The organism is Planotetraspora thailandica, assembly GCF_016863335.1.
GTDB lineage: Bacteria > Actinomycetota > Actinomycetes > Streptosporangiales > Streptosporangiaceae > Planotetraspora > Planotetraspora thailandica.
In genome coordinates this window covers 286324-401666 of the sequence record NZ_BOOR01000008.1, presented here as the reverse complement: position 1 = coordinate 401666, position 115343 = coordinate 286324, and the positions used below count along the sequence as shown (strand labels likewise).

Annotated in this window: 103 protein-coding genes and 1 other RNA gene (2 of these 104 only partly in view); 47 read left to right on the top strand and 57 right to left on the bottom strand. The window is 69.8% G+C overall.

What is annotated here, in order from left to right:
* Window positions 1-438, top strand: the 3' portion of a protein-coding gene (locus tag Pth03_RS08865; RefSeq protein WP_239118868.1) for a hemerythrin domain-containing protein. 156 nt of this gene lie to the left of the window's left edge; the window shows 438 of its 594 coding nt (coding positions 157-594); its start codon lies off the left edge, out of view; its stop codon occupies window positions 436-438.
* A 9-nt stretch (window positions 439-447) separates the two neighbouring features.
* Here the strand turns inward: Pth03_RS08865 and Pth03_RS08860 are convergent, their stop codons facing one another.
* A complete protein-coding gene (locus Pth03_RS08860; protein ID WP_203943632.1) occupies window positions 448-1353 on the bottom strand; it encodes a winged helix-turn-helix transcriptional regulator in 906 nt (301 codons plus the stop codon).
* A gap of 255 nt (window positions 1354-1608) precedes the next feature.
* On the opposite strand from Pth03_RS08860, the gene Pth03_RS08855 reads away from it, so the two are divergent.
* Window positions 1609-1800, top strand: a complete 192-nt coding sequence (locus Pth03_RS08855) for a tail-anchor membrane protein (RefSeq protein ID WP_203943631.1) — start codon at window positions 1609-1611, stop codon at window positions 1798-1800.
* 103 nt (window positions 1801-1903) lie between these two features.
* Here the strand turns inward: Pth03_RS08855 and Pth03_RS08850 are convergent, their stop codons facing one another.
* A complete protein-coding gene (locus tag Pth03_RS08850) occupies window positions 1904-2221 on the bottom strand; it encodes a DUF3817 domain-containing protein (RefSeq protein WP_239118867.1) in 318 nt (105 codons plus the stop codon).
* A 94-nt stretch (window positions 2222-2315) separates the two neighbouring features.
* The gene (locus Pth03_RS08845; protein WP_203943630.1) at window positions 2316-3104 is read right to left on the bottom strand and encodes an SURF1 family protein; all 789 of its coding nucleotides are present in this window, start codon (window positions 3102-3104) and stop codon (window positions 2316-2318) included.
* A gap of 143 nt (window positions 3105-3247) precedes the next feature.
* Between Pth03_RS08845 and Pth03_RS08840 the strand changes: the two genes are divergently transcribed.
* Entirely contained in the window at window positions 3248-3421 is a 174-nt protein-coding gene (locus Pth03_RS08840) for a hypothetical protein (RefSeq protein WP_203943629.1), read from the top strand.
* Between the two features lie 142 nt (window positions 3422-3563).
* Complete coding sequence (locus Pth03_RS08835) at window positions 3564-5036, top strand: flavin-containing monooxygenase (protein WP_203943628.1); 1473 nt, start codon at window positions 3564-3566, stop codon at window positions 5034-5036.
* Here the strand turns inward: Pth03_RS08835 and Pth03_RS08830 are convergent.
* Window positions 5008-6822, bottom strand: coding sequence for a gamma-glutamyltransferase family protein (locus Pth03_RS08830; protein WP_203943627.1), 1815 nt, complete (start codon window positions 6820-6822; stop codon window positions 5008-5010). The two genes, Pth03_RS08835 and Pth03_RS08830, sit on opposite strands and share 29 nt — an antisense overlap.
* A gap of 167 nt (window positions 6823-6989) precedes the next feature.
* Between Pth03_RS08830 and Pth03_RS08825 the strand changes: the two genes are divergently transcribed.
* The 4 genes from Pth03_RS08825 (at window position 6990) to Pth03_RS08810 (ending at window position 10624) form a co-directional block, all read left to right on the top strand.
* Window positions 6990-8150, top strand: a complete 1161-nt coding sequence (locus Pth03_RS08825) for a sensor histidine kinase (RefSeq protein WP_239118866.1) — start codon at window positions 6990-6992, stop codon at window positions 8148-8150.
* Complete coding sequence (locus Pth03_RS08820) at window positions 8147-8809, top strand: response regulator transcription factor (protein ID WP_203943626.1); 663 nt, start codon at window positions 8147-8149, stop codon at window positions 8807-8809. The genes Pth03_RS08825 and Pth03_RS08820 overlap by 4 nt, the downstream gene beginning before the upstream one ends.
* 81 nt (window positions 8810-8890) lie before the next feature.
* A complete protein-coding gene (locus Pth03_RS08815) occupies window positions 8891-9091 on the top strand; it encodes a hypothetical protein (RefSeq protein WP_203943625.1) in 201 nt (66 codons plus the stop codon).
* A 111-nt stretch (window positions 9092-9202) separates the two neighbouring features.
* Entirely contained in the window at window positions 9203-10624 is a 1422-nt protein-coding gene (locus tag Pth03_RS08810; RefSeq protein ID WP_203943624.1) for an SEL1-like repeat protein, read from the top strand.
* A gap of 25 nt (window positions 10625-10649) precedes the next feature.
* Here Pth03_RS08810 and ald read toward each other — a convergent pair whose 3' ends face one another.
* A complete protein-coding gene (gene ald / locus Pth03_RS08805) occupies window positions 10650-11765 on the bottom strand; it encodes an alanine dehydrogenase (protein WP_203943623.1) in 1116 nt (371 codons plus the stop codon).
* Between the two features lie 64 nt (window positions 11766-11829).
* A complete protein-coding gene (locus tag Pth03_RS08800) occupies window positions 11830-13212 on the bottom strand; it encodes an aspartate aminotransferase family protein (protein ID WP_203943622.1) in 1383 nt (460 codons plus the stop codon).
* A 255-nt stretch (window positions 13213-13467) separates the two neighbouring features.
* Between Pth03_RS08800 and Pth03_RS08795 the strand changes: the two genes are divergently transcribed.
* The 5 genes from Pth03_RS08795 to Pth03_RS08775 all read left to right on the top strand — a co-directional run bounded on the left by Pth03_RS08795 (window position 13468) and on the right by Pth03_RS08775 (window position 19531).
* The gene (locus Pth03_RS08795; protein WP_239118865.1) at window positions 13468-14802 is read left to right on the top strand and encodes a M20/M25/M40 family metallo-hydrolase; all 1335 of its coding nucleotides are present in this window, start codon (window positions 13468-13470) and stop codon (window positions 14800-14802) included.
* A 601-nt stretch (window positions 14803-15403) separates the two neighbouring features.
* Window positions 15404-16084 carry an ABC transporter ATP-binding protein gene (locus tag Pth03_RS08790; RefSeq protein ID WP_203943621.1) on the top strand — a complete coding sequence of 227 codons (681 nt, stop codon included), beginning with the start codon at window positions 15404-15406 and terminating at the stop codon, window positions 16082-16084.
* Window positions 16081-18222: a YhgE/Pip family protein gene (locus tag Pth03_RS08785; RefSeq protein ID WP_203943620.1), complete on the top strand. Its 2142-nt coding sequence runs from the start codon at window positions 16081-16083 to the stop codon at window positions 18220-18222. The genes Pth03_RS08790 and Pth03_RS08785 overlap by 4 nt, the downstream gene beginning before the upstream one ends.
* Window positions 18219-18824 carry a TetR/AcrR family transcriptional regulator gene (locus tag Pth03_RS08780; RefSeq protein WP_239118864.1) on the top strand — a complete coding sequence of 202 codons (606 nt, stop codon included), beginning with the start codon at window positions 18219-18221 and terminating at the stop codon, window positions 18822-18824. Before Pth03_RS08785 ends, Pth03_RS08780 begins: the two co-directional genes overlap by 4 nt.
* A gap of 74 nt (window positions 18825-18898) precedes the next feature.
* The gene (locus tag Pth03_RS08775; RefSeq protein WP_203943618.1) at window positions 18899-19531 is read left to right on the top strand and encodes a LysE family translocator; all 633 of its coding nucleotides are present in this window, start codon (window positions 18899-18901) and stop codon (window positions 19529-19531) included.
* Between the two features lie 504 nt (window positions 19532-20035).
* Here Pth03_RS08775 and Pth03_RS08770 read toward each other — a convergent pair.
* The 5 genes from Pth03_RS08770 to Pth03_RS08750 form a co-directional block, all read right to left on the bottom strand.
* Window positions 20036-21670, bottom strand: a complete 1635-nt coding sequence (locus Pth03_RS08770; RefSeq protein ID WP_203943617.1) for an acyl-CoA synthetase — start codon at window positions 21668-21670, stop codon at window positions 20036-20038.
* Between the two features lie 32 nt (window positions 21671-21702).
* Window positions 21703-22851, bottom strand: a complete 1149-nt coding sequence (locus Pth03_RS08765) for a thiolase family protein (protein WP_203943616.1) — start codon at window positions 22849-22851, stop codon at window positions 21703-21705.
* 183 nt (window positions 22852-23034) lie between these two features.
* Window positions 23035-24063: a thiolase family protein gene (locus Pth03_RS08760; RefSeq protein ID WP_203943615.1), complete on the bottom strand. Its 1029-nt coding sequence runs from the start codon at window positions 24061-24063 to the stop codon at window positions 23035-23037.
* Entirely contained in the window at window positions 24056-24967 is a 912-nt protein-coding gene (locus Pth03_RS08755; RefSeq protein ID WP_373318513.1) for a Zn-ribbon domain-containing OB-fold protein, read from the bottom strand. Before Pth03_RS08755 ends, Pth03_RS08760 begins: the two co-directional genes overlap by 8 nt.
* Entirely contained in the window at window positions 24957-26495 is a 1539-nt protein-coding gene (locus Pth03_RS08750) for an acyl-CoA synthetase (RefSeq protein WP_203943614.1), read from the bottom strand. The genes Pth03_RS08755 and Pth03_RS08750 overlap by 11 nt, the downstream gene beginning before the upstream one ends.
* A 183-nt stretch (window positions 26496-26678) precedes the next feature.
* On the opposite strand from Pth03_RS08750, the gene Pth03_RS08745 reads away from it, so the two are divergent.
* Window positions 26679-27494 (top strand): crotonase/enoyl-CoA hydratase family protein, encoded by an 816-nt coding sequence (locus Pth03_RS08745; protein ID WP_203943613.1) that lies wholly within the window; start codon window positions 26679-26681, stop codon window positions 27492-27494.
* A gap of 133 nt (window positions 27495-27627) precedes the next feature.
* On the opposite strand, the gene Pth03_RS08740 is transcribed toward Pth03_RS08745, so the two are convergent.
* Together Pth03_RS08740 and Pth03_RS08735 are read right to left on the bottom strand one after the other, a co-directional pair.
* Complete coding sequence (locus tag Pth03_RS08740; protein ID WP_203943612.1) at window positions 27628-28473, bottom strand: SDR family NAD(P)-dependent oxidoreductase; 846 nt, start codon at window positions 28471-28473, stop codon at window positions 27628-27630.
* Window positions 28470-29414, bottom strand: a complete 945-nt coding sequence (locus tag Pth03_RS08735; RefSeq protein WP_203943611.1) for an SDR family NAD(P)-dependent oxidoreductase — start codon at window positions 29412-29414, stop codon at window positions 28470-28472. Before Pth03_RS08735 ends, Pth03_RS08740 begins: the two co-directional genes overlap by 4 nt.
* 71 nt (window positions 29415-29485) lie before the next feature.
* Between Pth03_RS08735 and Pth03_RS08730 the strand changes: the two genes are divergently transcribed.
* The gene (locus Pth03_RS08730; protein ID WP_203943610.1) at window positions 29486-30403 is read left to right on the top strand and encodes a LysR family transcriptional regulator; all 918 of its coding nucleotides are present in this window, start codon (window positions 29486-29488) and stop codon (window positions 30401-30403) included.
* Between the two features lie 46 nt (window positions 30404-30449).
* Here the strand turns inward: Pth03_RS08730 and Pth03_RS08725 are convergent, their stop codons facing one another.
* The gene (locus tag Pth03_RS08725; RefSeq protein ID WP_203943609.1) at window positions 30450-31619 is read right to left on the bottom strand and encodes a damage-control phosphatase ARMT1 family protein; all 1170 of its coding nucleotides are present in this window, start codon (window positions 31617-31619) and stop codon (window positions 30450-30452) included.
* Window positions 31620-31689: 70 nt separating this feature from the next.
* Window positions 31690-32802 (bottom strand): NAD(P)H-dependent flavin oxidoreductase, encoded by a 1113-nt coding sequence (locus Pth03_RS08720; protein ID WP_203943608.1) that lies wholly within the window; start codon window positions 32800-32802, stop codon window positions 31690-31692.
* Window positions 32803-33050: 248 nt separating this feature from the next.
* Between Pth03_RS08720 and Pth03_RS08715 the strand changes: the two genes are divergently transcribed.
* From Pth03_RS08715 to Pth03_RS08705, 3 genes are all read left to right on the top strand, one after another.
* The gene (locus tag Pth03_RS08715) at window positions 33051-34010 is read left to right on the top strand and encodes a LysR family transcriptional regulator (protein ID WP_203943607.1); all 960 of its coding nucleotides are present in this window, start codon (window positions 33051-33053) and stop codon (window positions 34008-34010) included.
* A gap of 85 nt (window positions 34011-34095) precedes the next feature.
* Window positions 34096-35598: a S1 family peptidase gene (locus tag Pth03_RS08710; RefSeq protein WP_203943606.1), complete on the top strand. Its 1503-nt coding sequence runs from the start codon at window positions 34096-34098 to the stop codon at window positions 35596-35598.
* 136 nt (window positions 35599-35734) lie between these two features.
* The gene (locus Pth03_RS08705; RefSeq protein WP_239118862.1) at window positions 35735-36904 is read left to right on the top strand and encodes a S1 family peptidase; all 1170 of its coding nucleotides are present in this window, start codon (window positions 35735-35737) and stop codon (window positions 36902-36904) included.
* Here Pth03_RS08705 and dprE2 read toward each other — a convergent pair.
* Together dprE2 and Pth03_RS08695 are read right to left on the bottom strand one after the other, a co-directional pair.
* Window positions 36901-37650 (bottom strand): decaprenylphospho-beta-D-erythro-pentofuranosid-2-ulose 2-reductase, encoded by a 750-nt coding sequence (gene dprE2 / locus Pth03_RS08700; RefSeq protein ID WP_203943605.1) that lies wholly within the window; start codon window positions 37648-37650, stop codon window positions 36901-36903. The genes Pth03_RS08705 and dprE2 overlap by 4 nt on opposite strands.
* Before the next feature lie 59 nt (window positions 37651-37709).
* A complete protein-coding gene (locus Pth03_RS08695) occupies window positions 37710-38414 on the bottom strand; it encodes an SDR family oxidoreductase (protein ID WP_203943604.1) in 705 nt (234 codons plus the stop codon).
* 76 nt (window positions 38415-38490) lie between these two features.
* Between Pth03_RS08695 and Pth03_RS08690 the strand changes: the two genes are divergently transcribed.
* Entirely contained in the window at window positions 38491-39078 is a 588-nt protein-coding gene (locus Pth03_RS08690; RefSeq protein ID WP_203943603.1) for a TetR/AcrR family transcriptional regulator, read from the top strand.
* A 49-nt stretch (window positions 39079-39127) separates the two neighbouring features.
* Here the strand turns inward: Pth03_RS08690 and Pth03_RS08685 are convergent, their stop codons facing one another.
* Entirely contained in the window at window positions 39128-41335 is a 2208-nt protein-coding gene (locus Pth03_RS08685) for an acyl-CoA dehydrogenase family protein (RefSeq protein ID WP_203943602.1), read from the bottom strand.
* Between the two features lie 57 nt (window positions 41336-41392).
* Window positions 41393-42304: a hypothetical protein gene (locus Pth03_RS08680; protein ID WP_203943601.1), complete on the bottom strand. Its 912-nt coding sequence runs from the start codon at window positions 42302-42304 to the stop codon at window positions 41393-41395.
* A gap of 155 nt (window positions 42305-42459) precedes the next feature.
* Here Pth03_RS08680 and Pth03_RS08675 point away from each other — a divergent pair, with 155 nt between their 5' ends.
* A complete protein-coding gene (locus Pth03_RS08675; protein WP_203943600.1) occupies window positions 42460-43542 on the top strand; it encodes a S1C family serine protease in 1083 nt (360 codons plus the stop codon).
* Window positions 43543-43635: 93 nt separating this feature from the next.
* The gene (locus tag Pth03_RS08670; protein WP_203943599.1) at window positions 43636-44655 is read left to right on the top strand and encodes an adenosine deaminase; all 1020 of its coding nucleotides are present in this window, start codon (window positions 43636-43638) and stop codon (window positions 44653-44655) included.
* A gap of 1 nt (window position 44656) precedes the next feature.
* On the opposite strand, the gene Pth03_RS08665 is transcribed toward Pth03_RS08670, so the two are convergent.
* Window positions 44657-45295, bottom strand: a complete 639-nt coding sequence (locus tag Pth03_RS08665; RefSeq protein WP_239118861.1) for a GntR family transcriptional regulator — start codon at window positions 45293-45295, stop codon at window positions 44657-44659.
* Between the two features lie 153 nt (window positions 45296-45448).
* On the opposite strand from Pth03_RS08665, the gene Pth03_RS08660 reads away from it, so the two are divergent.
* The 6 genes from Pth03_RS08660 (at window position 45449) to Pth03_RS08635 (ending at window position 51713) form a co-directional block, all read left to right on the top strand.
* Window positions 45449-46387, top strand: coding sequence for a helix-turn-helix domain-containing protein (locus Pth03_RS08660; RefSeq protein ID WP_203943597.1), 939 nt, complete (start codon window positions 45449-45451; stop codon window positions 46385-46387).
* A gap of 151 nt (window positions 46388-46538) precedes the next feature.
* Entirely contained in the window at window positions 46539-47741 is a 1203-nt protein-coding gene (locus Pth03_RS08655; protein WP_203943596.1) for a hypothetical protein, read from the top strand.
* Window positions 47738-48061, top strand: coding sequence for a nuclear transport factor 2 family protein (locus Pth03_RS08650; protein ID WP_203943595.1), 324 nt, complete (start codon window positions 47738-47740; stop codon window positions 48059-48061). Before Pth03_RS08655 ends, Pth03_RS08650 begins: the two co-directional genes overlap by 4 nt.
* 27 nt (window positions 48062-48088) lie before the next feature.
* Window positions 48089-48598, top strand: a complete 510-nt coding sequence (locus Pth03_RS08645; protein ID WP_203943594.1) for a (2Fe-2S)-binding protein — start codon at window positions 48089-48091, stop codon at window positions 48596-48598.
* Complete coding sequence (locus Pth03_RS08640) at window positions 48595-49584, top strand: FAD binding domain-containing protein (RefSeq protein WP_203943593.1); 990 nt, start codon at window positions 48595-48597, stop codon at window positions 49582-49584. Before Pth03_RS08645 ends, Pth03_RS08640 begins: the two co-directional genes overlap by 4 nt.
* Window positions 49581-51713, top strand: coding sequence for a xanthine dehydrogenase family protein molybdopterin-binding subunit (locus tag Pth03_RS08635; RefSeq protein WP_203943592.1), 2133 nt, complete (start codon window positions 49581-49583; stop codon window positions 51711-51713). Before Pth03_RS08640 ends, Pth03_RS08635 begins: the two co-directional genes overlap by 4 nt.
* A 204-nt stretch (window positions 51714-51917) precedes the next feature.
* Here the strand turns inward: Pth03_RS08635 and ssrA are convergent.
* The 5 genes from ssrA to ftsE all read right to left on the bottom strand — a co-directional run bounded on the left by ssrA (window position 51918) and on the right by ftsE (window position 56755).
* Window positions 51918-52303, bottom strand: a transfer-messenger RNA (tmRNA) gene (gene ssrA / locus Pth03_RS08630).
* A 289-nt stretch (window positions 52304-52592) separates the two neighbouring features.
* On the bottom strand, window positions 52593-54596 hold the full coding sequence (locus tag Pth03_RS08625) for an NTF2-like N-terminal transpeptidase domain-containing protein (RefSeq protein WP_239118860.1): 2004 nt from the start codon (window positions 54594-54596) through the stop codon (window positions 52593-52595).
* 3 nt (window positions 54597-54599) lie between these two features.
* Window positions 54600-55082, bottom strand: a complete 483-nt coding sequence (gene smpB / locus Pth03_RS08620; protein ID WP_203943591.1) for an SsrA-binding protein SmpB — start codon at window positions 55080-55082, stop codon at window positions 54600-54602.
* A 69-nt stretch (window positions 55083-55151) separates the two neighbouring features.
* Window positions 55152-56051: a permease-like cell division protein FtsX gene (ftsX, locus tag Pth03_RS08615; protein WP_203943590.1), complete on the bottom strand. Its 900-nt coding sequence runs from the start codon at window positions 56049-56051 to the stop codon at window positions 55152-55154.
* A 14-nt stretch (window positions 56052-56065) separates the two neighbouring features.
* Entirely contained in the window at window positions 56066-56755 is a 690-nt protein-coding gene (ftsE, locus tag Pth03_RS08610) for a cell division ATP-binding protein FtsE (protein WP_203943589.1), read from the bottom strand.
* A 174-nt stretch (window positions 56756-56929) separates the two neighbouring features.
* Between ftsE and Pth03_RS08605 the strand changes: the two genes are divergently transcribed.
* Window positions 56930-57118, top strand: coding sequence for an RING finger protein (locus tag Pth03_RS08605; protein WP_203943588.1), 189 nt, complete (start codon window positions 56930-56932; stop codon window positions 57116-57118).
* Between the two features lie 4 nt (window positions 57119-57122).
* Here the strand turns inward: Pth03_RS08605 and prfB are convergent, their stop codons facing one another.
* Window positions 57123-58232, bottom strand: coding sequence for a peptide chain release factor 2 (gene prfB, locus Pth03_RS08600; protein ID WP_203943587.1), 1110 nt, complete (start codon window positions 58230-58232; stop codon window positions 57123-57125).
* An 82-nt stretch (window positions 58233-58314) separates the two neighbouring features.
* Here prfB and Pth03_RS08595 point away from each other — a divergent pair, with 82 nt between their 5' ends.
* The gene (locus Pth03_RS08595; protein WP_203943586.1) at window positions 58315-59364 is read left to right on the top strand and encodes a DUF8094 domain-containing protein; all 1050 of its coding nucleotides are present in this window, start codon (window positions 58315-58317) and stop codon (window positions 59362-59364) included.
* Window positions 59365-59370: 6 nt separating this feature from the next.
* On the opposite strand, the gene Pth03_RS08590 is transcribed toward Pth03_RS08595, so the two are convergent.
* The 4 genes from Pth03_RS08590 to Pth03_RS08575 all read right to left on the bottom strand — a co-directional run bounded on the left by Pth03_RS08590 (window position 59371) and on the right by Pth03_RS08575 (window position 66061).
* The gene (locus Pth03_RS08590) at window positions 59371-64329 is read right to left on the bottom strand and encodes an NAD-glutamate dehydrogenase (protein ID WP_373318511.1); all 4959 of its coding nucleotides are present in this window, start codon (window positions 64327-64329) and stop codon (window positions 59371-59373) included.
* 31 nt (window positions 64330-64360) lie between these two features.
* A complete protein-coding gene (locus Pth03_RS08585) occupies window positions 64361-65182 on the bottom strand; it encodes a tryptophan 2,3-dioxygenase (RefSeq protein WP_203943585.1) in 822 nt (273 codons plus the stop codon).
* 115 nt (window positions 65183-65297) lie between these two features.
* Entirely contained in the window at window positions 65298-65495 is a 198-nt protein-coding gene (locus Pth03_RS08580; RefSeq protein WP_203943584.1) for a zf-HC2 domain-containing protein, read from the bottom strand.
* On the bottom strand, window positions 65495-66061 hold the full coding sequence (locus Pth03_RS08575; protein WP_308442340.1) for a sigma-70 family RNA polymerase sigma factor: 567 nt from the start codon (window positions 66059-66061) through the stop codon (window positions 65495-65497). Before Pth03_RS08575 ends, Pth03_RS08580 begins: the two co-directional genes overlap by 1 nt.
* A 128-nt stretch (window positions 66062-66189) precedes the next feature.
* Here Pth03_RS08575 and Pth03_RS08570 point away from each other — a divergent pair, with 128 nt between their 5' ends.
* From Pth03_RS08570 to Pth03_RS08555, 4 genes are all read left to right on the top strand, one after another.
* The gene (locus Pth03_RS08570) at window positions 66190-66777 is read left to right on the top strand and encodes a DUF4142 domain-containing protein (protein ID WP_203943583.1); all 588 of its coding nucleotides are present in this window, start codon (window positions 66190-66192) and stop codon (window positions 66775-66777) included.
* A gap of 21 nt (window positions 66778-66798) precedes the next feature.
* Complete coding sequence (locus Pth03_RS08565; protein WP_203943582.1) at window positions 66799-67914, top strand: DUF1996 domain-containing protein; 1116 nt, start codon at window positions 66799-66801, stop codon at window positions 67912-67914.
* A gap of 105 nt (window positions 67915-68019) precedes the next feature.
* Complete coding sequence (locus tag Pth03_RS08560; protein WP_203943581.1) at window positions 68020-68889, top strand: hypothetical protein; 870 nt, start codon at window positions 68020-68022, stop codon at window positions 68887-68889.
* Window positions 68886-70343, top strand: a complete 1458-nt coding sequence (locus Pth03_RS08555; RefSeq protein WP_239118859.1) for an NADH-quinone oxidoreductase subunit NuoF family protein — start codon at window positions 68886-68888, stop codon at window positions 70341-70343. The genes Pth03_RS08560 and Pth03_RS08555 overlap by 4 nt, the downstream gene beginning before the upstream one ends.
* 512 nt (window positions 70344-70855) lie before the next feature.
* Here Pth03_RS08555 and Pth03_RS08550 read toward each other — a convergent pair.
* The 11 genes from Pth03_RS08550 to Pth03_RS08500 form a co-directional block, all read right to left on the bottom strand.
* Window positions 70856-72778 carry an acetoacetate--CoA ligase gene (locus tag Pth03_RS08550; RefSeq protein ID WP_203943580.1) on the bottom strand — a complete coding sequence of 641 codons (1923 nt, stop codon included), beginning with the start codon at window positions 72776-72778 and terminating at the stop codon, window positions 70856-70858.
* 210 nt (window positions 72779-72988) lie between these two features.
* Window positions 72989-73708: an HAD family hydrolase gene (locus Pth03_RS08545; RefSeq protein WP_203943670.1), complete on the bottom strand. Its 720-nt coding sequence runs from the start codon at window positions 73706-73708 to the stop codon at window positions 72989-72991.
* Window positions 73709-73821: 113 nt separating this feature from the next.
* Window positions 73822-74454 (bottom strand): HAD family hydrolase, encoded by a 633-nt coding sequence (locus Pth03_RS08540; RefSeq protein ID WP_203943579.1) that lies wholly within the window; start codon window positions 74452-74454, stop codon window positions 73822-73824.
* Between the two features lie 45 nt (window positions 74455-74499).
* Window positions 74500-75012: a DUF6912 family protein gene (locus tag Pth03_RS08535; RefSeq protein ID WP_203943578.1), complete on the bottom strand. Its 513-nt coding sequence runs from the start codon at window positions 75010-75012 to the stop codon at window positions 74500-74502.
* A gap of 24 nt (window positions 75013-75036) precedes the next feature.
* Window positions 75037-75705 (bottom strand): HAD family hydrolase, encoded by a 669-nt coding sequence (locus tag Pth03_RS08530; RefSeq protein WP_239118857.1) that lies wholly within the window; start codon window positions 75703-75705, stop codon window positions 75037-75039.
* Between the two features lie 43 nt (window positions 75706-75748).
* Entirely contained in the window at window positions 75749-76966 is a 1218-nt protein-coding gene (locus Pth03_RS08525; protein WP_239118856.1) for a glycoside hydrolase family 3 protein, read from the bottom strand.
* A 174-nt stretch (window positions 76967-77140) separates the two neighbouring features.
* Window positions 77141-78898 carry a phosphoenolpyruvate--protein phosphotransferase gene (gene ptsP / locus Pth03_RS08520; protein ID WP_203943576.1) on the bottom strand — a complete coding sequence of 586 codons (1758 nt, stop codon included), beginning with the start codon at window positions 78896-78898 and terminating at the stop codon, window positions 77141-77143.
* A 5-nt stretch (window positions 78899-78903) separates the two neighbouring features.
* A complete protein-coding gene (locus Pth03_RS08515; RefSeq protein WP_203943575.1) occupies window positions 78904-79161 on the bottom strand; it encodes an HPr family phosphocarrier protein in 258 nt (85 codons plus the stop codon).
* Window positions 79162-79443: 282 nt separating this feature from the next.
* The gene (locus Pth03_RS08510; protein WP_203943668.1) at window positions 79444-79890 is read right to left on the bottom strand and encodes a PTS sugar transporter subunit IIA; all 447 of its coding nucleotides are present in this window, start codon (window positions 79888-79890) and stop codon (window positions 79444-79446) included.
* 79 nt (window positions 79891-79969) lie between these two features.
* Window positions 79970-80206 carry a PTS sugar transporter subunit IIB gene (locus tag Pth03_RS08505; RefSeq protein WP_203943574.1) on the bottom strand — a complete coding sequence of 79 codons (237 nt, stop codon included), beginning with the start codon at window positions 80204-80206 and terminating at the stop codon, window positions 79970-79972.
* A 14-nt stretch (window positions 80207-80220) separates the two neighbouring features.
* The gene (locus tag Pth03_RS08500) at window positions 80221-81255 is read right to left on the bottom strand and encodes an SIS domain-containing protein (RefSeq protein ID WP_203943573.1); all 1035 of its coding nucleotides are present in this window, start codon (window positions 81253-81255) and stop codon (window positions 80221-80223) included.
* Between the two features lie 155 nt (window positions 81256-81410).
* Here Pth03_RS08500 and Pth03_RS08495 point away from each other — a divergent pair, with 155 nt between their 5' ends.
* The 3 genes from Pth03_RS08495 to Pth03_RS08485 all read left to right on the top strand — a co-directional run bounded on the left by Pth03_RS08495 (window position 81411) and on the right by Pth03_RS08485 (window position 84245).
* Window positions 81411-82151 carry a GntR family transcriptional regulator gene (locus Pth03_RS08495; protein ID WP_203943572.1) on the top strand — a complete coding sequence of 247 codons (741 nt, stop codon included), beginning with the start codon at window positions 81411-81413 and terminating at the stop codon, window positions 82149-82151.
* A 41-nt stretch (window positions 82152-82192) separates the two neighbouring features.
* Window positions 82193-83575 carry a PTS transporter subunit EIIC gene (locus Pth03_RS08490; protein ID WP_203943571.1) on the top strand — a complete coding sequence of 461 codons (1383 nt, stop codon included), beginning with the start codon at window positions 82193-82195 and terminating at the stop codon, window positions 83573-83575.
* Between the two features lie 184 nt (window positions 83576-83759).
* Window positions 83760-84245 (top strand): Rv3235 family protein, encoded by a 486-nt coding sequence (locus Pth03_RS08485; protein WP_203943570.1) that lies wholly within the window; start codon window positions 83760-83762, stop codon window positions 84243-84245.
* Between the two features lie 96 nt (window positions 84246-84341).
* Here the strand turns inward: Pth03_RS08485 and secA are convergent, their stop codons facing one another.
* Window positions 84342-87143 (bottom strand): preprotein translocase subunit SecA, encoded by a 2802-nt coding sequence (gene secA / locus Pth03_RS08480; RefSeq protein WP_203943569.1) that lies wholly within the window; start codon window positions 87141-87143, stop codon window positions 84342-84344.
* 216 nt (window positions 87144-87359) lie between these two features.
* Between secA and Pth03_RS08475 the strand changes: the two genes are divergently transcribed.
* Both Pth03_RS08475 and Pth03_RS08470 read left to right on the top strand, forming a co-directional pair.
* Window positions 87360-87623, top strand: coding sequence for an HGxxPAAW family protein (locus Pth03_RS08475; RefSeq protein WP_203943568.1), 264 nt, complete (start codon window positions 87360-87362; stop codon window positions 87621-87623).
* 61 nt (window positions 87624-87684) lie between these two features.
* Window positions 87685-88923, top strand: a complete 1239-nt coding sequence (locus Pth03_RS08470) for a winged helix-turn-helix domain-containing protein (RefSeq protein ID WP_203943567.1) — start codon at window positions 87685-87687, stop codon at window positions 88921-88923.
* Here Pth03_RS08470 and Pth03_RS08465 read toward each other — a convergent pair.
* The 6 genes from Pth03_RS08465 to mtrA form a co-directional block, all read right to left on the bottom strand.
* The gene (locus Pth03_RS08465) at window positions 88916-89620 is read right to left on the bottom strand and encodes a response regulator (RefSeq protein ID WP_275413057.1); all 705 of its coding nucleotides are present in this window, start codon (window positions 89618-89620) and stop codon (window positions 88916-88918) included. The two genes, Pth03_RS08470 and Pth03_RS08465, sit on opposite strands and share 8 nt — an antisense overlap.
* A 143-nt stretch (window positions 89621-89763) precedes the next feature.
* Window positions 89764-90423 carry a ribosome hibernation-promoting factor, HPF/YfiA family gene (hpf, locus tag Pth03_RS08460; RefSeq protein WP_203943565.1) on the bottom strand — a complete coding sequence of 220 codons (660 nt, stop codon included), beginning with the start codon at window positions 90421-90423 and terminating at the stop codon, window positions 89764-89766.
* A gap of 528 nt (window positions 90424-90951) precedes the next feature.
* Window positions 90952-91788, bottom strand: a complete 837-nt coding sequence (locus Pth03_RS08455) for a ComF family protein (RefSeq protein ID WP_203943564.1) — start codon at window positions 91786-91788, stop codon at window positions 90952-90954.
* Window positions 91789-91828: 40 nt separating this feature from the next.
* Window positions 91829-93643: an LpqB family beta-propeller domain-containing protein gene (locus tag Pth03_RS08450; RefSeq protein ID WP_203943563.1), complete on the bottom strand. Its 1815-nt coding sequence runs from the start codon at window positions 93641-93643 to the stop codon at window positions 91829-91831.
* On the bottom strand, window positions 93633-95393 hold the full coding sequence (gene mtrB, locus Pth03_RS08445; protein ID WP_203943562.1) for an MtrAB system histidine kinase MtrB: 1761 nt from the start codon (window positions 95391-95393) through the stop codon (window positions 93633-93635). The genes Pth03_RS08450 and mtrB overlap by 11 nt, the downstream gene beginning before the upstream one ends.
* A 16-nt stretch (window positions 95394-95409) precedes the next feature.
* On the bottom strand, window positions 95410-96087 hold the full coding sequence (gene mtrA, locus Pth03_RS08440) for an MtrAB system response regulator MtrA (RefSeq protein WP_203943561.1): 678 nt from the start codon (window positions 96085-96087) through the stop codon (window positions 95410-95412).
* Window positions 96088-96431: 344 nt separating this feature from the next.
* Between mtrA and Pth03_RS08435 the strand changes: the two genes are divergently transcribed.
* From Pth03_RS08435 to Pth03_RS08415, 5 genes are all read left to right on the top strand, one after another.
* Complete coding sequence (locus Pth03_RS08435; protein WP_203943560.1) at window positions 96432-97820, top strand: DUF7847 domain-containing protein; 1389 nt, start codon at window positions 96432-96434, stop codon at window positions 97818-97820.
* The gene (locus tag Pth03_RS08430) at window positions 97817-98494 is read left to right on the top strand and encodes a DUF4129 domain-containing protein (RefSeq protein WP_239118855.1); all 678 of its coding nucleotides are present in this window, start codon (window positions 97817-97819) and stop codon (window positions 98492-98494) included. Before Pth03_RS08435 ends, Pth03_RS08430 begins: the two co-directional genes overlap by 4 nt.
* A complete protein-coding gene (locus tag Pth03_RS08425; RefSeq protein ID WP_239118854.1) occupies window positions 98491-99720 on the top strand; it encodes a DUF4350 domain-containing protein in 1230 nt (409 codons plus the stop codon). The genes Pth03_RS08430 and Pth03_RS08425 overlap by 4 nt, the downstream gene beginning before the upstream one ends.
* 68 nt (window positions 99721-99788) lie before the next feature.
* Window positions 99789-100730 carry an AAA family ATPase gene (locus tag Pth03_RS08420; RefSeq protein ID WP_239118873.1) on the top strand — a complete coding sequence of 314 codons (942 nt, stop codon included), beginning with the start codon at window positions 99789-99791 and terminating at the stop codon, window positions 100728-100730.
* A gap of 141 nt (window positions 100731-100871) precedes the next feature.
* On the top strand, window positions 100872-102254 hold the full coding sequence (locus tag Pth03_RS08415) for a DUF58 domain-containing protein (protein WP_203943558.1): 1383 nt from the start codon (window positions 100872-100874) through the stop codon (window positions 102252-102254).
* Between the two features lie 3 nt (window positions 102255-102257).
* Here the strand turns inward: Pth03_RS08415 and Pth03_RS08410 are convergent, their stop codons facing one another.
* The gene (locus tag Pth03_RS08410) at window positions 102258-103250 is read right to left on the bottom strand and encodes a stage II sporulation protein M (protein WP_203943557.1); all 993 of its coding nucleotides are present in this window, start codon (window positions 103248-103250) and stop codon (window positions 102258-102260) included.
* A 40-nt stretch (window positions 103251-103290) separates the two neighbouring features.
* Here Pth03_RS08410 and Pth03_RS08405 point away from each other — a divergent pair, with 40 nt between their 5' ends.
* Window positions 103291-104268: an RDD family protein gene (locus tag Pth03_RS08405; RefSeq protein WP_203943556.1), complete on the top strand. Its 978-nt coding sequence runs from the start codon at window positions 103291-103293 to the stop codon at window positions 104266-104268.
* A 146-nt stretch (window positions 104269-104414) separates the two neighbouring features.
* On the opposite strand, the gene Pth03_RS08400 is transcribed toward Pth03_RS08405, so the two are convergent.
* Both Pth03_RS08400 and ahcY read right to left on the bottom strand, forming a co-directional pair.
* Window positions 104415-105656, bottom strand: a complete 1242-nt coding sequence (locus Pth03_RS08400) for an adenosylhomocysteinase (RefSeq protein WP_275413056.1) — start codon at window positions 105654-105656, stop codon at window positions 104415-104417.
* Between the two features lie 527 nt (window positions 105657-106183).
* Entirely contained in the window at window positions 106184-107611 is a 1428-nt protein-coding gene (ahcY, locus tag Pth03_RS08395; protein ID WP_203943555.1) for an adenosylhomocysteinase, read from the bottom strand.
* 171 nt (window positions 107612-107782) lie between these two features.
* Between ahcY and Pth03_RS08390 the strand changes: the two genes are divergently transcribed.
* The 3 genes from Pth03_RS08390 (at window position 107783) to Pth03_RS08380 (ending at window position 109985) form a co-directional block, all read left to right on the top strand.
* Complete coding sequence (locus Pth03_RS08390; RefSeq protein ID WP_203943554.1) at window positions 107783-108115, top strand: MerR family transcriptional regulator; 333 nt, start codon at window positions 107783-107785, stop codon at window positions 108113-108115.
* 68 nt (window positions 108116-108183) lie between these two features.
* Complete coding sequence (locus tag Pth03_RS08385) at window positions 108184-109347, top strand: sensor histidine kinase (protein ID WP_203943553.1); 1164 nt, start codon at window positions 108184-108186, stop codon at window positions 109345-109347.
* Window positions 109344-109985, top strand: coding sequence for a response regulator (locus Pth03_RS08380; RefSeq protein ID WP_203943552.1), 642 nt, complete (start codon window positions 109344-109346; stop codon window positions 109983-109985). The genes Pth03_RS08385 and Pth03_RS08380 overlap by 4 nt, the downstream gene beginning before the upstream one ends.
* Window positions 109986-109996: 11 nt before the next feature.
* Here Pth03_RS08380 and Pth03_RS08375 read toward each other — a convergent pair whose 3' ends face one another.
* The 6 genes from Pth03_RS08375 to Pth03_RS08350 all read right to left on the bottom strand — a co-directional run.
* Window positions 109997-111214 (bottom strand): DUF6114 domain-containing protein, encoded by a 1218-nt coding sequence (locus Pth03_RS08375; protein ID WP_203943551.1) that lies wholly within the window; start codon window positions 111212-111214, stop codon window positions 109997-109999.
* 52 nt (window positions 111215-111266) lie between these two features.
* The gene (locus Pth03_RS08370) at window positions 111267-111875 is read right to left on the bottom strand and encodes a DUF6230 family protein (protein WP_203943550.1); all 609 of its coding nucleotides are present in this window, start codon (window positions 111873-111875) and stop codon (window positions 111267-111269) included.
* A gap of 811 nt (window positions 111876-112686) precedes the next feature.
* Complete coding sequence (locus tag Pth03_RS08365) at window positions 112687-113634, bottom strand: cation diffusion facilitator family transporter (protein ID WP_203943549.1); 948 nt, start codon at window positions 113632-113634, stop codon at window positions 112687-112689.
* 31 nt (window positions 113635-113665) lie between these two features.
* Window positions 113666-114808, bottom strand: coding sequence for an SIS domain-containing protein (locus tag Pth03_RS08360; protein ID WP_239118853.1), 1143 nt, complete (start codon window positions 114806-114808; stop codon window positions 113666-113668).
* The gene (locus Pth03_RS08355; protein WP_203943548.1) at window positions 114805-114978 is read right to left on the bottom strand and encodes a Trm112 family protein; all 174 of its coding nucleotides are present in this window, start codon (window positions 114976-114978) and stop codon (window positions 114805-114807) included. Before Pth03_RS08355 ends, Pth03_RS08360 begins: the two co-directional genes overlap by 4 nt.
* 5 nt (window positions 114979-114983) lie before the next feature.
* On the bottom strand, window positions 114984-115343 hold the final stretch of the coding sequence (locus Pth03_RS08350; protein WP_203943547.1) for a phosphomannomutase/phosphoglucomutase. Its footprint extends 996 nt past the window's final position; only the last 360 of its 1356 coding nucleotides appear in the window; its start codon lies beyond the right edge, outside the window; it ends in the stop codon at window positions 114984-114986.

The following is a 115343-nucleotide window of genomic DNA, read 5'->3' as shown; positions in this document are numbered from 1 at the left end:
GCCGTACATGAGACGGCGGAGGAAGAGATCGTCCATCCGTACGCGCGACGGAAGCTGGTCGGCGGTGACACGATCGTCGACAACCGCCTCCAGGAGGAGGAAGAGGCAAAGGAGATGCTCAGCCGGCTCGACGACATGGACGTGACGCAGCCGGACTTCGCGGAGGGCCTGGAACGGCTTCGGGCCGCCGTCTTCGCGCACGCCGCCGCCGAGGAGCGGTATGAGTTCTCCGAGCTCAGAGCGGCGACGACGGAAGCCGAACGCCGGGCCATGGCCGTGGGCGTCAAGGCTGCGGAGGCCATCGCCCCCACTCACCCCCACCCGGGGACGGAGACGCCGGCCAAGAACATCATGTTGGGCACGCCCATCGCGATCATGGATCGGGCGCGTGACCTCATCCGCAAGGCGATGGGCAAGCCGGAGTCCGGCCAGGGATGAGCTCCGCGATCAGTGACCCCGTGCGAACCGGATCTCTCGCCGGTTCAACGGCTGATGGCATGCCGTGCACACCAGCACGGGCGCGAGGGCGGCGCCGCAGGGCCGGTGAATGATCGTCAGCACCGAGCCCGGCGGCGCCGCGAACTCGCGTTGTGCCCAGTCGACGAGGAAGGCGAAGACCTCGAAGAACGCCAGCCCCTTCTCGGTGAGCCGGTAGTCGCCGCCGGCGCAGCGGAAGACGCCCAGCCCGACGAACCGGCGCAGGCGATCGGTGAGCACCGACGGAGCGATGCGTAAGCGCGCCTGGAAGTCGCCGAATCGGCGGGTGCCGAGGAAGGCGGCCGCCAGCACCATCGTGCTCCACCGGTCGCCGAGGATCTTCATGGAATCCGAGCAGTAGCCGGTGGCGTCCGCGCCGTCGTCCGGCCGGACCGTCCTGCGCCGCTGAGGGGGCGGTGTCCCGATGGTCGCGAAGATGGCCGGCGGCTCCCGCACCGTGTCGGTGTCGCGGGCGCTCATCGGTTCGCGGCACTCGCCACACGCGAGGTACGGCCTGGCCTCGTCCTCACACGTGTCGTGGATGAGGGGCAGGCAGGTCCGGCCCGTCCAGTCGCGCTCCCAGGAGTGGATCGCGACGAGCAACGCCCAGATGTCGAGCCCACGGGCTGTCAGCCGGTATTCGTGGCGCGCCCTGCCGTTTCTGTGGGTGACCCGCATGAAGACGCCCTGGGCGACCAGTTCCTTCAGGCGGGACGCGAGCACGGAGTCGGATATCTCCAGATGATCGCGCCACCCCGCGTACGTCCGCACGTGGTGCAGAAAGGCCCGCTGGAGGATCAGCAGCACCCAGCGGTCTCCCAGGACGGCCAGCGCCTGCCCAATAGGGCTCAGCCCGGGTTGGGGGTCTTTCTCCACAACTCGGACCTTCTTTCCGCAGCCCCCGATTTTCGGTCGGCCTCCGGCGAATCACGCCCGCCCATTCAAGCGCCCATTCCCTGCTCATGCCGTACGGAATGGCGGCCGACTTCTTTTATAACGCTCGTTTTTGGAATCCGCGTACGCGAGCGGGCGGGACCGGCAGGAACTCGGAGGCGCTCCCGGACGTTCTCGTGACGACGCATTCCGGCAGCCGGGGGCTGCTGGACGCTCCGATCAACGAAAGGCACCACGATGTCGCCACTCGGCAAGTACTACGTCGGCGCGGGGATCGTGTCCGTGCTGTCCCTTTGGCTGCTGCCCTCGCTCGTCGCCTGGCTGATCGTGCTTGGCGTGCTCGCCGGTCCGGTCGCGGTCTACTTCATGCTGGACGAGTCCCAGCGGGCGCGGCTGCGCCGGATCCGCCGGCGTCAGATCGGCCGCTGACCGCCGCGCGACGGGCGCCAGGCCCACAACACCCATAGAGACGAGCCCGCCCGTGGTCAGGCGACCACGGGCGGTTCGGCGTCGCCGTACGAGACCTCGGCGGTCAGGCGGTGGCGGGGAGGATCTTGCGGACGCGGTCGCGGACGCTGCGCTCCATGACGAACGACAGCAGCGGGATCGTGCCCGCGAGCAGCACCAGCAGCAGGTAGCCGATCGGCCACCGGGTCTTGAGGCCCAGGTTGAGCGCGCCGGCCAGGTAGATCATGTATAGGAAGCCGTGGATGGGGCCGACGATCGCCACCATCGTGTCGTTGTCGAATCCGTACTTCACCACCATGGCGACGCAGAGCAGGAGCAGCATCACACCGACGATGTACGCCATGACGCGATAGAACTTGAGCGCGGATTCCACGTGGATCATTACCTCTGCTGGGAAACGGTTATCACACGATATCGGGGTGCCGCGCCGGTCACCGACCGGCCACCGGATGAGCGTGCGTCAAGCGGAGCGCAGGTCACGACCCGGCCTCCGCCACGGCTGCGGGCCGCCGCTCCTCTCCGCGCCCGCCTCGTACGGCGTCGCGGACGAAGTGGAACCACATGAACACGGCGAAGAGCGCGAAGATCCACCACTGGGCGGCGTAGGCCAGGTTTCGCCAGTTGAAGCCGACGCCCAGGGTGGGGGGCGGCACCGCGACCGCCGTAGCCCCTGGAGGCGGGGTCGGCGCGGTGGCGACGACGAACCCGTCTCGCAGCGGCGCGTTCGGCCAGACGTTGATGAGCTCGGCGGTCGAGACGGTCGCCACCTGGCCGCCCGGCAGTTGGCCGCTTCTTTCCACGGCGTCTGTCTGCTCGGAGGGGCGCAGCCGTCCGGTCACGGTCACCGGCCCGGACGGCACGGCCGCCGCGGGGTCCTGCGCCGAGGGAACCCATCCGCGGATCACGGAGACGATCGTGCCGTCGGCCAGCCGCAGCGGCGTGAGCAGCCAGAATCCGGCGCCGCGCGCGGCCCTGCCGCCGGGGGCGGACACGTCGGGAAGCCGGTCGGCGACGAGGAGCTGCGAACCCGCTTCGTAGGTGCCGGTCGCCGTCACCCGCCTTCCGGCGACGTCGCCGGTGACGTGGCTGCCCACTTTGGCCAGGTCGCTCACAGCGATGGGCGCGGGGTCGGGAGCGAGTTTGGGCGCGCCGGACGCCTCGAAGACGCCGAGCTGCCATCGCCCCAGAAAGGTGAAAGACACGAGCACCCCGATCACCAGCAGGTGCAGGCCCACCAGCCGGGGAGAGAACAGGGTGCGCAACATGACAGACACGCTATCCGCCGGAGCGGGCGGTTCCGTACGCGGAGGGGCTCGCGCCCGCGAATACAACGCAGCCACACACCATGCGAACGCAAATCCGACAAATCCTCACCGCAGACACCTCTGATGTCGCTAGAGTTTCCGCCATGTCAGAACCTCAGATTGATCCGGCCGGGAACACGCAGGCTTTCCGGGCTTTCGCCAACAACCAGGACGTCGAGGCCGCGCAGCCGAAGGCATCGCGACTGCCGATCTGGATCGCCCTGGGTGCGGTGGCCGTTGCGGTGATCGCCGTGGTGGCGTACCTCCTGGCCGGCTGACATCCCACGACCCGCCGCCGACGACCGCGCCCGTCGGCGGCTTCGTCGTGCCGGGGATCGTTCCTCTCACCCGGTCTGGACCCCTGAGTCCACCGTGATTATGTTGGACGGCAGGTGAACCGCCCTCTTCGAGGGAGACCATATGCCCAGTCCGGCCATCACGATCATCGGCTCGGGTTTCGCCGGCCTGTGCATGGCGATCAAGCTCAAAGAGGCCGGCTGGCACGACTTCGTGATCGTGGAGAAGGCCGCCGACCTCGGCGGGACGTGGCGCGACAACACCTACCCGGGCTGCGCCTGCGACGTCCCCTCTCCGCTCTATTCGTTCTCCTTCGATCTCAATCCCGGCTGGTCCCGGATGTTCTCCCCGGGCGAGGAGATCTGGGACTACCTCCGCGACTGCGTCGCCAGGTACGGCCTGGCCCCCCACCTCCGGTTCGGCACGGAGGTGTCCTCCCTGGAGTACGACGACGCCCGCCAGGTCTGGCTGGTGTCCACGGCCGACGGGGAGTCGTTCGAGACCAACGCCGTCGTGTGCGGCATCGGCGCACTCCACATCCCGTCATTCCCCGAAATTTCGGGACGAGAGCGGTTCACCGGCGCGGCCTTCCACTCGGCGCAGTGGGACCACTCGGTCGACCTGACGGGCAAACGGGTCGCGGTCGTCGGCACAGGTGCGTCGGCCGTGCAGTTCGTGCCGGTCGTGGCCGAGCAGGCGGCCCGGCTGCACGTCTTCCAGCGCACACCCGCGTGGATCCAGCCCAAGCCCGACGCTCCCATCTCCGAGGGCATGCGGCGCGCGATGCGGATCCCCGGCGCGGCGCGAGCCGTACGGAACTCCGTCTACTGGCTGCTCGAGGCCCGTGCCCTCGGCTTCGCTGTCGACCCCGCCCTGATGAAGGCCCAGCGGCGCGTCGTCGAGCGCCATCTGGCCCGCCAGGTGGCCGACCCTGAGCTGCGCGCCAAGCTAACGCCCGACTACACGGTCGGCTGCAAGCGCATCCTGCTGTCCAGCGACTACTATCCCGCGCTGGCCAGGGACAACGTCGAGCTCGTCACCGACGCGATCACCGGCGTGACCGAACGCGGCATCGTCGACGCCACCGGCCGCGAGCGCGAGGTCGACGTGATCGTGTACGGCACCGGCTTCAAGGTCGTGGACGCCGTGAGAGACCAGCAGATCGTCGGCAGGAACGGCCTCACGATCCAGGACGCCTGGAAGGACGGGCCCGAGGCCTATCTCGGCGTCAGCGCCTCGGGTTTCCCCAACTTCTTCCTCCTCATGGGGCCCAACACGGGGCTGGGCCACACCTCGGTCGTGTTCATGATCGAGGCCCAGGTCAGGTACGTCATCGAGTGCCTGCGCCTGCTCTCCCGCAGCGGGGCGCGGGCCCTGGACGTGCGGGAGGAGGCGCAGCGGGCCTACAACGACCGCCTGCAGAGCCGCCTCGGCCGGCTGGTGTGGAGCCGGGGCGGCTGCACGAGCTGGTACCTGGACGAGCGCGGGATCAACCGGGCGACCTGGCCGGGCTTCACCTTCGAATACTGGGTGAGGACCAGGAAGGTGAAGCCCTCGGCCTACGAGCTCATCGGCCCTTCCCCGGCGCGGGGCTGAGCACCAGGGCGCTGCCGCCTCCGCGCCGGACGGGCTCGGCAACCGCCTGGACCTTGCCGTGCCCGAGAAACTCCAGGCCGGTCGCCGCGCCGATCTCCCCCACCGGCGGCCCGGGCACCCCTGAGAAGGCGTGCCCGAGGGCCGTGAGCTGCGGGCCGTACCGGTCGATGAACGCGGGCTCGGCCTGCGTGGTCGCCGAGTTGCGCTGCGAGGCCCGGGGCGCGGCGATCGCCTCGGGCAGCGACATCCCGAAGTCGAGCCGGTTGACCAGGATCTGCAGCACGGTCGTGATGATCGTCGCACCGCCCGGAGAGCCGACGGCCAGCAGCGGCCTGCCATCCTTGAGCACGATCGTGGGCGCCATCGAGGAGCGCGGCCGCTTCCCGGGGGCCGGGAGGTTCGGGTCGCCGGGAGCGGGCCCGAAGGTGAAGTCGGTCAGCTCGTTGTTGAGCAGGATGCCGCGGCCGGGCACCACGATGCCGGCGCCGCCGGTCTGCTCGATCGTGATGTTGTAGGCGGCGACGTTGCCCCAGCGGTCGGTCGCGACCAGGTGGGTGGTCTCCGGCCCTTCGGGCTTCTCGGCCTTGTCAGAGGACGCGGACGCGCCGGTCGCGGGGCACGGCGAATACGCCCCGTCGGGTGTGCCGGGGGCCACGGGGCTCGTCAGCGCGGTCGCGCCGATCAGGCAGGCCCGCTCCTTGCCGAAGCCGCTGGACAGCAGGCCGTCGAGCGGCACGTCCACGTAGGCGGGGTCTCCCACGTAGGCGTTGCGGTCGGCGAAGGCCAGGCGCGACGCCTCCAGGTATTCGTGCAGGCCGACGGTCCTGCCGGTGCTGGGCACGGCCTTGAGGATGTTGAGCGCCTCCCCCACCGTCGAGCCGCCGGAAGAGGGCGGGGCCATGCCGTACACGTCGAGGCCCTTGTAGGTGACCTTCGTGGGACGGCGTTCGAGCGCGCGGTAGGCCTTGAGGTCGCCTAATTCCATCAGGCCCGGCCGCGCGACCCGGGTGGAGCCGGAGGTGAGCGGCGGCTTCTTGACCGTGGCGACGATCTCGGCGCCGAGGCCCCCGCCGTACAGCCAGGACGGGCCGCGTTTCCCCAGCTCGGTGTAGGTCCTGGCGAGGTCGGGGTTGCGGAAGACGGATCCGACCGGGGGCGGCTGCCCGCCGGGCAAGTAGAGCGCGGCGGTCGGAGTGAAGTCGGCGAAACGCGCGGCGTTCTGCACGGTCTGGTCGTAGAACGTCTGATCGACGACGAACCCCTTCTTGGCCGTGTCGATCGCCGGGCGCAGGGCCTGTGCCAGCGACAGCGTGCCGTACCGGCGGAGCGCGAGATCCCACTGCGCGACGCTGCCGGGGACGCCGACGGAAAGGCCGCTGGTCACGGCGTCGTTGAACGGGATGCCCTCGAAGGCCGTGGAGGTCATCGCCTTCGGCGCGGTCTCCCTGCCGTCGATCGTGGTGACCCGGCGCGACTTGGCGTCGTAATAGACCATGAAGCCGCCCCCGGCCAGGCCTGCGGAATACGGCTCGGTCACGCCGAGGGTGGCCGCTCCCGCCACGGCGGCGTCCATGGCGTTGCCGCCCTGCCTGAGCACGCCCAGCGCGGCCTTGCTGGCGTCGAGGTCGACCGTCGAGACCGCCCCGCCGTACCCCTCCGCGACCGGCTTCTTGACCTCCGGCCCGGACGTGGGCGGCTTGTGCGGGGGGCTGCCGGCGGCCTGTGCGGGCGCCACCAGGCCCGTCAGCACGGCGAGCCCCAGCGACGCGACGACGGCGCTCCTCATGTGCGAACCTCCACAACGTGGGCGATCACTCCAGCATGACTCACGAGGTCAGTGAGCGTCCTGAAATGTCCACATCCGGACGCGCACCGGATACTCCGCCCGGCGTAGAAGACGGTGCCGCGCCAGGAGGATGCCCAGCTCAGCCCAGATGGCCTAGCGTGCCTGATGTGCGCTTTCCGACGACATGGCCGCGAATGGCCGGCAAGATCGACCCCGTCCTGCCCGTCGTCGTCGGCGTGGTCCAGGTCGCGGGGTCGATGGGCGCCCAGCACGTCCAGCTCTCGATGGCCGACCTGGGCCGGGCCCCGCTGGACTGGTGGGGATACGTCCTGCTGCTGGTCGGCCCCCTGGCGATCGCCGTCCGCCGCCGCGCCCCGGTCGCCGCCCTGGTGGTCACACTCGTCTCCACCTGCCTCTACCTTCTGTGGAACTTCGCCTACGGGCCCGTGTTCGTCAGCCCGGTCATCGCGTTGTTCACGGCGGTGGTCTGCGGACACCGCCGGGCCGCCTGGCTCGGAGCGGGCGCCTTCTTCCTGTTCATCGTGATTTACGCCGGCTGGCTCATCCCCCACCCGCGGGGCTGGTTCCACGACACCGCGTTCGCGGCGTTCCTCCTGCTCACGATGACCGTCTCCGAGGTCGTCCGGATCCGGCGCGAACGCCTCGCCGAGCGGGAGCGCGTCGCGCGGGAGGAGGCCAGGAGGCAGGCCAGCGAGGAGCGGCTGACCATGGCCCAGGAACTCCACGACGTGCTCGCGCACAACATCTCGCTGATCCACGTCCAGGCGTCCACCGCGCTGCACCTGCTGGACGAGCATCCCGAGCAGGCCCGCACCGCCCTGGCCACGATCAAGCAGGCGTCCAAGGACGTGCTCACCGAGATGCGGGGCGTGCTGAGCCTGCTCAGGGAGGGCGCGCCGCGCTCCCCCACCGCCGGGCTCGACCGGCTGGACGAGCTGACCGAGCGCAGCGGCCTGCCCGTCACCGTCACGGTGTCCGGGGCCGTCCGGCCGCTGGCCGCGGGGACCGACCGGGCCGGCTACCGGATCGTCCAGGAGGCCCTCACCAACGTGACGAGGCACGCCCCCGGCGCCGCCGTGACCATCCGCATCTCGTACGGCTCCCGCGAACTCGGCATCACGGTGGAGGACGACGGGGCCGGGGCGCAACCCGCCATCTCCGGCCTGGGCAGCGGAAACGGCATCCCCGGCATGCGCGAGCGCGCGGCGGCGCTCGGCGGCTCACTGACCGCCGGTCCGATGCCCGGCGGCGGTTTCCGCGTGGACGCCGTGCTCCCCCTGCCCGACCTGACGAGGGACCCCAAATGATCAAGGTGTTGCTGGCCGACGACCAGGCGCTCGTGCGCGCCGGCTTCCGCGCTCTCCTGAACGCCCAGGAGGGCATGACCGTGGTCGGTGAGGCCCCCGACGGGGCCCATGCCGTACGGATGTCGCGGGAGCTGCGGCCCGACGTGGTGCTGATGGACATCCGCATGCCGAACATGGACGGGCTCGAGGCCACGCGGCGCATCGGCGAGGACCCGGAGCTCGACGCCACCAAGATCATCATGCTGACGACGTTCGAGCTCGACGAGTACGTCTTCGAAGCGCTCCGGGGCGGCGCGAGCGGCTTCCTCGTCAAGGACACCGAGCCTGCCGAGCTGATCCAGGCCGTCAGGGTCGTGGCCTCCGGCGACGCCCTGCTGTCCCCCGGCGTCACCCGCAGGCTCATCGCCGAATACGCCTCCCGGGCCAAGGAGCCCGCCCTGGGCCGCAGCCTCGACGTGCTCACCGAGCGGGAGCGCGAGGTCCTGGCGCTGGTCGGCACGGGCATGAGCAACGACGAGGTGGCCGCCACGCTCTTCATGTCGCCGGCCACCGCCAAGACGCACGTCAGCCGCGCGATGACCAAGCTGCACGCCCGCGACCGCGCCCAGCTCGTCGTCATCGCCTACGAGTCCGGCCTCGTCAAGCCAGGCTGGCTCTGATCGGGGTGAGCGAAGTGTTACTGGTCGCTCCCGGGCCACGACGTTACGTTGCGGGAAAAGCCCAGGTTCGAGGAGGACCTCGTGAAATCGATCGCACGATTCTGCGGCAACTGCAGCTGCGGATGCCCTGAGCTCTTTGTTGATCCGTCGGCGCCCGCCGAGCGGCAGGTCGTCATCACCGACGACTTCGGTCAGCGGGTGGAGATGAGCCTCGACCAGTTCGGCTCGATCGTCGAGGCCGCCAAGGCCGGGGCGCTCGACGAACTGTCCCTCGTCCACTGACGCGGCCCGGCCGGGTTCTCAGGAAATGTCCACCCGGCCCGCCGCGTCCGTCGACAAAGGACTTGGCAATTACACTCCGTAACAGTGGCATCACATGCCACCCTGACTCCCATGACTCTTCTGGGAGCGACGACGACGACGGTCCCGAGGGCTGACGTCCCGGTCCCACGCAGCCCTCAGACCGAGGACCCCTTCGAGGCGAAGTTGCTCTCCACGGCGCTGGCGGGCGACGCGGACGCCGCGCACCGCCTCGGCCGCCTCTACGCCGAGCGGGACGACCGCTCGGCCGCTCGGCTCTGGTGGGAGCGGGCGGCCCAGGCGGGCAACGTGGACAGCGCCTTCAACCTCGGCCTGTGGCACCAGAGGCACGGCACCACGGAAGAGGCGATGCGCTGGTTCGAGGCGGCCGCCGTCACGGGCGACGCCGAGGCGGCGGTCAAGCTCGCCACCGTGTTGCTGGAGCGCCGGGGCGACCTGGACGCCGCCCGGCACTGGCTGGAGCGGGCGGCCGCCGACGGCTCATGCGCCGCGGCCCGGCGGCTGGCGCTGTTGTGCGAAGACCTGGGCGACCCCGTCGGCTCACGCGACTGGCATCGCAGGGCGGCCCTGGAAGGGGAACTCGACTCCGCCTACGACCTGGGTTTCCTCGGCTACGCGGCGGGTGACGAGGGCGAGGCGCGCCACTGGTGGGAGGTCGCAGGCCGCGCCGGTCACGCCGACGCCGCCTACCATCTCGGACTGCTGTTGCACGCCGCGCACGACCCCGAAGGCGCGGAGACCCTCTACCGGCTCGCCGCCTGGCAGGATCACCCGCGCGCCGCCTTCGCGCTCGGCCGCCTCGCGCTTGCCCGGCGTGATCTGCGTACGGCCCGCATCTGGTTCGAGCGGGCCGCGCACACCGGCCGCCTCGACGCCCAGCGCATGGCCGGATTCGTCTGCGTGGAGCTCGACGACCCGGCCGCCGCCACCCGGTGGTTCGGGCAGGCGGCGGGCGCAGGAGACGTAGAGGCGGCCTACAGCTACGGGCTCCTGCTGATCGCCGAACAGGGCGACCTCGACGGCGGGCTGCACTGGCTGGGGCGGGCCGCCGCGGCCGGGCATCACCAGGCCACGGTCGAGCTGCGGGCGCTCGTCGCGGCGGCCGACGAGGAAACACGGCACTCCCAGGAGCCCGGCCGCCCATGCGACCCGCCGTCCTGCTGCTGGGAGGGACCTTCCGATCCCGAGCTGACCGCACGGGCCGAGCTCGCGGTGGCCGCGGGACGGCGATGCGGCGACGCGGTGCCCAACCCCGCCGACCTGATCGAGATCCTCGGCACGTGGGAGCTGATCACACGCGGCCTGGCGGAGCGGCGCGACCCGGTCCTGTGGCTGGCCGAGACGAGCGGCCTGCACGCGCCCGCGGTCGAGCACCTGAGGTCGGTGCGCATGACCCTGCTCAGGCCGGGAACCGCTCCCTGGCCGGCGCCCGCCGAGGTCGAGCACGTCCTCGTGACCGCGCGCGACCTGCGCAGGCGCCTCGGCCTGCGCTAGGTCGTGCTCCCTGCTCGCGCTGGTATCAGGCCGCCAGGATGTCGGCGACCGGGGTGAACGGGACGCCGTGCGCCGCGGCGACCGGCTCGTTCGTCAGCACACCCGCGTGCGTGTTCAGCCCGAGCCGCAGCCCGGCGTCCCCGCGCAACGCGTCCCTCCAGCCCTGCCCGGCCAGCTTGACCGCGTACGGCAGGGTGGCGTTGGTCAGCGCGTACGTCGAGGTGTTGGCCACCGAACCCGGCATGTTGGCCACGCAGTAGAAGATCGAGTTGTGCACCCGGAACGTGGGCTCGGCGTGCGTGGTCGGCCGCGAGTCCTCGAAGCAGCCGCCCTGGTCGATGGCGATGTCGACGAGCACGGAGCCCGGCTTCATCCGGGAGACCAGTTCGTTGGAGACCAGGGTCGGCGCCTTCGCCCCCGGGATGAGCACCGCGCCGATGACCAGGTCGGCCTCCAGCACCGCCTGCTCCAGGGCGTACGCGGTGGACACCAGCGTCTTCAGACGGCCCTGGTAGATCGCGTCGATGAAGCGCAGGCGGTCGATGTTGACGTCGAGGATGGTCACGTCCGCGCCCATGCCGACGGCGATCTGCGCCGCGTTGAGGCCGGACACGCCACCGCCGATGACGACGACCTTGGCCGGGGCGACACCCGGGACGCCGCCGGGCAGCACGCCGCGGCCGCCGTTGAAGCGCATCAGGTTGTACGCGCCGACCTGCGGGGCCAGACGGCCGGCGACCTCCGACATCGGGGCGAGCAGCGGGAGCGTGTTGCCCGTCTGCACGGTCTCGTAGGCGATCGCGGTGGTGCCGGCCGACAGCAGCGCGTCGGTGCACGGCCGGGACGCGGCCAGGTGGAGGTAGGTGAACAGCACCAGGTCGTCGCGGAGCCTGCCGTACTCCTCGGCGATGGGCTCCTTGACCTTGAGGACCATCTCGGACTCGCCCCAGACGGCGTCGGCCGTGTCGAGGATCTTGGCACCGACCGCGAGGTACTCCTCGTCCGTGATGTGGGAGCCGAGGCCCGCGCCCCGCTGGACGTGGACGTCGTGTCCGCGGCGGACGAGCTCGTGCACACCCGCCGGCGTGGCGGCCACGCGGTACTCGTGGTTCTTGACCTCGGCAGGGACGCCGATCTTCATGGAACTGTCCTTTCAGGCGGTCGCCGTACGGCCCGGGGCGGCCGGGCCGTACGGCATTGTTTTGTCAGAGACGGGCCCAGGCCTCGGTGAGGACGGACCGGAGAATCGACTCGATCTCGTCGAACTCCTTGGGGCCGCAGATCAGCGGCGGAGCGAGCTGAACGACCGGGTCGCCTCGGTCGTCGGCCCGGCAGTACAGGCCGGCGTCGTACAGGGCCTTGGACAGGAAGCCGCGGAGCAGCCGCTCGGACTCCTCGTCGTTGAAGGTCTGCTTGGTCGACTTGTCCTTGACGAGCTCGATTCCGTAGAAGTAGCCGGAGCCGCGCACGTCGCCGACGATCGGGAGGTCGAGGAGCTTCTCGAGCGTGGCGCGGAAGACGGGCTCGTTTTCCGTGACGTGGCCGAGCAGGTTCTCGCGCTCGAAGATGTCGAGGTTGGCCAGGGCCACGGCGGACGACACCGGGTGGCCGCCGAAGGTGTAGCCGTGGGCGAACATCTCGGTGCCGTGCTTGAACGGCTCGAACAGCCGCTCAGAGGCGATCATCGCACCGATGGGTGAGTAACCGCTGGTCAGGCCCTTGGCACAGGTGATGATGTCGGGCACGTAGTCGAACTTCTGCCCGCCGAACATGGTGCCGAGACGGCCGAAGGCGCAGATGACCTCGTCGGAGACGAGCAGCACGTCGTTCTCGTCGCAGATCTCCCGCAGTCGCTGGAAGTATCCGGGCGGTGGCGGGAAGCACCCCCCGGCGTTCTGCACCGGCTCGACGAAGACGGCGGCCACGGTGTCCGGCCCCTCCATCTCGATGGCCTTGCCGACCTGGTCGGCGGCCCAGCGGCCGAAGGCCTCGGGGTCTTTGTCGAAGCCGGGGAAGCCGGAGATCTCGTCGGCGCGGTAGAGGTTGGTGTTGGGGACCTTCAGCGCACCGGGGACCAGCGGCTCGAAGGCCTCCTTGAGGCCGGGGATGCCGGTGAGGGAGAGAGCGCCGTGCGGGGTGCCGTGGTAGGCGATCGAACGGCTGATCACCTTGGTCTTGAGGGGCTTGCCCTGGGTTTTGAAGTACTGCTTGGCAAGCTTCCAGGCCGACTCGACGGCCTCGCCTCCGCCGGTCGTGAAGAAGACCCGGTTCAGGTCGCCTGGTGTGAGCTCCGCGATTCTGGCCGCCAACTCGGCGGCCTTGGGATGGACGTAGGACCAGAGCGGGAAGAAGGCCAGTTCCTTGCCCTGCTTGGCGGCCGCCTCGGCCAGCTCGGCGCGTCCGTGGCCCACCTGGACGACGAACAGGCCCGCGAGACCGTCGAGGTACCGCTTGCCGTGGACGTCGTAGATGTAGGCGCCCTCACCCCGGACGATCATGGGCACTTCGGTGTTGTCGTAGGAGCTGTGCCGGGTGAAGTGCATCCACAGGTTGTCTTGTGCGGCTTTGAGTACGTCCGGGCGCGTCATCGCAACCTTCCCTCAGGCGATCGGTGCTGTGCACAGTCTGCATGTCGTTATCGCACTTTGCCAAGTGATTACGTGGTTGCACATTGCAAGAAGTTCGGAATCCGCGATATCGCCATGTAATCGCGACGAAATCCGTGTAGGTAGATTCTCGGAAATCGCTCGCCGCACGGCAAGGTCACACGCGGGGTGTGGTGCAATGGGCTGGTCCAACGGCTCAGCACGCCTCAAACCATCAAGATTCTGGAGAAAACGCCCGTGACGGACATCGAGCAGGCGGTCGAGGCGGGCATGCCGCAGACGATCGAAGACCTCACGCAACTCGTGGCGATTCCGTCGATCGCGTTCCCCGGACACCCCGCGGAGCCGATGCTCGCCGCCGCGGCCAAGGTCGCCGAACTGTTGCGGTCGGTCGGTCTTCCGCACGTCGAACTGCACCCCGTCGCGGGCAGCTACCCCGCCGTTTACGCCGAGGCCCCCGCTCCCGCCGGCGCCCCCACCGTGCTGCTCTACGCGCACTACGACGTGCAGCCCGCCGGGGACCCCGCCCTCTGGCGCACCCCGCCGTTCGAGGCCACGGTGATCGGCGACGCCATCTACGGCAGGGGCGCGGCCGACGACAAGGGCGGCCTCATCGCGCACATCGGCGCGCTGCGCGTCTTCCAGGGCGACTTCCCTGTGGGAATCAAGGTCATCGTCGAGGGCCAGGAGGAATACGCCGGGGAACGCCTGGAGGAGTTCGTCGAGGCCTACCCCGAACTCGTGCGCGCGGACACGATCGTCATCGGCGACGTGGGCAACCCCAAGGTCGGCGACCCCGCGCTGACCACCGCGCTGCGCGGCATGGCCGCCGTCACGGTGGAGGTGCGCACCCTCGCCGAGGCCGTGCACAGCGGCGCGTTCGGCGGCGCGGCCCCGGACGCCCTCGCCGCGCTGATGCGCATGCTGACCGCCCTGCACGACGACAACGGCGACGTGCGCGTGCCCGGACTCCAGCCCGGGACCTTCCCCGGTGAGGGTTCCTCCGATGAGGAGTTCCGCGAGACCGCCGGCGTGCTCGACGGCGTCTCCCTGGTCGGCTCCGGTTCCATCGCCGACCGGGTCTGGGCGTCCTACGCCATCACCGTGACGGGACTCGACGTGCCGACCGTGTCCGGCGCCGTCAACGCCGTGCAGGCCGTCGCCCGCGCCCGCATCACCCTGCGCGTGCCCCCGTCGGGAGACTCCAAGACGGCGGTCAACGACATGATGACCTTCCTCACGCAGGTCGCGCCCTGGGGCGTGCAGGTGTCGTTCGACGACCTCGTGACAGGCCCGGGCTTCCAGGCCGGGGAAGGCGGAAAGGCACGGGCCGCCATCGAGGAGGCGATGGAGCGGGCCTACGGCCAGGCGCCGCGCGAGGTCGGGCAGGGCGGGTCCATCCCCCTCGTCGCGACCCTGGCCCGGCTGCACCCCGAGGCCGAGATCCTCCTCTTCGGCGTCGAGGACGAGGGGTCGTCCATCCACGCGCCCAATGAGCGGGTGTCCATTCCCGAACTCCAGCGCACCATCCTCGCCGAAGCCCTCTTCCTCCAGAACCTGGCGAAGTCCTGACCATCGGTGATCACGAACCTGGGAACACTTGGGCGTGATCATGCAGAAGTTCGGGGGAACGCCACCTGACGCGCCCCTCCTCTGGCCGTGATCATGCAGAAGTTCGCGGAAAAGCTTCCGACCAGGGGAAACGCCGACCGTGATCATGCAGAAGTTCGGAGGTGGCATCTCCCACCTGCGGAAATCCATTTCGTGATCATGCACGCTCCGGCAGAGCCGTACGGATGACACGCCCAGGCACAGGGCGGAGGCGAACCGGTGACATGCATGATCACGCAAGGGGAATGCGCAGGCCGACACAGGGGGCGGCGATTTACTGCATGATCACGAATCGAGTTTTCGCAGGCAAAGGGCCGAGTCCCCGAACTTCTGCATGATCACGACTCGCGTCCGCGCAGGCCCGGGCACACCCTGCCGAACTTCTGCATGATCACCGCCAGGTCGCGCGTGACACGTGTGATCGACTCCAAGGCGGGGGGCCTGCGCGATCGCCACCTCGCCGTGTCGTGTTGTCGAAATCACGTTGTTTGATGACGATTCGGGACTGATCGGCTTGTAGGCTCAAATTTGTACCGACTGGTCAGTTCAAAAGGATTGAACGATGGCTGTCCCGAACGCCGCGAGCGACGCGGCATTCACCGGCGCCCGCGTGCGCGCCGACCGGCTCTCCCTCAAAGGCCCGCACGGCTGGGTCTACCGCGACGTCTCCCTCACCGCCGTCCCCGGCAGCCTCACCGTGGTGGAGGGGGCGGCGGGAAGCGGCAGGACGAGCCTGCTGCTGACGCTCGCGGGACGGATGAAGCCGACCGGGGGCACGCTCGCGGTGGACGGCAAGACGGCACGCCGCCCGATCCAGCGGCTGGCCGCGCTGGGGTTGCTCACCGAGGTCAATCCCTTCGACGAGGGCCTGTCGGTGCGGGAGCACCTCAACGAACGCCTGGCGTACCGCCGCCGCAGGGACCTCGCACGTACGGCGTTCAGCCACGCGGGTCTCGACCTGTCCGACCTGCCCGAGGGGGACCGCACGCTGGCCCGGCGGCTCACCCGCGACCAGGCAGTGCGGCTCGGGATCGCCCTGGCACTGCTCGACGAGCCTCACCTCCTCGTGGTCGACGACGCCGACCAGGGGTTGCCGGAGCTGCCGCGCAGACGCTTGTGGCGCACCCTGCACGAACTGGCGGGCGAGGGCCTCACCGTCGTCGCGACCTGCACGGACGCCCGGGACGCCGCCTGGGCGGCTGACACTGTCGTCACTCTCGGTGTGAGCGAGGAGGAGCGATGACCCGGCTGCTGGAGCTGCGCCGTTTCACCCGCTCACGGCTCACCAGGGTCGCGCTGGTCGGCGTGATCACGCTGCCGCTGCTTTACGCCGGCCTCTACCTGTGGTCGTTCTGGAACCCGCAGGGCAATCTGAAGCACCTCCCGGTGGCGCTCGTCGTCGAGGACCGGCCGGCGACGGTCGCCGGGAAGACGGTCGACGCGGGCCGGGATCTGGCCGACGAACTCAAGCGGCGCGACGTGTTCGCCTGGCACGACGTGAACGCGACGCAGGCCGCCCAGGGCGTCGGGGACGGCGCGTATTACCTTTCGCTCACCATCCCGCGCGATTTCAGCGCCGACCTCGCCTCGCCGTCGGGCGACGGCACGCCGACCCCGGCCGCGCTGGGGGTGCGCGTGGACACCGGGCGCAGTTACATCGTCGGCACCATCTCCGACTCGGTGTTCCAGGAGGTGAAGGAGGCGGCGGCGCAGACCGCGGTGCACGGCTACCTGGACCAGATCTTCCTGTCCTTCGGCGACCTGCACGACCAGACGGCCAAGGCCGCCGACGGCGCGGGGCGGCTGCACGACGGCGCGGTCTCCGCCCACGACGGCGCGGCGTCCCTGCATCACGGCCTGTCCGACGCCGAGGACGCCGCCGGCGACATCTCGGCCGGCGCGGCCAGGCTCCACGACGGGTCGCAGACCCTCGCGAGCGGGCTCGGCGACGCCGGCCGCGGCGCGGCCGACCTCACCACCGGCCTGGCTACGGCCGGCAGGGGCGCGACCGACCTCCGCACGGGGGTCTCCGCGCTCGACAAGGGTGCGGCCGCGCTCGCCGAGGGAAACCGGCAGGCCTATGACCAGGTGCACGCGTTGTCCCCCACCGTCAACAAGGCCGCCGACACCTATGCCCCGGTCCTGACCGCGAACGGCAAGCGGATCCAGAGCACTGCGCTCCACGTGGCCGACGCCGCCGACCGGCTGGCGGACAAGGCAGACCAATCCGACTCGCAGGAACTACGCGACCTCGCCGCCCAGGCGCGCGCACTCGCCGCCGACGCCCGGCAGCTCGCGGACGCCGCTCCCACCCTGGGCAGCCGGCTCGACGACGCCAGGGACCAGTTCAACGACCTCGACCACGGGCTCAAGCAGCTCTCCGACGGCGCCGCGTCCCTGCACCGCGGCACGGGCGAGGCGCTCGACGGCGCCACCTCCCTGGCCGGGGGGCTCGGCACGCTGCACGAGGGCGCACGCTCCCTGTCGGCCGGCCTAAGCAGGCTCGACAACGGAGCCGGCACGCTCGACACCGGTCTCGGCACGTTGTCGTCGGGAGCAGGCCGGCTCGACACCGGCATCGGCAAGCTGCACGACGGCGCGGGCAAGCTCGACAGCGGCCTGGTCAAGCTGACCGACGGCTCAGGCGACCTCGCCTCGGGGCTCAGCGACGGCGCAGCCCAGATCCCCGCGTACGGCACCGCCGAACGCGACAGCCGTACGGACATGATGAGCGACCCGGTGCGGCTCGACACGCGCGTCGACGACGCGGTACCCAACTACGGCACGGGGTTCGCCCCGTTCTTCGTTCCGCTGGCGTTGTGGGTGGGCGCGATGGTCACCTACATGGTGTTGCGCCCGGTGAACCCGCGGCTCGTCGCGGGTTCGGCACCCGCGTGGCGTACGGCTCTCGCCGGCTGGGCGCCGGGGGTCGCGATGGGCGCGTTGCAGGTCGCGGTGTTGCTCGGCGTGCTGCGGCTGGGCCTCGGGCTGACGGCCGAGCACTGGGTGGGGGTAGCCGCGTTCCTCGTGCTGACGGCCGCGGCGTTCATCGCCGTCGTCCAGGCGGTGAACGCGCTGGCCGGCCCGCCCGGACGCGTCGCCGTACTGGCCCTGCTGATGCTCCAGCTCACCTCGGCGGCAGGCACCTATCCCATCGAGACCTCGCCCGGGTTCTTCCAGGCCATCTCGCCATGGCTTCCGATGAGCTGGGTGGTCGCGGGAATGCGACGGCTGATCAGTGGCGGCGACCTGACCGTCGTCTGGCAGGCATGTGGCGTCTTGTCCGCGTTCGTCGCGCTGGGCCTGACTGTCACCATGCTGGCCGTACGGAAGGGGCGCACCTGGTCGGTCGCGCGCCTCAAGCCGGAGCTGGCGCTGTGACGGCCACGACCCCGGCCGAACCGGGGGGACGGCGGGGCGAGACACGGCGGAAGGTCTACCGCGCGGCGGTGGAGCTGATCGCCGAGCAGGGGTTCACGGCCACGACGGTCGACGCCATCGCCGAACGGGCGGGAGTCGCCAAAGGCACCGTGTTCTACAACTTCGGCAGCAAGGAGGGCCTGTTCTCCAGCCTGCTCGCGCACGGCGTCGGGCAGCTCACGGATGCGCTGTCGGGGGCGGCAGCGGCGGCGCCCCGGCCCGGAGTCGCCGCCCTCGACGCGGTGGTCCTCGCGCAGCTGCGGTTCTTCGACGAGTACGGGCCGTTCGCCCGTGTACTGGTCGCCGAGATGTGGCGTACGGCCTGGCAGGAGGTCGTGGCCGGGCTGCGGGAGGGAGCACTCGGGGTCTACCAGGGCGTTCTCGACGAGGCCGTCGCGGCGGGCGAGCTCAGAGAGGGCCTCGACACCGGCACGGCGGCGACCGCGATCTTCGGCATGGTCCTGACGGTCGCGATCGAACGGCGGGCGCTGCACCCCGAGCAGCCGCTGGAGGAGGTGCACGCCACACTGGCCGGGCTGATCCACGGGCGCATCACCGGATGAATGGGCGCACTCTGCGACCGTGTCCCTGCAAATAGGGATGCTTTGGGCGAGGGTCGCTTCGTACCATCGCAACCATGCCTGCGATGACGACGCTCGCCCTGTTCGCGGCCGCGACCCTCGCCCTGCTCATCGTGCCGGGGCCCGCGGTCCTGTACATCGTGACCCGCAGCGTCGCCCAGGGCCGTACGGCGGGGCTGGTTTCGGTGCTCGGCGTGCACGCGGGCTCGCTGGTGCACGTGGCCGCCGCCGCGCTCGGCATCAGCGCGCTGCTGGCGGCGTCGGCGGTCGCGTTCTCCGTCGTCAAATATCTGGGCGCGGCCTATCTGGTCTATCTCGGCGTACGGAAGCTGATGTCGCGTGCGGACGACGAGGGCCCGATCGAGGTGCCGGTCGCGAGCCGGTCCCGGCTGATCGGCGAGGGATTCGTCGTGAACGTGCTCAACCCCAAGACGGCGATCTTCTTCATGGCGTTCCTGCCGCAGTTCGCCGACCCGGCCCGGGGGCCGATCGCACCACAGATTCTGCTGCTGGGGCTTATCTGGATCGTGCTGGGCCTGGCCAGCGACGGAAGCTACGCCCTGGTGTCCTCCGCCCTCGCCGGGCGGCTGCGCCGTTCGGCTCGGGCACACCGTCGCCTGGACATCGGCAGCGGCCTCGTGTACATCGGCCTCGGAGCGGTGGCCGCCTTCGCCCACAACCCCAAGTGACACACCACCCCCGGGAAGCGAATCGAGGGTGCCGCGATTTATCAAGCGTGCCGCGATTTGGGGTGTGCGACGCCATGGGGCAACCCCCTGGCGGTGATCATGCAGAACTTCGCGAGCAGGCGGCGGACGTGGGCAAACCCTGGGCGTGATCATGCAGAAGTTCGCGGACAGGCGGCACAACCAGCGTGAACGCCAACCGTGATCATGCAGAAGTTCGATGGGATGCCTTCCGAACTGGCAATACAAACTTCGTGATCATGCAATCGGCGATTATGCGCTTTTATCGCGAAAAAGCACCCCGAGATGGCATTGCATGATCAGCAAGCGCGTCGGCACTGGCCATAGGGGCACACCACCCCTTTCTGCATGATCACGAATTGCGTTTGCGCACGTCACACCGCCCACCGTCGAACTGCTGCATGATCACGCCCAGGGTCTTCCCACGTCAGCCGACCACTGCTCGAACTTCTGCATGATCACGGCCAAAGTCGGTGCAGGTCAGCGCTACTGATCCCGAACTTCTGCATGATCACGCGGACTGGGGGTCGCGGACTGCGGGGTCGCGGACTGGGCCACCTCCTTGGCCCATCGGTAATCGGCTTTGCCCGCCGGGGAACGCATGACCTCGTCCACGAACGCGTACGCCCGCGGCACCTTGTATCCCGACAACCGTGCCCGGCAGTGGGCGTCCAGTTCCTCCCACGTCGGCGCGGTTCCCTCGTACGGCTGGACGACGGCCGCGACCCGGGAGCCCCACCGCTCATCGGGGATCCCGGTGACGACGGCGTCGAAGACCGACGGATGGCCCTTGAGCACGGCTTCGACCTCTTCGGGGAAGACCTTCTCCCCGCCGGTGTTGATGCATTGCGAGCCCCGGCCGAACATCCGGATCGTTCCGTCCTCCTCCACCATGGCCAGATCGCCCGTCAGCAACCATTTGGTGCCGTCCCCGTCCGTCACGAACGTGCGCGCGGTCTTGTCCGGGTCGTTGTAGTACCCGAACGCGATGTGCCCGCTCCTGGCGACCATCCCCATGATCTCTGAGCCCGGTTCGACCGGCCTGAGCTTGTCGTCGAGTACGGCGATGCCCGCATGGGCGTTGGGCTGGTATTTGAGACCGGCCTCCGGCGACGAGCCGGCGACTCCCGATGCCGTGAATCCGGACTCCGTCGACCCGAAGCTGTCCGTGATCATCGAATTGGGGAGCAACTCCTGCAGCCGCGCCCGCACCGAGCCGCTCAGGATCGCCCCCGTCGAGCTGACGACGACCAGCGACGACAGGTCGTACGACCCTGTGGCGATCTCCTCGGCCAGCGGCCGGGCCATCGCGTCACCCGTGATGTTGACGCTGACGACCCGCTCGCGCTCGATCGCCCGCAACACCGCGACCGGGTCGAATCTGCGCACGTAGACCATGGTCGAGCCCATGCACCAGCACAGAAACGTGCCCATCTGGGCCGCGCCGTGCATGAGCGGGGGCGCCGCCATCATGACGATCGGGGAGGCCGCGCGAGCCTGCTCGATGACCGCCTCGGGCGTCGCCAGCGGCGCGCCGTACGGGTTGCCGCCGCCGAACGCGATGAAGAGGTCCTCGACCCGCCACATCACACCCTTGGGCATGCCGGTCGTCCCGCCGGTATAGATGATGTAGACGTCCTCCCCCGTCCGCGGCTCGAATCCCCGCGTCGCCGGTTGCCCGTCCAATGCCTGGCCGTACGGCACGGCCTCCGGGACGGCGGAGTCGCCGCCGACGGCGATGAGGTGGCGCAGCGCGGGAGCCTCGCGGCGGGCGGCGGCGACCCTGGCGTCGAACTCGACGTCGAACACCAGCGCCACGATGTCGGAGTCGCGGTAGAGATAGACGAGTTCGGCCTCGACGTAGCGGTAGTTCACATTGATGGGTACGGCCCGGATCTTCAGCGCGGCCAGGAGCGCGGTGATGTACTCCAGGCCGTTGTAGAGCTGAATCCCCACATGGCGGCCTGGCCGTACTCCATTGGCGGCGAGGTGGTGCGCGAGCCGGTTGGCCTGGGCGTCGAGTTCGGCGTAGGTCATGCGTTCGTCGCCGCAGACGACGGCGACCCGGTCCCCGATCGTGTCCGCGAAGCCTTCGAACAGGTCGGCGTGGTTGAACTCCATATACGAGGACCTCCCATTCGGGGCCGGGTCTGTCAGGGTTTGCTCGCTCCGACGATCCACATGGCGAAGAACTGCGCCCCTCCGCCGTAGGCGTGGCCGAGGGCCCTGCGGGCTCCGTCGACCTGGTGTTCGCCGGCCATGCCTCTGACCTGCAACGCCGCCTCCGCGAAGCGGATCAGCCCGGAGGCCCCGATGGGGTTGGACGACAGCACGCCGCCCGAGGCGTTCCACGGGATGTCGCCGTCGAGCGCGGTGCTGCCGGCCTCCGTGAGCTTCCAGCCCTCGCCCTCGGCGGCGAAACCGAGATTCTCCAGCCACATCGGCTCATACCAGGAGAAGGGCACGTACACCTCGGCCACGTCGATCTCGCGGCGCGGGTCGGTGACGCCCGCCTGGCGGTAGACGTCGGCCGCGCAGTCCTTGCCCGCCTGGGGGCTCACCGTGTCGCGATCCGCCCGGGACATCGGCTCGGACCGCATCGCGGCGCCGTGCACCCATGCGGGCGTCCCGGTCACCTTGTGCTCCGCGGCCAGCACAATCGCGCAGGCGCCGTCCGACGACGGGCAGGTCTCCAGGTAGCGGATCGGCTCCCACAACATCGGGGTCGCCTCGACCATCCGGCGGTCGATGCCGGGGATCCTCAGGTGGGCGTAGGGGTTCTTCAGCGCGTTCTGCCGGTCCTTGACCGCGACGAGGATCCCGATGTGGTCGGGCGCGGCCGACCTGCGCATGTACTCGCGGATGTGCGGCGCGAAGTATCCGCCGGCCCCGACGACCAGCGAGGCGTTGAACGGCAGATGCGTGGAAAGCGCCCAGGTCGCGTTCGACTCCGACTGCTTCTCGAAGGCGACCACGAGCACGCGTTCGTGCACGCCTCCCTGGATGAGCGAGGCCCCGACGAGCGCCGTCGACCCGCCGACCGAGCCCGCCGTGTGCACGCGCGTCATCGGCTTGCCCGCCGCACCCAGCGCGTCCGCGAGGTACGCCTCGGGCATCATGACGCCCTCGAACAGGTCGGGCGCCTTGCCGATCACCACGGCGTCGATGTCCTTGAACGTCAGTTCCGCGTCCTCCAGCGCGCGCAGGGCGGCCTCCCTGACCAGGCCGGCGATGGACACGTCGGCCCGCTTGGTCTGATATCGCGTCTGGCCGACGCCGATGACGGCACAACGGTGAGCCACGGCAACACCTCTATTGCATGATCACGATTTGCGTTTTCCCAGTTCAGCGCGGACATCGTCGAACTTCTGCATGATCACGACCGGCGTCTCCGCAGGTCGCGGGGCATGATCGCGAACTTCTGCATGATCACGCCCAGTGGGGGTTGGGGGCCCAGGGGGGAGGTCTGGGGGGCCCAGAGGTCATCACACCCAATCGGCTTGGAGGACGGTGACGAGGTTGTGCTGGAGGCAGGGGCCGGAGGAGGCGTGGGCGACGGTACGGCTCGCGCTTCCGTCGAGGATCCAGGCCGCCGCCTCACCGATGCGGATCAGCCCGGTCGCCATGACGGGGTTGGCCGCCAACGGCCCGCCCGAGGGGTTCACCACCGTGCCCGCGGGCAGCTCCAGCGCCTCCCGCAGGATGAGCTCCTCATGGCTGAACTGCGCGTGCAGTTCGGCCACGTCTACTGGGCCCTTCCCCACCCCCGCCGCCCGTGCGGCGGCCTCGGCGGACGGCGAGCGCGTGAGGTCGCGCATGCCCAGATAGTGGGGCTCGATCCGGTGGGCGATGCCCGTGATCCAGGCGGGCCGCTCGGCCAGCTCGCGCGCGAGGTCGCCCGCCGCCAGCACCACCGCAGCGGCGCCGTCGGTGATCGGCGCCACGTCGTACGGCCGCAGCGGCGCCACCTCGAACTCCTCGCCCGAGGGGTCGGGCAGGTCCAGGGCGAAGGGGTTGCCTCTGCCGTCGGCCCTGCTCCGCCGGACGATCGCGTCGAGCTCGCCTCGGTCCGCGCCGTACGCGCCGGCCTGGAGGGCGGCGAACGACACCTGGTCGAGGCCGAGCGGCGCCAGGTAGTACGGGTCGAGCTGCAGGGTCATGATCTCCCGCAGGTCGCCCAGGGACGACTTGCCGAAGCCGTAGACCAGCGCGGAGTCGACGTCGCCGTGCTGAAGCCGCACCCAGGCCTCGTACAACGCCCAGGCCGCGTCCATCTCGACGTGGCTCTCGGAGATGGGCGGCCAGGCGCCGAGGGAGTCCAGCGCGGAGACGAACGAGAACGGCGCCCCCGCCAGGTAGTCGCAGCTGCCCGAGCAGGTGAACCCGAAGCTCGGCAGTCCCGACCTCTCCTTGATCTCCTGCACCAGGGGGTGCACCAGCTCGAACTCGGCCAGCCCCTCGTCGTGGCCGGTGTGCACGGTCTGAGCGAACGCGACGACCGCCACCTCACGCATGAGGCCCTCCCAGCTCCGCGTCCGGCTCGCCCGTGGGGGCGAACCATCGGACGTTGGCCATCGACAACGTGCGCTCCTCGGGAGATACCCAGACGGCCTTCACACGCATGCCCTGCCGTACCTCGTGGGCGGGCACGCCGCCCACGAGCGCGATCATGGGGACGTCCGTGCCGTCGAGCAGGATGTAGGCCGACACGAACGGCACCTCGGGCGCGCGGGGGTCGGGCAGGTTGTTGATCGCGAAGGTGGTCACTGTGCCGGTGTCGGGCACCTCGACCTCCTCGGAGATGGCCGAACCGCAGGAGGGGCACGAGGTGCGGAACGGCACGTAGACCTTGTCGCAGCGTGTGCAACGCCCGCCGAGGAAGACGCCGTCGCGGATGCCCTCGAGGAACCGGCTGAGCGAGCGGCCAGGCTGGACGCGATATTCGGTGCGGATCGGCGCCCGCATGGTGGTGACCTCAGGCACGAAGCACGCAATGTCGGTGATGTGGCCGACGCGCTCGCCCCGGAAACGTGGCCGGACCCGCATGCCGGGCCGCATCGCCTTCACCGAGTCGGCGGCGACCGCGTGCACCAGGGCCGTGTCCGCGCCGTCGAGCTTGATGAGCGCCCAGGCGAACGGCCGGTCCAGCGGATGGTCCTTGCGGGGGGAGGCCACCCACGCCCAGCCGGTCACGGTGCCCGCGGGGCCGACCTCGACGAACTCGCCGGTCACCGGCTCGCCCGTGTCCGGGTCGTACTCCAGCGGCGGCACGAGCACGCGCCCCTCGGCCGTGCGCACCCCGACGATGCGGCCCTCGCGCAGCTCGGTGAGGAAGCGCCCGATCACCGGTCCCGTCGTCCGCGTGTATCCACCGGGGAACTCGAGCGCGTGCTCGGCGACCAGGGGCTCAGATGGCACGGTCACGGCCCTCCCAGTAGGGGTCACGGAGCTTGCGCTTGAGGAGCTTGCCGTTGGGCTCACGCGGCATGACCTCGATGAAGTCGATCGACTTGGGCCATTTCATCCGCGCCAGCCGCCCCTCGAGCGACGCGAGGATCTCCGCGGCGAGCTCGGGGCCGGGCGGCGACCCGGGCATGGGTTCGACGACGGCCTTGATCTGCTCGCCCCAGTCGTCGTCGGGGATGCCGAAGACGGCGGCGTCGGCGACCTTGGGATGCACCATCAGCTCGTTTTCGATCTCGGCCGGGTAGATGTTCGTGCCGCCCGAGATGATCATGTCGGCCTTGCGGTCGCAGAGGAACAGGTAGCCCTCGTCGTTGAGGTAGCCGATGTCGCCGACCGTGAAATAGTCCCGGAGTCTGCTCGCGGCGGTCTTGGCCGGGTCGCCCTTGTACTCGAACTGGATGGCGCCCATCTTCATGTAGACCGTGCCGGGGGTGCCCGCGGGGACGGGTTCGTTGTCATCGTCGACGATGAGCAGCTCGCTCATCGGCCAGGCGGTGCCGACCGTGCCGGGGTGCTTCTTCCAGCCCTCCGGGGTGGCGATGGTGCCGCCGCCCTCGGTGGCCGCGTAGTACTCGTAGATGCAGTCGCCCCACCAGTCGAACATCGCCCATTTGACCGGGACCGGGCAGGGCGCGGCGGCGTGGATCATCCACCGCAGCGAGGACAGGTCGTATCGCGACCTGACGTCGTCCGGCAGCGCGAGCAGCCGCTTGAACTGCGTCGGCACCATGTGCGAGTTGGTCACGCCGTGTCTCTCACAGAGCTGGAGCGTCTCCTCCGCGTCCCACCTGTCCATGTAGACGAGCGTGTGGCCCATGTGCAGGGCCGTGCCGCCGAACTGCGTGACGGCGGTGTGGTAGTTGGGCGAGGTCACCAGGTGGGCGTTGGGCCGGCCGGGCGTGATGCCGAACAACCTCAGCAGCGACGTCATGAGCTCGGCCGCGTCGTCCGGGTCGAGCCCGGTCAACGGCCGCCGCACCCCCTTGGGCCTGCCGGTCGTGCCCGAGGTGTAGTGCATGGTCGCGCCGGCCGTACGGCCCTCGGGGAGGGCGTCGGAACGGCCCTCGGTGAGGTCGGCGACCGGGCGGAACCCGTCGATCGCCCCGAAGGAGAACCGCGACTCGACGGCCTCGGCGCCTCTGGCCCCTTCGACGGCGTAGCGCTCGTGCACGAAGAACGCCTTCGCCTCGCTGTCGGCGACGATGTAGGCGATCTCGGGGCCGGTCAGGTGCCAGTTGACCGGGGTGTAGTACCACCCCGCCTGCAGGGCGGCCAGATAGAGCGTGAGCCCGTCGGCGCCGTTGGGCATCAGCCCGCAGATGCCGTCGCCGGGCTTCAGGCCGAGTTCGCGCAGACCGTGCACGAGCCGGTTGGCCCGCGACAGCAGCTCCCCCGCCGTGTGTTCGGTGCCGTCCGGATCCACCGCCGCGATCCAGCCGGGATCCGCCTGCGCCAGCCTCCAAAAACCCAGCGAGCCCATCGGAACTCCCTCGTCCGATTCCGTACACGCACCCCCGGACCGCCGCAGTGAAGCACGTTCTCGTTCTGCCGACAAGTCCTGGAATTACTGGGGCATTGCGAACAAGAATCTGTTCTAGTTCGTGTTCGCAGACTAACCCGGCCGACCCTGACGAGCAATCGCTTGACCAATTGGAGGGCGTCCATGGAGCTCCTGCCTCTGAGCACCCCGCACTGCCGGATCGAGCGCGACGGCCACGTCGTCGTGGTCACGATGGACCGGCCGGAGGCCAGGAACGCCCTGTCCATGGACATGCTGGTCGGGCTGGCCGACGCCTGGGCGTACATCTCCGCCGAGCCGGACGTACGGGTCGGCGTCCTGACGGGCGCGGGAGGCACGTTCTGCGCCGGCGCCGACCTCAAGGCGATGGGCACGCCCTCACAGGACCCGCGGGTCGTGCGGCGTGCCCAGGAGATCCCCGACTTCCACTGGAAGGGCCTGCTCCGCGGGGCGGGCGCGCTGCCGTCCAAGCCGATCGTCTGCGCGGTGGAGGGCTACGCGGTGGCCGGGGGGACGGAGCTGCTCGTCGGCACCGACCTGCGGATCGTGGCCGAGTCGGCGACCCTCGGCCTCTTCGAGGCGCGGCGGGCGCTGTTCCCGATGGGCGGCAGCGCCGTACGGCTGCCGCGTCAGATCCCGTACGCGTTCGCGATGGACATCCTGCTGACCGGGCGGGCGATCACCGCCCAGGAGGCGCTGTCGATGGGCCTGGTCAACCGGATCGTCCCGGACGGCAAGGCGCTCGAAGCGGCCCGCGAGACGGCCGACGAGATCGCGGCCTGCGGCCCGCTCGCCGTGCAGGCGATCCTGCGGACCTACCGCGAGACCCTCGGCATGGCCGAGGAAGAGGCCCTCGCGGTGTCGGACACGATCGGCTGGCCGGTCATCGGCTCCGAGGACGCCAAGGAGGGCTCCCTGGCGTTCCGGGAGAAACGCCCGGCCGTCTATCGCGGCGAGTAGCCGCCGCCGTCACCGAAACCGATCGCGCCGTCAAGGACACACCTTGCGGTACGGCTCGCCTGGCACATACAGGTCCCACTGTCACGCGACAAAAATGGACCGGCAAGTCCCATCGCTGCTACTCGCGCCCGGGTCAGTCCCCGGGCTTCCAAGGCAGGACGCTGCCGTTGCGGACGAGCTGCCCGTAGTGGCCGGGGGCGACGGGACCCAGGGCGAGATCGAGAAGGGGGACGGCGGCGTCCGCGGGGCTGCGGGCGTCGCTGACGTCCCACCACATGCCGGATGTCGGGGTGTTCATCATCCCGGGGCAGACCGCGGCGAGCAGGACGCCCCGTGCGGTGTCGCGTTCGCGGCGCTGGTGGGCGAGGGCACGGACGGCGGCGACCTGGCCGATCTTGGAAGGGATGTTGACGAAGCCGGGCCAGGCGCCGCCGCGGGCGGATCCGTCGGCGACGGCGTCCCGCCAGACCGCGACCTGCTCGTCGACGTCGTCCAGCGATGTCAGGCCGTCGAAGCGGTCGTGCAGCACCGGCGCCAGGTAGTGCAGCGTGCCGAGCGAGCTGGCCACGACGATGAGCCGTCCGCCCTCGCGCAGCAGCGGCGCGAACGCCCGCAGCAGGCGGGTGGTGCCGAAGTTGTTGACCTCGGCGTACTCGGTGGCGATCTTGCGCGGGTCGTCGTCGGGCCCGACCCGCATGACGGCGTTGCCGAACACGACGTCCACGCCGCCGTGCCGCTTCTGCAGCCGCTCGGCGAGCTGGCCGGCGGCGTGCGGGTCGGCCACGTCCAGGAGCTCGCCGCGCACCTGGGCGCCGCCGCCCGGCGCCGCGTCCACAGCGTGATTGACCCGGTCCAGGTTCCGTCCGGTCAGGTAGACGGTGTCCTGCGGCGACAGGCGCTGGGCGAGCCCTTCGGCCAGCGCCAGGCCGAGTCCCTGGGTGGCGCCGGTGATCAGGGCGACTTTCGGTGTGGTGGTCATGATGCCTCCTGAGTACGGCCGAGCAGGGTCTGCGACAGCTCCCACAGCCGCTGGGCGCCGTCGGGGTCCAGGGCGTAGCGGGCCACGCCGTGCAGGAGCGGCGCGTCGCCGCGGCGGTCGATGGTCTGGGTCTGGTTGCAGTCGACGAAGTACCGGCCGCCGACGCCTTCCAGCAGCGGCGAGGTCGCCAGCAGCACAGAGGTGGCCGCGCCCTGCTCGACGGTCTTCATCAGCTCCGGCGGAACGCGCCCGCTGCCACGGCCACCGGTGTGGCGCTGCAGACCCGTGTAGATCGCGCCGGGCATCAACGCGTTCGCGGTGATCCCGTCGCCGGCCCAGCGGCGGGTCGCCTCGACCGCGAACAGCACGTTGGCCGTCTTGGACTGCCCGTAGGCCAGCCACGGATCGTAGGGGCGGAAGGCGAAGCTCACATCGTCGAACACCACCGGGGACCTCTGGTGGCCGGTGGAACTGACCACCACGATGCGCGCCGCCCCGTCGGCCGCCAGCGCCGCGTGCAACCCGGTCGCCAGCGCGAAATGCCCCAGGTGGTTGGTGGCGAACTGCAGCTCCCAGCCCTCCGGCGTGTACTGCTCGGGGCAGGCCATCACACCGGCGTTGTTGACCAGGATGTGCAACGGCCCGTCCCAGGACGCGGTGAACGCCGCGACCGACGCCAGGTCGGCCAGATCCAGCGCCGAGACCCGCACGGCCGGATTGCCGGTGGAGGACGCGATGTCGGCGGCGACGCGCTGCCCCGCGGCGGTGTCGCGCACGGCCAGGGTGACCTCGGCGCCGGCGGCGGCCAGCGCCCGCGACGTCTCCACGCCGATGCCCGAGGACGCCCCGGTCACCACGGCGCGACGCCCCGCCAGATCGATGCCCGCGGCGACCTCGGCCGCCGTGCTGGCGAATCCGAAAGGAGTTCGTATCAAGCTCATACGCCCAGGCTAGGAACCGCTAAAGCCATTCCACCAGCGAGAATGACTCACCCCTAGTATGTGTAATCGTCATGGCCTTCACCGATGCCTCACTCACCGCGCTGCGGGTGTTCCGCGAGGTGGCCGAGCACGGCACGCTCACCGCGGCCGCCACCGCGCTCGGCTACACCCAGTCCGCGGTGTCCCGCCAGATCGCCTCGCTGGAACGCGCGGCCGGAACACCGCTGCTGCACCGCCGCCACGACGGTGTGCGGCTGACCCCCGCCGGGCAGATCGTCCTGCGCCGCGCCGCCACCGTCATCGACCAGCTCGACGCCACCGCACGGGAACTGGCCGGCCTGCCCGACGAGCACGCCACCGTCCGGCTCGGCTGGTTCACCAGCGCCGGCGCCTGGCTACTGCCCACCGCACTGACCGCCCTGCGCCGCACCCACCCCACTATCACCGTGACCACCCGCGAAGGCAGCACCCCCGCCCTGGTCCGCGCGCTGCGCGCCGGCACCATCGACCTGGCGCTGCTGGCCTCCGCCCCACCGTTCCGCCCACCCGACAAGGAGACCCCCGCCCTGGTCCTGCGCACGCTCACCGAACGCGGCCTGCGCATCGCCGTGCCCGAGACCCACCCGCTCGCCCGCGGCGAGGCGATCGACGTCGCCGACCTGCACGGCCAACGCTGGATAGCCGGCACCGGTCAGGAACGCGTGATGGGCGTCTGGCCCGGCCTGGACGAACGCCCCCACATCGCGCACACCGCCCGCGACTGGCTCGCCAAACTCCACCTCGTCGCCGCCGGCTTCGGCATCACCACCGTCCCCCCCGCCCTCGCCCCCGCGATGCCACCAGGAGTGCGCGTCCTGCCCGTCCGGGGCGGCCCCGCCGAACAACGACGCATCCTGCTCGCCCACCTCCCCCGCCCACTCCCAGAACCCGCCGCCCGCCTCGCCGACGCCCTCCGCACCGCCGCCCTCGAAACCGACCTCTCGCTCTGACACGGGCGCGCTACATCGTGACCACCGTCGGACCGAGGCCGGCCGCCTACGCGCGGCCCTGGATGAGCGCGCGGGTGCCCGTGGTGCGCCACGCGTCGCCGGTGGCGTCCAGGGCGGCCGACGTACGGGCGTCCACGCCGACGAGCACCTCGGACTTGAGCGTGCGCAGGGCCACGACCGGCCCCGGGAAGTATGCGGTGACCTCGGAGAACGGGGTGTCGGTCGGCCACATGCGGTCCCCGACGAGCCTGCGGTAGTTGAGGTCGCCCTTGGTGACGGTCAGCGCCGCGGAGGCGAACTCGTCGCGCAGGCTGTCCGGCATGTCGGCGTACGGCAGGGGGGCGCAGGCGAACGGATGCGTGCGCAGCGTGAGACGTCCCGACCGCAGCGCCTGCCGCAGCCGCGCCCCCGCCTTGCCTGCCTGCCCGGGTGCGGCCGTCATGCGGTCGAGGGCGGCAAGCACGTCCGCCGGAGTGGCGTCGGACACGAAGTACGGCTGCGGCTTGACGTGCAGCACGATCTCCGTGGCCAGCCTCCTGGTGAGGAGATGGTCGATCAGCGCCAGGTCGGGCAGCAACTCGCGGCCGGCGTTGTCGGCGACGAAGCACACCGTGCCGGGAGGCCGGTCGTGGAGCAGCGACCACAGGAGCGCGCTGTCGTCGGCGACCAGGTCGGCCGACTTCTCCTCCCCCAGCTCCCCCATGACCTGGAAGGTGAGGTCGGCTCGGTTGCCCCACAGGGACGCGAGCAGCAGCGCGGTCTCCTTCTCCGGCCCGGGGAGGCCGGCCACGGCGTCCAGGCTCGCCAGTTCCTCGTCGACGACGCTTCCCGCGAGCTCGGCCCGCTTGAACGGCTCGAACGGGTCGACGCCCCGCCACGGGCCGTCGTCGAAGTAGCCCGTGGCCTCCAGCAGCCTGCGGTAGAAGTAGCTCTCCGCCCACAGGAACGGCGCGTCCGTCCACCGCCCGCGCAGATAGGGCCGCCCCCACGACAGCCAGGTCCTGAAGTCGTGCGCCGACGCGTCGAGGGGCTGCATCTTGTCGGCGATGGCCTCCTCCAGCAGCCGGTCCAGCGCCTGCAGCCGGTCGGGCGAGTACGGCAACGCGTCCCTGACCTGCCGCACGAGAACCGGATGCCGGTCGCGGAAGACCCCCTCCGCGTAGGAGCCCGGCACGTTGCCCCGGATCGGCGGCACCTCCCCCCGCTGCTGGCCCATCGTCAGCGCACCCCCCGATCACGTCCGTTTCGCGTGATTCATTATTCCGGGGCCGCGGGAGGGGCTCGCATCAGCCGCCGGTGATGCGGCCGAGTCGCTCCATCGCCTCGACGTACTCCTCGACCATCTCGAACACCACCTGCTTGGCCGGCTTGACCTGGTTCATCACGCCGATGATCTGACCGGCGGGGAAGGTGGCGAGCTCGGCCGCGCCCGACGACCCGATGCGGCGCAACGCCTCCGACACGAGCATGAACTGCAGAGGCATCGGCAGCGTACCGGGCGACTCGGCCGACTCCCACGCGTCGGTCCACTCGTTCTTGAGCAGCCGGGCGGGCTTCCCCGTCCAGCTCCGCGACCTCACGGTGTCGCGCGAGGTGGCCTCCAGGATGCGCCGCCTGGCCATCTCCGGCGTGTCGGCCTCCTCGACGGTGAGCCAGATCGAGCCCGTCCACACCCCTTCCGCGCCGAGCGCCATGCCGGCGGCCATCTGGCGTCCGGTGCCGATGCCTCCCGCAGCGAGCACGGGCACGTCCACCGCGTCGACCACCTGAGGGATCAGCACCATGGTGGAGATGTCGCCGGTGTGCCCGCCCGCCTCGGTTCCCTGGGCGACGACGACGTCCACGCCGACCGCCACCTGCTTGACGGCGTGACGCGGGGTGGACGCCAGGGCGGCGACCTTGACGCCCTTGGCGTGCGCGAGCTCGACGACGTCGGCGGGAGGCGGGCCGAGGGCGTTGGCCAGCAGCGCGATCGGATGCCGCAGCGCCACCTCCACCTGCGGCCGGGCGGTCGCGTCGGTCCAGCCGAGCAGCACGCGGCCCGGATCGTTTCCGCTCAGCGGCGGCACGTCGTGCCGGGCGAGCAGGTCGTCGACGAACGCCCGGTGCCCCGGGGGGATCATCGTGCGCAACCGCTCGACGAGCTCCTCGGGAGAGTCGACGCCGAGGTCCGACCCGGCGTAGGAGGCAGGCATCACCACGTCGACGCCGTACGGCCGGCCGCCGGCGTGCTCGTCGATCCAGGCGAGCTCCGTCTCGAGCTCTTCCGGCGTGAAGTACAGGGCGCCGAGCACGCCCATGCCGCCCGCGCGGCTGACCGCGGCGACGACGTCCCGGCAGTGACTGAACGCGAAGATCGGAAACTCTAGCCCGAACATGTCGGTGACCCGGGTCCGCATGATTCGACTGTACGGCCGGGCCGCCCAAAACTGCAACGTGTTACACCTGCGCCTTTCTCTCTTCTTCCGACACCCCACAACCATGGTCAACATCGAGAGGAGGGAGGCCGCGAGAACACGTTTCAAACTCGGCACTCCCCGGGCTTCATAATCGCCGCGGTGCAATGTGAAAATGCCCGACGAATTTGAGTCAGATTTCGTGACATAACAGGATTGCGGCCATACCACAGCGGTCGTAGTTTCCCGGTATGGATCTGGAGCTCCGCCATCTCAAGATCGTGCGCGCGGTCGCCGAGTCCGGCAGCGTCACCAAGGCCGCGACCCGGCTCGGGCTGGCCCAGCCGTCCCTCACCGCCCAGCTGAAACGCATCGAGCGGACGCTCGGTGGCCCCCTCTTCGAGCGCGACCGCAACGGCGCCCGGCCGACCCCCCTCGGCGAGATGGTGCTGTCACGGGCCCGGGTGCTGCTGCCCGCCGTCCGCGAACTTCAGGAAGACGCGGTCAGGTTCGCCAACCAGTCCGACGACCTGCCCGGCTACCGACTCGGCGCCACGCACGGCCCCATTCTCGGCGGTCTCGTCGAACGGCTCACCGCGGCCCATCCGGCCACACCGGTGACCACCCGCACCTCATGGTCGGCGCAGGAGCTGACCACGCTCGTGACCGCGGGCCGGCTCGACTTCGCGCTGATCGGCACGTGCGGCGACAGCGCTCCCCCGCAGGCCGACGCGATGAGCTGGAGCACCGTGGCCGCCGACCCCGTCTTCGTGCTCGTGGCCGAGGACCATCCGCTCGCCGGGGAGGGCGAGCTGGAGCTGTCCCGGCTCGCCGGGGAGACCTGGGCGGTCGCGCCCGGAGACGGGTGCTTCGCCGACTGCTTCGCCGGGGCGTGCGCCCGCGCGGGTTTCGTCCCCATGCCGATCTACGAGACCGACGTCGCCACCTGCCTGCACCTGGTGGGGGCGGGCAAGGCCGTCGCGCTCTGCCAGGCCACCTTCCAGCTCACCACCGGCCTGGTGATGATGCCGCTGGCCGGAGCTCCGTTGCGCTGGCGGCACCTGCTCGGCTGGCACGACGACTCGGCCGCCGCCCGCGTCGCCTCCTCGGTGGTGCAGTACGCCAGGGCCGCCCACGCCGACACCGTACGGCGAAGCCGCCGCTACGCCGACTGGCTGGTCGCAAACCCACGTTTCAGCCCGGCCCCATAATCCGGTGGTAGGGGTCAACTGATAGATCCGCATGCGGCATGGGCTCGGTTACGTTGACGGCACCCCCCGACCCCGAGGAGACCCCATGCTCCGCAGACGCACGGTGACCGCCGGCTGCGCTCTGGTGATCGGCGTCATCGCCGCGATGACGTCACCCTCGATGGCGGCCGCCGACCGCGGCGCCTCCACCGCACCGTCCGCCTCCGCCGTCAAGCCGCCGCCCGGCATGCTCGACGCGATGAAGCGCGACCTCCGCCTCAGCACCGAGCAGGCCGAGTCCCGGCTGCTCAACGAGGCCCGCCTGGGCTCGATCGAGCCCAAGGTGCGCAAGAACCTCCGCGACGCCTACGCCGGCTCGTGGTTATCCGGCGAGACCTCCTCCACCCTGGTGGTGGCCACGACGGACGCCTCCAAGGCCGCCTCCATCTCCGCCTCCGGCGCCCAGGCGAAGGTCGTCGACAACACCCTGGCCTCGCTGAACACCGCCAAGGAGACCCTCGACAAGAACTCCGCGAGGGCGCCCAAGACCGCTCCCGTCTGGTACGTCGACGTGCGGAGCAACCGCGTCGTCGTCCTGACCTCCCAGCCCGCGCAGGCCGACGCGTTCGTCGCCGCCAGCGGCGTCGACTCCTCGCTCGTCAGTGTCCAGCTGTCCGGCGAGCAGCCCCGGACGTACTACAACGTCCGCGGCGGCGACGCCTACTACATCAACAACTCCGCCCGCTGCTCGGTCGGCTTCGCGATCACCCGTGGCAGCACCAACGGGTTCGTCAGCGCCGGGCACTGCGGCCGGGCCGGCAACTCCACGACCGGCTACAACCAGGTCTCCCAGGGCACCTTCCAGGGCTCGTCCTTCCCGGGCAACGACTACTCCTGGGTCTCCGTCAACAGCAACTGGACGTCCGTGCCGTACGTCAACAACGGCAGCGGCGGCAACGTCACGGTCAGCGGCTCCACCGTCGCCCAGGTGGGCGCGTCGATCTGCCGCTCCGGCTCCACCACCGGATGGCACTGCGGCACCGTCCAGCAGCTCAACACCAGCGTGACCTACCAGGAGGGCACCGTCTCCGGCGTCACGCGGACCAACGTCTGCGCCGAGCCCGGCGACTCCGGCGGCTCGTTCATCTCGGGCAGCCAGGCCCAGGGCGTCACCTCCGGCGGTTCGGGCAACTGCTCCTCCGGCGGCACCACCTACTTCCAGCCCGTCAACGAGATCCTCTCCACGTACGGCCTGACCCTCGTGACCTCCGGCGGCGGCGGTGGCGGTGGCGGCAGCACCTGCACCGGTTACCAGTCGACCTACACCGGCAGCCTGAGCAGCGGCGGCGCCGCCGTCCAGCCCAACAACAGCTACTACCAGAGCACCGTCTCCGGCACACACCGCGGCTGCCTCGACGGCCCGACCGGCGTCGACTTCGACCTCTACCTGCAGAAGTACAACGGCTCGGCCTGGGTCGACGTCGCCAGCTCCACGTCGTCCGGCCCGGATGAGGCCCTCACCTACTCCGGCACGTCCGGCTACTACCGCTACGTCGTCGACGCCTACAGCGGCTCGGGCTCCTACTCCCTGGGCGTGACCCGCCCGTAGTACCCCCCTCCTGCCGTTCCACCTGGCAGAACGCGCGACACGCGCGCGGGCGCCGCCGTACCACGGGTACGGCGGCGCTTGCGTGTTCAGGCGATCACTCACCGGTAGATTCTGGCTCCTCGACGAGAGGAGAACCATGGCCCACAGGCGTACGACGGCCGCCGGATGCGTCCTGACGATGAGCGTTCTACTCGCGGCTCCCGCCTTCGCGGACCCGCCGCCACAGAGTCCGCGGTCTGAGGAGCCGGCCGGCGCGCCCTTCGACCCCGCGCCCGCCATGCTCGACGCGATGACCCGCGACCTCGGCCTGACCGCCGGACAGGCCACGACCCGCCTCGCCAACGAGTCGCGCGCGAGTGCGACCGAATCGCGGCTGCGCGCCCGGCTCGGCGACTCCTTCGCGGGCGCGTGGGTCACGGGGCTCGCCTCCGAGACCCTCGTCGTGGCGACGACGGACGCCTCACAGAGCGAGGTCGTCACCGAGGCCGGGGCGCAGCCGAAGGTCGTCGACCACCCGCTCTTCGCGCTCGACGCCGCCAAGAACGCCCTCGACCAGGCCGCTCCCAACGCGCCCGCGGGCACCCCCGTCTGGTACGTCGACGTGCGCGCCAACCGCGTCGTCGTGTTGTCGTCCCAGCCCGAGAAGGCGCAGGCGTTCGTGGACGCCAGCGGTGCGAACGTCTCGCTCGTGCGGGTGGAGCGCTCGTCGGAGACGCCCAGGCTCTATTACGACCTGCGCGGCGGCGACGCCTATTACATCGGAGGCTCGGCCCGCTGCTCGGTCGGCTTCTCCGTGCTTCGCGGCGCCGAGCGAGGGTTCGTGAGCGCCGGGCACTGCGCGCTGGCGGGCACCACCACGACCGGCTTCAACCAGGTGAGCCAGGGCGCCTTCCGGGGGTCTTCCTTCCCCGGCGACGACTACTCCTGGGTCGCCGTCAACGACCAGTGGACGCCCCGGCCGTGGGTGATCAGCGGCGGAGGAACCCTCACGGTCAACGGCGCGAGCACCGCCGTCGAAGGCTCCTCCGTCTGCCGGTCCGGCTCCACCACCGGGTGGCGTTGCGGCACCGTGCAGCAGCGCGGCGCGAGCGTCACCTACCCGCAGGGCACCGTCTACGAGCTGACCCGCACCAACGTGTGCGCCGAGCCCGGCGACTCCGGCGGCTCCTTCGTGACCGGCGACCAGGCTCAGGGCGTGACCTCCGGCGGCTCGGGCAACTGCTCCTCCGGCGGCACCACCTATTTCCAGCCCGTGGGCGAGATCCTCTCCGCGTACGGCCTCAGCCTCGTCACCGGCCGGACCTAGCGAGGAAGGCGACGCCAGATAGCACGCGGCAGCAGGCGCATGACGGCGAACGCCGGCCGCATCCGCCGGGGTGCCCACACCGTGCGCCTGCCCGACCGGAGGCCCTTGACGATCGCGTCGGCCACGACGTCCACGGTCGCGGACATGGGCGCCGGCGGCAGGCCCGCGGTCATCCGCCCGATGACGAAACCCGGGCGGACGACCACGACCCTCGCGCCCGAGCCGTGCATCGCGTCCGCCAACCCCTGGGCGAAGCCGTCCAGGCCCGCCTTGGCCGAGCCGTACACGAAGTTGGCCTTGCGCACCCGCACGCCGGCGACCGACGAGAGCACCACGAGCGTGCCGTGGCCCTGCTCGCGCAGCCGGCCCGCCACGGCCAGCCCGGCGGACACGTGCCCGCCGAAGTTGACCGCGACGTCCCTGGCCGCGGCGACCGGGTCGGCGTCGTAGTCGGCCTGGCGGCCCAGCACCCCGAAAGCCGAGACGACGACGTCGAGGTCGCCGAGCCGGGCCGCCGCCTCCTCGACGAGCGCGGGGTGGGTCTCCGGGCGGGACGCGTCGAAGTCGGTCACGTGGACCCGCGCCCCCAGCGCCCGGAGACGCTCCGCGGGAGCCGTTCCGCCGCGCGCGGCCAGCATGACGTCGCGGGCGCCGTCGCGGACCAGCCGCTCGACGACGGCCAGGCCGATCTCGCTTCGGCCGCCGAGCAGCAGCACGGTGCCCACCTGACCCAACGCGTTCCTCATGCGCGCCTCCTCACGAGAACACCATCTCGCGAAGCCGGGGCGGATCGCGCCGTAGGTCCCTAGCTGATCGGCACCGCGTAGGTCTCCTCGATCGTGCCGGCGAGGCTGGCCCGTACCTTGCGGGTGACCTCGTCGGCGAGCACCTCGTCACGGCCGTCGAGCAGCGCCTGCATGGTCTGCGCGGCGACGTCCTCCGTGGTGATCTTCGGGGCGTCCGTCCACGCGCTCAGGTCGGTGTCGACGTAGCCGGAGTGCACACCGACGACGAGCGTCCCCTGCTCGGCGAGCGCGAGGCGCAACGCGTTGGTCAGCGACCACTGCGCAGCCTTGGAGGCCGAATAACCGGGCGCGAACGGCAACGGGCGCCACGAGACCAGGGAGAGCATGGTGACCAGCGCGCCGCCGCCGTTGCTCGCGAGCACCGGGGCGAACGCGCGGGAGACCGCCCAGGTGCCGAAGTAGTTGACCTCCATGGCTCTGCGCGCGTCGTCGAAAGGCCCGTCGATCAGCTGCGCGGCCGAACTCACCCCCGCGTTGTTGATCACGATCTGCGCGTCTCCTGCGAGTTCGGCTGCCGCCGCGACCTGGTCCGGGTCGGTGACGTCGAGCAGCAGGGGCGTCAGCCGAGGATCCGTGATGGCGCCGAGGTCGCGGGTGCCGGCGTAGACCTTCGCCGCGCCGTGGTCGAGCAGCGCCTGGGCGAAGGCCCGGCCGATTCCCCTGTTCGCGCCGGTGACGAGCCCGACTGCTCCCTGAATACGCATGATCATTCCCCATCTCACGAGAGTAGACCGATCGGTCGATTCACTATAGATAGACCGAGTGGTCTATAGTCAAGTCGTGGAAACGACACGCATCGCGAAGGCGACCAGGGCGGGCGGGCCGCGCGACCGCCTCATGTGCGCCGCGAAGGAGCTGACCTACCGCGACGGCATGCAGGTCGGAGTCGACGCCATCCTCACTGCGGCGGACGTCGCCCGGCGTTCGCTGTACCAGCACTTCGGCGGCAAGGACGGCCTCGTCGCGGAGATGCTGAAGGAGGAGGGCGAGCGCATGGAGCAGATCTACGCCGACGCCCTGGCCGCCGGCGGAGACGACCCCCGCGAACGGTTGCGCGCGCTCTTCGCGTTCCTCGAGAAGCTCCCGGACGCACCGGGATATCGCGGCTGCCGCTTCGTCAACGCCGATCTCACGCTCGCCGACCCCGGCCACCCCGCGCACGACGTGGTTCGCGCCCACAAGCAGCGCCGACGCGAGATGCTCGAGGCCGAGTTGCGCGCCGCCGGACATCCCGATCCCGTGACGGCAGGCATCCAGCTGGAACTACTGATCGACGGTGCCGCCGTCAACGCGGCCCTGCGTCCCGAAGAACGGCACACCGTCGCGGCAGGCCTGCTCGCGCAAATTGTGATCGACCAGGGCTCGTGAGCCGGACCGGGCCGGGCGCCGTACGGCCCGGCCCGTTTCACCGCATGGACTACTTGCCCGGTTCGGGGTCGCGCGGCAGGCCCAGCATGCGCTCACCGATGATGTTGAGCTGCACCTCGGTCGTGCCGCCGTAGATCGTCATCGCGCGGGTGGCGAGGACTGCGCGGTTCCAGTAGCCGGCGTCGCCGAGTTTCCAGTCGGCGGCGGTGACCGCGGCGGCGCCGAGCAGGTCGACGGCCGTCTCCGACACGTGCTGTGCATGCGACGTGGACAGCAGCTTGCGCACCGAGGCGTCGGCACCGGGCTCGGACCCGGCGAGCTGCTTGAGGGTCACGCGCAGCGACAACGCGTTGATCGAGTGCCCCTCGCACACCACCGCCGCGACCTGCTGCCGCTCGACGGGGGTCAGGTCCCTGCCGAGGCGGCCGGCCAGGCCGAGCAGGTCGGGCACCGAGGCCCCGGTGCCGCCGGAGCCCGCCGACAACGACACCCGCTCGTTCGACAGCGTGTTGCGGGCGACCCGCCAGCCCTCGTTCACCTGGCCGACGACCAGGTCGTCGGGCACGAAGACGTCGTCGAGGAAGACCTCGTTGAACAGGTTCTCCCCCGTCATCTCGGTCAGCGGGCGCACGGTGACACCCGGCGCCTTCATGTCGACGAGGAAGTACGTGATGCCGTCGTGCTTGGGCTTCGAGGCGTCGGAGCGGGCGATGCAGATGCCCCACTCGGCCACGTGCGCGACCGAGGTCCAGATCTTCTGGCCGTTGAGCCTCCAGCCCCCCTCGACCTTCTCCGCCTTCATCTGCAGCGAGGCGAGGTCGGAGCCGGCGCCGGGCTCCGAGAAGAGCTGGCACCACACCGTCTCGCCGCTCAGCGTGCCGGGCAGGAAACGCTCCTGCTGGTCCGGCGTGCCGTACGAGACGATGGACGGCACGACCCACGCACCGATGATCATCTGCGGTGGCTTGATCTTGGCCGCCCTGATCTCCTGATGGATGAGCACCTGCTCAAGCGGCGACGCGTCCCTGCCCCACGGCCTGGGGAGGTGCGGCATGACGAACCCGGCGCCCGCGAGTGCCCGCTTCTGCTCGACGCCCTCCAGCGCGGCGATCTCGGCGAGTTCGGCCCTGATGGCGGCGCGCAGCGGCTCCGACTCCTCGGGCAGGTCGATGTCCGTGGAACGGCTCACGCCGTTCAGGGCGAGCGAGGCGACGGTCTCGGCCCACTCGGCGGACGGGCCGAGCAGCGCGCGGACGGTCAGCGCCCGGCGGTAGTACAGGTGGGCCTCGTGCTCGAAGGTGTAACCGATGCCGCCGAAGGTCTGGACGGCGTCCTTGGCGCACTGGACGGCCGCGTCGGGAGCGGTTACGCCCGCAATGGCACAGGCGTAGGCGAGCTCGTCGCCCGTGGCCCGGGTGGCGTCCCAGACGGTGGCCCGCGCCTGCTCCAGCGCCACGAGCATCCGCGAGAGCTTGTGCTTGATGCCCTGGAACTGGCCGATCGGCCGGCCGAACTGCACGCGGACCTTTGCGTAGTCGGCCGCGGCGGACACGCACCAGGCCGCGACGCCCGTCGCGTCGGCGCCGAGCACGATCGCCGCCAGGTTGAGCACGCCGGGGCCTTCCAGCCCGTCGAGGACCCGCTCCGCCGGTACGGCCAGGCCCTGGACCTCGACCTTGGCGACGCCTCGCGTGAGGTCGAGCGACCTGATCGGGGTGATCGTGGCCTGGGCGGCGTCGATCGCCACCCACTCCTCGCCGAGATCGGTCGAGACCGGCAGGACGAGCACGTCGGCGAGGGCCGCGCCGAGCACCGGCTCGGCGGCGCCGCTGATCGTCAGAACGCCGTCCTCGCGTACGCCGGTGAGCGAGCCCGTGAGGGCGACCGCCCCGGTGAGCGATCCGCCGGCGAGGCCGGGCAGCAGTTCGGCGTGGGCCTTGCCGTCCGAGCCGAGGATCGCGGCGCTCGCCAGCACGGTCGGCACATACGGCCCCGGCGCCACGCGCTCGGCCAGGGCCTCGATCACGACCGCGGCCTCCAGCAGCCCGTAGCCGGAGCCGCCGTGCTCTTCGGGGATGTGCAGGCCGAGCAGGCCCTGGTCGGCGAGACCCGCCCAGAACGCGGGCCGCGTCTCGACGCCCGAGCCGTTGAGATCGCCGACGGCCCCGCGTACCACCTCGACGGGAATGTTGCGCTCGGCCCATCCCGTCACCGACTCGCGGAGCGCCTCATGCTCCTCGCTCAGCCCGATCGCCATGTGATTCCTCCGCCGCTAGACCCTTATAGAACCATATTCTAGAACAAGGTTCGCGGGCTAGATCGGGCGTACTCCCTCGGCGAGGGCGTTCAGATCGGGCAGCAGGGCCTTGTCGGTGTCGGGCACCGTCGCCCAGAGCATGGCGGGCTTCGCCTGGCCGGTGCCGATCACCGCGACGACGGCCTGCGAGGTGTGCGGCTTCCCGTCGACGACATAGGTGATCTTGTAGCCGAGCAGCCAGCCGATGCCGTTCTGCGCCGGCTGAGAGGCCGTCCACACGAGCCTGCCGCCCGGCGGCTGGCTGCGCAGCGTCCACTGAGCCGCCTTGCCGGCGTAGTAGCGATAGTCCGAATAGGACGAGAGCCGCTTGGGCGCGGCCCCCGGAAGGCGGCTGGAAGCGATCATCGCCTGCCCCTTCCGCATGACCCCCGACCGCTGCACGAACGAATACGGCTTGGGATCGGCCTTCGACCACGGCTCCCCGAACCGGGGATAGGCGATGCCCGCCGTACGGTCGACGACCGGCGCGACGACGGTCGTGGCGGTCCCCGGGAGGGCCGGCAGTCTCTTCTCGCCCCTGGGCAGCTTGGGCAACGCCGACGACGCAGGCGACGAAGGCGACGCGGGCGAGGCACTGCCCGTCACGGCCGCCGAGGGGGTGACCTGCGCCCCGGCCTGGTGGATCTGCTCGACCTCGGCGTGCTTCTGGCTGAAGAAGATGAGGAAGACCAGGCCCACTGTGACAACGGTCGCGACGGCGGCGACGGTGGCGACGGTGGCGTATAGGCCGACGGGCAGGTCGCCGGACGACGACCCCGACCGTGTGCCGTGAACCGACCCGTGCCGGGAGCCACGCGCGACGGGGGGTGTCTGCCGCTGGTCCTCGGGACGCACCCGGGGCATCGGGGTGGTCGTCGCCTCGGAGGACCGGATGAAAGGCCGCCCGGCTTGCTCCCTGCCCTCCGCCATGCTGGAAGGTTACGACACAAATACCACCTTTTGCGGGTACTCACATCACGCTTCAGCCGTCCCGAACCCCCACCTTGGAAGGTCCCAGGTCACGGGCCCACCCTGCCCTGGCGCGTTGCGTTGGTTACCCGTGCCCGCCTCGATAGACAGGGGCCATGGGAATCTTCCGGGGGGCCGGCCGTGTCACGGCGGCACTGGCGATGGTCGCGATCGCCTCATGCGGAGGCGGCGCGGAGCGACTGGAAACCGGCGCCGCCACCGCGACCGGCAGAGCTCTCTCCACCACGTCCGTTTCCGGCGCTCCCGAAGCAGTCGCGATCGAGACGGCGCTGGAACAGGTGATCAAGAAGGTCCTTCCCTCGATCGTGCAGATCACCACGAACCAGGGCCTGGGCTCCGGCATCGTGTACGACACTGCGGGCCACATCGTGACGAACGCCCATGTCGTGGGAACGTCGAAAGAGTTCCAGGTCACCCTCGCGTCGGGAGGCCAGCCCCGGAAGGCCACGCTGGTCAACGCCTTCCCGGCCGGCGATCTCGCGATGATCAAAGTGGAGGACACGCGCGGGCTCACCCCGGCCGCCTTCGGCCGCTCGGCCGAGATCCAGGTCGGCCAGATCGTGCTCGCCATGGGCAACCCGCTCGGCTTCTCCGGCAGCGTCACCCAGGGCATCGTGTCGGCGCTCGGCCGCACGGTGTCGGGCCACGGCCCGAACGGCACGCCGGGGGCGACGATCACCAACGCCATCCAGACGTCCGCCCCGATCAACCCCGGCAACAGCGGCGGCGCGCTCGTCAACCTGTCGGGGCAGGTCATCGGCATCCCCACCCTGTCGGCGGTCGACCCCGAGCAGGGCGCGGCGCCCGGCATCGGATTCGCCATCCCGAGCGACACGGCCACCGATGTGGCCGGGCAGATCATCAAGTACGGCCGGGTCGTCAACAGCAGGCGCGCCGCCCTGGGTGTGCGCGTGGGAACGGCGGTCGACAACTACGGCAACCCACTCGGCGCGGTCGTCGGCTCCGTCACGCCGGGAGGCGGCGCGGCCAAGGCGGACATCAAGCCCGGTGACGTGATCGTCGGTGTCGGCGGGGCGCCGACCCCGACCGCGAACGCGTTGTCCCAGGTCCTCGCCACACTGAAACCGGGCGACCGCGTCGAGGTGCGACTGCTCCACCCGGACGGGCGCACCACCACCGTGAAGGTCATGCTCAGCGAGCTGTCGGCCGGCGGCTGAGCCCCCGAACGAACGGACAAACCTAACAAAATCATGCGAGAAATGGCCTTTTCGCTTGGTAGTGGACGATGACCGCTTGTTACGGTCGTTGCCGTGCTCACCCCTGAACTCACGGAATTCATCGCCGGCCTGCCCAAGGCCGAACTGCACGTCCACCACGTGGGCGCCGCCTCCCCGCGGATCGTCGCGGAGCTGGCCGCCCGCCACGAGGGCACGACCACGGTGCCCGCCGACCCGGCTCTCCTGGAGAGTTATTTCGACTTCCGCGACTTCGCGCACTTCGTCGAGGTCTACGTGTCCGTCGTGGACCTCATCAGGGAGCCCGACGACCTGTGGGCGCTGATCCACGGCGTCGGGCGTGACCTGGCGGGCCAGCAGGTGCGCTACGCGGAGCTGACCGTCACCCCCTACACCCACCTCCTGCGAGGCTTCGCCCCCGAGGAGTTCTGCGAGATCATCGAGGACGCCCGCCACCGGGTCGAGGCCGACTTCGGCACGACACTGCGCTGGATCTTCGACATTCCCGGCGAATTCGGCGTGGAAAGCGCCGACCGCACCCTGGCGATCGCCCTCGACCAGCGGCCGGACGGGCTGATCGGATTCGGCCTGGGCGGGCCGGAGATCGGCGTCCCCCGCGCCCTGTTCGCCTCCCACTTCGCCGCCGCCAGAGCGGCCGGGTTGCGCTCGGTGCCCCACGCCGGCGAGACGACGGGCGCGCAGACCATCTGGGACGCCGTCAACGAGCTCGGCGCCGAACGGATCGGCCACGGCGTGCACAGCGTGCAGGACCCCGCGCTGATGGAACACCTCGCGGCGAGCGGCATCGTCCTGGAGGTCTGCCCGACCTCCAACATCCGCACGCGCGCCGTGCCGAGCCTGGCCGAACATCCCCTGCCCGAGCTCGTCAAAGCGGGTGTGCCCGTCACGATCAACTCCGACGACCCGCCGATGTTCGGGACCACCCTCAACCAGGAGTACGGCGTGGCCGCCGAGTTGCTCGGCCTCGACCGGGACGGGGTGGCCGATCTCGCCCGCTCCGCCGTACGGGCGTCCTTCATGTCCCCCGAGGGCAAGCGCGCACTGCTCGCCGAGATCGGCGCCTACGCGAACTAGCTCAGAACTCGTCCGCCCCGGCCACCTGGGCGATGGGGAAGACATGCCGGGAGGCGGCGCAGATCGTCTCCAGGACATGGATCGGGACGTCGTCGGCCGAATACCCTGCGCGGACGATCTGGACGACCCACTCGCCGGGATCGAGTTCGAGCACGGCCGCCTCGTCCTCCGTGGGCGGCCGCGCGGTCAGGTGCTCCTCTGCCCTGCCGAAACGGTGCCCCAGCGCCTCGATCCCGGCCTGGAGGCTCGGCCGTACGAAGCCGGGCTCGCGGAGCGGCGTCCCGCCGAAGACGTCCAGCCGGAAGAAGCTCGTCGCGACCCGGACGGGCACGTCGTCGGCCAGCATCACCTTGCGGCGGGCCAGCACCTCGGTTCCCGGATCGACGCGGAGGGCCAGGGCGACGTGCTCCGACGCCGGCTCAGGTCCCACGTACACCATGCGCCGCCCGGCCCGGATGCCCTGCCGTCCGGCCTCGGTCATGAACAGGGACGCCGAGCCCCGCACGGCCGGGTCGGTGGGGAGGGCGCGCCGTACGAGGATGCGCGGCCGGCCTTGTCGAGGGGGCCGGATCGCCTCGTCTCCCGACACCGTCCCGCCTCGTGCCTGATCGTCCACGGCCTCCCGGTCTCCCTTCGTCACCTCAGTGACTCTAACCACGCGGGCTTCCGCCGGGGACACGGGCCGCGCCCGGGCGTCTTCTTCCCGCAGAGGACGTACGCGGAAAGGGACGGTTCGCGTAAAGGAACGCCCCCGTTGACCTCGCATTATCATCGCTACCGTAAGTTGGTAACAATGATTAGCGGCGGTCCTGATCGCGAACCACAGGGGCGGGTGGAGACTCCCTTCGCCCACAGCATGCTGGCCGAGCTCGCGCTTCCGGCCACGCGGGTGCTGTGCAGCGGGAAACTGGGCTGGCAGGGCATGCTGGCCCGCACCTACGTCGATCCGCCGTGCGCGGAGCAGTTCACCACCCCGCAGTCGAGCGATCTGCTGGTCGTGGTGGTCACCAGCGGGACGTACACCATCGAGAGCCGCAAGGGCCGCAACTGGCAGCACGCGACCTACCATCCCGGCGCCGTCGGGGTGACCGCGCCCGGCAACGTGAGCGTGCTGCGCTGGCAGACCGCGTCCGCGCAGCGACTGGAGTCGCTGCACATGCACCTGGGCGCGGACCTGCTCGAGCAGACCTCCGACGCGCTCGGCGGGAAGGGCTCGTGGCAGCGACGGCTGCCGGACACTCTGCTGCTGGACGACCCCCTCGTCGCGGCCGCGGGCCGCGCGGTCTGCCGGGCGCTGCACGAGCGCGCGCCGGCTCTGTACGCCGACTCGATCGCGCAGGCGATCGCCACGCACCTGCTGTACGGCCCGGAGCCCGAGATCGCCGCCGAGGTGCGACCGGCCGCGTTCGGCGAGTCGGCGCTGCGGCGCGTCACCGCCTACATGCACGAGCACCTGCACGAGGACGTGAGTCTCGACGACCTCGCCGCGCAGGCGAACATCAGCAAGTACTACTTCCTGCGCACGTTCGCCAAGACGACCGGTTTCACCCCGCACCGCTACCTTGTCCAGCTGCGGATGAGCCGGGCCGCCGACCTGCTCCGCGACACCGTCCACCCGGTGCTGGACATCGCCATGGCCTGTGGCTACCACAGCCCCACGCAGTTCACGGCCGCCTTCCGCCGGCGCTTCGGCCTGTCCCCCACGGAGTTCCGCCGCCAGTTCCAGAGATGATCGCGGCGCCGAGGCCGTGCAGCGCAATCCTGGGCCAAAATCTGGCAATTCATGGACACAACGGTCAGGCCGCGCCCGACATGCTGGGGGATGTGCGCCCATTCACCTGTGTACCGTTCGCCCCGATCGCGGGTACGGTCGCCGTCGCCTCATGACCGGCGCCGGCCTCGCTGAACCGCAGGACATGTCCCCCGGTTCGCGGCGGCGCGGCTACCGGCGGACGCCTCCGCTGTCCGCCCGCCCGGCGCTGAGCGAACCCGGCGCGGTCGCCTCAGAGCCCGCCCGCGGACGGGCGCAGCCGCTGCTCAGCCTCACCGGCCTGGTCTTCGTCGTGCCGCTGTTCTTCCTGCTCGCCTTCGGCGCGGGCGGCGCGGAGAGATCGCTGGAGGTGCTCGCGCCGCTGACGACGTTCGCGCTTCCCGCGATCGCGATGATCGCGTTCTGGTGGGAGGACTGGCCGGGCAGCTCTTTGCGGGCGGGCTGGGCCGGGCTGACCGACACCCTGATCATCGTGGTCGCCGGGGTGGTCCTCGCCCTCGCCGGCCAGGCGATCGTGGCGACCGTCGACGTGCACGCCCTCTTCGACCCCGACCTGGGCGCCGGCCACGTGACGACGTTCCCGCACACGATGCCGCTGGCCGCTGGAGCGTTCGTCGCGATGCTGCAGCTCACGATGGTGTCGGAGGGCTGGCCGCTGCGCGGGCTCGGCAGGGTGCGGTCGGGCGTCGCGGCCCTGCTGGTCAGCTGGGTGGTCGCCGTGGCGGCGTATCTGATCCTGCTCGACGTGCACGACGAGCCGGTGGCCCTGCCTGGCGGCCTGCGCGACCTCGCCGGCCCCGTCGCGCCCGGGGCGTACGGCGCCTGGCTGACCGCGGTGGGCGTCTGGCAGCTGGTGTTCTTCATGGCGCTGCGCGGCTGGCCGTTCTCCGCGATCCGGCGGCGCGGCCCGCGCCTGCTGACCGGCAACGCCGTGGTGCTGGCCTGCGGCTGGGCGACGTACCTGGTCATGCGCCACGGGCTCGGCTGGCCGTCCGAACGGGTCTTCGCCGTCAGCGGCTGTGCCGTCGCCGCCCTCCTGGTCGTGGCGATGCTGTTCGAGGCGTGGCCCTGGATCCGGCTGCTGTCCCCGCTTCCCGGGCGCACATGCGTGCTGGTCTCTGCGCTGGTCCTCACAGGGCTGCTGTACGGCGGGCTGACGGCGTACGCGGGAAACGTGGAGTGGGTGCGCGCGGCCCCTGACGACTGGGTGGGCTACGTCACGCTGAACGCGCTCGGCATGAGCGTGATCTTGCATGTGGCGATCTGGAGACGCTGGCCGGTGGCCACGGGAACGAGAAGAGAGAGGTCGCGATGACCGAGCATGTGCACCCGGCGGTCCAGGCGCTGCTGGACGCCGCGAACGACAACGACATCGACGCCTTCCTGGCGGGGTTCACCGCCGACGGCGTGGTGGACGACTGGGGCAGGAAGTTCCACGGCGCGGATCACATCCGGAGCTGGAGCGACGCCGAGTTCATCGGCATGAAGGTGAGCCTCGACGTGCGCGAGGTGGAGCAGCGGGGAGGGGAGACCGTCGTCACCGCATATGTTGGAGGGAACGGGTTCAACGGCCCAAGCCACTTCGCCTTCCTCGTCGACGGCGACCTCGTGTCGCGCATGACCATCCGCGCCTAGACGCGATCGACATCAAGGAAGAGAACCATGGACGTGGAAATCCTGCTGCGGGTGGACGGGAAAGAGCACCGGCTCACCGTCGACACCCGTACGACGCTGCTGGACGCCCTGCGTGAGCGGTTGGGCAACACCAGCCCGAAGAAGGGCTGTGACCACGGGCAGTGCGGCGCCTGCACCGTCCTGATGAACGGGCAGCGGGTGACGAGCTGCCTGGTGCTGGCGGTCGCCGGCGAGGGCGCGGAGATCGTCACCGCGGAGGGGCTCGCCGAGGGTGACGAGCTGCACCCGGTGCAGCGCGCCTTCATCGCCCACGACGCCTTCCAGTGCGGTTACTGCACCCCCGGCCAGGTCGTCTCCGCCGTGGCCATGATGCGTGAGGCGCAGGCCGGCTGGCCGAGCGTCGTGACCGAGGACCTCGACGCCGACGTGGTCGTGCTCGACGACAGGGAGATCGCGGAGCGGATGAGCGGCAACCTGTGCCGGTGCGCCGCCTACGCCAACATCGTGCCCGCCATCGCGGAGGTGGCGCGGCCATGAAGCCCTTCCGCTACGAGCGCGCCGACGACGTCGCGTCGGCCGTCGCCACCGTCACCGATGATCCGCGCGCGGCCTTCCTCGCGGGCGGTACGAACCTCGTCGACCTGATGAAGATGGAGGTGGCGACGCCCGGCGTGCTGGTCGACGTCCGCCACCTGGTCTCCCACGACATCGAGGACCTGCCGGACGGCGGGCTGCGGATCGGCGCGGGGGTGAGCAACAGCATGGTGGCCGCCGACCGGCGGATCAGGCGCCTCTACCCGATGCTCTCCCAGGCGATCCTGGCCGGCGCCTCCTACCAGCTGCGCAACCTCGCCACCGCCGGCGGCAACTTCCTGCAGCGCACCCGCTGCGTGTACTACCGCGACATCGCCACCCCGTGTAACAAGCGCGAGCCGGGATCGGGGTGCTCCGCCCGGGGCGGCCACGAACGCGACCTGGCCATCCTCGGCGCCTCTGAGGCGTGCGCGGCCACCCATCCGTCCGACATGGCCGTGGCCATGGCCGCCGTCGACGCGGTGGTCCACACCCAGGGTCCCGCCGGGGAGCGGACGATTCCGGTGAACGAGCTGCTCCGGCTGCCAGGCGACGAGCCCTGGCGCGACAACGTTCTCGAGCGCGGGGAGCTGATCACGGCGGTCGACCTGCCGCCGCTCGCGGTCGCGGCCAACTCGCGCTACCGCAAGGTGCGCGACCGCGCGTCGTACGCGTTCGCGCTGGTCTCGGTGGCCGCCGCGGTCGAAGTCGCCGACGGCCTCGTCCGTGACGTACGCCTCGCCCTCGGCGGCGTGGCGCACAAGCCCTGGCGGGCGTTCACCGCCGAGCAGGCGCTGCTCGGCGCGCCCGCGACCGAGGAGAACTTCCACGCCGCCGCCGAGGCCGAGCTGGCCGGGGCGAGGCCGCTGCCGGGCAACGCCTTCAAGGTTCCGCTCGCCGCCAACACCATCGTCAGCATGCTGCGCGCCCTCACCGAGGAGGCACGATGACCGTCACCAGTGCCGGCCCGAGCGCCGTGGGCGCAGCCCTCGACCGCAAGGACGGCCCGCTCAAGGTCCGTGGGGCGGCGACGTACGCCGGCGAGTGGCCGGTGGACAATCCCGCCTACCTGTACCCGCTGCAGGCGACGATCGCGGCCGGGCGCATCACCGGCGTCGACGCGAGCGCCGCGCTCGACCTACCGGGCGTGCTCGGCGTGATCACCCACGTGAACGCCCCGAAGCTGGCCTGGGCCACCGACCCGGAGGTGGCGGTCCTGCAGTCCGACGAGGTCGCCTGGCGTGGCCAGATCGTCGGTGCCGTCGTGGCCGAGACGCTGGAGACCGCCCGCCACGCCGCCGGCCTGGTCCGGCTGGCGTACGAGCAGCGGCCGCACGACACCGAACTGCGGGCCGACCGCCACGACCTGCACCGGCCCCAGCACGCCGCCTTGTTCGGCGCGGCCCCCGGCGATCTCCAGGACGGCTCCCCGGCGGACAGCGCGCTCGGGGACGTCGACGCCGGTCTGGCCGAGGCGGCCTTCACGCTGGACGCGACGTACACGACGCCGATGAACCACCACAACCCGATGGAGCCGCACACCGGCATCGCCGTCTGGACCGACGATGAGATCACGCTCTACTGCTCCTCGCAGGGCGTGCACCTGCACAGAAGCCTGCTCGCAGGGGCGTTCGGAGTCGACGCGGCACGGATCCGCGCCATCTCGCCCCACGTCGGTGGCGGGTTCGGGTCGAAGGTGTACCCCGTCGTGTGGGGCACTCTCGCCCTCATGGGTGCGCAGCTCGTCCCGGGTCGGCCGGTGAAGTTCGCGCTCACCCGCCAGCAGATGTTCGCGCTGGTCGGCTACCGCCCCGCCACGATCCAGCGGGTCCGGCTCGGCGCCGACTCCGATGGCCGGCTCACCGCGATCGCGCACGACGTCATCCAGCAGACCGCCAGGGCCAAGGAGTACGCCGAGCAGACGGTGGGAGCCACCCGGGCGATGTACGCCGCGCCCAACCGGAGCACGACGACCCGGGTGGCCGCCCTGGACGTGCCCGTGCCCACCATCATGCGCGGGCCCGGCGAGGCCACGGGCATGTTCGCGCTCGAGTCCGCGATGGACGAGATGGCCTCCGCCGCCGGGCTCGACCCGATCGAGTTCCGGATCCGCAACGAGCCCGCGGTCCACCCCGAGCACGGCCTGCCGTTCTCCACCCGCAATCTGGTGGCCTGCCTGCGTGAGGGCGCGCGGCGGTTCGGCTGGGAGGGCCGCGACCCGGCTCCACTGTCCCGGCGCGAGAACGACTGGCTGGTCGGAACCGGCGTGGCCAGCTCGATCTACCCTTCGCCCCGCCTGCCCGGCAACAGCGCGTCGATCCACGCGGACGCCGACGGCCGTTACACCGTCCGGATCGGCGCCGCCGACATCGGCACCGGCACCTGGACGGCGCTCACCCAGATCGCCGCCGAGGCGCTGGGCGTAGGTGTGGAGGACGTGAACCTGGAGATCGGGGACACGAGCCTCCCGGTCGCGTCGAGCGCGGGCTTCTCGTCGGGCATCAACTGCTGGGGGTCGACCATCTACGCGGCGGCGGACGAGTTGCGCAAGCTCCTCGATTCCGAGCACGGCGGCATGGTGCCGGCCGAGGGCATCGAGGCCAGCGCCGACATGCCGGACAACCCATACATGGAGCAGTTCGCCATGTACAGCTTCGGCGCCCAGTTCGCCGAGGTCCGGGTGCACGAGGACACCGGCGAGATCCGGGTGCCGCGCCTGCTCGGCGTGTTCGACGCGGGGAGAATCATCAACCCGAAGACGGCGCGCTCGCAGCTCATCGGCGGAATGACGCAGGGACTGTCGATGGCTCTCCACGAGGCGAGCGTGATCGACCCGCGCTTCGGGCATGTGGTCAACAACGACCTCGGCGGCTACCACTTCGCCTCGAACGCCGACGTCGGCTCCGTCGAGGTTCACTACCTGGAGGAGCGCGACCCGTACACCAACCCGATGGGCTCCAAGGGCATCGGCGAGGTCTGCATCGTCGGCACCGCTGCGGCGATCGCCAACGCGGTCCACCACGCGACGGGGGTCCGCGTCCGCGATCTCCCCATCACCCTCGACAAACTGATCGTCTGACACGACGGCCGGCCACAAGAGCCGCCGATTCGCCGAAGCCGCCCGAGTGGAGGTCACCGGAGTCGTACGAGGGGGCGCAGGAAGCCGCGCAGGGCGCCTGCGCGGCACTGGGTGGGCCCCAGACCTCCCGAAAATGCGGGATCCCGTCCGATCCAGATGATCGGACGGGATCCCGTCTGCTTCGGGCCGTCTCAAGAACGGCCATCGTGGAGGTGGCGGGAATCGAACCCGCGTCCTTCAACACCAAGACAGGACTTCTCCGGGCGCAGCCTGTTGCGATTTTCTCGGCCCCGGCGATCTCACAGGCGAGTCGCCGACGGGCTCAGTCACTGTTTGGTTTCCCGATCAGCCCCGTGACCGGGTCGATCGGTTGAGCCTCCTAGCGATGTCAGATCCGGGCCGGAGGCGGTCCCGGGCTGACAGAGGTCACTCGCTGCTTAGGCGGCGAGAGCCAGGGAGCCCTGGCTGACCTCAGTGCGCATGTTATTGGCACTTATTGGTTTGCGGTCACAGTGTTAACGAGGTTATGTCCGCAGTCCTCGGCCCGCTTCCCCTGACTTGCAATGTCGAAGTCGAAACCGGTCACCCCCTGTTGAGTTGTCAATCCCCGGCGCGTGGCCGGGAAATGAACCCTACATTCTCAACGCCCAGGGCGCGAACCCAATTCCTCCCGGTACGGCGAAGCCCCCGGAACGCGGCATAGCACACGCCCCGGGGGCCGACCGGCAGGGTCGAGCCGGTCCGGACGGAAGGGCTCCCCCCGAGATGGAGCCCTGATCTCATCACGGTGACTGAGTCCGCAACCCCCCAAGCGGAGCCCAGTCGCCTAGAAAGACGCCGGTCGCCCCCCGAATGGTTGCTCGGCCCTTGTGACTTTTTTCAGGTCTCCGGCGGGAGATAGCGGAAGAAGTCTCCGGCGATGGCCGCCGACGACGCCACGTCGGTGCTGCTCGAGAGCACCGCCACCGCCGTATCGCCCTGCCAGCCGACGAACCAGGACAGGCTGATGCGGCGTTTCTTCACGACCTGGATCGCCCCGGACGAGATGCCGTACACGGGAAGGGCCTTGGCGCCCCTCTTCGCCTTGCCGGCCACTCCCAAGCCCGTGGCGATTCCGGTGGTGGCGCCGGCCCCGGCGGTGGACCCGGCCCCTGTGCCGGTCCCTGTGCCGGTGCCGGAGGCTGTACCGGTGGCCGCGGCGGCGGCCGGGCCGTACCGGACTCCCTGGCGCATGAGGATGCGCAGTGCCGCGACCGTCTTGGCGTCGAGGGTGACGGGGCGCGGCGGGATGGGCGGCGCCGTTTCGGCGGTGGGGTCGGGCGACGGCGGCGAGGTCACGAGCACCGGGGGCCGCCAGGTGCCCGACTGGACGGCGGCGGCCACCAGGGCCATCGACAGCGGACTCACCCGCACGCTCTGGCCGGCGATCAGCCTGGCCACGGCGGCGTCGGTGGTCGCCGCGGGCACGGACCCGCTGAAGGTCTTGAGCGGAAGCCCCCAGTCGCCGCCGAGGCCGTATTGCACGGCGCTGTCGGCGACCGCATGCCCGTTGACCCGCCGCGCGAGCGAGGCAAGGGCCGTCACACAGCCCTTGGCGAAGTCACCCGCGAAGGAGGGATTTGGGTTCGCGATGATGCCGGGCTGCACGAACCTCGCGCCGCCCACCGTCCTGTCGGCGCTGCACGGAACCTTCTGTGCGGGGTCGAACCCCTCTTTCAGCAGCGCGTCGGCGGCGAGGATGGAGAAGACCGTCCCGGGAGCGTATTTGCCCGCGAGAGCGTCCTGCTCCTGGTTGAGCTGGTTGGTGGACACCGCGCGGATCTCGCCGGTGGCCGCGTCGACCGCGACGAGCGCGGCCGCGCGGGACCCGCCGACGGCGGCGTCCGCCGCCCGCTGGACGTTGCTGTCGATCGTGGTCTGGACGGAGGTGTTCTTGCGCCCCGGCCAGGACTTGAGCTCCTTGACCTCGTTCGAGCTCGACGTGTCGAGGATGACGATGCGGGTCTCCGTGGACCCGGTGAGCTGGTCCTGGTAGGCCTTTTGCAGGCCGTCCCTGCCGACCGTGTCGCCCGCCCGCTGGGGACCGCCGAGCTGCTGCTCGGCCTCCGGCGTGATCGCCGCGACGCGCCCCACGATCTGCACGGGGGACTTCGGGGCGACCGGCGGGTTGTCGATCTGGGTGGTGAGGCCCTTGATCGCCGCCAGCTTGTTCTGGATGCTGGCGAACCTCGTGCGGCCGAAGGTGGCGAGGGGGACGAAGTCCTGCGGAGGGGACGACAGGATCCGGCTCAGCAGCCGGTCCTGGGCGAATCCCGTGATCTTCGAGAGCTCGGCGCACAGCTCGGCCGGGTCCTGGATCTTGCCGGGGTAGACGCCGGCCACATAGAGCGACGTCTCCTCCTGCAGCGGCTTGCCGGCCCGGTCGAGGATCGGCTTGCGCCCCTCGGGAACGGTCGCGACGGCGAGCCGCTGGCCCGGGTGCAGGTCGGGGTGCATGATGCTCGGCGACCACCGGACCTTCCACTCGCCTCCTACGAGATGCATCGGCAGGACGCCGTCGTACTCCCAGAGGGGGTTGTTCTCCCCCAGGTCGACCTGGGCGTGAAACTCGGCCTTGGAGTCGTCACCCGTGCGTTGGATGCCGGTGACCGAGAACCTGATCGAGGCGGCGTCGAGCTGGACGCCGAAGTTCTGCAGGGCGTTTCGCACGGCCGTGGGGTCGGCGTCCGCGCGGCTCGCCGCCTCCGCGTAGTCTCCCGTCTCCCACCCGACCAGGAAGTCGCGGACGGCCTCGTGCGGCGACGGCTCCTCAAAACACGCCGTCAGCATCGGCGCCACCAGGCCGATCGCCAGCACGGCCCGCATGACTCTGTGAACGGCCACGGCCTAGCGGCCTCCCCGGCGGCGAACCGCGTTGGACATGGCCCGGGCCATCTCGCGGCTCGCCTGCTTCTCCATCAGAGTCTGACGCTTGTCGTAGTCCTTCTTGCCCCGGGCGATGCCGATCTCGATCTTGGCCTTCCCGTCTTTGAAGTACATCGACAGCGGGATCAGCGTCAGGCCGCGCTCCTTGAGCGTCGCACTGATCTTGCTGATCTCCTTGCTGTGGAGCAGCAGCTTGCGGGTGCGCCGCGCGGCGTGGTTGGTCCACGTGCCCTGGCTGTATTCAGGGATGTACACGTTGATCAGCCACGCCTCGCCGTTGTCCACCGAGGCGTAGCCGTCGGTGAGGTTGGCCTTGCCCGCACGCAGTGACTTGACCTCGGTGCCGGTCAGCACAAGCCCGGCCTCATAGGTGTCCTCGATGAAGTAGTCATGGCGGGCACGCTTGTTCTGGGCGATCAATTTCCGCCCGATCTCACGTGGCATACAGGGAGCCTACCGTTGACGCGGTGGGCGAAAACGACACGAGCCGAGGCTCGGGAAGTCGCCCACCGGTCACACGCGCAGATAACGACGGAGCGTGATGAAGGATGCGAGAACACAGATCACCACGCCGACGGCCATGGTGAAGGTGATCACTCCGGCCACCGTGTTCCACCCGAGGGGGACGGCCATGTACGACTGGATTCCCTCGAACAACAAGACCTTCGTGACGATCAGCAGGACCGCGGCGAAGACTCCGCCGATCAGGCCGGCGATCACACCCTCCATGACGAAGGGGAGCTGGATGTAGATGTTCGACGCACCCACCAGCCGCATGATGCCGGTCTCTCTACGCCGGTTGTAAGCCGAGAGGCGGACCGTGTTGCCGATCAGCAGCGTCGCCGCGAACACCATGAGGATGGCCACGCCGAGGGCCATGTTTCTGAGCTTGCTCAGGAAGCCGAAATAGGTGTCGAGGATCTGCCGCTGGTTGACGATGTTGGCCACGCCCGTCTGCCCCTGGATGCTCTCGGAGACGGCGGTCGCGTTGTCGGGGTTCTTGAGCTTGACGCGGAAGGACTCCGAAAGGTCGCCAGGCTGGATCACCGACAGCAGCAGGCTGTTGCCCTGCTGCGCCTTGAAGTTCTCGTACGCCTGGTTCTGGTCCTCGAAGTCGACCCGTTCGACCTCGGGCATGCTCTGAATCGTCTGCTTCAGAGCCGCCTTCTGGTCGTCGGTGAGCGGGGGCTTGTCCTTACAGGCCGGGAAGACGTCGTTCTTCTTGCACAGGAAAACCGACAGCTCGACCTTGTCGACCCAGTATCCCGTCATGGACGAGACCTGTGAGTTGATCATCAGTCCGATGCCGAGCAGCGCCATTCCGACCGCCACGGTGACGATGACGGCGATGGTCATCGTGAGATTGCGGCGAAGGCCGATCCAGACCTCGGAGAAGATGAAGTTGGCCCGCATGCTCCCAGTTACTCCTAATAAGCCTGACCGTAGACGCCACGCGACTGGTCGCGGACGATCTTTCCGTCCTCCAGCTCCACGACGCGCTTGCGCATGGAGTCGACGATGGCGGCGTCATGCGTTGCCATGAGGACGGTGGTGCCGGTCCTGTTGATGCGGTCGAGCACCTTCATGATGCCGATGCTCGTCGCGGGGTCGATGTTTCCGGTGGGCTCGTCCGCCAGGAGGATCATGGGCCGGTTGACGAAGGCGCGGGCCATCGCGACACGCTGCTGCTCACCGCCGGAAAGCTCGTCCGGCATGCGATGCGCCTTGCCCTCCAGCCCGACCAGCTCGATCACCTCGGGCACGACCTTGCGGATGAAGCGGCGCGGCTTTCCGATGACCTCCAGCGCGAACGCCACGTTCTCGTAGACGTTCTTGTTGGGCAGGAGGCGGAAGTCCTGGAAGACGCATCCGATACGGCGCCGCAGATGGGGCACCTTGAAGTTGGACAACCGGGAGAGTTCCTTGCCGGCCACGTGGATCGCCCCCGAGTTGGGGCGCTCCTCCTTCAGAACCAGGCGGAGGAAAGTGGACTTTCCCGATCCTGAGGGACCGACCAGAAACACGAACTCGCCCTTGTCGACGTCCACGCTCACGTGGTCGAGGGCAGGCCGGTTTTGGTTCGTGTAGACCTTGGTGACATTATCGAAATGGATCACGGGCGCATCACGGCAAGCCAGTCTAGGGGGTTGGACATCCAGCGCGGAGGGCGACCGTAAGTTCCGATCGACGCTCCGGTTGGCCGTAGCTCAGTCTAGGGGTAACACTGGCATGGAACGTCCATAACGGAAACAAAACGATTAGCCCCTGAGTTGCAGGGCGGTAGAGGTGCCATGAGCTGCGAACATCTGATCTGCGCGGCGTGCGCGGGCCCCGTTGTGGAGGGCCGGTGCCCCGTCTGCCGGGAGGGCCGCGCCAAGTTGCACCACCACGGATTCATGGGGCTGCCACCAGTGCTCATCGCGGTGGCGGTGCTCCTCGCGATCGCTCTGGTGGCGCTGTCCCACATCAGCGGCTACTAGGCCGCTAGTGCGCCTCCTGCCGGCGCATCCAGCGGATCTCACCCTCGATGAACTCGTCGAGGTCGCCGTCCAGGACTGCGGTCGGGTTGCCCGCCTCGACGCCGGACCGCAGGTCCTTGACGATCTGGTACGGGTGCAGGACGTAGTTGCGGATCTGGGTGCCCCACGACGTCGTGGTCTCGCCCCGCAGCTCGTTCATCGCAGCGGCCTCCTCCTGCCGCTTGCGCTCCAGCAGTTTCGCGGACAACACGGCCATCGCCGAGGCCCGGTTCTGCAGCTGCGACCGCTCGTTCTGGCAGGAGACCACGATGCCGGTCGGGAGGTGCGTGATCCGGACCGCGGAGTCCGTGGTGTTCACGCCCTGGCCGCCTGGGCCTGACGACCGGTAGACGTCGATGCGCAGGTCGTCTTCGTTGATGTCGATGTGGTCGGTCTGCTCGACCACGGGGACCACGTCGACGCCGGCGAAGGAGGTCTGGCGCCTGCCCTGGTTGTCGAAGGGGCTGATCCTGACCAGGCGGTGCGTGCCGTGCTCGCCGCGCAGCGTGCCGTACGCGTAGGGGGCCTTGATCACGAACGTGGCCGACTTGATGCCGGCCTCCTCCGCGTAGGAGGTGTCGTAGACCTCGGTCGTGTAGTTCTTGCGCTCGGCCCACCGCAGGTACATGCGCAGGAGCATCTGCGCCCAGTCGGCCGCGTCGACGCCGCCGGCCTGCGAGTTGATCGTGACGAGGGCCTCACGGGCGTCGTACTCGCCCGACAGGAGGGTGCGCACCTCGAGCGCCCCGACGTCGGCCTTGAGGGAGGCCAGCTCCTTCTCCGCCTCGGCCAGCGCGTCCTCGTCGCCTTCCTCGGCGGCGAGCTCGAACAGGACGGGCAGGTCGTCAAGGCGGCGGGCCAGGCCCTCGACCCTGTTGATCTCGCCCTGGATGTGGGACAGCTTGCTCGTGACCTTCTGCGCCTGCTCGGGGTCGTTCCACAGGTCAGGCGCGGCAGCCTGCGCCTCCAGTTCGGCGACCTGCTTGTGCAGGGCGTCGAGGTCGAGCACGTCCTGGATGCTCCTGAGCGTGCCGGTGAGCTCGTTGATCTCTTCGGCTGGATCGATGACTGCCACGTCTGTAAAGGGTACGCGAACGCGGGACCCTGTCTGGTCCCGCGGCTCGGTAGCATGTGGATCCTTGTACTAGGAGGATGGCGTGAACGGGGTCGCTCGGAGTGCGCTGGCCGTGGCACTCCTCGCCGGTACGGCCGCAGCCTGTTCGAGCCCGGCTCCCGCCAGGCCCTCGGCGAGCCCCGCTGCCGCGACGTCGAGCGCGCCCGCGGCGAGCCCCAGCCCGGAGGCGCAGGCCGTGACGGTCCAGGAGGCCACCAGGGCGCTCAAGACGTTCCTGGCGACCGACGACGTCCTGCGGTCGGCAGGCGCGGACCGGTGGACGCTCGCCCTGACCCGGGACGGGCAGCGCCCGATCACTGCGGCCCAGATCCACTCGTACGGCGCCACGCCCCCGCATTACTCCTGGACGCGTCCCAGGGTCTTCGTGCCCCGGCAGGGCGCCAAGACCCCCCTGCAGTGGTTCGCCGCGACGGCGGAGCGGCACAGCTCGTCGGGCGAGGTCCGCACCGCCGTCCTGGCCTTCACCCGGCCGAACCCGAAGTCTCCCTGGCAGAACAGCTTCGAGTCGCTGATCTACCCGGGCGACAAGCCGCCGGACGTCAGCCTGGACGCCGACGGGTACGCCACGGCCCTGGACTCGCGTGACGAGAGCATCGCGATCAGCCCCAACCTCATGGGACCGCTGCACGCGACCGTGGCCGAGGACGGCCCGCGCGGGTTCGCCTCAGGGCTGATCGCCCCGGGCCCGCAGACAACGGGATACTCCGCGGACATCGGCGCTGCCAAGGAGAAGGCGCAGTCCGACGACGGCATGCAGTACCAGAGCCTGTTCGCCGTCGCCACGACCTACCCCGTCTTCGCCCTGCGGACCGAGGGCGGAGGCGCGCTGATGCTGTACACCCTGATCCGCACCTCCACCTGGTCGCCGAGCCAGGGGCTCATGTTCGCCAAGGGGCGCCCGGTGACCGTCCCGGCCCAGGCCCGGTGGATGCTGAAGGACCCGTTCATCATCAACGAACGGGTGATCGAGGAGACCCAGCAGTACGTGAGCGCGGTGCCGCCCAAGGCGTCCACCGCGCCCGCGTACGTCATCGGCTACGACGGCCTGGTGACCAAGGCCACCACCCGCTGACCTCCCCTACTCCGCGTGGGGGAGGTTGCTGGTGGCGACCAGGGTCCTGATGGCCCGCAGCGCGACCGACAGCGTGGCCAGGTCGAAGGTGTCGCTCTCCCAGATCTCCGACAACGTCTGCCTGGCCCGCGTCACCGCGGCCTCGTTGGCCTCCGACCAGCTGGCCAGCCGGTCCTCCGGCGACAACCCGGGCTCGCTGTGGATCAGCACGTCGCGGGTCAGCGAGGCGTGGGCCGCATAGAGATCGTCGCGGAGCGCGGACCTGGCCATCGAGTTCCATCTGCTGTCGCGCGGCAGCGCGATGACCCGTTCCCTGAGCCGGGCGAGCTGGAGCCGGTCGGCCAGGTCGAAGTAGACCTCGGCCACCTCGTCGACGGGCCTGCCGGTGAACGAGGAGATCTCCACCAGGTCGAACGTCGAATACGCCGGCACCATGGAGGCCACCCGCTGGGCCAGGTCGTCCGGCACGCCGCGAGAAATGAAGGAATCCCTGCGCTCCTCGTAGGCCACCAGGTCGAGACCGGTGAGCAGCTTCGGCAGGTGGGGCAGCAGGCCGTTCGAGCCCTCGACGAGCGTCTTCGCGGTGGACGCGAGGTCGAGCGGGGGCCTGCGGTTGCCGAGCAGCCACCGGGTGCCGCGCTCGGACAGCTTGCGGCTCTCGAAAAGCATGGACAACTGCGTGCGCGCGTCGACCTTGTTGTCCAGCGCCTCGACCTGCAACCGGAAGTCGGCCAGGTCGAACACCTCGCGGGTCACCAGATAAGCGCGGACGATGTCGGGCGTCGAGGCGCCGGTCTCCTCCCCGAAGCGGAACACGAAGCTGGTGCCGCCCGCGTTGACCATGTCGTTCACGACCCGGGTCGTGATGATCTCCCGGTGCAGCGGGTGGGAGTCCATGTACGAGCGGAACCGGCTGCGCAGCGCCGACGGGAAATACGAGACGAGCCATGACGCGAGGTAAGGATCGTCCGGAACGTCCGAGGCCAGCAGCTCGGCGTCCACCACATGCTTGGTGTAGGCGAGGAGGACGGCGAACTCGGGCCCGGTGAGGCCGAGCCCGGCCTGGCGGCGGTCGGCCAGCATCTTGTCCGATGGGAGGAACTCCAGCTGCCGGTCGACCAGCCCCGCCCGTTCCAGGCGCCGCAGGTAGCGCGCGTGGATGTGCAGCATTTCGGAAGCCTGCTTGCGGGAGGCGGCGAGCACCACGTTCTGCGCGTAGTTGTCGTCGAGGACCAGCTCGCCCACTTCGTCGGTCATCTCGAGGAAGAGGCGGTTGCGCTCCTCGTCGGTCATCTCGCCGTCGCGCACGACCTGGTTGAGCAGGATCTTGATGTTGACCTCGTGGTCGGAGGTGTCCACACCGGCCGAGTTGTCGATGAAGTCGGTGTTGACCAGCCCGCCGCCCAGCGCGAACTCGATGCGGGCCAGCTGGGTGAACCCCAGGTTGCCGCCCTCGCCGACGACCTTGCAGCGCAGGTCGGCGGCGTTGATCCGCAGGGAGTCGTTGGCCTTGTCCCCGACGTCGGCGTGCGTCTCGTTCGTCGCCTTGACGTAGGTGCCGATGCCGCCGTTCCACAGCAGGTCGACCGGGGCCTTGAGGATGGCGCTGATCAGGTCGTTCGGCGCGAGCGCCGTCACGTTGCCGGCGATGCCGAGCGCGGCGCGCATCTGGGGCGAGACCGGGATCGACTTGGCGGTCCTCGGCCAGACGCCGCCGCCCGCGGAGATGAGCGCCGGGTCGTAGTCGGCCCAGGAGCTGCGCGGCAGCGCGAACAGGCGGCTGCGCTCGGCGAAACCGCGTTCCGCGTCCGGCGACGGGTCGACGAACACGTGCCGGTGGTCGAAGGCCGCGACCAGCCTGATGTGCCGCGACAGCAGCATGCCGTTGCCGAACACATCACCGGACATGTCGCCGATGCCGGCCACGGTGAAGTCGGTCTCCTGGACGTCGACGCCCATCGTGCGGAAGTGGTACTTCACCGACTCCCACGCGCCCTTGGCCGTGATGCCCATGGCCTTGTGGTCGTAGCCGACCGAGCCTCCCGAGGCGAAGGCGTCGCCGAGCCAGAAGGCGTATTCCTTGGACATCTCGTTGGCGATGTCGGAGAAGGTCGCCGTTCCCTTGTCTGCCGCCACCACAAGGTAGGTGTCGTCCCCGTCGTGCCGTACGACGTCAGGCGGGGGCACGACCTCGCCCGCGACGAGGTTGTCCGTCAGGTCGAGCAGGCCGGAGATGAACTGGCGGTAGCAGGCGATGCCCTCGGCGAGCTGCTCGTCGCGGCCGCCCGCAGGCGGGCGCTTCACGACGAATCCGCCCTTGGACCCCGTGGGCACGATCACGGTGTTCTTCACCGTCTGGGCCTTGACCAGGCCGAGGATCTCCGTACGGAAGTCCTCCATGCGGTCGGACCAGCGCAGGCCGCCGCGGGCGACCTTGCCGAAACGCAGGTGCACGCCCTCGACCCTGGGCGAGTAGACGAAGATCTCGTACTTCGGGCGCGGCAACGGAAGCACGCTGATCGCCTGGGGGTCGAACTTCAGCGAGATGTACGGCTTGCGCCTGCCGGAGACGAAGTGGCTGCCGCCCGCCCCGCCCTCGCGGCCGTCGTCTCCCCCGTGCTGGAAGACGTTGGTCCGCAGGGTCGCGTTGATCATTTCAAGGTAGGCGCGCAGGATGCGGTCCTCGTCGAGTGAGGCCACCTCGTCCAGGGACGCGAGGATCTCCTCGTTGAGGGCTTCGCAGACCTCGGTCCCCGCGTCGTCGGGCCTCCGCGGGTCGAGGCGCGCCTCGAAGAGCTGCACCAGCAGCCTGGCCAGCCGCAGGTTGCCGCGCAGCACCTTCTCGATGTAAGCCTGGCTGAACGTGCTGCCCGCCTGGCGGAGGTACTTGGCGTACGCGCGCAGCACCTCGGCCTCCTCCCAGGTGAGGCCGGCGGCCAGCACGAGCGCGTTGAATCCGTCGTTTTCGACATCTCCGCGCCACAACGCCCCGAAGGCGTCCTGGAACAACCGCTTGACCTCGGCGGCGTCAGCCTCGGCGGGCACGGTATAGCGCAGGCCGAAGTCGTAGATCCAGGCGTCCGGGGTGTGGCCGTCGCGTTCCCGTCCCACCTCGTAGGGACGCTCGTCGACGACCTCCACGCCCATGCGCTGGAGCAGCGGCAGCACGCGGGACAACGAAATGGGGGCGCCCAGCCGGTAGAGCTTGAACCGCCGTTCGCCCTCTTGCGCGCCTTCCGGGAGGTACAGGTTCATCCCGATCACCGAGGGGTCCTCGGCGAGCTCCTCCAGCCGCTTCAGGTCGGCGACGGCCTCGGTGGGCTTGAAGTCGGCCTTGTACCCCTCGGGGAAGGCCGTGCCGTACCGACGGATCAGGCGGGGCGCGTCCTCGCGCGGGGACAGCTCGGCGATGGCGTCGGCCAGGTCGTCCTCCCACGAGCGCGTGGTGGCCGCGAGACGCTGCTCCAGTTCGTCGAGGTGCTCCGGGAGCCGGCCGAGCGGCTTGCCGCGCTCGCCGCGGATCACGACGTGCAGCCGGGCCAGGGCGGCCTCGCCGATCATGGTGCTGTAGTCGAGGGTGGAGCCGCCGAGCGCCTCCATGAGCAGCCGCTGCATGCGCAGCCGCACCTCGGTCGTGTACCGGTCGCGGGGCAGGAAGATCAGGCAGGAGATGTAGCGGCCGTAGTCGTCGCGGCGCAGGAAGAGCTTGACCTGCCTGCGCTCGCGCAGGCGCAGCACGCCGAGCGCGATGGGGAGCAGCTCCTCGACGGAGATCTGGAACAGCTCGGCGCGGGGGTAGGTCTCCAGGATCTCGATCAGGTCCTTGCCGTCGTGGCTGTCCGGCGGCAGGCCCGCCCGGTCGAGGACCTCGCCGAGTTTGCGCCGGAGCACGGGGATCCGGGAGATCGACTCGTTGTAGGCCACGTGGGTGAACAGCCCGAGGAAGCGGCGCTCCCCGATCACCTCGCCGTCCGGGGAGAACAGCCGCACGCCCACGTAGTCGAGGTACTGGGGGCGGTAGACGGTGGCGCGGCTGTTGGCCTTGGTGATGATCAGGACCTGCTTCTCCCTCGCCTTGGCCCGCATCTCGGGCGACATGGCGGCGAAGCTGTCCGACCCGGCCTTGTCGGCCCGCAGGATGCCGAGCCCGGTGCCCGGGACCGCCCGCAGGCTCTCCCCGCCCTCGCTCTGCTCCAGGCGGTACTCCCGGCAGCCGAGGAAGGTGAAGTGGCCGTCGGCCAGCCAGCGCAGCAGCTCCTGGCTGTCCTCGATGCCCACGGGGTCGAGCGGCGGCGGATCGGCCGACAGCTGGTCGGCGGTCCGCACGGCCAGGGCCCGCATCTTGGCGAAGTCTTCGACGGCCCAGCGCACGTCCAGGAGCACTCGCTGCAGGTCGGTTTCCAGCTGCTTGAGCACGGCGGGGTCGGACTGGCGGTCGATCTCGATGTGCATCCACGACTCGCGCAGCTGCTGGCCGGAGACCGCCTCACGCCCGGCGACGTCCTCCTCGCCCACACCGGCGACCAGCGTGCCCGTGACGTCGCGGCGCACCGTCATCTGCGGGTGAACCACCAGGTGCGTGCCCAGCCCGTGCCTGTCGATCTCGGTCGTCACCGAGTCGAGGAGGAACGGCATGTCGTCGGTGACGATCTGGACGACGGAGCGGCCGGGGTCCCACCCGTCCTCCTCCGGCTCCGGGGTGAAGACCCTGACCGTCGCCCGGCCCTGGGGGCGGTGTTCCGCCAGTCGCCGGTGCGCCAGGGCGGGGCCGTACACGTCGACGGGGTCGCGGCCGGCGAGGTCCTCGGCGGTCACGTGCCGGTAATAGCGCTGGAGGAAGGCGAAGGTCTCCTCCGCCTCTCCCGACGCCTCGGCGAACCGTCCGGCCATGCTGTCGACCGCGGTACGGAGAAGCTCGTTCAGCGCTTCGGCATCGTGCGAATTCTGCGCTATATCGAGCGGCATGTCGCTACTCACTCCTTTGTGAGTTTTGTGGTTAAAGCCAGGCCCTTAGTTCCCACAGCAGGGGAAAGAACTGCAGCCGCGTGCGTCCGCGGAGGTACGGCGCCCCGGACGATCCTCCGGTGCCGGACTTGGTGCCGATCTGGCGCTCGACCATCTGGACGTGCCGCATCCGCCAATGTGCGGTCGTCTCGTCGTGTGTCAGCAGATCCTCGGCGAGTTCCCACAGATCGTCGTACGATCCGCGATCTCTCGCCACGGCCAGCAGGGAGTCCATGATCTCCTCGTCGGAGACGGCCAGGCCACGCTGGGAAAGTGCGGTGAGGTAAGCATCCCATAGCGTGGGCTCGGCCAGCCGCCGTCTCAACCTGGCGAGTTCCTCCTCGCCGGCGTCCCTCAGCCGGGCGAGGTAGCCCTCTTCCTTGAGCCCGGAGATGAACTCCAGCTCGCGGAACTGGACCGACTGGAATCCGCTGGCCGGTGCGAGCACCGACCGGAACTCCAGGAAGTCCTGCGGCGTCATGGTCTCCAGCACCTGGACCTGCTCGACCAGGACCCGCTCGACGGCGTGGACCCGGCGGAACAGATGCCGCGCACGCCACAGGGCGCCGTCGATCATGGCGTCCCTGATGCGCTCGAGCTCGTGCAGGAGGAGCTTGAACCACAGCTCGTAAACCTGGTGGATGGTGATGAAAAGCAGCTCGTCGCTCGCGCCCGACTGAGGATCCTGCTGCGCGAGAAGGTCTCTCAGGCGAAGGTAGTCGCCGTAGGAGAGGCGGGCGCCTTCCTCGCCGAAATTGTGCGGAGTTGGCAGGGCATCCCGGCTCGGGACATGCCGATCCGGTATCGAAGCCATGCGCCGCTCCCCCGGAGGCGTGATCCATTCCTGTCCCCATTGACAGGAAGTGGGGCGCCACCGCACCCGATATCACCCCAAAACGCCCCATACGTCAACTTAACGCACGACAGGCTCAGGGGTATGTCCGCTCGGAGTCAACGGAGTCGAGCTTGAGATCCTCGAGCATATCGAGGGTTTCACCGGCGTCCAGCAGTTCTCGTCTGCAGTCCGCGCATTCGTCGAGGTGGGCCTCGAATGCTTCCACGTCGCCGTCGTCGAGCACTCCCAGGGCATAGGCGGCCACATCGAAGTGGTGCGACGACGCGGACATCAGCCGGCCACCCCCCTCTCTTTCAGTGCCGAGCGCAGGGCGCGCATGGCATAGAAGAGTCTTGACTTCACCGTACCCGGCGGTATCCCCAGAATCTCCGCCGCCTCGCTTACCGAACGGTCCCGTAAATATGTCTCTTCGATAACTTCACGATGCTGGACCGAAAGCCCGCGCAGGGCGTCGGCCACGACGATCGCCGCCAGTGTGCGGTCGGAGCCGTCCGGCACGGCGATGGTGTCCTCTTCCGGGGCCTCCACCTCTCTGGGCCGCACACCCCGCCTGCGGCGCCCGTCGATCACGATCCTGCGGGCCACGGTCAGCAGCCACGCCCACAGCAGGCCGGGCTCCCAGGTCAGTTTCGCGGAATTTCGCCAGGCGCGAACAAGGGTCTCCTGGACGACGTCCTCCGCCCACTGCAGGTCGTTGCCGGTCGTCTTCCGTACGTGACGCAGCAGCGGACCACCGAACTCCCGGTACAGCTCCCTGATCAGACGATCTTCTCGATCAGGTTGGTCGTGGTCGCGGGAGGCCAGACGCACGAACCGGTTGTCGAGTTGTCGACGCACGGCCACATATTTGCATCAGTTTTCCTTCGGCGTACTCGACTCACATAACTCCAGTCATTTCTGACTATTTCCTGAACCGGCTGGCGCAGCGCCGCGTACCTCCGACCGACGTCACGAAAGGAGGCACGATGCGGTTCCGGTTTGGGGAACTCCTGGTGTTCGGCGTCTTCCTCTTCTCCGCGGCCGTCGCGGTCGTCGTGGTCGTCCCACGCAGCGAGGCGGCCCAGGTGGGCTGGACCCAGACGCAGTGGGGCCCGCTCGGGCCGGCCGACCGCGAACTGCTCGTACGGGTGCGGTGGGCCGGGCTCTGGGAGATCCCCGCCGGACGATGGGCGCAGGACCGCTCCGACAGCGACAAGGTCAAGGACGTCGGCATGCACCTGGTGACCGACCACACCAAGCTCGACGCCGAGGTGCGCGCGCTGGCCGACAAGCTCGGCGTCCTGCTGCCCGACGAGCCCAACCCCGACCAGCAGGCGTGGCTCGCCGAGATGGCGTCGGCCCGCGGGCCCGAGTTCGACCGAATCTTCGTCGACCGGCTGCGCAGCGCGCACGGGAAGGTCTTCACGTTCGTCGCCGCCGTACGGTCCGGCACCCGAAACGAGCTGGTCAGGCAGTTCGCCTCCCGCGCGAACAACGTGGTCATGAAGCACATGTCCCTGCTGGAGAGCACGGGCCTCGTGGACTACTCCACGCTCCCCACTCCTTCGGTCTAGACAGGTTCAGGAGTTACCACCATGCGAAAACGGTTGATGCTTGCCGGTGTCGGCCTCCTGCTGGGCAGCTCGCTCGTCGCGCTCGACGTGCCCGCCGCCTCCGCCCACTGCGACCCCGCGGCGCAGGGGCACGAATGTGAGGATGTCGGGCCCTTCCTCGAGGACTTCGCCGACATCAGGAAGGTCCCCCGGGGCAACACGGGTGTGCGCGCGGGGCGGGGCTCCTTCGTCTCGCAGTGCGGCAGGAACGAGAACGGCCACTTCAACTCCGACAACCACATCGTCGCCCCCGGCGTGTCCAACGGTGCCCACCACATACACGACTACGTCGGAAACCTGACCACGAACGGGTTCTCCACCGACGACAGCCTGGCGGCGGGCGGCACCACGTGCAGGCTGGGCGACAAGTCGACATATTTCTGGCCTGTGCTCAGGAGCCGGACCGGCCTGACGTCCGCCGACGCCCCCGAACCGTCCGAACCGGCCCCCGCTTCGCCGTCCGCGCCGGTCTCCGCTGCACCGTCCGAACCGTCCGCGCCGGGCCTCGCGGACCAGGCGGCGGCGACGTCCCGCTCCGGCGCCCCCGCTCCAACCGGAGCCGAGCCGGGCGAGGCCGAGGGGAACATCGGGAAGATCCTCCGACCGCGGCAGGTGCGGCTGGAGTTCCGCGGCAACCGCTTCAGCCGCGTCGTCGCCATGCCCCGGTTCCTCCGAATGATCACAGGAGACGCCAAGGCGGGCACCAACGGCCCCGCCAACGCGCGAGCCCAGTGGACGTGCTCGGGCTTCACCGACCGGACCACCACCAAATATCCGCTCTGCCCCCGCGGCAGCATGGTCCTGCGGATCCTCGACTTCCCCAGCTGCTGGGACGGGCAGAACATCGACAGCGCCAACCACAGGACGCACGTCGTCTTCCCGGCGCCGAACGGCGCCTGCCCCGCGGGAACCAGAGCGATCCCGCAGCTGCGCATGACGCTCGGATACACGGTGAACCGCGGCGCGTCCTTCGCTGTCGACAGCTTCCCCGAGCAATTGCACAACCCCCTCACCGACCACGCCGACTTCGAGAACGTGATGCCGAGCCGGCTGATGTCGATGGTGGTCAGCTGCATCAACCGCGGCCGCCGCTGCTGACCCCTCCCGGACGTGCCGTTCCCCGCCCGGTCCTTCCCCGGGTCCACACCGCCTGAGGGCGGGGCACGGCACCCCGAATCCCCGAACCATCCGACGGAGGAATCCTTGCCCCACCGACGCGTTCCCCGGCACACCCGGCCGGACGCGGGTCTGGATCTCGGCAACCGAGACGTGCGTCTCGGCCTGGGCGCCACGGTCACCGTGGTGATGACCTCGGCGATCCTGGCCGCACACCACGGCATCGGCGCGACGTTCCTGGACGCGGCCCGGACCTTCCTGACCACCTACGCGGGCGTCGTGTCGCTCGTCGCCCTCACCGTGACCGTCATGCTGGGACTGGCGGCGGGCGAACGGGTCGTGCTGCCGATCCCCCTGCGGATCCGCGCACAGCTCCTGCACCGCGCCGCCGCCCTGGTCGGCGTCGGATTCCTGGTCACCCACATCGCGATGAAGATCGCCGCCGGGCTCGTCCCCGCGTACGGCTCGGTCGTCCCCACCACATCCGTGTACGTCGGTCTGGGGGCCGTCGCCTCCGACCTGATGATCGTCATCGTCGCCACCGGGGTGATGCGGGGCAGGTTCGCCCGTGCCGAGCGGCCCTGGATCTGGCGGGTGGTCCACGACCTCGCCTACTTGGCCTGGCCGATCTCCATCATCCACGGCCTCATGGCGGGCAGGCCGCCCGCAGCCTGGGTGGTCTGGAGTTACGTCGTCTGCCTGGTGGCGGCGGGCTCGGCGCTGCTGATCCGGGTCATGGCCGCGTTCCGTCCCGCCCTCTCGGCCGCCGGGGCCGACGCCGCCGACATGACGCAGACCCAGCCGATACCCCGGGCCGTGCCGAAACACGTGCCCAGGGCCGAGCCGAAGGCCGCACCGCGCCCCGTCAGCCTGCTCGGCCGTACGGGCACCGACGGGTCGCCGGCCGCCGCACCGTCGCACCGGGCCGGCCGTACGAAGCTCAGGAGGATCGTGTGATCCCCTACCGGGTGTCCAAGGTCAGGCGGCTCGGCCCGGCGCGGCTCACCGCCGGGCTCGACGAGCATCGCAGACTCGATCTGGACGCCCACCGCTCGTTGCACGGAGAGCCGCCCGCCGCGCCCGCCGACTCGCTCATCACGATGGCCGAGGACGTCGACCTGCGGGGGCGCGGCGGCGCCGCCTTCCCGTTCGCGCGCAAGCTCCGCGCGGTCGCCGCCAAGTCCCGCAGCTCGGAGACGATCGTCCTGGTCAACGGCGCCGAGGGCGAGCCGGCCAGCATGAAGGACAAGACGCTGCTCACCCGCACGCCCCACCTCGTGCTGGAAGGCGCACTGCTGGCAGCCGGCGCGCTCAACGCCAGGCAGGTCGTCGTCGCCGTGGCCGCGGGCGACCTGGCGGAGGCGTCGGTGACGGCCGCCGTCGCCGAGCGGGACCTGCACGGCGTCGTACGCGTCGCGGGCATCCCCGAACGGTTCATCTCCGGCGAGAGCGGCGCCCTGATCAAAGCCGTGAACGGCGAGGCCGGCATCCCTCCCGGGCGCAAGACCCGCTCCAGCGACAGTGGCGTCGACGGCCTGCCGACCTTGCTCTCCAACACCGAGACCTTCGCCCAGCTCGCCGTGCTGGCCGAGCTCGGCCCGGACGACTACGCCTCGGTGGGCACCGTGCAGGAGCCGGGCACGATCCTGCTGACCGTCGGCGGCTCGGCCGTCTTCCCCGCCGTCGTCGAGGTCACGCCGGGCGTGCCGCTGCCGGCCGTACTGGACATGTGCGAGGCGGCGATCGGTGACGGCGTGCTCGTCGGCGGATACCACGGGGCGTGGCTGCCCGCCGCCGAGGCGTACGGGGCGGTCGTGTCCCGCCGGGGCATCGCGCAGGCCGGAGGCGAGCTCGGGGCGGGCATCGTGGTGCCGCTCGGCGGTGAGACGTGCCCGCTGGGCGAGACCCTGCGCGTGGCGCGATATCTGGCCGAGCAGTCGGCCGGGCAGTGCGGGCCGTGCCGGCTCGGGCTGCCCGACCTGGCCAGGGCCTTCGCCGAGCTGACCGGCGGAGCGACGAACGGCGCCGAACTGGTACGGCAGGCCGCGGCGGCCGTACGCGGGAGGGGGGCGTGCTTCCACCCTGACGGGTCCGCCCGTTTCGTCCTGTCCGCGATCGAGGCGTTCGCCGACGACGTCGAGGAGCACCGGGCCCACGGGACATGCGGGCGGCCGGTGCTCGAGATGTTGCCGCTGCCGGCGTCCGAAAGAGCCGAGACCCGGCTGGCGGTCGACTGGTCCCGCTGTGAGGCGCACGGCTTGTGCGCCCATCTGGCACCCGATTTGATCAAGCTGGACAAGCACGGCTTTCCGGTCGTCGCCGAGGGTGGCGTTCCCCCGTGGCTGGCAGGCCAAGCCCGCAAAGCCATCGAGATGTGCCCCGCCCTGGCCCTCCGCCCCACCCACGGTTGATCACCCATTCTTGGGCGTGATCATGTTTTTGGGGCGTGACCACGCAGACAAATTTGGGTGTGATCATGCAGCCAATTTGGGCGTGATCATCATGCAGAAGTGGCCGTGATCATGCAGAAGTTCGGCAGAACTCCCAGCACGCTGCACCGCCACCCCCGCGTGATCATGCAGAAGTTCGACAGGCCGCCCAACATGCTGAGAGAACGCCTTCCGTGATCATGCAGAAGTTCGGAGACATCCCCAGTGACGTGCACATTCTCATTTCGTGATCATGCACTGTTCTAGCAGGTGCATGATCACGAAAGACATCCGTCCAGCTCGTACGGCACGCCACCGAAGTACTGCATGATCACGAGACCGATTCGCGCAGCTCAGACGGCATGTCATCGAACTTCTGCATGATCACGAGAACGGTTTGCGCAGCTCGGGGGACATGCCGTCGAAGTTCTGCATGATCACGCGCAGATGGGTGGACACCCCCAAGGGCCCACCCCCAAGGTGGGCCACGAGGGTCAGGGGGTTGGGGGGTGGAAATGCCGGAGGACTTCGGGGTTGGCCATGGCGTCGGGATTGGCGGCCTGCTCCACGGGTGTACCGAGGAGGATCTTCCGTACCGGGATCTCCAGCTTCTTGCCGGACAAGGTCCGGGGGATGCCGGGAACCTCGTGAATCTCGTCGGGCACGTGCCGGGGCGACAACTCGGTGCGCAGGGCCGCCTTGAGCCGGCTCACCAGGTCGTCGGACAGGGTCGCGCCCGCGGCGAGCGTGACGTACAGCAGAAGGCGTCCTTCCTGCCCGAGCCGCCCGGTGTCGATCACCAGGCTGTCGGCGATCTCCTCGAAGCGCTCGACGACCCGGTAGAACTCGCTGGTGCCCATCCGGACCCCTCCCCTGTTGAGGGTCGAGTCGGACCGGCCGTAGATGACGCAGCTCCCGTCCGGCTGGATCTTGATCCAATCGCCGTGCCGCCAGACGCCGGGGTAGTCGGCGAAGTAGGACTCGCGATACCGCTCGCCGGTGGGGTCGTTCCAGAACATGACCGGCATGGACGGCATGGGCTCCGTCACCACGAGTTCGCCCACCTCGTCCACCACGGAGGCGCCCGACGGGTCGAACGACTCCACCTTGGCACCGAGGCATGCGCACGGGATGACACCGGCCCTGACCGGCAGCGACGGCACCCCGCCGACGAAGCCGGTGCACACGTCGGTGCCGCCGGAGAACGACCCGAGTTGCACGTCGGCCTTGACGTCGGAGTACACCCACGCGAAGCCCTCAGGCGGCAGCGGCGACCCCGTGGAGCCGATCCCGCGCAGCCGCTCCAGCCCGGCCGGCTTCAGACCCGCCTTCATGGAGGCCACGATGTACGGCGCGCCCGTGCCGAAGTAGGTGACCTCCTCCTCGTCCGCGAGCCTCCACAGGGCGTCGGGGCCGGGATGGGCCGCGCTGCCGTCGTAGAGGACGACGGTCGCCCCCACGAGAAGGCCGCCGATGAGGTAGTTCCACATCATCCAGCCGGTGGTGGTGTACCAGAAGAACACATCGCCGTCGCCGAGGTCCTGGTGGAAGGACAACGACTTGAGGTGCTCCAGCACGATCCCGCCGTGCCCGTGCACGATGGGCTTGGGCAGCCCGGTCGTGCCCGAGGAGTAGAGAACCCACAGGGGGTGCCCGAACGGCACCTGCTCGAACTCGAGCTCCTCCGCATCGCCGTGAAGGTCGTCCCAGCTCAGCGCAGCGGACGTGGTCTCGGCACGGGTGCCGAAGCAGGGAATCCACACGGTCGCGACGAGGCTGGGCAGCTTGGCGGCGATCTCGCCCACCACGTCCGAGCGGTCGAACGACTTGCCGCCGTACCGGTAGCCGTCGACGGCGATGAGGACCTTGGGCTCGATCTGGGTGAAGCGGTCGGTCACGCTCGGGGCGCCGAAGTCCGGCGAGCACGAGGACCAGACGGCTCCCAGCGAGGCGGTGGCGAGGAATGCGATCAGGGCCTCGGGGATGTTGGGAACGTACGCCGCCACCCGGTCGCCGCGCCCCACGCCCAGCCGGACCAGCCCGGCCCGCACGGCCGCGACCTCCCTCCGGAGTTCGCCAAGGGTATAAGTCCGCCTATTTCCCGACTCATCGCGAAAAATCACAGCTAGGCGGTCGGCGTCCCCGCGCAACGCATTGGCGGCGTAATTGATCGTGGTCCCTGTGAACCATTCGACGCCGGGCATCGTCCCACTGATGACGGGCCCGTCACCACGCTCCCCCAAGACGTCGAAGTACTCCCAGACAGACGTCCAGAAGTCAGCCGGATGGTCGACCGACCATTGCCATATGTCCTGGTAGGACCCTGGGTGCCCGACCCATTCTGCATAACGGGTCACCCGGGCGTCACGGACGATTTCCGGCGTTGGTTCCCAGAGCAGCGCGCCTTCCTCAACCATGAGCCCATCCTTACGAGGTCACGGCCGGATGTCACCGTCACCGCCCACATAGAAACAGCAGTTCATATGTGTGCCGCAGGTGGTCCGCGGCGATCCAGGTCTCCGACCCCGATCGCCCGTCTGAGCCCGAGGCCGGCCGTGGTCAGCGAGGCCCGCGCACGGCGTCAGGTTCCCCTCCTGTACGGCACGCAAGACGCCGAAATGCGGTGCTCAGCCGGCCTTGCGGTCCACCGGGCTGGTCAGGCGTGCGACAGCCGCCACGACCTCCGAGGCGTTGGTCAGATCGGGCAGCACGATGTCGGCCCCCGCCTCGTGCAACTCGGCCGCCATGGACCGGCCGGAGGCGACGGCGATGACCGACGCCCCGCCGATCCTGGCCGCCTGCACGTCACGGGTCGAGTCTCCGATGAGCACCGTGTTCTGCGCGGTGAACGGCACGCCGTGCTTGTCCTTGGCCCTGCCCTGCGCCACCTGGAGCAGGGTCGCCTTGGGATAGACCTCCTCGCCGTAACCGCCGACCTCGAAGTCCACCCACTTGTCCAGGCCGAACGCGGTCAGCTTGTGTACGGCGTTGCCCTTGATGGTGCCGGTGAGCACCGACTGCACCACCCCGTCGAGCCGTGCGACCGCCTTGAGCGCATCCTTGGCGCCCGGCATCGTCCGCCCTTCCTTGGCCAACCGCTTGTGCTTCGACGCGAAGCTGACCGCGAGCGCGTCGAGGAACCGCGGCAGGTGCTGGTCTTCGACCACGATGCCGTTGATCGCCAGCGTCTCGAAGATGATCTCGGAGTCCGGGCGGCCCATCGCGGGCGCCAGCTTGACCAGAGGTCGCCCGGTCACCATTCGGAACGCGTCCGCATAGGCGTCCCGGGTGACGATGGTCACGTCGACGAGGGTGAGATCGACGTTCCAGAGAACGAGACGGTTAATCGTGGCCTCCGTGGGGGATTCGGCGTGCCTCGTGCCCAAGGGTACGGCCGGGGCCCCGGCTTGAGGACCCTCTCATGCCGAGGTCGCACCACAGGGGCGAGAGCCGTACGAAATCAGACGTGGCCGAGCGCCTCGGAGAGCGAGTCGACGACGGGGAAGCCGAGAAGCTCCAGCTCCGAACGCCGCGTCATGCCTCCGGTGTAGAGGATCGCCCGCGCCCCGACGTGCTGGGCCGCGTGCCCGTCGTCGACGCTGTCCCCGATGACGACGACGGTCTCCGGGTCGAGGGCGAGGGCCCGCAGGTGGGCGACCATGTGTTCGGCCTTGGTGCCCCCGGAGGCCGCGCGCAGTCCGTCGACCCGGCTGAAGTGCCCGCCGATGCCGAACTCGCCGACCTTGGGGACCAGCCGGTCGTGTGCCCACATGGACAGCAGCGACTGCGTGCTGCCGGAGCCCTCCCATTCGCGGAGGCAGGACAGGGCGTCTTTGGCCAGCTCGCACGCCAGCATGAGCCGGTGGTAGTGCTCGTGGAAGGCGACGTCCAGCCGCTCCCACTCGCCCTGTTCGAGCGGGCGGCCGAGCATGCGCTCGTAGGCCACCCAGATCGGCCGCGTGTAGACCTCCCGGAAGGAGTCCGCGTCGAAAGGGGCCAGCCCGTAGGGGAGGAAGACCTCGTTGGTGGCCCCGACCACCGCGTCGATGTCGTGGAACAGCGTGCCGTTCCAGTCCCAAACTATGTGTGTCATATCGCTCTAGAGCTTACGGGTGAGCTGTGACAACTCCGTGAACGTTCACCGTCGGCCCAGCAAGTCGGGGATTTCCTGCGTGGCGTACCACATGAGCTCGTGGTCCTCGGCGCCGTCGACGACGAACCGCGCGTCGTCGTCGCCGCGGTCGGCGGCGGCGATCGCGGCGACGGCCGCCTCGACGTCGGGAACCGCCGCGGGGTCGTCGACGTGGACGGAGGCGAGCTCGGCGATCGGCACCGACTTCAGCAGCCGCACCCGGGCGCGCTCCTCCAGGTCGACGCCCGCCGTCACGGCGCTGTCGGGCATGTCGGCCGCGACGACGACCCGCCGTGCCGCGACCTCGACCCCGTCGGCCCGGTCGGCGGCCAGCATGCGCAGCGACGCGCGGGCCGCCTCGGTCAGCGCGACGTATTCGAGCTCCTCGGTGTCACCCGAGGCGTACCACTCGACGAGCGCGGGGGTGACGGCGAACCCGGTCAACGGGGCCGGTCCCAGCTCTCCGGCGGCGACCACCTCGGCCAGCGCGGCAAGCGTGCACGGCAGGTATACGCGCATGCGTCTCTCGACTCTCCTCCGGGCTCACGCCCGGAACGGCAGGCTGAACAGCTGCTCCATCGCGCCGATCGTGGTGATGGCGTCGCGATGGTGGATGCCGACGATTCCGAGCGCCTCCGCGGCCTGGATGTTGGCCTCGATGTCGTCGATGAACACGCACTGCTCCGGTTCCAGGCCGACCAGCCCGAGCGCGTGGTGGAAGATGCGCGGCTCGGGTTTGCGCATGCCGACCTCGCCGGAGATGACGACGGCGTCGAACAGCCCGTCCCAGCCGTCGCGGGGGTAGTCGTTGGCCCATGAGTTGGACAGCAGGCACGTGCTGATCCCCGCTGCCCGCGCCCGGCGCAGCATCTCGTTCATCTCCTCGACCGGCCGGAAACCGGCGAACATCCGGGCGAGCAGCCCCTCCGCCACCGGCGGCACCCCGTCGAGGGTCAGCAGGCGGGCCGCCAGGTCCCGTTCGAAGTCGGCCGCGAGCACCTCGCCGCGCTCCAGCGCGTGAATCGGATTCTCCGCTCCGTCCTCCCCCGCCTCGTACGCGTGGAGGACGAGATCGCGCATGACGCCGCGGTAGTGCCCGGCGTCGATGCCGTCGGATTCGAGCCAATGCGTGATGGAGTCGCCCAGGCTCGTGGTGAGGACGCCGCCCCAGTCGATCAGCACGCCCCTGAGCGCAGGACCTTCAATTGACACGCGTAACAGGATATGCGTGCCGCGGGCCGGGCGGACCCGGCGCTCAGGCGCCGGATCCGGTTTCCGCCAGCAGCCGCTTGGCGATCTTGAGGTGCTGCGCCGACTTGACCGCGCCGGGGTCGGTCGTGATCGGCCCGTAGAGGCCGCGCTTCTCCTTGAGCCGCAGGATCCGCAACACCGACTGGTCGAGCCGGTCGCGCGTGATCCGTCCCGAGCGAACGGCCTTCAGGACCGCCTCGTACGCCGTGGGGTAGTCCGGCGGCATCAGAAGCATGTCGGCGCCGGCGAGGATGGAGCGCACCGCCACCTCGGCGTCGCCGTACTTCTTCCTGACTCCGGCCATGTCGAGCGCGTCGGTCGTGACGACGCCGTCGAAACCCAGCTTGTCGCGGAGCAGGCCGGTGAGGATCTTGGGCGAGAGGGTGGAGGGGTCGCCCGACGGGTCGAGCTTCGGCATCACCACGTGGGCGGTCATGATCGCGTCCACCCCGTGCTTGATCGCCTCACGGAAGGGCGGCGCGTCCAGCTTCTCCCACTGCGCCAACGTGTGCTTGATCACCGGCAGCCCGGTGTGGCTGTCGACCGAGGTGTCGCCGTGCCCGGGGAAGTGCTTGGCCACCGAGGCGACGCCCGCGTCGTGGAATCCGTCCACCGCGGCGCCGACCATCGGAGCCACCTTGCGCGGGTCCGAGCCGTACGCGCGGGGACCGATCACGGGGTTGCGCGGGTTGATGTTGACGTCGGCGACCGGGGCGTAGTCGAGGGAGATCCCGAGCGCCTTGAGCTCCTCGCCGGTGACGCGGGCGGAGTCGCGCGCGTTCCCGGGGTCGCCGGTGCGCCCGATGGCGAGGGAGCCCGGCAGTTTCGTGATCAGCGGGGACAACCGGGACACGATGCCGTTCTCCTGGTCGACTCCGATCACCAAGGGCGTGGCGGAAGCCTTGCGCAGGCCCGTGGTGAGCGCGGCCACCTGACTCACGCTGGAGATGTTGTCCGCCCAGTTGAACAGGATCACGCCGCCCGGCCGGTACTTCTTGACGACCTCCACCGGAGTGTCGACGCCGTACCTCGCACGGTTCTCTTTCCGGGAGGAGTCGGCGCCCGTGCCGTAGACCACGGCGACGAACAATTGGGCGACCTTGTCCTCGTCGGACATTCCGGCCAGCGTCTCCTCCGCGCGGGTCCGCGGCGCCGTGGCCGACGGCGAGGGGCTGGGAGAGGGCGGAGGCGAAGAGGCGGGCATGGAAGCGGGCGAGGTCACGGTTTCCGAGGGTCGCGCCGACGGCGCGGTGGCGCCTAATCCGGCTGAGCATCCGGTCATCAGAAGAGCGACGAGACCGATTCCACCACGCCCCAGCTTTAGCATTCCTTTACGTTATCGGCGTGGGTGAGCCACCCGGACCCGAACCGTGTGACCGACGCCTTTAACGGCCCCTCAGAGACCGAGCTGGTGCAGGCCGGGAAGCTCCGCCCGGGCGGCCTCCACGGCGTCGCCGGGCGTGACGGACGAACGTGCCGCGGCGGCGGCCGTACGACACTGCTCGAGCGTGTGCGCGGCCAGAGCGGCCCGCACCCACGGCAACGCGGGAGCCGCCATGGAGAGCGAGCTCACGCCCATGCCCACGAGCACGCACGCGAGCACGGGGTCGGCCGCCGCCTCCCCGCAGACGCCGCAGCCCTTCCCCGCGGCCGACGCCGCGGACGCCGCCGTCCGAATGAGGTCGAGCACGGCGGGATGCCAGGGGTCTTGGAGACCCGCGACTCCGCTGACCTGCCGGTCGGCCGCCAGAGCGTACTGCGTGAGGTCGTTGGTGCCGATCGAGAAGAAGTCGACCACCTCGATCAGGTCGGCCGCCCTGATCGCCGCCGACGGGACCTCGATCATGATGCCCGCGCTGTCGAGCCCCGCCGTACGGCAGGCCTCGGCGAACCAGGCCGCCTCCTGGGCGGTCGCCACCATGGGCGCCATGATCTCCACGTTCGCGGTCGCCCCCGTCACGGCACGGGCGAGCGCGCCGAGCTGGGCGGTCATGATGTCGGGATGGCGCCGGAACATGCGGATTCCCCGCTCGCCAAGCGCCGGGTTCGGCTCCTCGCCTGGCGGCGGCAGGAACGGGAGGGGCTTGTCCGCACCGGCGTCGAGGGTCCTGACCACCACACGTCCGTGGGGGAACGCCTCGAAGACGGCCCGGTAGGCCTCCTCCTGCTCCTCGGGGGTGGGAGCGGTGTCCCTGTCGAGGAAGAGGAACTCGGTGCGATAGAGGCCGACGCCCTCGGCTCCCGCGGCGAGCGCGGCCTCCAGGTCGCGCGGGCCGCCGATGTTGGCGAGCAGCGGCACCGCATGGCCGTCGGCGGTGGCGCCCGGGCCGGCCGCGGCCGACAACACGGCCCGCCTGGCCTCCTCGGCCCGCAGGGCGTCCGCCACCTCGTCCTCGGAGGGCGACAGCCGTACGCGCCCGGTCGCTCCGTCGACGAGGACGGGCGTGCCGGGCTCGACGGCGGTGGCGCCCGCGCAGCCGACCACGGCGGGTACGCCCATCGAGCGGGCGAGGATGGCGGTGTGGCTCGTCGGGCCGCCCTGCTCGGTGACGAAGGCGGCCACGAGATCCTTGGGGAGCAGCGCCGTGTCGGCGGGGGCCAGATCCCTGGCCACCAGCACGTACGGCTCGGCCGCGTCGAGGGGGATGCCGGGGATCGGCAGGCCGGTGAGGACGGCGATCACCCGGTCCCGGATGTCGTCCAGGTCGGCCACCCGCTCGCCGAGGTAGCCCCCGGCCGCGGCCAGCAGATCCCGATATTTCCCGAAAGCTTCGAAGATGGCTCTCGGCGCGGCGACACCTTGGTCGATCAGAAGGCCGACCGACGCGGCGAGCTCGGGATCGCGGGCCATCATCGCCTGCGCGACGAGCACGTCCTCGGCATCGCCGCCGGCCCGGGCTCCGCGCTCCTCCAGGTCGGCGGCCACCTCGTCAAGGGCGCGTTCGGCCCTGTCACGTTCGGCCGGCGCATCACCGTCGTGCCTCGACCCCGCGGCGGGCTCGGGGACGTCTCCCACCACGAGCCGAGCCGGGCCGTAACCGGCTCCGGGGCTGACCCCCGTGCCGGTGAGGAGCCGGGGAATCAGCTCCTGCGCCTCAGGGCTCTCGGTGATCTCGTCGGGGGCCGGGCCTGACCCGGTGTCGCGCCGGTCCATGGCCGTCAGACGGTCGAGGCGATCTCGGCGAGACGGTCGAGCAGTTCCTCCGCGCCCTCCCCATCAGCCGAGATGACGATGGCCTCTCCCTGCCTGACGTCGAGCGCCAGCACGGAGAGGATGCTCTTCGCGCTCACGGGCCGGCCGCCCGCCTTCGCGATGCTGACGTCGAACGGCGCCTTCGCCGCGGTCTGCACGAACGTCGCCGCGGGGCGGGCGTGCAGCCCTACTTCGGCTTCAACGCTGACCTTACGCTCGGCCACGATCACTCCTTCTTGGGTTCTCAAGCGGTCTAGACCACCCTATTCCTGTCAAGGACCTGCCAAGACCCCACAGATTCCTTATTACCAGGTCGCACGCGACATTTCACCAGTAGGGCCCGTTTTGTCCACTTAGCCCCCACCACCCTGGTGGTGATCATGCAGAACTTCGGCGACCCCCGCGCCAACATGCCACAACCCTGCCCGTGATCATGCAGAAGTTCGGGAACAGCCGCGCCGAAATGCGAGGACGCCCACCGTGATCATGCAGAAAAGGGGGCGTGCTCAGGACCATTGGAAGAGTTCGTCTCCTGCGCCGACGGTGCCGACGGCGACGTCGCTGATCGACCCGTCCACGGCGTCCAAGGCGACGACGGCGCAGAAAGGCGACCTGCCACCGGCCGCCACCGCCGCGGGGTTCCACCTCACCACGGGCTGCCCGGCCTCGACACGGTCGCCTTCGGCGGCGAGCAGGCAGAACCCCGCACCCCTGAGCTGCACCGTGTCGATGCCCAGATGGACCAGAACCCCCCTGCCGTCGTCGCCCACCACGACATAGGCGTGCGGATGCAACTTGATGATCGTCCCGGTGATGGGGGCCACCGCCTCACCGGGAATCCGCTCCGGGTCGATCGCCGCTCCGGGGCCCACCATGGCCTGGGAGAACACCGGATCGGGCACAGCGGCCAGGCCGAAGGCCGCGCCCGCGACCGGGGCGAGAACAGTCGTCAAATTCAAGCGCCTCTCCGTTGGCGCGCTGCGCCGAGCCCGGCTCCGACGGCCCCTCCCCGAGCTCGCACGCACAGCGGGCTCAGCCGATGATGTCCTCGATGTCGCTGGCGATCGTGTCGGCCTCCGGGCCCACCACGACCTGCACGACATTGCCCGCCGACATCACTCCGTGGGCGCCGGCTGCAGTAAGCGCCGCCCGGTCGACCTTCGACGCGTCGTACACCTCGGTGCGCAGCCGCGTGATGCAGGGCTCGATCTCGATGATGTTGTCCGCGCCACCGAGTCCGGCGATGATCGCCTCGGCGTCTGCAGCCATGGGGGGTTCTCCGTTCAGTCGGTCTGGGTGACCTTGTTCAGACCGCGGGGTGCGTCCGGGTCGATACCGAGCCTGCGCGCCAGCGCCTCGGTCAGCAACTGCCCCGGCACGATCAGTCCGAGGGGAGACACCCATTCCGGCAGGTCGGGGCCGTTCAGAGAGGCGGTGGACGCGGCGGCCAGTTCGGTGCCGCCGCCCACGCCGAACGCGGACGCGCCCGCGCCGGTGACCCGCTGCGCGAGGGAGATCGTGCCCGCCAGGGTGGGGCCCTCCCCCGAGGCCACGAGGACCGCCGGAGTGTCCTCGTCGACGACCGCGATCGGGCCGTGCAACAGGTCGGCGTAGGACAACCCCATGGCGTGCATGTAGCACGCCTCCTTGAGCTTGAGCGCGAGTTCGAGCGCCGTGGAGAAGGCGAGGCCCCGCCCGGAGACGACCACGCCGGGCTTGCCGGCCAGCCCGTCGACCACCGCGTCCAGGTCGCCCGGGTCGGAGATCAGCTTCTCGACCGCGTCGGGCACGCGCCGCAGGTCGTCGCCGTTCACGTCGGCGCCGAGGCCGAGAGCGAGCACGGCCAGGGCGGCCAGCTGGGTGGTGTAGGTCTTGGTCGCGGGGACGGCCTTCTCCTCGCCGGCAAGCGTGCACAGGGCGAGGTCGGCGGCCTGGGCCAGCGGCGACTCCTCGCCGCCGTTGGTGATCGCGACGGTCTTGGCCCCGCAGGCCTTGGCCCATTCGAGGGTCTCGACGATCTCCTCCGTACGGCCGGACTGGGACAGGCCAACGGCCAGCACGCCGTCAAGGTCGAGCGTGCGCCGGTAGGTCGTGGCGATCGAGGGGGCGGCCAGGGCGGAGAGGCGGCCGGCCCGCGCCTCGATCAGGTAGCGGCCGTAAACCGCGGCGTTGTCCGAGGTGCCCCGGGCGATGAACAGCATGTGACGGGTGTCCTGCGCGAGCCTGCGGACCTCCTCCGTACGGGGGAGCAGGGCGTCAAGCGTCGCCCGCAGTGCGGCCGGCTGCTCGGCGATCTCGCTGCGCATCTTCGTCGTCATACAGTGCTCATCCTCGGATTCGGTGAGATGGGAGCCGTTATTGATCCGGTGCGGCCCGTACATTGACACATATTTCCGGCCTATGGTCTAGTCCGGACTAGACCAGTAGGAACCATAACTCACCACGGTGATTCAGATCGAGAGGGGAGGGATCAGTGGCGCAGATCGATCCGGACAGCCCGGTGCCCAAGTACTTCCAGCTTCGAGAGATCCTGCTCGACCTCATAGAGAGCAACGAGCTGCCGATCGGTGCGGCGATCCCCTCGGAACGCGAGCTCTGCCAGCGTTTCGGACTGTCCCGGATGACGGTACGGCAGGCCGTCGACCACCTGGTCTCGGAGGGCCGGCTGCACCGGGTCCCCGGCAAGGGAACCTTCGTCGCCCGCCCCAAGATCGAACTGGCTCTCCAGCTCACCTCCTTCAGCGACGACATGCGGGCGCGCGGCATGGAGCCGGGCTCACGCGATCTGGACCGGCGCGTCGTGCGGGCCAGCGCCCATCTGGCACGTGAGCTCGGCATCCCGCCGGGAGACTCCGTGCACTTCATCGAGCGGCTGCGCACGGCGGACGGGGAACCGCTGAGCATCGAGCGCGCCCACATCCCAGTGGCGCTCGCACCCGACCTCGACTCCTATGACCTGTCCGGCCGGTCCCTCTACGCCCTGCTCGAATCGCGGTACGGGCTCGTGCTCGACGCCGGAGAGCTCACGATCGACGGCGGCATCGCCGACCCCGGCGACGCCGACCTGCTCAAGATGCCTCGCGGCGGCGCCGTTCTCCTCCTGCAGCGCCGCTCCTACGTCGACGGGGTCTGCGCCGAGCTCGGAGTGTCCACCTACCGGGCCGACCGGTACCAGCTGCGCACTCTCCTCGAATCCCCCACCAGACGGCCGTAGACCGAGGTCTCCTCCCGCACCCCCCACTTCTGGAGGAATCCATGGCTTCCTCACCCGCGGAAGCGGGTCTGCCCTCCGCTCCGGCCCGGCAGTCCGTGGTCATGGCCGTCCTGTCCCGCATCGGCCGGTCGCTCATGCTCCCGATCGCGACCCTCGCCGTCGCGTCGATATTCCTGCGGTTAGGCCAGGGCGACCTGCTCGGCCGTACGGACAACGTTACGCTGGACAAGATCGCGTCGGTCGTGGGGGGTGCGGGCGAATCCCTGTTCAGGGCGTTGCCTCTGCTGTTCGCAGTCGGCGTCGCGGTCGGGTTCGCCCGCAGGTCCGACGGGTCGACGGCGGTCGCCGCGGTGGTCGGATACCTGGTCTGGGACCGCGTCACCCACCTGATGTTCTCCTACGCCTCCCCCGACACGGCGGTCTACAAGGGCGTGGTGCAACGGCTCGTCGGCGCCGACGGCACGATCCGGCCGACCGTCGACTTCGCGTCGGACAACCCGACCGGCGTCCTCGGCGGCATCTTGATCGGCCTCGTCGCCGCCCTGCTGTGGCAGCGGTTCCACCGCACCAAGCTGCCGGCGTGGCTGGCGTTCTTCGGCGGGCGCCGGTTCGTGCCCATCGTCACGGCGGCCGCCGCCCTGATGCTCGGTGTGATCTTCGGGCTGGTCTGGGGGCCCATCGGCGTCGGGCTCACCGAGTTCGGCAACTGGCTGGCCGGTCACGCCACCCTCGGAGCGGGGATCTACGGCGTGGTCAACCGGGCACTGGTCCCCTTCGGCCTGCACCACTTCGTCAACTCGATCGTCTGGTACACCGTGCCGAACTGCACCGTCGGGACCACTCGTGCGGCCGGCGACCTGAACTGCTACCTCGCCGGGCAGGACGGCGCGGGCGCGTTCATGGCGGGCTTCTTCCCCGTGATGATGTTCGGCCTGCCCGCCGCCGCCCTGGCGATCTGGCGTACGGCGCTGCCCCACCGGCGCGCGGCCGTCGGCTCGATCATGATCTCGGCGGCGCTGATCTCGTTCGTCACCGGCATCACCGAACCGATCGAGTTCGCGTTCATCTTCGTGGCCCCGGTGCTGTTCGTCGTCCACGCTCTGCTGACCGGCATCTCGATGGCCCTGGTCGCGGCCCTCGGCGGACGGCTCGGCTTCGGCTTCTCCGCCGGGGCGTGGGACGCCGGCCTCAACGCGACCAAGTCGAACACGCACCACTTCCTGCTGATCATGCTGATCGGCGTCGTCTACTTCTTCGTCTACTACCTGCTGTTCACCTTCTTGATCAAAAAGTTCAACCTGAAGACTCCCGGCCGCGAACCCGAACCGGACGTGGACGCCGGGGAAAAGCCGGAGAAAGCCGAGAAACCCCACAAGCCGGAGGGCGCCCACAGCCCCCGGGGACCGGGTTCCGGCCAGCCTTGAACACTCTTCGGCTGCGACCATAATCGGCGCACTCATCAGGCGCTCCCCGCCAACCTGCGGGAATCTTCCCCTGCGAACTCCCCCGAACCGACCGCGTGATCGGCAAAGTTGGCGGCCGGTGTATCAGGCGGCCTGACCGGAACCTCTATTAGTCGTCAGGTCAGACGATGCCGAGGGAGCCCCGATGCCCAAGCCGATCCCCCTGCCCAGGTTGCAGTCCGTGCCCGCCGCCGACCCTCCGTACGACGACGAGCGCGGCCCCCGCTCCGGGCCGCCCCTGACCGACGGGTCGCTGGCGTTGGCGCCCGACCCGTACGGAACGGCCGCCCCGCGTGGGGGGCTGATCGTCTCGCCGCGTGGTTCGCTGCCGGACGAGCGGAGCCTGCGCGGCCTGGGCCAGGCGCTGGCCGAGATCCTCTGCGGCCGGCGACCGCCCCAGACGGTGCACGACCGGCTGACCGAGCGGGCCTACCGCGAACTGGTCCGCGCCGGGAAGATGATCGAAACCCGACGGCCGCCGATGGTGGGCCTCCCCCACGTCCAGCGGCCGAGCGATGGCACGGTCGAGATGTGCCTGCTCGTCCATTGCGGGGAGCGCAGTCACGTGCTGGCCCTGCGCCTGGAACGCTTCGGTGTCCAATGGCTGGTCACCGACTTCGAGACCGCGTGACCACACCGTGCGCGGTGCCGGCCGGGAAAGCGGAACCCCCGCCCGGGGATCTTCCCGGACGGGGGTTCGCGTGCCTGGCCGAACAGGCGTGCCGTGCTAGGCCCGCGCGTTGCGCGGGTCGCCGTGGCAGCGCTTGAACTTCTTGCCCGACCCGCAGGGGCAGGGGGCGTTGCGCTCGACGTTGCCGTACGCGGCCCGCTGCTCGGGCGTGGAACTCACCCGGCTGACCTCGACCTCGCCGCTCTCTCCGGGCGCGGAGTAGATCATCTCGGCGGGCCGGCTGGCCGGGCGCAGCGCACGGGCGATGATGGCTCCGGCCTCGGCGACGGCCTCGTCCTCGTCGGCGTTCTCCTCGACGATCGGGCTGGTCTGCACCTGGAGTTCGGCGTTGAAGAGCAGGCCGACCGACTCCTCCTTGATGCCGTCGAGCATCGCGGAGAACATCTCGAAGCCCTCGCGCTGGTACTCGATCAGCGGGTCCTTCTGGGCATACGCGCGCAGGGTGATGCCCTCCTGGAGGTAGTCCATCTCGTACAGGTGCTCACGCCACTTGTGGTCCAGCACGGAGAGGATCACCCGGCGCTCCACCTCGCGGAGAGTCTCCGGGCCGAACTCCTCCTCGCGGCGGCCGTAGGCCGCGAGCGCGTCCTCCCTGATCTTGTTCCTGATGAGGTCGGCGTCCAGGTCCTCTCGCGAGCCGCCGGCCTCCGCCACCAGGTCGTCGACGGTGACCGAGATCGGGTAGAGCCTGCCGTAGGCGTCCCAGAGCTTGTCGAGGTCCCATTCCTCGGCGAAGCCCTCGGCGGTCGCCGCCTTCACATAGTCGTCGACGACGTCGTTGACGAAGGTGAGCACCTGGTCGTGAACGTCGGCGCCCTCGAGCACGCGCACCCGCTCGCCGTAGATGACCTTGCGCTGGCGGTTCATCACCTCGTCGTACTTGAGAACGTTCTTGCGGATCTCGAAGTTCTGCTGCTCCACCTGGTGCTGGGCCGACGCGATCGCCTTGGAGACGATGCCCGACTCGATCGGCACGTCGTCGGGGATGTTGAGCCGCGTCATGATCATCTCGACGCGTGCCGAGTTGAACAGGCGCATCAGGTCGTCCTCGAGGGACAGGTAGAACCGCGACTCACCCGGGTCGCCCTGACGGCCGGAACGGCCGCGCAGCTGGTTGTCGATGCGCCGCGACTCGTGCCGCTCGGTGCCCAGCACGTACAGGCCGCCGAAGGAGACGACCTCCTCGTGCTCGGCCCTGACGTCGTCCTTCGCCTTCTCCAGCGCCTCGGGCCAGGCCTTCTCGTACTCCTCCGGCGTCTCGGAGGGCGACAGGCCGCGTGCCTGCAGGTCGAGGTCGGCGCGGAACTCGGGGTTGCCGCCGAGCATGATGTCGGTGCCTCGTCCGGCCATGTTGGTGGCGACCGTAACGGCCTGCTTGCGGCCGGCCTCGGCGATGATCGCCGCCTCACGCGCGTGGTTCTTCGCGTTCAGCACCTCGTGCGGCACGCCCTGGCGCTTGAGCATCCGGGAGAGCTTCTCCGACTTCTCCACGCTCGTCGTGCCGACCAGGACCGGCTGGCCCTTCTCGTACCGCTCCTTGATGTCGTCCACGCACGCCTGGAACTTGGCGTCCTCGCTCTTGTAGACCACGTCGCTCTGGTCCTTGCGGATCATCGGGCGGTTGGTCGGGATCGGGACGACACCGAGCTTGTAGGTCTGGTGGAACTCGTTGGCCTCGGTCACGGCCGTGCCGGTCATGCCGGACAGCTTCGTGTAGAGGCGGAAGTAGTTCTGGAGCGTGATCGTGGCGAGCGTCTGGTTCTCGTCCTTGATGTTCACGCCTTCTTTGGCCTCGATGGCCTGGTGCATGCCCTCGTTGTACCGACGGCCGTGCAGCACGCGCCCGGTGAACTCGTCGACGATCAGGACCTCGCCGTCGACGACGATGTAGTCCTTGTCGCGCTTGAACAGTTCCTTGGCCTTGATGGCGTTGTTGAGGAACTGCACGAGGTGGGTGTGCTCGGGCTTGTACAGGTTGTCGATGCCGAGCCAGTCCTCGACGCGGTCGACGCCGGCCTCGAGGACGCCGACGGTGCGCTTCTTCTCGTCGACGACGTAGTCGCCGCTGCCCTCCTCGCCGTCCTTGCCCTCGACGCCGCGGCGCAGCCTCGGGACGATCTTGGCGAACTCCGTGTACCACTTGCCGGACTGCTCGCCGGGGCCGGAGATGATCAACGGGGTGCGGGCCTCGTCGATGAGGATCGAGTCGACCTCGTCGACGACGCCGAAGTTGTGGCCGCGCTGGACGCACTCCTCCATGGACAGCGCCATGTTGTCGCGGAGGTAGTCGAAGCCGAACTCGTTGTTCGTGCCGTAGGTGATGTCCGCGCTGTACTGCTTGCGCCGCTCGTCCGGCGACATGTTGGCGAGGATCACCCCGACCTCGAGACCGAGGAAACGGTGGATACGTCCCATGGTGTCGGCGTCGCGCTTGGCCAGGTAGTCGTTGACCGTGATGACGTGGACGCCCCGGCCGGACAACGCGTTGAGGTAGGCCGGCAGCGTACAGGTCAGCGTCTTGCCCTCACCGGTGCGCATCTCGGAGATGTTGCCCAGGTGCAGGTTGGCGCCACCCATGATCTGCACGTCGAAGTGCCGCTGGCCCAAAACCCGGCGAGCCGCCTCGCGCACCGTGGCGAACGCCTCGGGCAGGAGATCGTCGAGCGACTCACCATCTTTGTGGCGCTGCTTGTACTCGTCGGTGAGCGCACGCAACTCGTCGTCCGACATACTCTTGAAGTCGTCTTCGATCGAGTTGACCTGCTCGGCGATGCGCTTGAGCTTACGCAGAGTCTTGCCTTCGCCCGCGCGAAGGATCTTGTCGAGAATTGCAGGCACTTTCGTAAGCTCCTCGCAGGTCTACCCCGACGGGTCGGCGGGGGTGTGAGGACGAGACACTTCCCCGTTGCCATCGTAGGCGGTTCCATCACCGGACACAGCCACCGGTGAACGCACGGAGCGGCGCGCCACCGGTCGCCTGATTACAACGCCGAAAACATGTCTTGAGGTTCCCCCGGTGCGCGGGCCGGCCCGTCCATCGGGTAGAAATCGGGTATGGCAGAGAGCGCACATCTAGGCAGCCACGCGGGACGCGCCAAGTCCTGGCTTGCTGTCGTCGTCATCCTGATCGGCTTCTCCGTCGGCGGGGTGGCACTGACCATCGGCCCCGACTGGTTCCTCTTCTGGGTCGGCGTGGGGATCTGCGCGATCGGCGGACTGCTCGCCCTCGCCTTCGACATCTTCTCAGATGTGGTCATCGACGCCCCTCGTGACCTTCCGGCGCTCGAGCACCACTCGCCTTTCGAGCATCACCGCTGACACCACCCGACGACAACCGCCGTAAGCGTTTTGTCGGTCACGCCATCTAGCATCTGCAGGTGTGACCGACCTGACCGCCGACGAGGCCCGCAGGATCATCCTGCGGGCTCAGGGCTTTCTGGGGGCCGGCTCCCGGACGGGCGGGGTCCCCGCCACGCTCCGGCGGGTGGGCGCCGTCCAGCTCGACACCATCTCCGTGCTCGCCCGCTCCCACGAGCTGGTCGCCTACGCACGGCTCGGCGCCGTCGGCCGTGCCGCGGTCGAGCGCGCCTACTGGCGCGACCCTGCTCAGGCGTTCGAGTACTGGTGCCACGCCGCCTGCATCGTGCCCCTGGAGCACTGGCCTCTGTACGGCTTCCGCCGCCAGGCCTACCGCGACCGCCGGTTCCGCTGGCATGAGGTGCCGCCCGTCGTCGACGAGGTGCTCCAGAGAGTCCGCGCCGACGGCCCGCTCACCACGGGCGACATCGGCGGCGCCCGAGTCGACCTGCGCGCCTCCGGCACGACCGAGGCGGCCGGATGGTGGGACTGGTCTGATTCCAAGATCGCCATCGAGTTTCTGCTCGACATCGGCGAGGTCGTCTGCACCCGGAGAATCGGCTGGCGGCGGGTGTACGACCTGGCCGAGCGGGTGATCCCGCAGCCTCTCCTGAACGACGACGTCCCCGACGCCGACGGCGTCACGGGCCTGACCCGCGTGGCCGGCCGTTCACTCGGCGTGGCCACCAGAGCCGACCTCGTCGACTTCATCCGGGTCAAGGGCAAATACGCGGCGATGCTGGACGACGCCCTCCTGAGCGGGGCCTCCGGGCTCGTCCCCGTGCACGTCGCCGGGTGGCCGTCGCCCCGAGGGGCCCGGGGAGCCGCCGGATCGCCGGTACCGAACGCGTGGGCCGACCCCGCCGCTCTGGAGTCCGAACCCCGCGGGCGCCACCGTACGACGCTGCTGTCGCCGTTCGACTCGCTCATCTGGGAACGCGCCCGCACCGAGCGCGTATTCGGGCTGAGCCACCGCCTGGAGGCCTACGTCCCCAAGGAGAAGCGCGTCCACGGCTACTTCGCCATGCCGGTGCTCGCCGGCGGCCGGATCATCGGCCGGGTCGACCCGGCGCGGGAGGGCACCACCCTGGTCGCCCGCCAGGTGGGATTCGAGCCGGGCGGCAGCCCCGCGAAGGCGGTCGAGGCCATGAGCGACGCGCTCTGGGAAGCCGCGAGCTGGGTCGGCTGCACGGACGTCCGAGTCGAACGGGTCGGCTCCCCCGCGCTGGAGGAGCCCCTGCGCGCCGCCCTGGCTAGGTGATCTCCAGAAGTCGCTCGCGCACGGCGTAGACGACCGCCTCCATGCGCGAGTGGAGCTGGAGCTTGTCGAGGATGTTGCGGACGTGGTTCTTCACCGTGTTCTCGGAGATGAACAGGTCCTTGGCGATCTCCCGGTTGTTCATGCCCTTGGCGACCAGGCGCAGGACCTCCATCTCGCGGTCGGTCAGCCGGGGCACCGGCACCTGCGGAGGCCGCTCGGCCTCCTTGCGGCTCATGCTGGCGAACTCGGAGATGAGTTTGGCCGCCATCGCGGGGTTGATGAGGGACTGGCCCTCGTGCACGCCGCGCACGGCGTCGGGCACCTCGTCGATCTGGACGTCCTTCAGGAGATATCCGGTGGCGCCCGCCTTGATGGCCTCGAAGAGGTCTTCCTCCTCGTCACTGACCGTGAGCATGATGATGCGCGTGCTCGGGACGGACTCCTTGATGCTCCTGGTCGCCTCGATGCCGTCCTTACGCGGCATCCGGACGTCCATCAGAACAACGTCCGGCAGGAGACGGTCGGCCATGCCGACCGCCTCCTGCCCGTCGCTCGCCTCGCCTACCACCTCGATGTCCGGCTCCGCAGCCATAGCCAACTCCAGGCTGCGGCGGATCAGCGCATGATCGTCGACGATCATCACGCGGATCGGCTCGCCGCGAACGGATGCTCGGGCCGCCTCGTCGGGTCGGGTCACGGAACCTCCTTGCGGGGGCCAAGGACGCTGGATCGCCATCATTACACGGGTTTCGCGATAAGCGCTGATCTTCGTCGTGCCGGATGCGCAGATCCGTGGATTCCGCACGGGTGGGCTCGCGAGGAATGCCCGGCAGACTCAGCCTAGGTCTCGATGAGCCTCAGCACGCCGTAGTCGTATCCACGCCGCCGGTAGACGACGCTGGGCCGGCCGCCCTCCTTGTCGCGGAACAGGTAGAAATCATGGCCGACGAGCTCCATCTCCAGGAGCGCCTGTTCGATCGTCATGGGGTCGGCCTCATGGAACTTCTCACGGACGACGAGCGGCCCGTCGCCGTCCATCTCGATGGGCACGACGCCCTCGGCATAGCCCCGCTGCTTCTGTGCGAATTCGTCTTCGGTGACCGCCTCGACCCGCGTCAGCGTGTCCAGGGCGAACGGGGCCCCCTCGCCCATCGCCACGGCGATCTCCGCCAGCGACGGCGGGCAGCTCTTCCCGTGATGGATCTTGCGGCGGTCGCCGAGGCGGCGCAGGCGCTCTTCCAGCTTGGCGAGCGCGATGTCGAGCGCGGCGAAGCGGTCGTCCGCCGCCGCCTCCGCCCGGATCGCCGGGCCACGCGAGTGGATGGTCAGCTCCACCCGCTCCCGCTGGTCGCTCTCGCGGTGGTTGGCCTCCTTGGAGACCTCGACGTCCACCCGGATGAGCTTGTTGTTCAGTCGCTCGATTCTGGCCAGCTTGGTAGTCACATGATCACGGAATCGGTCACTCACTCCGGTGTGCCGTCCCTTGACGATGATGTCCACACATGGCCCCCCTTCGCATATCGACTGTGGTTCGGAAGCACCCGTCCGGCCGACCTGGTCTTCGTCCCCACATCCGCCTGCTGAGGGGTTCGCAGCTCAATCGCCACTACTGCCCTTCTCTTCTTGCGGGGGACATCTGGACCCCCGGGAAGGCAGGACTTACCTCTAAGCCGCACCGTGATCGGTCGACCAAGAGTCGCCTTACGTGGACCGTTTCGCCTGCGGCTGGCATCGGCTAGCCAGACCGGTCCCCTTGCGGGGAGAGGGCCGGCGCAACCACGGACCCGGACGGGTGCCATGTCTGAACGCTAGTCCTTGCCGCGCCGAATGTCAGCCACGAGATCCCGGAAACGATCACTCGGAGTGATGTTGTAACGCGTCATCGGATCATGGAAATCGATCACCCCATGATGGAATCCCCACGCGCACCGGACTCGCCGATTGGGATGAGCAGGAGAGACGTTCCGAACGGGTCACACAGGTGTGTCCAAGCAGTCAGAACGAGAATTGCCCGACCTTTACTCACCGTTATGAGGAGAGAGTTGACGACCCCGGCGTGTCGCGCTTCCTGCGGGTCGCGGCGATCGTGATCGCCGACCGCGGCGGCAGGCCCATGGCGGCGAAGGCCCGCGCCGCCTCCGCCAGCGTGGCTCCCGTCGTGACGATGTCGTCGACCAAAGCGACCGCCGTTCCCGCGCCACGAAACCCGCCATAAAACCCACCGGGCGACCCGCCATGAGAACCGCCCCCGAACCCGCCGGAAGACCCGCCCCGGAGCCTGCCGTGTGGCCCGCCGCCGGATCGGTCGCGGGAACGGCCCTGAGCCTCCAGGACGCCTGCAAGCCGATCCCCCGCCACCGTGAAAGCCCCGGACAGGTTCGCGGCCCTTTCGGCCGAGCCGAGCCCCGACTGGTCGGCCACCCGCCGCGCCAGGCCGAGCACCGGGGCGACGGAGACCACCATGCCGCGCCTCCGCAAGACGGCCGCCGCCGCCGTGGCGATCGCGCGGACGGGATCGTGCCCTCTCGCGCGCGAGGCGGCCCTTGCGCTGGGCACGGGAACCAGAATGACCCGGGACGGCCTGCCGTACAACGCCTTGGCTGCCACGGCGGCGAGGCTCTGCCCGAGGACCGGGGCGAGAGCCGTACGGCCGCGCTCCTTGTAGGCCAGGAGCATGCGCCGGGCCGCGCCGTCGTAGACGGTCGCCGACCAGCACGGGGGCAGTCCGGGCGGCGCCGGGTCAGGCGGGCGCGAAGCCGGCGCCCGCACCAGCTCGGCGGTGCAGGCGGCGCACGCGATGGACCCCGGAGCGCCGCATCCGGCGCAACGGGCGGGGAGGATCAGGTCGATGAGCGCGCTCGGCACAGGCCCAGCCTGCCGGCGGCCACCGACAGATTCGGGGTGGTCAGCCGAGGGGGTAGACGGGGTCGGTCGCGCCGTCCTTGGCGAGCGCGACCCAGGCCTTCTTGTCGACGTTGTAGGTGCGGATCTCGCCGTCGTAGTCGGCGCTGGCCAGCACGTAGTCCGGAGGAGCGCCCACGATGGAGCCGATCTCCGCTTGTGCGTCCAGCTTGATCGCCGCGTCGGGGACCTCCATGCCCTCCATGACCGACCAGGTGGACAGCTCCTGGCCGCCCTTGCCCTGGGACAGCACGAGCAGGCTGGCCGCGTCCTGCCACGCGATGTCGACGATGTCCTGGTTGCTGCGCGAGTCGAGCTTCTGGACGTTCTCGATCTGGGCTTCCTGGCCGATCCTGGCGATCGTCCCGATCTCGAGAGACTCGCCCCGGCCCTCCTGGACGATCATCGCGACGCGCGCGCCGTCGCGGGAGACCCGCAACGCGAGGATTCGCCTGGTCTCCAGGTCGGCGGGAAGGCCGACCCGATGGGGCTGCCCCTCCTGTGCCTGCCACACCCGGGTCTGCTTGCCGCCGTACCATTCGGCGCTCCAGACAGCGCCGTAGCGATCCCATGAGGGCGGCGTCAACGTGTCCTTCCTGCCCGGGATCCACCGCTGCCACTGGCTGCCGACGACCGTGGTCGCCACCCAGACGCCCTCACCGCCGACGAGCGCGGCCACCCTGGGGGGCGACTCCGCGGACACGGCGGGGCTGGTGAACTTCGTGCCCTGCTCACCGGCGGCTCCGCCGACCGCCTCTCCGCCCTTCTCCTTGACCCGCTGCAGCTTGCCGTCCTGCATGTAGTACGCCTGCGGCTGGGCCGGCAGCACATTGGGATCGAACTGAGAGGTGTCGCGCGGGCTGAATCGCAGCCCGGTGCCGCGGAACGGCTCCCCGTCGACCCTGATCTCGATGGTCCTGCCGGTCACCAGGTCGCCCAGCGTCCAGGCCAGCTGCGCCTTCATCGCGTCGATGCGGTCGTCGGCGACCGACTCCACCTCGGAGGTGAAGTCGACCACGACCGTGTCGCCCTCGACGGTGATCTGGTTCAGGCCGGTGCCGCTGGGGAAGGCGCTCCTGACGGAGTCCCTGATCGACTTGGTCGGGCCCGCCAGCAGCCTGCGGACGAGGGTCTCCGGGATGCCCGTGCTGGGGTTGATCGGCACCCACACGCGGTCCACGACCAACCCGGTCGCCGACGTGGCCGGCGGGTAGTACAGGTCGACCTGGCGGTAGTCGCGTTTGAGGTCGTCGGCGGAGAGCAGCCGCGCGTCGGGCGGCGCATCGATGCGCCACTGGTTCCCGACCCTGGCGAGAGCGAACGACTGGACGACGGGGCCGGAGGCCGGCGTGTACCGCCCTTCGGCGTCGATGGTGGCGACCGCCGTCCCCCGCAGAGTGACCGTCGTCTCCTTGGCGTCCTTGAGTTCGTCCACCGGAACGCCCTCGGGTGGCAGCTTGGACTCGTAGACGGTCGTCTGCCGCCACGGATCCCACTTGTCCTCCACGCTGGGGTCGAGGTACTGCCGGGCGACGGCCAGGGAAGGGTCGTCGAAGCTCGCCATCGCGGCCTGGAAGCCCTTGACGATGTCCACGGGCGTGGCGTCCGGGCGCGGCTTGGTCGCGATCATGCGGACGTACGGCTGGCTGAGGGTGTCCCTGCTGTTGTCCTCCTCGGCCACACGCGGGCTGCCGCTCGTGGGCACGACCGCGCACGCTCCCGCGGCCGCCAGCACGACGCCGAGGGCGGCCATCACCGTGCCCCGGCGGGAGGCCCGCCGCAGGCCTGGCCGTACGGCAGGCGGGTGGTCAGTCGGCATCGAAGCCGCCCGAGTCCGCGCTCTCCAGCGATCTCATGCCGACCTCCGTGATCGCGCCGATGGCCGTGGGCAGGGGCGGCACGTGGCCGCGCCACGCACGTCGCATCTCGACCTCGGGCGGCACCAGCGGGAGCGGCGATCCGCGCAGAGGGGCGCCCGCGGTTCGGGGCAGGGACAGCCGGAACTGCGTGCCCTCCCCCGGCGACCCCCACGCCTGGAGCCACCCGCCGTGGAGCATGGCGTCCTCCCGTGAGATCGCCAGGCCGAGGCCGGTGCCGCCGATCGTGCGCGCCCGCGACGGGTCGGCCCGCCAGAAGCGGTCGAAGACCAGGTTCTCCTCGCCGGGCTTGAGGCCCACTCCGTGGTCGCGTACGGCGACGGCGACCGCGTCCCTGTCGGCCCCCAGGGTGACCACGATTTCCTTGCCCTCGCCGTGCTCGATGGCGTTGAACAGCAGGTTGCGCAGGATGCGCTCGACTCTGCGGCTGTCCACCTCGGCCATGCAGTGCTCGCTCGGCAGGCGCAGCTCGAAGCGGGTGGATTGGCGCTCGGCGAGCGCCTCGGAGTCGCCGACCGCGCGCAGCACGACGTCGCGCATGTCGACGGACTCGACGTCGAGGGTCGCCGCGCCCGCGTCGTACCGGCTGATCTCCAGCAGGTCGGCGAGCATCGACTCGAAGCGCTCGAGCTGGGCCTGCATCAGCTCGGCCGAGCGCGCGGCGGCGGGCTCGAACTCCTCACGGCCCTCGTACAGCAGGTCGGCGGCCATCCGCACGGTGGTGAGCGGGGTGCGCAGCTCGTGGGAGACGTCGGAGACGAACTGCCGCTGCACCTGCGAGAGCTCTTCCAACTGGTGGATCTTCAGAGCCAGGTTGGACGCCATCTCGTTGAAGGAGGTGGCGAGGCGGGCGAGGTCGTCCTCGCCGCGCACCTTGAGCCGCTCCTCCAGGCGCCCCGCCGCGAGCCGCTCCGCGGCCTGGCGGGCCAGCCGTACGGGCGTGACCACCTGGCGGGTGACCAGGTAGGCGATGGCGGCCAGGAGCAGCACCAGCGCGGCGCCCACGCCGATCAGCACCCGCTGGACGGCCAGCAGGGTCGTCTCCTCGGCCCCGAGGGGGAACAGGTGGTAGATCTCGTAGGTGCCGTTGATCCGCGCGCCGATGGCGATGCCGCTTTCCGGCTTCTTCGAGCCCAGGTAGCGCAACGTCACCGGTTGCCTGATGAGGGTGCCTTCCTTCTGGGTGGCCTGCACCTTGATCCGGAGGTTCTCGGGCACGCTGTTGTAGTCGATCCTGCCGGAGGCGCGGCCGTCGCCGATGCCGTCGTCGTTGAAGACGACCACCTCGTAGCGCCCGCCCGAGCGCTCGACCAGGGCGGAGACGGCCGCATCGACCGGGTTGCCCTCCTGCCCGCCGGTGGTGCCCTCCTGCGACACGTCGGTCACCTCGGACGACTGGGGCGTCAGATATCCGCTCGCGGTGGCGATGTTGGCCCGCGACTCCTCGACGGCGGCCAGCTCACGGCTCTTGAGTACGGACGTCGCGATCGACTGCATCAGGAAGACGCCCAGCACGATCACGACGGCCATCGAGATGACCAGCGTGCTCGTGACCACCCTCAGCTGGAGCGAACGCCGCCAGACCCGCCGCAGCCGTCCGGCGGCACGCCTCGCCCGCCTGCGGACGCCGCGCGCGATCTGGCGCGGTGTCCTGCGGCGGGGCTTCTTCTTCGCCGGGGCGGGGGCGGGCATCGTCGCTGCCGCGACCTCAGGCGGGCCCGGCCTTGTAGCCGACGCCGCGAACGGTCACCACGATCTCCGGGTGCTCCGGGTCCTTCTCGATCTTGGCGCGGAGACGCTGGACGTGCACGTTGACCAGGCGGGTGTCGGCCGCGTGCCGGTAGCCCCACACCTGCTCGAGGAGCACCTCGCGGGTGAACACCTGGCGGGGCTTGCGGGCGAGGGCGACCAGCAGGTCGAACTCCAGCGGCGTGAGGTTGATCGTCTCGTCGCTGCGCTTCACCGAGTGGCCGGCCACGTCGATGGTGATGTCGCCGATCTGGAGGATCTCGGGGGTCGGCTCGTCCGTACGGCGAAGCCGCGCGCGCACGCGGGCGACGAGTTCCTTCGGCTTGAACGGCTTGACGATGTAGTCGTCGGCGCCGGACTCCAGGCCGAGCACCACGTCGATGGTGTCGCTCTTGGCGGTCAGCATCACGATGGGGACGCCGGACTCCGCGCGAATGCGGCGGCAGACGTCGATGCCGTCGGCACCGGGCAGCATGAGGTCGAGAAGCACCAGGTCAGGCCGGCTGTCGCGGAACGCGTCCAGTGCCTTGTCCCCGTCGGAGACGAACGAGGGCTCGAACCCCTCCCCGCGCAAGACGATGCCGAGCATCTCGGCGAGAGCGGCGTCGTCGTCGACGACCAGCACACGACCTTTCATGGCCCCTCATTCGTTTGCCACAGGTGGGAGGTTTGGGCGTTTGGCACGGGTTCATCCGAAGGTTACCGGTGACCGAGACGTTTGTGTTACACGACCATGACAAAGGATGGAGTTTACGGGGCCTGGAGAAGAACACGCGATGTTGTGACCAGATGCGGCCACAACGGTGGGGAATGCTTCACAGACGACACGTTCCAAGTCTGCGCATAACCGGGCCATTTCTGCCATCCCTCGGACGGTGTGATCGCCCCTGTGACAACGCTGGACGCCCGTCGCCGCCCTCGCGTGTGCGCGCTCACGGGATCGTCGCACTATCTGTCGGTACATCGTGCCAGGATTGGGACATGACAGACGGTCCTGGCCCCACCCCCGATGTCCCGCCCGGCTGGGCCTCCGAGCAGCCCCCTCCCTACGGTCAACCCCAGCAGGGACCCTGGGCCGCCCCCGGGTCGGCTCCCGGCCAGCCCGGTGGCCCTGCGGGGCAACCCGGTCCGGGCTCGTACGGCCCGCCTCCCGGCGGGCAATACGGTGGTCAGCCGGGTTACGGTCAGCCTTACGGTTCGCCGTACGGTGGGCCGCCGTCCCCCTACGGCTACTATCCGCAGGCGCCGCGGCCCGGCATCATCCCGCTGCGTCCGCTCAACCTCGGGGAGATCCTGGACGGCGCGATCAGGCTGATCCGTTCCAATCCGAGGGTCACGCTCGGCCTGTCGGCGATCGTAGCCGCGATCGCCGTGCTCCCGAGCCTGATCGCGCAACTACTCTCCCTGCAGTCGACGAGCGTCCTCGACGACTACGAGCACGCCCTGTCCTCGGGCAACCTCGCGCTGGTCATCGGCGGGGGGCTGGCCGTCTCTCTCTTCGCGACCGTCTTGAGCTTCGTGGCCGGCAACATTCTCACCGGCATCCTGATGGTGGTGCTGGGCCGCGCCGTGTTCGGCGGGCGCACCACAACCGCGGAGGCATGGCGCGTGGCGCGACCGCGCATCTGGGCGTTGCTCGGGCTGTCCCTGCTCAAGGGGCTGATCATCGTCGTGCCCTTGGTGATCGTGGTCTCGCTGGTCGTCATCGTCGGCGAGACCGGCGGCTTCGACAGCACCCCCGCCAGGGGGGCGCTGGCCGTGCTGACCGTCCCCTTCATCCTCGCCTGGTTCGCCTACTACGCCTTCATCAGCACAAAGCTGGGGCTGGCCACCTCGGCCGTCGTGCTCGAGCGCCGGGGAGCCACCGACTCTATGCGCCGGTCGTGGCAACTGGTGCGAGGCGGCTCCTGGCGCGTGTTCGGCATCCTGGCCCTCACGACCATCATGACCCTGATCTTCGGCTTCGTCCTCCAGGCATTGTTCGCGTTCTTCGGCTCGGCCATCGGGGGTCTGGGCAACCTGGCCGTCATCCCCATCGCGTCGCTGCTCGGCGGCATCGTGAGCGAGATGGTCACCGCCCCGTTCAGCGCCGGGGTGCACGGCGCGCTGTACGCCGACCGGCGGATGCGCGCCGAGGCGTTCGACCTGGTGCTGCAGACCGCGGCGGGGCGCACCCAGGAGCTGGGCCCCGGCCACGCGACCATCGACGACTTCTGGCACCCCGCCTACGCCGCGTCCGCCGGCGCGCCCGGCGCCTCGCCGTACGGCGGTCCTCCCACGAACCCCGGCAACCCCGGCTACGGAGGCCCCGGCTATGGCGGTCCCGGCTACGGGGGCACGGGCCAGTATCCGTACGGGCCGCAGCAGTGATCCTGCCCCTGACGCTGAGCCTGCCTCTACTGAGCCCGCCTCTAGTGGGCGAGCCGCCCGTGGGCATCGGCCGGGACCAGGCGCAGCGTGAGGCGGCGGCCGAGCTGCTCAAGTCGGAATACCCCCACGAGTCGCTCCTGGAGCGCATCCTGCGGGCGATCCAGGACTTCATCGATCGCATCTTCGGCGGCGGCTCCGGCGCAGGCGGCAGCCTCTGGTCGCTCATCGCCATCGTCGTGGTCCTGGTGCTCCTGGCCGCTCTGCTCGCATGGGCGCTGCGCCGGACCACGCGCGGCCGCCACCCCGAAGGCGCCGTCTTCGGCGTGCAGGAGCGCACGGCCGCCGAGCACCGCGCGCTGGCCGCACGCCTGGCCGCCGAGGGCGACTGGACTGGGGCCATCCAGGAGCGGCTGCGCGCGATCGCGCGCGGACTGGAGGAGCGCGCCATCGTCAGCCCCCTGCCCGGCCGTACCGCGATGGAGCTCGCCGACACCGCGGGCGAGGCGCTGCCGGCGCACGCGCAGGAGCTGCGATCGGCGGCACGTGTGTTCGACGACGTGACCTACGGCGAGGTCGCGGGCACATCCGAGGCGTACACGTCCCTCGTCGGCCTCGACGAGCGCATCATGGCCACCCGCGTCGCGCTGGAGAGCACGCAGGAGGTCTCCGCATGATGCCGCAGACGGCGGCGCCGGACACGCCGGCGCCCTCCCCGGAGCCCTCCGCCACGGCACCCACCGCGTCGTCCACATCGTCGTCAACGGCGCCCACGGCCCGCACCCTGTGGCGGCGCGGGCGCGCGATCCTGCTGGTCGTGGCGATCATCGTGCTGGCGGCGGTCGTCCCCGTGCTTCTCACCCCCTCCAACGACAACCTCGGCCGGTCGCTCGACCCTCAGGACACCTCCCCCGTCGGGGCCAGGGCCCTCGCCCAGGTGCTGGGCCGGCACGGGGTCACGGTGCAGCGCGTCGACAGCGTCGAAGAGGCGGCGGCCGCCGGCGGCGGCGACACGCTGCTCATGATCACCTCATCGACCTTCCTGAGCCTCGACGAGGCGAGCAGGCTCGCGGCGCTTCCAGGCGACCGCCTGCTCGTCGGGGACGTCCGCTACCTCAACACGCTGGCAGGCGGCATCGTCGTCTCCAACGGCGCCGGCCAGGCCCCCGTGGCGTCACGCAGCCCGGAATGCTCCCTGGGCGAGGCCCTGTCGGCCGGCAGCGCGTTCACGGGCGGCTCCGTCTTCGCCGGGCCCTCCGGATCCGTCGGCTGCTACCTCTACGGCGGAGAGCCGACGCTGATCCGTTCCACCGCCGGCGGTCGCACCGTGACGGCGGTGGGCGACGGCTCGTTCATGACGAACCTCAGACTCGCCGACGACGGCAACGCCGCCCTCGCGCTCAACCTGGCCGGCGCCAAGCGGCGGCTGATCTGGCTCGTGCCGCCCGCCGAACCCCAAGCCGGCGACTCCGGCGAGAAGCCCCTCGGCCAGCTGATTCCCGCCGGGCTGATGCCTGCGGTGATCGAGCTCGTCATCGCGGTGATCCTGGTCGCCCTGTGGCGCGGGCGACGGCTCGGCCCCGTGGTGGCCGAACGCCTGCCCGTGATCGTGCGGGCCGCCGAGACCGTGGAGGGCCGGGGGCGGCTGTACCGCGCGCGCCGGGCCAGGGACCGGGCCGCCCTTTCGCTGCGCGCCGCCACGCTCGACCGCATCACCCCACGCCTGGGGCTTCCTCGCAACGCGACCCCCGACGAGATCGCCACGGCCGCGTCCGAGCGGACCGGCCAGGATCTCGACCAGGTGCGTTCCGTGCTGTTCGGCGCCGTTCCCGCCGACGACGCCGGGCTGGTCGCCCTGGCCGGGCACCTCGACACCCTTGAAAGGCAGGTACAAGACTCGTGACCACTCCTGGATTCGGAGCACCCGGATTCGGCGGACCCGGCACCCCTCAGCATGAGACGCCCGCCGCCGTGGCCGCGCGAGAGGCGCTCGCCACGTTGCGGGCCGAAGTAGGCAAGGCCGTGGTGGGGCAGGACTCCGTCGTCACCGGACTGGTGATCGCGCTTCTGTGCCGCGGCCACGTGCTGCTCGAAGGCGTTCCCGGCGTGGCCAAGACACTCATGGTCCGCAGCCTGGCCTCCGCGTTGTCCCTGGACTTCAAGCGCGTGCAGTTCACCCCCGACCTGATGCCCGGCGACGTGACCGGTTCGCTGGTCTTCGACGCCAAGTCGGCGGAGTTCGAGTTCCGCGAGGGGCCGGTCTTCACCAACCTGCTGCTCGCCGACGAGATCAACCGCACGCCGCCGAAGACCCAGGCCGCGCTGCTCGAAGCGATGGAGGAGCGCCAGGTCAGCGTCGACGGCACGCCGCGTGCGCTACCCGACCCGTTCATCGTGGCGGCCACCCAGAACCCCATCGAGTACGAGGGCACCTATCAGCTGCCCGAGGCGCAGCTCGACCGGTTCCTGCTCAAGCTGACCGTGCCGCTGCCGCCCCGGGACCAGGAGATCGCCGTCCTCGAACGGCACGCCCTCGGGTTCGACCCGCGCGACCTTTCGCACATCAAGCCGGTGGCGTCCGCGGCCGACCTGGAGGCGGGCCGTACGGCGGTCAAGCAGGTGCACGTCAGCCCGGAGGTGCTCGGATACGTCGTCGACCTCGCCCGGGCCACCCGGCAGTCGCCGGCACTCCAGCTCGGGGTCTCGCCGCGAGGTGCGACCGCCCTGCTGGCCGCCGCGCGGGCGTGGGGCTGGTTGTCCGGCCGGACGTACGTCACCCCGGACGACGTCAAGGCGCTGGCCCGGCCGGCGTTGCGGCATCGTGTGCAGCTGCGGCCGGAGGCGGAGCTGGAAGGCGCCACCCCCGACGGCGTCCTGGACGGCATCCTCTCGTCCGTCTCCGTCCCCCGCTGACGCCGCCCAAGGGGGTGGTCGTGATCATGCAGAACTTCGCGATCAACGTGGCTGAGCTGGGAAGATGAATTTCGTGATCATGCAATGTGCGCCGGGAGCCGTACCGGTGGCGAGAGCCGTACGAGACGGAAAGGCGACGCCATGGCGCTGACGGGACGCGTGGGCCTGCTCGCGGCCCTGGGCGCCATCGTGGTCTTCATCGCGCCCGCACCCGGGATGGCGGTCCTCGGCATCGTGCTGCTCCTGGCCTTCCTGGTCGTGATCGACCTGCTGCTCGCCGGCAGCGTGCGCCCGTTGCGCTTCAGGCGCGAGGGCGAGCGGCTCGTACGGCTCGGCCAGTCGGTCACGATCGGCCTGATCGTGGAGAACCCGGGATCGCGGAGGGTGCGGGGCGTGCTGCGCGACGCCTGGCCGCCCTCGGCGGGAGCGACGCCCAGGGAGCTCAAGGTCGATGTGCCGCGGGGCGAGCGCCGTCGCCTGACCGTCACGCTGACTCCGACCCGAAGGGGCGACCGCGAGGCCGTATCGGTGACGGTGCGTTCGCTGGGGCCGCTCGGCCTGGCCGCACGACAGGGGACCCATCGGGTTCCCTGGTCCGTACGGGTGCTCCCGCCCTTCCTCAGCCGCAAGCACCTCCCGGCCAAGCTGTCCAAGCTGCGAGAGCTGGACGGGCAGCACCCGGCTCTGGTGCGCGGCCAGGGGACCGAGTTCGACTCGCTGCGGGAGTATGTGGCCGGCGACGACGTGCGGTCCATCGACTGGCGGGCCAGCGCCCGGCGCAATGACGTCGTCGTGCGGACGTGGCGTCCCGAACGCGACCGCCGGGTGCTAATCGTGCTCGACACCGGCCGCACGTCGGCGGGCAGAGTGGGCACGTCGCCCATCCCGTCGATGCCGGACGAGCAGACGGCGCAGCACGACACACCGGGCGACCGGGGCGGCGAGAACCTTCCCGCTCCCGGGTGGCCGCGCCTGGACTGGTCGATGGACGCCGCGCTGTTGCTGGCCGCCCTCGCGGCACGGGCGGGAGACCGGGTCGACTTCCTCGCCTACGACCGGGCGGTGCGCGCGTGGTTGTCGGGAGCCTCGCGCACCGAACTCTTGTCGGCGCTGGTCAACACCATGGCTCCGATCGAGGCCGAGCTGGTCGAGGCCGACTCGCCCGGTATGGTCGCGGCCGTCCTCGCCCGGGCCAAACGGCGCTGCCTCGTGGTGCTGCTGACCGACCTCAACGCCGCGGCGATGAACGAGGGCCTGCTGCCCCTGCTCCCCCAGCTGTCCTCGCGGCATCTGGTGCTGGTCGCCGCCGTCGCCGACCCGCGCGTGGCCGCGATGGCCGCGGGCAGGGGCACGCCCGAACTGGTCTACGACGCGGCGGCGGCCGAGCAGCTGCGCGGCGAGCGGCGGTGCATCACGTCGCGGCTGCGCCGTCACGGCGTCGAGGTCGTGGACGCCCTCCCCGAAGACCTGGCGCCCGCGCTGGCGGACGCCTACCTCGCGCTCAAGGCCTCGGGCCGCCTGTAGCGCTCAGGCGGTGGGTGCGAGATCCGGTGCCTGCTCGATGTCACCGGTCTCGTCCCGCCGTACGGCACGGCGGCCGAGGACGATCACATAGGTGAGGAAGAGCGCCTCGGCGAGCACACCGATCCCGATGCGCGCCCACGTGGGCAGGCCGGACGGTGTGACGCCCGCCTCGATGAGCCCGGAGACGAACAGGACGGCGATCAGCCCCAGGGCCACGCTCATCGCGGCCCTGCCCTGCTCGGCGAGGGCCTCCCCGCGGCGCCGGGGTCCCGGGTCGACGACCGTCCAGCCGAGGCGCATCCCGACGCCGGCGGCGAGGAAGACGGCGGTGAGCTCCAGCATGCCGTGCGGGAGGATCAGGCCCCAGAAGATGTCGGACTTCCCGTGCGCGGCCATGAGCCCGCCGGAGACGCCGACGTTCAGGGCGTTGTTCCACAGCACATAGGGGATGAGCACCCCCATGAAGATCGATGACGCGATGACCTGGAGGGACAGGTAGGCGTTGTTGAGCCAGACCTGACCGGCGAACGACCCCGCGGGATGCGCGGAGTAGTAGTCCGCGAAGTCGTGCTCAACCAGTTGCTTGATTTCTTCGGGGGGCGCGATCGCGTTCTGGACGTCGGGGTTCTTGGCCACCCACACGCCGACGACGTATCCCACCACGATCGAGGCGAGCGTCGCGCCGAGCCACCATCGGCGGGCCCGGTAGGCCACGACGGGGAACGACACCGTGAAGAAGCGCACGACCTCTCGCCAGGCCGGGGTGTGCGCGCCGGTGACGGCCGAGCGTGCCCGGGCGACGAGGGTGGAAAGGCGGCCGATCATGATCGCGTCTCGCGAGCTCGACCGCATGATGGACAGATGGGTGGCGACGCGCTGGTAGAGCTCGACGAGTTCGTCGACCTCCGCGCCGTTCAGCGAGCGGCGCCGCCGTACCAGGTCGTCAAGCCGGTCCCAGGTCGGCTTGTTGGCGGCGACAAACGCATCGATGTCCACAGATCAAACCCTATCGACCACTGCACAGTAAGGTGCGAGTGTGTCAGAAGTCGTGACGGGTGAGGCCGTCATCCTCGAGGTGCGGGTCGCGCAGCTCCCGAGCCGCGCCGTGGCCTTCATCATCGACTGGATCGTTCAGACGATCATCTTGATCGGGATCGTGTTCCTGGTGACGAACGCCTCCGCGATCACCGATGACGCCTTGTCCGCGGGCCTGGCGATCTTCTTCTCCGCGCTCGTGCTCGTCGGCTATCCGGTGATCTTCGAGACGGTGACCAGGGGGCGCAGCCTCGGCAAGCTCGCGCTCGGGCTCAGAGTCGTCAGCGAAGACGGCGGCCCCGAGCGTTTCCGGCAGGCGTTGTTCCGCGGCCTCGCCGGACTCCTGGAGCTGTGGGCCTTCACGGGTGCTCCCGCGCTGCTCATCTCGCTGCTCAACGAGAAGGGCAAGCGGCTCGGTGACATCTTCGCCGGAACGATCGTCATCGGGGAGCGCGGGCCGCGGGAGGCCCCGCCGCCCCCGATGCCGCCCCAGCTCGCCAGGTGGGCCGCGTCGCTGCAGCTGTCACAACTCCCCGACGAACTCGCCAACACGGCCCGGCGATATCTCCTGCGCTGGCACCAACTCTCCCCCGCCATGCAGCACCAGATGGGCATACAGATCGCGAACCAGGTGAGCGCGCGCGTCTCGCCTCCCCCGCCGCCGGGCGTCCCGCCGTACTCCTATCTCGCCGCCGTCCTCGCCGAGCGCCGCAGGCGTGAGGAGGTGCGGCTCGCACAGACGCGCGGCCCCGCCGTGCCGTACGGCCAGGCCCCCGGGATGCCGCAGGTGTCTCCGTACGGAGGAACGGCGGCGTACGGAGGGGCACCGGTCTACGGCGCGGCCAATCCGTACGGCCAGGCCGCCCCGAGCCCCGGGAACCCCGCGCCGCAAGGCGATACACGCACAGGGGGACAGGCGCGTCCCGAGCCCCAGGAACCGGCCAGACCGACACCTGGTGGATTTGTTCCCCCATCTTGATGTGTAGACCCCGACATGAGGGGCATTGGCGTTATGGCAGGTCATGGGGGCCATGCCTGCTGTGGGGTTGAGGTGAGGCACGGCTCGTGCGGAGGGAGAGGCCGCACAGGCCGTGCCCACTACCCTTTCTGGGCCCTTGATGTGGCCTATGAGCCGACGCGCCAGGAGTGCAGGTATTCCTCCTGCTCCGGGGTCAGTTCGTCGATGACGATGCCCGCGGCGGCGAGTTTGAGCCGGGCCACCTGAACGTCGATGTCCGGCGGCACGTCGTACACGCCGGGCGAGAGCCGCGCCGCCTCGCGCGCGAGCCAGGAGACGGCCAGGGCCTGGGCGGAGAACGACATGTCCATGACCGCCGCCGGATGGCCCTCGGCCGCGGTCAGATTGACCAGGCGGCCCTCGGCGAGGAGCAGCAGTCGCCTGCCGTCGTCCAGAACGTACTCATCCGTGTTGGGGCGAACCCCGAAATTTACGGACTGTGCCATGTCTTCCAGGGCGCGTACGTCGATCTCCACGTCGAAGTGGCCCGCGTTGGCGAGGATCGCGCCGTCCTTCATGACGGCCAGATGCTCGGCGCGGACGACGTCGCGGTCGCCGGTCACCGTCACGAACACGTCGCCGATCTCCGCGGCCCGGCTCATCGGCTGGACGTCGTATCCCTGCAGCGAGGCGTCCAGCGCCTTCACCGGGTCGATCTCGGTCACGACCACCCGGGCGCCGAGGCCCTTGGCCCGCTCGGCCACGCCGCGACCGCAGAATCCGAAGCCCGCGACGACCACCGTACGGCCCGCGAGCAGGATGTTGGTGGCGCGCATGATCCCGTCGAGGGTCGACTGGCCCGTGCCGTACCGGTTGTCGAACATGCGCTTGGTGCGAGTGTCGTTGACCGCGACCATGGGGAACGTGAGCGCACCCTCCGCGGCCATCTGGCGGAGCCGGATGATGCCCGTCGTGGTCTCCTCGCAGCCGCCGGCGACGTCGCCGAGCAACTCGGTCCGCTCGGTGTGGAGAATGTTGACGAGGTCACAACCATCGTCGAGCACGATTTGTGGCGCTATATCAAGCGTTTGATGGATGTGTCGGTAGTAGGTGTCCCGGTCGACGCCGGCCCGGGCATGTACGGCCATGCCGTACTCGGACAACACCGCGGCGACGTCGTCCTGGGTGGAAAGTGGGTTGGACGCGGCCAGAGAGATCTCGGCGCCGCCGGCCTTCAGCGCACCCATCAGAACGGCGGTCTCGGCGGTCACGTGGAGACAGGCGGCGATCCGGAGCCCGTCGAGCGGCCTGTCCTCGGCGAAGCCGGCCGCGATGGCCTGAAGGACCGGCATGGAGCGTGCGGCCCAGCCGACTCGCCGCTCCCCCGCCTCCGCCAAACCGTCATTCACCTGACCCCTCCCCCTTTCCGCGTGATCATGCAGAAGTTCGCCGATGTGGCGCCGACCTTGCCATTTCTCGATCGCGATCATGCAGAAGTTCGGAAAAGTGCCCACTGAGCTGCGAAAACGCATTTCGTGATCATGCAATGGGGTGAATGTGGACTCTCGTCGGACAAATCACCCGCGACTGCATGATCACGAAGTCCGTACTCGCAGCTCAGTCACGAGCTTCGCGAAGTACTGCATGATCACGACCCAGAAAACTGCTGGTCAACCGTTATGTCTTCGAACTTCTGCATGATCACGACCAGGGAACGGCCAGCCCAGCGGCCGTTCCCACGAACTTCTGCATGATCACCACCATGAGAGTGTGGTCACCCCCATGAGGGCATGGCCACCCAACGGGGTGTGATCACCACCGTGGAGGCGTGACCACCACCACGAGGGTGTGATCACCACCATGAGAGTGTGGTCACCCCAACGGAGGCCGATCACCCCCATGGGGCGGAGATCACGCCCCCATGGGGGCCCGGCGATCAGTAGCGGTAGTGCTCCGGCTTGTAGGGGCCTTCGACGTGCACTCCGATGTACTCGGCCTGCTTCTTCGTCAGCTTGGTCAGCTTGACGCCGAGAGCGTCCAGGTGCAGGCGGGCGACCTTCTCGTCCAGGTGCTTCGGCAGCACGTAGACGCCGATCGGGTACTCCTCGGTCTTGGTGAAGAGCTCGATCTGGGCGATCACCTGGTTGGTGAACGAGTTCGACATCACGAACGAGGGGTGGCCCGTGGCGCAGCCCAGGTTCATCAGACGGCCCTCGGCCAGGACGAGGATGGAGTGCCCGTCGGGGAAGACCCACTCGTCGACCTGCGGCTTGATGTTGTTCTTCACGATGCCGGGGATGCGACCCAGGCCGGCCATGTCGATCTCGTTGTCGAAGTGGCCGATGTTGGACACGATCGCCTGGTGCTTCATCTGCGACATGTGCTCGGCGGTGATGATGCCGAAGTTGCCGGTCGTGGTGACGAAGATGTCGGCGATGCCGACGACGTCCTCCAGCGTGGTGACCTGGAAGCCGTCCATGGCCGCCTGAAGCGCGCAGATCGGGTCGATCTCGGTCACGATCACGCGGGCGCCCTGGCCGCGCAGCGCGTCGGCGCAGCCCTTGCCGACGTCGCCGTAGCCGCAGATCACCGCGACCTTGCCGCCGATGAGCACGTCGGTGGCCCGGTTGAGACCGTCGATCACCGAGTGGCGGCAGCCGTACTTGTTGTCGAACTTGGACTTCGTCACCGAGTCGTTGACGTTGATCGCCGGGAAGAGCAGCTGGCCCGACTTGTGCATCTCATAGAGCCGGTGCACGCCAGTGGTCGTCTCCTCGGTGACACCCTTGATGTCCCCGGCGACCTTGGTCCAGCGCTTCTCGTCGGTGATCGTACGGCGGAGCGTGTCGAGGATGATCCCCCACTCCTCCGGGTCGTCCTCGCCCGCGGCCGGCACGGCCCCCGCCTTCTCGAACTCGGCGCCCTTGTGGACGAGGAGCGTGGCGTCGCCGCCGTCGTCGAGGATCATGTTGGGGCCGGAGCCGTCAGGCCACTGGAGAGCCTGCTCGGTGCACCACCAGTACTCCTCCAGCGTCTCGCCCTTCCAGGCGAAGACCGGCACGCCGGAGGGGTTGTCGACCGTGCCGTTGGGGCCGACGACGACCGCGGCGGCGGCGTGGTCCTGGGTGGAGAAGATGTTGCAGCTCACCCAGCGGACGTCGGCGCCGAGCGCGACCAGCGTCTCGATGAGCACCGCGGTCTGGATCGTCATGTGCAGCGAGCCCATGATCTTCGCGCCCCTGAGCGGCTGCGAAGCGGCGTACTCCTTACGGGTCGCCATCAGGCCCGGCATCTCGTGCTCGGCGAGGCGGATCTCCTTGCGCCCGAAGTCCGCAAGAGCAAGGTCGGCGACCTTGAAGTCCATTTCGTGTCCCTCCATTGTTCGTCGCACCCGAGTCTAGGCCGCTCAGACGACACGACGCACGCCGGAGGGGGCGAATCTGACACGAGATTGTGAGATTTGGGCTGCAGAGGCTGCCAAGTGCCCGCCTAACTGTCTAACGTGGATGCAAACGCCGGTACGGAGGGGGCAGGGATGCGGATCACCGAGGCCGCCCGGCGACTCGGAGTGTCGCCTCGGATGTTGCGCTACCGCGAGTCGCTCGGCCTTCTGCCTCCCGTACGCGACCGGGGCTCGCACCGCAGGTTCGGCCCTGAGGAGCTGACCGCCGTCAGCCAGGCCATGGAGCTGGAGCGCCGGTTCGACATCTCCCCCGCCGAGCTGGCGTTCGCGCTGCGGGCGATGTCGGAGCCCGCGGTCGCCCAGGCCGTACGGGACCTCGGCATCAGAATCGGCCGCATCCAGGCGCCGCGCCGGGCTCTCGACTTCGAGAAGGAGAAGGCGCTGCGCCTCCTGCGGCCCCGATGACGCCCGCCGTAGGGGATCGCTCTCCGGAGTGACGACATGCCAGATAGATCGGGCGCACAATTCTCGGCGTGGATCTGACGACGGGAATCGACCAGGTCGAGCGGAACATCAACACGTTCGACCTTCGCACCGCGCTCAGCTCGCGGACCGATCTCATGATCGGCCTCTCCCTGGCGGCGCTCGCGGTGCTGGGCCTCGCCCAACGCGGCGGCGCCGAACCGCTGGAGGTTCCGGGGCTGCTGCTGGCGACCGCGCCCCAGGTGATGCGACGCGCCTATCCGTGGCTGACCGTCGCGCTCACCCTCATCGGCGCCGTCCTCATCGCGATGTTCCCCCTGGCGCCGGGCCCCTGGCTGCTCCCCGTGCTCATGTCGGGGTTGCTGTCCTTCTACACGATCCAGCGGCGGCTCGAACGGCGAGGCGCCTGGATCTTCACGGGTGCGGTCGGGCTGTTCCTCCTCGGCGCGACCGGCTTCGCCGTCGTGAACCGCACCGCCGCGCTCGCCGTCGTCGCGGTCGTCGCGGCGGCCCTGCTGGCGGGTGTGACCTCGCTGGCCGACGTACGGCGTAGCCGTACCGAGGTGCGCAAGGCGCGTGAGGACAACGTCGAGACGCTGCGGAAACAGGCGGCCATGGCGGAGCGGGCGCGCATCGCCAGGGAGATGCACGACATCGTGGCCCATTCCATCTCGATGGTCGCCGTCCAGGCCGAAACCGCGCCGTACACCCTGAAGGACCTGAGCGAGGAGGCCGCGCGGGAGTTCGCGGAGATAGCCGCAGCGGCCCGGGGGACGCTGACCGAGATGCGGCGGCTGCTCGGCGTGCTGCGCGCGGACGTGCCCGCGGAGACCGCGCCACAACCGGGGCTGGCGCGGCTCCCCGAGCTGATCGAGCAGCACGGCGGCGAGGTCGACCTCGACGTCGTCGGCGAGGAGAGGGAGTTGCCGCAGGCCGTGGACGTGTCGGCGTACCGGATCGTCCAGGAGGCTCTCGCCAACGCCAGGACGCACGCGCCGGGAGCCCGGGTGTCCATCGAGATCGCCTACCGGCCCACCCTGCTCGCCCTCCGCATCGCCGACGACGGACCCGGACCTGCCGCCCCGGAGGCCGACGGCCCCGGCCACGGGGTGATCGGCATGCGGGAGCGCGCCACGGCCCTGGGCGGCTGGTTCGTCGCCGGCCCGGGTGCCGGCGGCGGCTTCCTCATCCAGGCGGGACTCCCCCTCGAATGATCAGGGTTCTCCTGGCCGACGACCAGCCGGTGGTGCTGAGGGGGTTCTCCGCCGTCCTGTCCGCCCAGCCGGACATCGCCGTCGTGGGAGCCGCGGCCGACGGCGGCCAGGCCGTACGGCTGGCCGAGGCGGAGCGGCCCGATGTGGCCCTGCTCGACATCCGCATGCCGGTCATGAACGGCATCGAGGTCGCCAGGGCCGTCACCGGCCTCGGCACCAAGGCACTGATGATCACAACGTTCGACCTCGACGAGTACGTCTATGAGGCGCTGCTCGCGGGGGCGAGCGGCTTCCTGCTCAAAGACGTCAGGGCCGGCGATCTGGCTGAGGCTGTGCGCGTCGTCGCCCGAGGGGACGCCCTGCTAGCGCCTAAGGTGACCGGGCGCCTGATCGCCGAGTTCACCCGCCACCGCCGCGCCGCGGCCGAGACGGGGCTCACGCCCCGGGAGTCTGAGGTCCTCCGGCTGATCGCCCGTGGCCTGTCCAACGCGGAGATCGCGGCGGAACTGGTCGTGACGGAGCACACCGTGAAGACCCACGTGGCTCGCATACTGGCCAAACTCGGCCTGCGCGACCGCACCCAGGCGGTGATCCACGCCTACGAGACCGGGCTCGTCCGGGCCCGGGACCTCCGCTGATTCGGTCGGGGTCAGGACACGTCGAGCCGCAGGCCCTGGGCGTCGAGGGAGTCCGCCGTCACGTACGGCTGCTCACTCACGATGTCGGTCATGGTCAGCGGCAGGTCGAGCCGCGGCACCAACTTGAGCGCCCTCACCAGGACGTTCGGATTCTCCGCGGTGAACTCCTGCCGCAGGCCGAGCAGCGTGCCGGTCATCTTGGTCGTGTAGATGTCGACGTCGCCGTCGAACGTGAACGTCTTCCCGACGAGCGTGGCGGCGCCCATGGTCTGCGTGGGGCCGGACAACACGGCCCTGTCCATCGTGAACCAGAGCATCTTGACCGTGCCGGTCGCCGTCGGCACCTCCACGACTCCGTGGAACTTCATGCCCGTCATGGTCAGCGACGGCGCCGTGACGGTCGCCGCCTCGGTCGCCACCTTCGGCCCGGACGGCTGTACCTGCTGCCCGAACGCCTCCGCCTGGGCGACGACCGGATGCGCGGAGATCGGCGCCGCCGTACGAGAGCCGGACAACAGGGCAAACGGCACGATCAGAGGCAGTACGGCCAGAGCCTGCAACCGGCCGCCTCCCGGGCCTCCGTCCTCTCCGGGTCTCTCCTGGGTTTCGCCCTGCGCAGGCGGGCCGGCCTGATGCGGGGCCGAGGGAGGCGGTGGGCCGGGGCGGTTCGGAGCCGTGGGACTAGGCGGCCCCGCATGACGCGGGCTCGCGGGGCGAGGCGTCGCCGATCCCTTCACCCGGCCGATCCACACGCCGGTCGTGTCGCCGGAGGCCGGGCCGGGCTTCGCCGCGTCCGCGGGCGCGTTTCCGCGATCGTCCCCGCTGACGACGCGCCTGCCGGTGAAACGCGGGCCGTCCAGCGTGACCGGGTCCTGCCCGCCGTCCTCCTCACGTCCGGGCGTCCAGGCGGCCGCCAGCGCCCCTCCGACGAGCCCGAGGAGCATGCCGATCAGGAAACCGCCCAGGTTGGCGTAGACGAAGGACGCGAGCGACACGAGCACCGCGACCACGCCCAGGAAGGCCCGCTGACCGGGCTGCAGCCAGATCAGCAGGCCGACCACGATGAGCACCACTGCGATCAGGTAGCTCGCCCCGACCGTGCCCGACTGGATGACCAGCGGCAACGCCTGCGTGGCGAACGGAATGCCAAGCAGTTCCAGGCCGCCGATCACCGTGAACAGGCCGCCCCAGAACGGCCGCGAACCGCGCCACCGCGCCACACCGCTCATAACCGCCCACCCGCACTCGTACGGCTAGGCACGGCCGGAGACGTCGAAGGCATCAGAAGCACTCGTGGTCGCCGGGCTCGACGGTCAGTTTGAGGTCGGGCAGCTTGAAGGTCGCCGCGTTGACGGCCCAGGAGACCTGTTTGAAGCCGGTGATCGACACCGAAGTGGCCTGCTGCCCGAACATGCCAGATGGCCCCGCCCCGCCGGTGACCGCGTCAAGGGTCGAGGCGTCCCTGCCCACCTGGATGTTCTTGAAGACGGCATTTCCCTGAAGCTGGGAAGCGTCGACGATCATGTTCTCGGCGACCACGGGGTTCTTGCCCGTCCCGGCGGTCAGCTTGATCGTCACATCTCCCACCGGCGAGTCGACGCGAACGGTCTGGCACATGTTGGTGAGCGTGGCGTGCCGGATGCCGGAGATGGCGACCGGGATCTTCTGCCCTTTCTTGTTCTGGGTCAGGCTGCCGTACTGGATGAACCCCTGGCCCTGCAGCTTGTCCGCCGAGACCTTGAACGTGTCGCCCGAGACGACGAACGACGCTCCTATCGCGCCCTCGGCGGTGGCTCCGACGAGCACCGACGCGACCACGGCCGCGGGAACGAAGACCAGCGCGAACCGCTTCCACCGGACATGTCCCCGCTCATGTGTCTGCTCGGCCATGAGGCGCACCTCCCATGAGGTCAAATGGGCAAAGCCCAAGTTACCCACGGGTACGGTGAGGTAAAGGAAACATGCATCACATTTTCGTCACGCTATGTCGTGGATCACACCCTGCCCTGTGATGGCACCCCCGTAGCGGCATCCCATGGTGGCCCCGCGGTAGCGAAGCCTCGTGATGGAGCCCCCATAGTGGTGATCATGCAGAAGTTCTGCGCCACGCGCGCCGACCAGCACCCCCCTCGGTGGTGATCATGCAGAACCTCGGAGTCACCCCATGTGACCTGCGAATTCGCAAATCGTGATCATGCAGAAGTTCGGGTGCATGGCCCGTGAGCTGCGCGTATGGTATCCGTGATCATGCGATGCCACCGAAGTGCATGATCACGAATGACAAAACCCCAAGCCGGCAGGCACGTAAGCGAACTTCTGCATGATCACGAACAATAAAACGCCAGGCCAGCGCACACGCGGGCGAACTTCTGCATGATCACGGTTCGGGAATGGCCAGGCCGAATGATGTGCGCCCGAACTTCTGCATGATCACCACACGGCTCGCACGTTCACCACACGTTCTCGCATGATCACCACACATTCCGCGGGGCCACCACCATTCAGCGGGGCCACCACCATTCAGCGGGGCCACCGCACATTCCGCATGGCGACCACTGTTTTCACATGGCGACCACATATCCCGCATGATCACGACACGTCCCGCATGACCACCATGATGCCTACACCCACACCACCGCGATATTGATCATGCAAATCGGGGAATCGTGCGGCAATTCCTGATCAATTCACCCGGTATCGCTCAGGACTCGTGGCTGACGGCAGCGGACGACGTCGTACCGACCTGGTCCAGATCTGGCTCCAGGTAGATGACCCGGGCGATCGGCACGACCTCGCGAATACGCCGCTCGGCCTCGTCGATTCCCCGCGCGACCTCTGCCGCCGTGTCGTCGTGCTCGACCGCGATCTTCGCCGCGACCAGGAGCTCCTCCGGGCCAAGGTGGAGGGTGCGCAGGTGAATGACCTTGCTGACCTCTGGCGCGCTCTCGAGCGCCGCGCAGATCTGGTCCTCGATCTCGGGCGCCGCACCCTCGCCGATCAACAGCGACTTGGTCTCGGTGGCGAGCACGATGGCGATGACGGCCAGCAGGACACCGATCATGATCGTGCCGATGCCGTCCCAGACGCCGTCACCGGTGACCACCGCCATGGTGACGCCGAACAGCGCGAAGATGAGGCCGAGGAGCGCGCCCAGGTCTTCGAGGAGCACGACGGGCAGTTCGGGGGCCTTGGCCCTGCGGATGAACGACACCCACGACGCCGCGCCCTTGTGCGGCAGCGATTCCTTGATGGCCGTGCGGAACGAGAAGCTCTCCGCGATGATCGCGAAGATGAGCACGCCGAACGCCCAGACCGGCGACTCCACCGGGTGCGGGTCGGAGATCTTGTGCCAGCCCTCGTAGATCGAGAACAGCGCTCCGATGCTGAACAACACGAGGGCCACGACGAACGCGTAGAAATACCGCTCACGGCCGTAGCCGAAAGGATGGGTCCGCGTGCGCGCCCGCTCGGCCCTCCGGCCGCCGACGAGCAACAGGGCCTGGTTGCCGGAGTCGGCCACCGAGTGGACCGATTCCGCAAGCATCGACGACGAACCCGTGAACACGAACGCCACAAATTTCGCCACCGCGATCGCCAGATTCGCGGTCAGCGCCGCGATGATCGCTTTGGATCCGCCACTCGCACTCACAAAAACTCCTCAGGATCGGCCGGAAAAGATCCTATGGGGAAATTCGGGCCTTGAGTTCCGTGATTTCGGAGAGCGGAGCGGGATCGACGCCATAGCCGAGCGCGAGATAAGCGCTTCCGTAGTCGCAAAGGCCGATCAACGTCGCCAGCCGTTCCAGCGGATGGGCGCCTTCGGCCACGATCTCCGACACGGGGACGCCCCGCTCCTCGGCCAGGCGCATGGCCTCGGCCCGGCGTCCCGGGGCCCGCTCGTGTTCCTCGGCGTCGCGCAGCACGACCAGGCGCAGCCGCACTCCCTCACCGGGCTCGTCGTCGAAGGGATCGGCGAAGATGTCCCGCCCGGCCAGCGGCCCGGCGAACGCGGCGCCCTGGTGCAGGTTGTCCGGAAGAGCGCCCCAGATGGCCGGATATTTGGCGATCTCGTTGAGCCGGAAGGCCGTCCACCGCGCCGCGGCGACCGCGAGCGGCGACGTCCCCCAGATCATCGGGATGCTTCCCGCCAGCTCGGTCGCGAGCGTCTTGCCCGGATTGATGAACGACTCGCTGGACGGCCTGCACCGGTGGGCGATGTCCTCCAGCCGTCCGGCGGCCGCCTCGAACGCGTCGTCGTCCGCGTCGGCCAGGCCCAGGGAGGAGGCCGCCACGACCAGCGGCACCGCCGTCTCCCACAAGGTGCCGGTCTGAGCCTCGCCGGCCAGCCGCACGTACGGCCCGCCGCCGCGCGCAAGCACGGTCTCGAGGGGCGAATCGGCCCGGCCGACTCCCATGGTCGAACAGCCTCGCCGTACGGCTTCCGCGGCCAGCCCGAGCGTCTCCGGTGTGTCGCCTGACCGGGAGACGGCGATGACGACGTCGGCGGCACCGACCCAGCCGGGCAGCCGGTCGCCGCCTGCCGTCACGATCGGCAGTGGAGCGCCGTTGCCGCAGACGGCGGCGAGCACGTCCCCGGCGATCACCGAGCCGCCCATTCCGGCCACGACGATCGCCCTGGGCCTGCCGAACCGGGTGAGCCGTGCCACGTCCGCCTCGACGGCGGCCCTGCGGGCGGTGCGCACGTGGGCCATGGACGACGCGACCGCCGGGAGCACTCCTGTGGGGTCGCCCTCGGTGAGGTGCGCCTGATCGTCGAGCCTGTCGGGGTCGAACGTCATGCCGGGCCCTCCGGCATCCGTCATGCCTTACGAGCCTCGTCGACGAGCAGGACGGGAATGTCGTCGCGAACGGGGTAGACCAGCCCGCACTCGGCTGACGTGCACGCCAGCTCGTCGGCGTCGGCCTCCACGCGGAGCGGTGACTTGCACGCCGGGCAGGCCAGGATGTCCAGCAGCCAGTCGTCGATCTTCAACTCGGTCAGCTCCTTACGACAGCGAGCACTTCGTCGCGCACGCCGGCCATCGTGTCCTCATCGGCCGCCTCGGCGTTGAGCCGCAGGAACGGCTCGGTGTTGGACGGGCGCAGGTTGAACCACCAGCCGGGACCGGTCACGGTCAGACCGTCCAGCTCGTCGAACTTAACACCCTCCCGCCCGGCGAACGTCGCCCGAACCCTGTCGAGCGCGGCTCCCTGGTCGGCGACCCTGCTGTTGAGCTCGCCCGACGCCGAGTAGCGGGCGTAGCGCGACAGCACCTCCGACAGCGGCCTGTCCTGCTCGCCGAGCGCGGCCAGCACGTGGAGTGCGGCCAGCATGCCGGAGTCGGCGAACCAGAAGTC

What these genes read in the sequence shown, in the direction of transcription:
- Pth03_RS08750 (WP_203943614.1), bottom strand. Translation starts at nt 26,495, where the DNA reads ATGGGCTCGCTGGGTTTTTGGAGGCTGGCGCAGGCGGATCCCGGCTGG.
- Pth03_RS08585 (WP_203943585.1), bottom strand. Translation starts at nt 65,182, where the DNA reads ATGGCTTCGATACCGGATCGGCATGTCCCGAGCCGGGATGCCCTGCCA.
- ald (WP_203943623.1), bottom strand. Translation starts at nt 11,765, where the DNA reads ATGAAGATCGGCGTCCCTGCCGAGGTCAAGAACCACGAGTACCGCGTG.
- Pth03_RS08580 (WP_203943584.1), bottom strand. Translation starts at nt 65,495, where the DNA reads ATGTCCGCGTCGTCGCACCACTTCGATGTGGCCGCCTATGCCCTGGGA.
- Pth03_RS08425 (WP_239118854.1), top strand. Translation starts at nt 98,491, where the DNA reads ATGATGCCGCAGACGGCGGCGCCGGACACGCCGGCGCCCTCCCCGGAG.
- Pth03_RS08785 (WP_203943620.1), top strand. Translation starts at nt 16,081, where the DNA reads ATGACCCGGCTGCTGGAGCTGCGCCGTTTCACCCGCTCACGGCTCACC.
- Pth03_RS08775 (WP_203943618.1), top strand. Translation starts at nt 18,899, where the DNA reads ATGCCTGCGATGACGACGCTCGCCCTGTTCGCGGCCGCGACCCTCGCC.
- ahcY (WP_203943555.1), bottom strand. Translation starts at nt 107,611, where the DNA reads ATGGACTTCAAGGTCGCCGACCTTGCTCTTGCGGACTTCGGGCGCAAG.
- Pth03_RS08370 (WP_203943550.1), bottom strand. Translation starts at nt 111,875, where the DNA reads ATGGCCGAGCAGACACATGAGCGGGGACATGTCCGGTGGAAGCGGTTC.
- Pth03_RS08550 (WP_203943580.1), bottom strand. Translation starts at nt 72,778, where the DNA reads ATGGTTGAGGAAGGCGCGCTGCTCTGGGAACCAACGCCGGAAATCGTC.
- Pth03_RS08380 (WP_203943552.1), top strand. Translation starts at nt 109,344, where the DNA reads ATGATCAGGGTTCTCCTGGCCGACGACCAGCCGGTGGTGCTGAGGGGG.
- Pth03_RS08540 (WP_203943579.1), bottom strand. Translation starts at nt 74,454, where the DNA reads ATGACACACATAGTTTGGGACTGGAACGGCACGCTGTTCCACGACATC.
- Pth03_RS08415 (WP_203943558.1), top strand. Translation starts at nt 100,872, where the DNA reads ATGGCGCTGACGGGACGCGTGGGCCTGCTCGCGGCCCTGGGCGCCATC.
- Pth03_RS08850 (WP_239118867.1), bottom strand. Translation starts at nt 2,221, where the DNA reads ATGATCCACGTGGAATCCGCGCTCAAGTTCTATCGCGTCATGGCGTAC.
- Pth03_RS08830 (WP_203943627.1), bottom strand. Translation starts at nt 6,822, where the DNA reads ATGAGGAGCGCCGTCGTCGCGTCGCTGGGGCTCGCCGTGCTGACGGGC.
- Pth03_RS08375 (WP_203943551.1), bottom strand. Translation starts at nt 111,214, where the DNA reads ATGAGCGGTGTGGCGCGGTGGCGCGGTTCGCGGCCGTTCTGGGGCGGC.
- Pth03_RS08535 (WP_203943578.1), bottom strand. Translation starts at nt 75,012, where the DNA reads ATGCGCGTATACCTGCCGTGCACGCTTGCCGCGCTGGCCGAGGTGGTC.
- Pth03_RS08490 (WP_203943571.1), top strand. Translation starts at nt 82,193, where the DNA reads ATGGCTTCCTCACCCGCGGAAGCGGGTCTGCCCTCCGCTCCGGCCCGG.
- Pth03_RS08845 (WP_203943630.1), bottom strand. Translation starts at nt 3,104, where the DNA reads ATGTTGCGCACCCTGTTCTCTCCCCGGCTGGTGGGCCTGCACCTGCTG.
- Pth03_RS08635 (WP_203943592.1), top strand. Translation starts at nt 49,581, where the DNA reads ATGACCGTCACCAGTGCCGGCCCGAGCGCCGTGGGCGCAGCCCTCGAC.
- Pth03_RS08855 (WP_203943631.1), top strand. Translation starts at nt 1,609, where the DNA reads ATGTCGCCACTCGGCAAGTACTACGTCGGCGCGGGGATCGTGTCCGTG.
- Pth03_RS08570 (WP_203943583.1), top strand. Translation starts at nt 66,190, where the DNA reads ATGCGGTTCCGGTTTGGGGAACTCCTGGTGTTCGGCGTCTTCCTCTTC.
- Pth03_RS08720 (WP_203943608.1), bottom strand. Translation starts at nt 32,802, where the DNA reads ATGCGGACCCGGGTCACCGACATGTTCGGGCTAGAGTTTCCGATCTTC.
- mtrB (WP_203943562.1), bottom strand. Translation starts at nt 95,393, where the DNA reads ATGCCCGCCCCCGCCCCGGCGAAGAAGAAGCCCCGCCGCAGGACACCG.
- Pth03_RS08685 (WP_203943602.1), bottom strand. Translation starts at nt 41,335, where the DNA reads ATGGCGATCGGGCTGAGCGAGGAGCATGAGGCGCTCCGCGAGTCGGTG.
- mtrA (WP_203943561.1), bottom strand. Translation starts at nt 96,087, where the DNA reads ATGAAAGGTCGTGTGCTGGTCGTCGACGACGACGCCGCTCTCGCCGAG.
- Pth03_RS08645 (WP_203943594.1), top strand. Translation starts at nt 48,089, where the DNA reads ATGGACGTGGAAATCCTGCTGCGGGTGGACGGGAAAGAGCACCGGCTC.
- Pth03_RS08800 (WP_203943622.1), bottom strand. Translation starts at nt 13,212, where the DNA reads ATGACGCGCCCGGACGTACTCAAAGCCGCACAAGACAACCTGTGGATG.
- Pth03_RS08565 (WP_203943582.1), top strand. Translation starts at nt 66,799, where the DNA reads ATGCGAAAACGGTTGATGCTTGCCGGTGTCGGCCTCCTGCTGGGCAGC.
- Pth03_RS08745 (WP_203943613.1), top strand. Translation starts at nt 26,679, where the DNA reads ATGGAGCTCCTGCCTCTGAGCACCCCGCACTGCCGGATCGAGCGCGAC.
- Pth03_RS08695 (WP_203943604.1), bottom strand. Translation starts at nt 38,414, where the DNA reads ATGCGTATTCAGGGAGCAGTCGGGCTCGTCACCGGCGCGAACAGGGGA.
- Pth03_RS08660 (WP_203943597.1), top strand. Translation starts at nt 45,449, where the DNA reads ATGATTAGCGGCGGTCCTGATCGCGAACCACAGGGGCGGGTGGAGACT.
- Pth03_RS08650 (WP_203943595.1), top strand. Translation starts at nt 47,738, where the DNA reads ATGACCGAGCATGTGCACCCGGCGGTCCAGGCGCTGCTGGACGCCGCG.
- Pth03_RS08790 (WP_203943621.1), top strand. Translation starts at nt 15,404, where the DNA reads ATGGCTGTCCCGAACGCCGCGAGCGACGCGGCATTCACCGGCGCCCGC.
- Pth03_RS08680 (WP_203943601.1), bottom strand. Translation starts at nt 42,304, where the DNA reads ATGGCGGAGGGCAGGGAGCAAGCCGGGCGGCCTTTCATCCGGTCCTCC.
- Pth03_RS08485 (WP_203943570.1), top strand. Translation starts at nt 83,760, where the DNA reads ATGCCCAAGCCGATCCCCCTGCCCAGGTTGCAGTCCGTGCCCGCCGCC.
- Pth03_RS08715 (WP_203943607.1), top strand. Translation starts at nt 33,051, where the DNA reads ATGGATCTGGAGCTCCGCCATCTCAAGATCGTGCGCGCGGTCGCCGAG.
- Pth03_RS08360 (WP_239118853.1), bottom strand. Translation starts at nt 114,808, where the DNA reads ATGACGGATGCCGGAGGGCCCGGCATGACGTTCGACCCCGACAGGCTC.
- smpB (WP_203943591.1), bottom strand. Translation starts at nt 55,082, where the DNA reads ATGCCACGTGAGATCGGGCGGAAATTGATCGCCCAGAACAAGCGTGCC.
- Pth03_RS08505 (WP_203943574.1), bottom strand. Translation starts at nt 80,206, where the DNA reads ATGGCTGCAGACGCCGAGGCGATCATCGCCGGACTCGGTGGCGCGGAC.
- Pth03_RS08725 (WP_203943609.1), bottom strand. Translation starts at nt 31,619, where the DNA reads ATGGGCCAGCAGCGGGGGGAGGTGCCGCCGATCCGGGGCAACGTGCCG.
- Pth03_RS08475 (WP_203943568.1), top strand. Translation starts at nt 87,360, where the DNA reads ATGGCAGAGAGCGCACATCTAGGCAGCCACGCGGGACGCGCCAAGTCC.
- Pth03_RS08450 (WP_203943563.1), bottom strand. Translation starts at nt 93,643, where the DNA reads ATGCCGACTGACCACCCGCCTGCCGTACGGCCAGGCCTGCGGCGGGCC.
- Pth03_RS08500 (WP_203943573.1), bottom strand. Translation starts at nt 81,255, where the DNA reads ATGACGACGAAGATGCGCAGCGAGATCGCCGAGCAGCCGGCCGCACTG.
- dprE2 (WP_203943605.1), bottom strand. Translation starts at nt 37,650, where the DNA reads ATGAGGAACGCGTTGGGTCAGGTGGGCACCGTGCTGCTGCTCGGCGGC.
- Pth03_RS08390 (WP_203943554.1), top strand. Translation starts at nt 107,783, where the DNA reads ATGCGGATCACCGAGGCCGCCCGGCGACTCGGAGTGTCGCCTCGGATG.
- Pth03_RS08730 (WP_203943610.1), top strand. Translation starts at nt 29,486, where the DNA reads ATGGCCTTCACCGATGCCTCACTCACCGCGCTGCGGGTGTTCCGCGAG.
- Pth03_RS08740 (WP_203943612.1), bottom strand. Translation starts at nt 28,473, where the DNA reads ATGACCACCACACCGAAAGTCGCCCTGATCACCGGCGCCACCCAGGGA.
- Pth03_RS08770 (WP_203943617.1), bottom strand. Translation starts at nt 21,670, where the DNA reads ATGGAGTTCAACCACGCCGACCTGTTCGAAGGCTTCGCGGACACGATC.
- Pth03_RS08735 (WP_203943611.1), bottom strand. Translation starts at nt 29,414, where the DNA reads ATGAGCTTGATACGAACTCCTTTCGGATTCGCCAGCACGGCGGCCGAG.
- Pth03_RS08640 (WP_203943593.1), top strand. Translation starts at nt 48,595, where the DNA reads ATGAAGCCCTTCCGCTACGAGCGCGCCGACGACGTCGCGTCGGCCGTC.
- Pth03_RS08820 (WP_203943626.1), top strand. Translation starts at nt 8,147, where the DNA reads ATGATCAAGGTGTTGCTGGCCGACGACCAGGCGCTCGTGCGCGCCGGC.
- Pth03_RS08835 (WP_203943628.1), top strand. Translation starts at nt 3,564, where the DNA reads ATGCCCAGTCCGGCCATCACGATCATCGGCTCGGGTTTCGCCGGCCTG.
- Pth03_RS08605 (WP_203943588.1), top strand. Translation starts at nt 56,930, where the DNA reads ATGAGCTGCGAACATCTGATCTGCGCGGCGTGCGCGGGCCCCGTTGTG.
- Pth03_RS08705 (WP_239118862.1), top strand. Translation starts at nt 35,735, where the DNA reads ATGGCCCACAGGCGTACGACGGCCGCCGGATGCGTCCTGACGATGAGC.
- Pth03_RS08655 (WP_203943596.1), top strand. Translation starts at nt 46,539, where the DNA reads ATGACCGGCGCCGGCCTCGCTGAACCGCAGGACATGTCCCCCGGTTCG.
- ptsP (WP_203943576.1), bottom strand. Translation starts at nt 78,898, where the DNA reads ATGGACCGGCGCGACACCGGGTCAGGCCCGGCCCCCGACGAGATCACC.
- Pth03_RS08710 (WP_203943606.1), top strand. Translation starts at nt 34,096, where the DNA reads ATGCTCCGCAGACGCACGGTGACCGCCGGCTGCGCTCTGGTGATCGGC.
- ftsX (WP_203943590.1), bottom strand. Translation starts at nt 56,051, where the DNA reads ATGCGGGCCAACTTCATCTTCTCCGAGGTCTGGATCGGCCTTCGCCGC.
- Pth03_RS08435 (WP_203943560.1), top strand. Translation starts at nt 96,432, where the DNA reads ATGACAGACGGTCCTGGCCCCACCCCCGATGTCCCGCCCGGCTGGGCC.
- Pth03_RS08590 (WP_373318511.1), bottom strand. Translation starts at nt 64,329, where the DNA reads ATGCCGCTCGATATAGCGCAGAATTCGCACGATGCCGAAGCGCTGAAC.
- Pth03_RS08840 (WP_203943629.1), top strand. Translation starts at nt 3,248, where the DNA reads ATGTCAGAACCTCAGATTGATCCGGCCGGGAACACGCAGGCTTTCCGG.
- Pth03_RS08810 (WP_203943624.1), top strand. Translation starts at nt 9,203, where the DNA reads ATGACTCTTCTGGGAGCGACGACGACGACGGTCCCGAGGGCTGACGTC.
- Pth03_RS08760 (WP_203943615.1), bottom strand. Translation starts at nt 24,063, where the DNA reads ATGCGTGAGGTGGCGGTCGTCGCGTTCGCTCAGACCGTGCACACCGGC.
- Pth03_RS08675 (WP_203943600.1), top strand. Translation starts at nt 42,460, where the DNA reads ATGGGAATCTTCCGGGGGGCCGGCCGTGTCACGGCGGCACTGGCGATG.